A 115,343-nucleotide genomic window follows, 5' to 3' on the forward strand; every position below is an offset into this window, starting at 1 on the left:
GTAAGCTATAAATTACAATCTAAAAAACCTGGTTTTGAAACAGTTCAATCTGAAACTAAATATGCAATTATTTCTGGATTTAAAACTGAAAAACAAAGATTGGATGATTTAGTAAATAATACTCAAAATCAACCTGTAACTATCAGTCAAAATACTGAGACTTTAAAAGATGGTGCAAAAGCCAAAAAAGCTTCTGATTTAGAAACTTCTGATTTTGCAACTACTTTAACTTCAGCAGGTGAAAATCAAAATATTAAAGTTTATCTTGAATTAGATACTAAAAATGCAGATAATGAACATGGAACAATTTTAGTTGGATACCAATTAGAATCTACTAGAAACTTAACTGGTGAAAATGGTTTAGTTTCTGAAAATTGAGAAAATAAACCAACTGAAAAACCATTAATTAAGTCAGAAAAATCAAGATCTCAAGAATTTAGTGGCTATGTAACTAATGACGATGAAGAAGCTAACAGAATTGAAAAATTATTACCATTAATTAAATTAGACTACCCTGATAAAGCAAATTACTTACCATTATTAAATGAAAATCAGGTGCTTAATGAAAATGTGCAAGTTAAATTTAAAGATGGTCGGAATTTAATAGATGAACAAGTTGAGTTAAAACCAAATTCATTAACTATTGTTAAACGTGATGATGAACAAGGTTTAATCCAAGTTCAATACACACTTGTTTCTACAACTAGAAATAACATTGAAAGAGTTTTAAATGCTACTGCACAAGAAGATGCAAAACAGCTCACAGGCTTTAAAACGGAATTACAAAGATTACAAGCTTTAAATTATGATTGAGAAAATCAAATTACTGATAAAAACTTAGTTAGTCCAAGTGATTTACAACAATCAGATATTAATGCAATTAATAATGAATTAGATCAAGCAACTAATATTCAAATCACTTCAAGAAATGACAAAACTGGAGTTATTTCAGGTACTTATAGCATTTACTCAAAACGTCCAAATTTAAATACTATTCATATTGATAATCTTGCTTTCACAATTAATGGATTACAAACTGAAAATCAAAGATTAGATAGGGTAATTGCTGATCAAAATATTGCAAAATCAATTACTTACAATAAAAATGATCAAAATACAGCCAAAGCAAGTGCTCTAGTTGCAAATAAAGCAGAAGTAATTAAAAACTTAAATAATAGTTATTTTGTTACTTCAGTTGCAAATAATGAAGTTAATAAAGCGCAAATTGTAATTGATGATATTAGCGCAAATGATGATACTGGAATCTTAACAGTAACTTATCATTTAACCTCTTTAAAAGAAGGGTTAACAGATCAAAGATCTAGCGCAACTCAAACTTTAGAAATTGGTGGATTCTTAACTAACTTACAAGATGCTAAAAATAAAGCAAAAGATTATATTGATCAATTAGTAGCTGAAAGCAAATTAACAGATGATCAAGCTGAAGAATTAAAAACCGAAATTGATAATGCAACTAATAACAATGAAATTACTCAACTAAAAACTAAAGCTGATAAGCAAGTGATTATTAATGATGCCCTAAATAATTTCACAAATTTAAATCAAGCTCAAAAAGATAAATTAATTGAAGATATTACAAATAGTCCAGATATTAATGAAGCTCAAAAAATCAAAGAAAAATACTCAGATTTAAACGATAAAATGGGTGAATTAGCAGATTTAGTAGCTGAATATAAAAAGAAAAAAGCTGAAGATAAATATACTCAGGCTACAAAAAATACTAAAGATGCTTTTGATGCTGTAATTACTAAAGTAGAAGAATTATTAGATGAAACTAATTCAACAGATTTAGGAACAAACATCGATGAATTTTTAGGTACTAAAGAAGATCATTCTGATGGTTCAATTGTTCAAAAATATGAAGCATTAGATGGTGAAATCCAAAAAGTAATTAAGCAAGTTGAAGCAAGCGAATTATTATCTGATGATCAAAAAACAAGCTTTAAAGAAGAATTAAATAAAGTTAGTCCAAAAGATCTAAGTTATACTGAAAATAATCAAACCAAGACTTTAGATGATATTAAAGCTAATATTTTAGAAAAAGAACAAGAAAAACAAAGATATATTAATGCAATTAATACATTTGAAAACTTGAATCAACAGCAAAAAGATGATTACATTAATCAAATTAAAGCTGCTAATTCTTCAGAATTAGAAACAATTAATGAAGAAGCACGGTTATTAGATAATGAAATGGCTAAATTAAAAGAAGCAGCCAAAGATCAAGAAGCTATTCAAGCCGATAGTAAATATCTAGAAGCTGATGAAGCGGTTAAAAACGCTTATGAAACAGCCATTATAGAAGCTAATAAAGTCATAAATGGACGCCCAACAGATGCAACTGAAAATGATGACTTTAATTACAATGCAAATAAAGAGCAAGTAACTAAATTAATTGAAAAATTGAATTTAGCAAAATTAAACATTGAAAAAGATGCATCTAAAAAAGCAATTGATAATCTACCAAACTTAAATCAAAATGAAAAAAACAATGCTAAAGATTTAATTGATCAAGCAACTTATAAAACAGAAGTAGAAACTATTGAAGCTGTTGAAAAAAATAGAAATGATAAAAAACAACCTTATATTGAGCAAATTCAAGCAATTTCTAATTTAACTGATGCAGAAAAAACAAATTACATTAATGAAATTAAGAATACTAATTTAAATCTTAGTCCAGATAATGTTGTTGAAAATGTAGCAGATTTTGAAGCAATTATTCTAAAAGCTCAAAAAGAGTCATTAATTAAAGAATTAGAAAAATCAGTTAATAATGACGAAACTACACGAATTCTTAATCCAAAACAACTTGAATACTTTAAAAATGAAATTAATAATGCAACTAACTCAAAACAAGCTCATTCAGCCTTTACTTCAGCTCTTGAAGTAGCTGATAAAATGGCTAATTTAAAAGCAAAAGTTGCTAAATACACTGAGTTAATTAATGATTCAAACAATACTAAATATCAAAATGCAGATAATCAAGAATTGATTCAAAATAAATTAAAAGTTGCTAAAGAATTATTAAACTCTACTACTGAAAATGGTTTAGATAGAGATAATGATAATTTAAATAATTTAGTTGCTAATAATAAAAATAATCAATCATTAGATTATGCTTATGATATTTTAAATGGTAAAGAAAATGCATTAAAAGAAAAAGTTGATAATTCAGATTTACTTTCAGATGAAGAAAAAACATCATTAATTGAACAAATCGATAATATTGATAAATTAAATAACGAAGATGAACAAATTGCCGAAATTGCTAAAACAATTGCAAACAAAGAAGAAGCAAAACAAGATGCAATTGAACAAATTAACAATTTAGAACATCTTAATCAAAATCAAAAAGATAGTTTAATTAATGAAATTAAATCTTCAAGCGCAGAACAAAAAGACAATGTTGTTAATAAAGCAAAAGAACTTGATAAAGCAATGGAAGAGTTGCAAAACGAAGTTCAAAATAGCGAACAAATTCATCAATCAAATGCATATCAAAATGCAACTGATGAAGAGAAAAATAACTATGATAACGCTTTAGAAAATGCAAAACAAGTGCTTAATAATCAAAAACCAAATGATTATGCTTCAAGCAATTTAAACCAAAATGAAGTTCTTGAATTAATTAATAAATTACGTGAAATTGCTAAAACTATTGCAAACAAAGAAGAAGCAAAACAAGATGCAATTAACCAAATTAACAATTTAGAACATCTTAATGAAAGTCAAAAAGATAGTTTAATTAATGAAATTAAAACTTCAAGTGCACAAGAAAAAGATAATATTGTTAATAAAGCAAAAGAACTTGATAGAGCAATGGAAGAGTTGCAAAATGAAGTTCAAGATAGTGAACAAATTCATCAATCAACTGCATATCAAAATGCAACTGATGAAGAGAAAAATAATTATGATAACGCTTTAGAAAACGCAAAACAAGTTCTTAATAATCAAAAACCAAACGATTATGCTTCAAGCAAATTAAACCAAAATGAAGTTGTTGAATTAATTAATAAATTACGTGAAATTAAAAACAAACAAAATGAAAATATTAATGAAGCTCTTGATACTAAAGAATTAATTGCTTCGCTTAATGACTTAGTTAACTTAACCAAAACAAACAAGTGAAATAAATTCACTAAAGAGCAAAAAGATGCTATTAATAATGCAATTAGCAATTCAAATAACATCTTAGATAATCTTGATAAATACACAAATGATGATCTTAAAGAACAAACTGAAATTAATAGACTTTTACTTAAAACAAAAGTAAATAGTAAAATTTGATGATTATTAATCCTTACTGCTGGTACAATTGCCACAATGGGACTTATATTCATTATTCTTGCTCTTAAGAGAAGAAAAGTGGAAGATGAAGATTAATGTGGATATTCTCTAATTAAAAGAGAAATGTCAGTTATCTAACTATAGATTACTGTTCAAAAACGCAAAATTTATAATATAATTTACATTATGAAAGATGTTGTAAATTTAATAAGTATTAATAACAAGGTGTTTGATATATATATATATATATATATATATATATATATAATGGAATTTCATTAGTCTATTAATTTCCTTTAATGTGATCCGTAAAAGTATTTAAAACTCTTTCAAATGAAAGGGTTTTTTATTTTATTTTAGAATGAAAAAAATTGACCCCTTTCCTAATTTAATCTATGTATTTACTAATCTAAATAAATTTATTTAATTTAGTAAAGGAAACAATATGAACGTAATAAATGAACAAAAAGCGAAATTAGTAGACTTAATAGATGAATTAAGTTTGTCAACTAAAGAATTTAAAATGAATTTAGAAAATAATAAAGAAGTATTAAAAACAATATCAGGTAAAGAAGCATTATTAAAGTTAATTGATAAACAAGTTAATAACAAGAATGAAAATAGGTTACATTCTGGTTTTTCTATTTTTGATTATTATGCAAATGGTTTAATTAATGGAAATTTATATGTTATTGCTGGCAAGAGTGGAACAGGAAAAACCACTTTTATAATCAATATGATAAATAACATTATTCAGACTTTGAAAGATAATGAAACTATTTTATTTATTTCATTAGAAACATCAGCACATCAAATAATTAAAAAGTTTTTTAATATCTTTTTAAACTCTATTAATTTCAATAACTTTGAAAGTCTTTCAACTAATGAACTTGGAGAAGTATTAAAAGATAATACTCGTTTATTTAATCAATTTAATAAATTGACTATTATTGACGATTTTAATTTTAAATGCTCAGAGATACAAGACATTATCAAAGACATAGAACAAAAACAAAATAAGAAGGTAAAAGGTGTCTTTATTGACCATATTCAAATTATGAAGCATTCTTATCAGTCTTTAGGTAAAAGGGAAGAAATTAACAGAATTATGTCTGATTTAAAGGGATATGCTAAAGAGTTAGATTTACCTATTGTAGCACTTAGTCAATTAACAAGAGAAACAAAAACGGACATAATCGAAAAAGATAAATTCGATATAAGAAAACCAAAACTATCTCAATTAAAGGAAAGTAGTGCGATAGAAGAATGCGCAGATGTTATAGCTCTTTTATATCTTGCTAATGCTTTAAATCCTTTTTATGATATTTTACATATCTCACTCGATAAAAATAGAGAAGGACAAAGAGAAACTCAAAAGCTAGAATTCTATAAATCTTCTTCGGTTATTAAACCATTAATCTAAGGAGTTAGATAATGAGAATAACAAACATACCAAAAGAAGAACCACCAAAATTCACAGAAGAGAAATTAAAACAAATTCTCAAATATACAGACGGGGAATTTAATCCCGTTTATGATGCTTTTAAATCTAACGCACTTTATGAAATTCAAAGCGGAGCAAAAGGTGTCTCTAAGTCTTTTGGTGGTGGAATAATTACTATTTACAGAATTGTAAATGATATTCGTTTTAATTCCGTATGGTGTCGTAATCAATATAACCACATTAAAAACACACTCGTCCCAATGTTTAAAAAGATATTAGACTTTTTAGCAGAAGAACATAATTTGGATTATCGTGAGTATGTTGCAATTAATAACGAAGCTTTATACTGAAATTATGACGACGGGGGACAAGGTAGGGCCGTTTTATTTCAAAACTTTGAAAAAACCCAAGCGTTCCAGGGTTTAACCTTGACCAAAAATGATTTTAGATTTGGAGAGGTTGTGATAGATGAACCAATAGAGGACCCGGTTGATTCTAAGCTTTCTGCTTATGATTTAGAAAGGTTATACGAAACCCAAGAAGAAAAGCTTCCGCTCCTTTTAATGAATACCATTTTCCGTAATGCTGCTCCTGAAGACTTTCAATTGAAAATAAAATTCTTTTATAACATATTCACGCAAAATCATTTTTTAATCAAAAGATATCATAATGAAGCTATAAAGTTTTTACACGATGACGGAACACTTGATAAAAATGTTATCGAGCAAATTGTAGAAAAAAAATACCTACAAAAAGAAAACCAAGATTTTGAAGATGGTCTGGGGTTAATTGTTTCTATGTATTCCAAATTCTTTGTCCCTGAAAGTCAAATAAGCACAATTCAAAAAAGACAACTAGACAATTTAAAAAAAACAAATGAGAGACTTTGAACTATAACGGTCGCAGGTGTTCCATTTAATGATAACCGTTTTAAAGTTGGATACTATCTTAAGAATTACATTTATGAACAAGACGGAACACTTAGCAAAAAAATTCAAATTAATACACTTAACGAGTTTTATGAGCGTGTAGAAAATGGAGAACTTCTTTTAGTAGTTGACGGGTTTGACCCTGGTCTTTCGGATAATGCCGCTTGGTGTCGTGTTGCTATTTTAAAAGACGGTAGCATTTGAATTTTAAATGCTATAGAAGACCTTAAAAAACTTCCTGCATTTGCTTCGAATACTAAATTCATAAGAAGATTAACCAACACCGTTTTAATTGAGTTAATACAGGCAGAAAATAACGAAGTTAAAAAACATTTACCAAGTAACCAAATAAATGAATTTGCTTCATTACTTACGGCGGATAATGATGTTGTTTTAGAAAACTTAGCAATTACCGCAACAAATTTAGAAAACATTATAGTAAGACAAGCAAACAGAAGAAGAACCAAAACCGAAAAGTTTTCAATCATTGACCGCCAGGACTTCCATAAGTGGAGTTTCGACGAAGGTATTATTCACATAATACCCCAAGCAGAAGTAAAAACATTATTAAATCATTTAACTTTACAAATTATTCCAAACCACGAAGAAAAAAGAGACGAGAAACTTAACCCGAATATTTACGATTTAATTAATGCGTACGAAATGGCCTTAAGTTTAATTTATAAAGTTGCTTTAGGTATAGCAGCAGAAAAAAGAGAGGTAGAAAATGGCTTTATCTAATCAAGAGATATTCGAAAGAGGTATAAAGTTAAAAAATCAAATACTTAATAAAAAGGGTGTTTATGCTAATGGTGAATATATCATTCCAGATTCTAGGACACACTTTGAAGAGCAAGGGGCTAATATTCAAATGATTTCACTTGCGACAGACTTACCAGAAATAAAAGGAACTGGAGATGTCGAAAGTTTTAAAAATTTCCTTTTTGAAAACAACTTTTTAGAAATTATTCAAAAACTAGAATACGAACTTTATAAAAAGGGTGTTTATGCTTTAGGTTTTTCAGAAACTCAAGGAATTAAATTAGGGGAGATTTTAGAATACCGGAAGACACTTAGTGGAAAACTTCTTTATTTAAAAGTGAAAACTAACACAATTAAATCACATAATAGAACTTACGATGTAATAGAAGAATGAGATATGGAAAATAATCTAGGTTATGTCCGTGAATATGTTTATAACCCTTTAAATAACATAACACTCAAAGCATCAGATTTTTTTCAAAACTATAAGCAAACTATTTGGGACGGTTCTTTTATTCCTTACGTAGTTTTCAAAAATAGAGCAGACGAAAAAGCAGACATCCAAATAGCAGATAAATCACTTTTCCAAATGTTGGACGTTAAACTTAAAGCGCTGATGTTAGACACTTTTTACTCTTCTCCAATTCCTGCAGTCGCATGAAACCAAGGGAACTTAGCAGATAAAGTCATTAACGCTCTTTTTTCACAGGACGGAGATAGAATTGTTAAGTTTTCAACTACTGAATTTATGTCGTTCCAAAAACCGTTAGAGATTATTCAAGTAGCAAGTGAAAGCGCTAGCATAATGGCCAATATCGACAATATTAAGCAATGGATTAAAACTTATTTAATGTTTAAAAAAGATACGGGAGATTTTGGGACTAAAAATATGCATACTGCAGAAGTTCAGCAATTTAATTCAGATTTTGAGGATTACATAGAAACAAAAGCAAATCTCCGCCAGGTGTATTATAAAAACTTTTTCCAAATGTTAGCAAGTCTTTTCCCTGGTGTTGTAATTGAAAGCGTTATAGTTGTAGGGTCAACTCAATGACTAGAACAAAAAGCAAAAAAAGCACTAGCAAATCAAAATGGTGTAATCATAAACCAAGGAAGCAAAGAGCAACCAGAAAAAGAGAGTTTAGAAAATGAATAGGACTTATTTATTTGAAACTGAAGAAACCAAAACCCTTTACATTTATAAAGCAATTACCAAAGATAATAACCCTTTAACATTTCAAAAAAATTCCGTCAATGTTGTAGCTTTGGAGTATGTTAAGCAAATAGATGCGTTAGTTTTATCAAAAGGTACGCAACCTATTTTGGATAGTAGTGAAGCACTTATAAAACTTTCAAGCGCTAAAACTTTTTCGCTTCAACTTAATGAACATTTAAATTTTGATTTAAATGACTTTTACTTTTTTAGTTTTGAAGCTCCGGGAAGCTTAGATAATAACGATTTAAATAATTTTTATTACATCCAAGAAAAAAATCAAATGCTTGAGCTATACCAAGAAGAGTTCGAAGAAATAAGCATAACACAATTAAAATTCTTAAAAGAGTTAAACGATGTGGATTTTATTTTTATCAAAAACCAAGAAGAGCTAGAAAGTTATAAAAGTGCTTTTCATTCTAGCGGTGAAAAAACTTTAAATCTTAATTTAAGAATGCCGACTTTATTAAATTCTATTAGCTTATATCAAAGTTCAAACGGAAGAACTGAGAGAATAAAAGCTACACACGTTCAAAGTGGAGAAGAAAGGGAAAAAGTTAAACCGTTTTTATTTCTTGTAAATCCTATTAATGTAAAAAATAATTCTTTTGAATATTATTTTTGAACATTAAGCAATTACAAAAATTTAAATGCGAGAAATTTATTTTTATTTAGAACAGGAATTTCTCGAATTAATATGCTAAACCTTTTAAATTTAGATAATGAAGCTTACGAAGTTGTAAAAAATTGTTGCTATGTTACTTATGTTTTAACGTCTCCAAATACTGAAAACTTTAACGACGATTTTAAAAGAACATACACAACAGATTCAAACCCTACAAATTACAACAATAACCAAATCCAAAAAATAATAAACAAATACGAAGCAGCAGGGAACTCCGGTGCGGTTGCTAATTTTAAAGCTATTATCTATTCTTTAAGTAATCATATAAAAAGCGATTTTAATTACGGTGGTGGAATGAAAAAAGGTTTTACCTTAACAGTTCCATTTTATATTCAATATTCTTTCGCTAGTCCTAGCCCTATTTTTACCCTTATGAGCGATCATTTTAATATCGCAAGTAATGGAGTAGCAGGAAAATTTAAACAAGAATTTTTAAATTTAAATAGTTTTGTCTATCAAGGTTCACAAATACAGCTCCCACTCGTTCCGAACGAATTTGAAGAATTTGATTTTTCTCAAAACCCTTTAGACTTTAACGAAAAGAGTTTAAATTTTAATTATCCAATTTGACTTTTTAGTACAGACGACAAAATAGCTAATTTTTTTAATTTCAAATTTCAAGATTGAGCAAGTGATGAAACGGTTGAGCGAACTTACGAGTTTTCCGGTCGTTCTACTACACCATATTCAGAAATTGAAGCTCGCTTTATTAGGGACGTAGGTATAAATTACAAGGTTATTGGTTCTACTGTTGTATCAACTAGAACAGAGACGCACGCACAACCAAAACCGCCTGGTTTTAATATAACAGCTTATGAGCACGTATTTCAACCAACCACAACAATACACGAAACAATTAAGGTGGTAGGTAGAAAAATAATTGACGGCGAAAAGTTTTTTCAAAATATAACTGATTTTATTTTTATAAATAAAAATGATTTAAATAATTCACTTAGTGGTCTAGTATCAGAAACTCCACTGGTTATTCAAACCGAAGCAGTCGAGAACTTAGACACCTTAGCCATTACGTCATTATATTTAGATATTTCGCAAATCTCAATAAATGAATTTGCTTTACCAAATATTGAACAATATAAAAAACGCCATAACTTAAATTTTAAATTTTGATAGAAAGGTTACGGGAACTGCTGCCCTTAAAGACGGACAATATGAAAATAATTGAAACAATTGCGCAAAAATTCAATCTAAGTCCTGAAGATGTTTTAAAGTCATTAGAATTATCACAGGACTATAAACAAATCGATTTGTTAAAAGCTTTGGGTATTTATTCAATGTTCGGAACTAAGGAAGAACACGAAGAATACATAAAAAGCAAGCTCAAAAATTACCACGAGCAATTAGCTAGCAGGGAAAACGAGAGCAAGGAAAAAGATAAAAAAATACAAGAGTTAGAATTGCAAAAATCTCAAACATTAGATAAGTTAAATAATGTAGTAGAAAAAGAAATTCAAAAACTCAATTTTTACGGAAATGTAAAAGCTCAAGACTTAGATTTTGAAGCATTAGATTTCCAAAATTTAAAAGGTTCTATTCTTAACCAAGCAAAACAAAATAATTGAACAATTAAAGAAGTAGAAGAACCAAAACAACAAGAAACAACCCAAAGAGACACCAAGGTGTTTAGCTACGGGATTGTTACAAAAAATTAAAGGAGTAATCAAATGGCCGAATTAACTTTAAAAAAAGCTGTAGGGGATGCGTTAACAATCGCAGCAGCAAATAAAACTGGTGGGGAGATGTTAAAACTTGAAGAGATTGTAAGGGCGCACCTTATTTCTGTTGCTGCAGATAAATCTCTTTTTAACGAATTAACAAAAGGAACCACCACACTGGAAGCATCACCATATGCTATCACAGTTTCAAAATTACAAGGTAGCAAGTGAACAGAAAAAACCGGAGTAGGTGCTGGAACCGCTGATAAGTTTAGAATTTCGAAACCACTTACAATTAATTTTAATAAACCTATTTATTCACATGAAGCAATTACAGCATTTGAGCAAAGTCTTGGAATGCCTGAGGTATTAACACCTAAATTAACTAAAATGCTTCAAGAGTTTCAAAGAATGTACGAGAGAACAAGTTTTAACAACTTAGAAAATAAAATAATTGCAGATAATAAACAAGTTAATTTCAATACTTCAACAAAAACAGCAAAAGAAATTTACGAGAAAATTGTAGAAGAAGCAACAAAATTAACCGAGACAATTGACTTAGAGCAAGGGATTGACTTAATCGATAGAGAGCAAATTGTTGTCTTTGTTAAGCCTGCAGTATTCGATAAAATCGCTACTATGGGACTAGTTGGTGATAGAGTAACAGAAACATTAGCAGGGGGACAGTACTCAATCGTGCAGCTTGGGGGTTATAAAGTATTTTCAAATCCTTTCCTTTCACAGTTTGACATCGTTATTTCTGTTAACTTTTTAGCAGCAGGAGCAGAGAGAGTAATTGCTGCAAACGTCGAAAGAATTGCGCCAAGCAATGATATGTCTGTTTATTTCGAAGGTGCTTTCGCTACTGGTATTCTTTGAGATAACTTAAGTGTTGGAATTGCTAATGGAACCAAAACAAAACAAAAAGAAAACGAAATAGTTCAACCAAAACCGGAAGCAGAAAGAATTAAAACTTCTATTTAATGTTATTAGTTGAAGCTAATCCGCTTCTCTATCCCATTCAGAAACTAGATACAGCGAAAGAAAGTAGCCCATTTTGGAACTTTTTAAAAAGAGCTGTATCTTTTATTATCGACATAGTGGTAGAGATTGCGGCAGATAGTATAGCCATTTTAACCGCTACCGGTGCGGCAGGTCGTTTCCTTATTAAAGGAGCTGCTCACTTTGTTAAGAACATTGCTACAAGCTTAATTCAAAACGGTGAAATTAATTGAAAAACCGTTTTAATGAGCACAGCAATGGACGCGCTTCTTTTTGCTCGTTTTAATATTTCGAAATTAGCTAAAAAAGGAACGGGAGTAGCGTCAAAGATAGCAAGCAAAATAATGAAAGGAATAGAGAAAGGGAAGCAAGTCAAAAAACTTTATAACTTTTTAAAAAAGGGGTTAGTCGACAAAGTGGAAGACATAGCAAAAGAATTAGCAGGAAAGAGCTTTATCAAAAATTCTCGTTTTCTTTCTTTTGTATTTAATAAAAAGCTCGTCGATAATTCTTTTAAATATGGGAAGCTTGCTTTCGAAGCAATTAAAAACCCTTTATCTTTAATTGCAAAAGGTCAAGCGTTTTTAATGAGAAAAGCAAAAGAGAAAGCTCAAAGGACATTCCAAAAAGCGCAGTACGCTTATTTCAATAAGTTAATTAATTTACAAATTAAAAAAGGTAAATTAAATCAACAAACGAAAAAATATTGATTAAGAGCAATGCGCCAAGAAAATAAGGGACAGCTCTATTTTAATTCAAAATGGTTATCAGGGGTAAGGGTCTATAATGAAGAATATTGAGACCAAACCGGTGGAGATATTTCTTTTATGCTTTATTTTAAAACTGACGCAACAGGTGGAAGAACTATACCAGGTAAAAAGCGTCCTTTAATTCCTGGTAAAAGACCGCTAGAATTAAGACTTCCACTGCAGACCTTTTTAAACTTTATTAAAGCACAAAGTCCGGGGAGATTTTACCTTGATAACATCGCTTGGGGTTGAATAAAGGGTAAGGGTGTTAGAAACTTAAAAGACGGGTTATTTTATAAGGATTTAGAAAGTTTAACACTTTCAAAAGATTTCGAGCGTTTCCGTTTAGAGTATGAAGATTTTAACGAGCAGGAACTAGCAGAAGAATTATTTTTAAATAATAAATATACGAAAAAACATAGAACCAATAAAGATCAATTCAATCTCGCAGTCTTTAAGACAGATAGCAATCATTACGTTGTAAAACCTGTCTACGGGACAAACAATTTTAAAAACTCCCTTTTTACAAGTAAGAGAGTTAAGAAATTAAAACCAAAAAACTAAAGGAGCAAATAAATGACTTACGAACAAATAAGCAAAGTGCTAGGGGTAAGCTTAACGGATTACAATAGACAAAACAATAGTTTAATTGGAAATTTTAAAGTTTCGAACCTTTTAGCTAAATTAACTGGTTCAATAGATGAAGAGCTTAATTTTAAAAAAATGGTTCAAAACATTTTCGAAACTTGCGACGCTTTAATTAATCAAAAAGCTAGCGTCATTTTCGAACGTTTAGAATTTCATAAAGATAATATAACTGATTTAGTAGGTGCTAAACGTTTAGATTTATTAAAGAACTGTATTTATAACGAAATAGCTTTTCGTATTTCTACAAATCAATATCCAGAGACTATCAATAGCGTTAACCTTTTAAGTAGTAGCGTTAACGTTTATGGGGATGTAAGAAGTTTCGGATTTGCTGACTCATTTTTAAACCCAGTAGCGCAAAGAATATTAATTAATTGTAATTTTGAAAATATAGAAGCGGAAATAAATGACTATCTAAATAATATAAGTGTAGTAGGTAAAGAAGAATTTACGCAAAAGATTTCCGAACTTTCTACCTATATCAATTCATTAAATGAAGAGCGTAAGCAATCAATTTTAAAACTGCACGCTCTTTTACAACACGAGCGGAATTTATGAACTGATGCAATTAAGCAAAATACTTTTGATTTAAATCGTCGGCTTGTAATGGTTGAATTACCACTAATGAACATTCAAAACGTTTTAAATAACCAAAAAGAAACAACCGAAAACATAAAAAGCGATTTAGAAAGCGCAAAAAGCACCCTTTTAAGCGTCGAAACTAAACAAAGGGAACAAATCACCCAGGGACTGGAAAACGTTAAAAATGACCTATTAGAAAAGCAAACAGCAATAAACACAGCACAAGAGACATCAAACCAAGCAAAAGAGAAAGCTCTAGAAGTTGCGACGAATTTAGGGAAAACGGATAAAAGGGTTTTAGCACTTGAAAACTCATTACAAGAAAAAGCAGAATACCAAGACATACAAGACATTAATACCAATTTGGCAGAAATTCAAGCAAGAATGAACCAACTTGAAAACAGAGAACCATCACCAGGGGGAGTACCCCAAGAAAACCCGCAAATTCAAAACAACACAAATGAAATACAAAGAGTGGCAACCAACCTTGGAAAAACCAACAAAAGAGTTTTGGAAATTGAAAATTTAAATCTTACAACAACCCTTGACACAATTAAAGAAGACCTTAATTTGCTTTCAGGTCTTGTAATGAAATTCATCAATAAAGGACTTATACCTGCTCCAACAAAATTTAAAGAAATTACGAACTTTTCAAATGAGACTTATACTGAAATCAACACCAAACACCCAAGACCTTATAATTGAACAGAATTTGGACTTAAAAAGGATAGATAATGGAAACAGTTTACTCACTTTTAGCAAATGGCGGGGTTGGTTCATTAATTGTTGTTTTGTTTTTTACTATTAAATGAATAATAAATAAAAAAGGAGGTAAGACAATCAAAACAGAGACAAATCAAGGAAATATCACAATCACAAACCAAAGCAAGCAAGACGATGTAAATGCGTTAATTATCAAAATGCTCGAAAACCAAGAAGAGAAATTGGACAATATGAACAAGGAGATAAATAAAAATATCGAAGACACTAAAAAACTTTCTAAAGCGTTTTCGATTTATGTCCGTCATAATGGAGCAAAACCAGAAATTAAGCAAGTAATTAGCTCATTACTAGATCAAGAAAATAAGGAGCAGTAAAATGGGATTTATTAACTTTTTGAAAAAAGCATTCGAAAAACTTAAATGAGTTTTTGCTCAAACAGTTAAAGGGACTTTAAAATGCTTTTTAAATATTCAATTAAACCAAGAGCAATACGATTTATTAAAACAAGTTTTCGAAAAGCATAAAAAGATTTTCGAACCTGTTCAATTACCAGAACCTAAACAAAAAAGTTTAGAAAATGAAGAAACTAACTTAGAAGTTTAAAACATTCATAAGTTAAAAATATGTATTTAAAAAAGAACCGCCATTATGGTGGTTCTTTAAATTTTAGAATTTTTGGTATTGACTAACTAAGAAGTATAAGTATTTACCTTTGTAGAAATTGTATGAAAAATCTAATTATATTAACATCTGCAAAAATGAAGATTTAATGATTTCTAATCTTAAAAAGAAGAAAAGACGTAATAAAAAACAAAAAACGTGTTTTATAAATTAGTGTTTTTGGTAGTTATTTAATAACTACCAAAAATATTGTACCACATTAATATTCGATATTATAAATATTTCACTTATAAGCTCTCGTATTTTCAACTGGTACCATTAATCAGGCAATTGCTTTATGTTTTTTTGCGCTACTTGTTAAATGTGCTTTATCTTCTTCCTTAAAGCTGTATCAAGTAGGTTTAACCTGAATAAAAATTTTTTTGCTTGTCTCTTTGTCTATTGCTATTAAATCAGCTTTATAAACTGTATCAATAAAAGCATTTGTCTCATATACTTTATAACCTTCATTTTTTAAAAAGTTAAGTGCTCTTTTTTCTCTTATGTAGTTTCAAAATCCAAACTCTAGAATTATTTTTTCCATTTCTCGCAATTTACTCTCATCTAATTTATTTGCTTTTAAATATTCCAAAGCTTCTTTTTTCCAATCTTCATAAACATAACTTCGAAATTGATAATAATTTTTAAAATCTTTATCTCATAAAATTTTCTTAATGTCTATTTTTCAATATGTAAGTCCTGGGAGTTTCATTTTTCTTCTTCCTTTGCTCAAGTTGATTTAAATAAAAGCTCCATTTTTTGAATTCCAATTACGTCAATTAATTCCTCGTATTTCCTTTTTTGTGTTATTGATTGAAATAACGCTGTTTTTGCTAGGTCTTTTCATTGGGTGGAATATTTGTACCCCTTACCCTTTTTCGTGCGTAAAAACCCCGTTTCTATTTCTTTAAAGTAGGTAATCAATAAAAGTGTTATGCTTTTGCTTTGTATTCTGTTCATTCTGGGGTCATTTCTGTGATTTTTATTTGGACAGGGAATTTTCAAAAATTATTATTAAGCGCCATTCCTTGGTACCTAGCATAGAGCAAAGGGTGATCCTTAACTCTATAAGGTTTTCATTTTTTTATTATTTGTATTACTTGTAGGTCATAGCTTGTATTGGATTTTCATTTTTGGTCTTTTAAAAAACAAATAAAAGAACAATAAGGGACAAGATAATTATCAAAGTTTTTTATATCTACAAGAAACCCGAATTCTTTAAAGTTTTCATCACTTTGAAACATTTTAAACCTGTGCTCTCTAGAATAGCACATTCATATCAAATCTTTTTCTTGGTCTTGGTTATTCATTTTTTAAATCCTTTTCAAATTGTAAGATTATGTCTTTGATTAATTGCTTTGGTATGTTGCTTCTTTCTTTACGTGAAAAAGTGTTAAGGTTCTTTCCTTTTTCTTTGTTTTTCTCTCACTTTAAAGATAATTCGCAATTAGATAAAAAGATAGTGGGTTTATTAGAAAAATCACTATCGTAATTGCTGTACATTGTTTTATTACTAAAATGCTTATTTTTAAAATTAAAGAAATCTAAAACTTTTCAAATGTTGCTCCCGTAAGGGTTTTCAATTGCAAAGTATTTAGGTTTATAATGCTTTATTATTTCGATAGTAGAAAGAGCAGTAGCAAAACCATTTAAAAATAATTTTGCTTTTGCTACGGGGTCTCTTCTTTTGTTTTTGCTTGTTGCTTCATTATGCTTCTCGTAAAAGTTAAAGGTCTTAAATTGAAAACTTGCTTTATCGTTTTCTATGTTAATGCTATCTACGAATATGGTATTCGTGTCCGCTTTGCTTCAACTGTTACACGGTGGGGATGCTAGAATGATGTCCGGTTTAGGCAATTTATTTAATTGATTAAAAAGGTCATTATTTAAAATGGATAAATTTATTTGGTGGTAATTGCTTTCACTTTTCTTATTTATTCCAATGCTATAAACTTCATAGTCATTCTTTAAACTTTCATAATAGCATCTATTAGCATCGTCAAAAAGTCCCCAAATAACTAACTTACTCATTTGGTACTCCTTGCTCTCTTAAATACACTTTATTAGAATTTAAATGAGTTATCTCTTTAACCATTTTTCACGCAAAGACTGTCTGCATTTTGTTTTTATCTCATCTAAAAGGGATAAGCATATACCTTGCGATAATATCAGAGTATGGAAGGTCTGTGGTAGTCTCTACCAAAAAACCTTCTTTTTCTTCTCCGTCTCAGAACTTGACTTTTATCGCTTCAAAAATAAAATCCAAAAAGTCTTTTTCATTTATTAAATTTTTGTTTTCTTTTAGTCTTCTCATTGTATGTCCTTTCCGTCCAAATAACACCCGTGCATTAAATAAATTTTTTTAACGTTCTTTTTTGTGAGTCAGGTTTTTCGAGTTTCTGAGTTAGATGATAATAAAACTCAAATTCTTTTCCTTGCATCTAGTTCTCACTCCGGAACTAATCGACCTTCTACAATAGTCCCGTCAAATGATTCAATTTTTAAAAAGTCGTGAGCGAAAGCTATTAAGTTATATTTAATTCCCTTTTTAAAATTAAGGCATTCAGTAAGGTGCTTAGCTACGGGTCTAGTTTCTTTCATTTTTTAGTCCCATTTCTTTCCTGAGTTTCCAAGTTGAGCCTATTTTTTAGGCTTATTTTTTATACATATATCAAAGATATATGACCTAAAGAAAAAAATGTTTTTTTACTTACATTACACACATAAAATGATATAATAAGAGCATGAGTTACAGTTTATGCAAGAAAAAACAAAATGGAAAATATTATTTAGTTTTAGCTATTTCTAAAGGTTTTAAAAAAGGTTATGGAAATCAGGTTGGTCTAGGATACTGAGAAGATATCAAAGAAAAGTATGGATTATCTTCAATTGAAGATATGAAAGAAATAGCAAAAAAAGTAGATACATCTTTAGATAAAGCTATTGCAAAAGAAGAATTTTTTAAATTATTAAAACCCACTTCTGTAAAAACAAGTATCCAAAATATTGGAGTTGATTTAATTTATAAAGTTATTAAAGAATTAGATTTATTTTCAGTATTGCCAAAAAGTAAACATAAATCGTTAGAAGAGGTTTTGGAATTTTTCATAGCAACTAGAATTATCCTTCCAAGAAGCTATATGTCACAATATAAAAATAAAAGCGATTTTATAAATGATATTAATGTTAAAAAATCATCAATATATAACTATCTTGATGTTATTTTTGAAAATAAGAACTCTGTTTTAGTCAATTTATTTCAAAAAATAAATGAATTTACAAATCGCAATAATAAAGTTATTCACTTCGATAACACAACAGTTTATTTTGAAAGCTTTACAAGAGAAGGGATGAGAAAAAACGGTTTTTCAAAAGACGGAAAACACAATGAAGATCAAGTAGTCATAGCAATGGCTGTAGACGAAAACGGAATACCAATACACTATAAAGTTTTCCCAGGTAACACGGCTGATGGTAAAACAATGTTATCCTTCGTTTTAGAACTTCAATCAATCTATAAAATAAAGGATATTACAATAGTTGCAGATCGTGGAATAAATAACAACGCAAACTTACGTTTCCTAGAACAAAAAGGAATTAAATATATATTCCAAAAAAGATTAGATACATTAAGTATTGGGATGAAAAAATTCATTCTTGAAGACAAACATTATGTTTTTAGAGATGAAATGTTTTGAAAAGAACAAATTGTTGAATCTGTTTGAAATAAAAATAGATTTAATGGTAAATACAGAAAATGATGTGTGTTTTTCAGTCCTGGGAAAAAGACTTTAGATAAATTAAAAAGAAATAATTTTATTGATAAATTGAATAAGAAAACTGTAAATGGAGAACTGCCACTTAGTTCTTTAGTTCCAGAATATAAAAAGAAATATATGGACATTGATGGCAAAACAGTGGGTAAATTAAATTGAGAGAAAATTAAGAAAAAAGAATCTGAAGATGGTTTTTACATTATTGAAACCAATATTCTAGATTTAACACCAGAAAAAGCTAATGAAATTTACAGAAAACAATGAAAAGTAGAAGAAAATTTCAGAACATTAAAATCTTCTTTACAAGTTAGACCTGTTTTTGTTCATAATGAACAGCATATACTTGCACATCTTTTATTATGTTTCATTGCTCTTGTTGTTTTAAAATACTGTCTTTATAAATTAAAGAAATATTATGAAATCAATGGAGAAATACAAAAAGTGACGTTAGATTTATTTGTGGATTCATTAAGAATGATGACTATAACAAAAAAAGAAGTAAATGGAAAAGTGGTACAAGAAATAATTAATGATTTGGATGAAAACCACAAAGAAAATATAAAAATTTATAAAGATTTCATCGCATGTATGAGTTAATTCTATGTGTGTAATTTTAAATGTAAAAAAACGAATACACCTTATTTATAGCTGTATTCGTTTTTTATAGTGTCTCAACTTGGAAACTCAGGAAAGCTATTAAGTTATATTTAATTCCCTTTTTAAAATTAAGGCATTCAGTAAGGTGCTTAGCTACGGGTCTAGTTTCTTTCATTTTTTAGTCCCATTTCTTTTATTCTTTTTAAATGTCTTTCTCTCATGAATAAACGTTTTTCGAATTCTTCGGTTTCTCTTTCTTTTGCTAATGTGTAAGCTCTAAAGAAAGCAAACGCGACCCCCACCGCTAAAATAGCTACAAGGATGCAGCTTACAAAAATAGGCATAACGATATTAAACATTTTTAGCTCCTTTAATAAATTGATTTAATTGTTTTAATTTATCAAGCATTACAGTCTCTTTATCTTCTGGGTTGTATGCTTCTAAAATAATTGAAATGTATTCGGTAAGTTCTTTTATTTCGTTTTTAAGTTTTTTATTTTCTTCCTTTGTTTCAATAAGTTGAGTTTTTACTTTTGTGTAATTAGTAGAAATTTTTTTAAGTTGGTCATAATTACCCTGTGCTCTTTTTTCGAGTTTCATATGCTCTCTTTTTAATTTCTTAAGTTCTTTATTTGCTTCTGCTTCTCTAAGGTGTTTAAATGCTCCGGTATTTGCTACATTTAAAAGGGAAAGCATGTAGTCTCTATCTGTATTAACGTAAGTATTACGAAGCACCCCGAGACTTTTGTGACCTGTTACTAGTGCAATGTCTTCTAAACTTGTCCCATTTGTAAAAAGAGCAGTAACCCCCCGCAGTTCTATAGTCGTGAGATTTTAAACTTACCCCGTCTAATTCTTGTGCTCATTCTCTTTTTAAATATGAGCTAAATCTGGTGAGTTGTTTTTGAATGGTTTCTTTTACAAAAGGAACAAAAGTTTTTCATTTGTCTTCTCATTCGCTTGGTATTCTAAAAACTCTATAATTCCCGTTTTTGTTTGCTTGGTTAATTTGTGTAGTCTCTCCGTTTTTGGTTTCTCATTTATCTACGTCGTTAATAACTTTTATAGCTTCCGAAATACGGCAAACATTCTCACGCATAAAAGCAAGAAAGAAACAAAATTTTTGGTCTCTTGAATTTTTAGCAATGTCGTAAATTAAATTCATTTGGTGATCTGTTAATGCTGTTTTTATTTCTTTTTCTACTTTTATGTTTGTTAGTTTAGAAACTTGTAAATTTGTTTTTTCTAAATCTTCTACAAACCGGAGAAATTGCTTTACCACTCTATAAGATAAAGCAGCATAATTATTTTTACGCTCCTTTTTAATTTGAATTAAAAGGGTGCTTAACTTTTGAATGTCTAAGGTATCTATCTTATTTAAAATACTTTTATAAGATTGCTGAGTACCTGGGTTTTTAATTGTGTTTAAATATTCTTGTTTTAATTGTTCTAATGAGTGTCTCATTTGTAGCCTTTCGCCACCAGAACCCTAATACGTAAATTTTTTTATTTGGTTAATAATTGTTTTTATGTTATCATTATTAAGCCGTTGGATACGCGTGGGGTGTCCGGCGGTCTTTTTTTTATATCTTTTTGTATTGATTAAATAATGAATAAAAAGCGAGTTAGTTTTGAACTAACCCGCTAAGTTTGGAACTATACATAAGTTTAATAAATAAAACTTTATTTCGATAAATGAAATTCAATTAATAAAAACTAATATTTTTGTATTTGGTTTAATAAAGTTTTATTTTATTGCTTTAATAGCAATTTAATTTTTTAAAAATATGTATTTAGTCGCTTGAACTTGCGGGGGTTATTCAATCGATACGATAAAATGATAGCACAAATTTTCCAAAAAGCAAAATTATTTTTTTAAATCCTGGAATTTTTGCACTGGTCAAAGGTAAGCAAAAGGGGACATATTACCTCCCCTTGCTCTTTTCTTTTTCTTTTGTTGGTTTTTCTTTTTCTTTTCTTTCATATGGTAGAACTCGCAGGGTGGGAATATATATACCCCTAAAGGGTATAATATATATTCCCTTACCCTTATGCGAGAGTTCTATTACCATTTATAAATTAAATAAATGTATAAATTTTTATATTTTTGTATTATCATTTAATTAGATAAGTAAATACATTTTTAAAATTTACAAACAAACAAAGCAAAGGAGTGAAATAGTTCAGACACTCCAGTACTCTATCACTATGCTCCTAGTTTGCTTACGACAAAACTAGTTCGCTTCGTTCTTTCGCACTTACGCGTCTTCCTATATCTTTGCTTTGTTTGTTTGTCTATATTTGAAAAGGGTTTTATATATTTTTACTTAATACGTTAATGGTTTTAATAGTATTAAAGTGTCCAATATATATATATATAAATAACAATTGTATATTAATTATTATGAAATTATGAAAAAAACTTTTTTAAAAATTGCATCAATTTCAGGTTTGAGATTAATTCCTGTGGCATTTGTTGCTTCTTGTTAAAATTCTAAACAAAAAGAAATAAAGTGGGCACCAAAAGTGGACAGAAGGTTAATTAGAAATAATAACACCTTAATGCTGTTGGGGTGTTTTCAATCTAATTTCCTGCGTTTCCCAGTTGTAATAAAAAACGAATAGGCATTATTTGTAGGTGTATTCGTTTTTTATTACAACTGGGAAACGCAAGTTTTTTATTTTATCATTTTTAAAAAAAGGGTATAAAAAAATGAGCTTAAGCTCAACTCTGGTGCCCAAGACAGGATTTGAACCTGCACGGATTGCTCCACTAGATCCTTAGTCTAGCGTGTCTGCCAATTTCACCACTCGGGCAATTTAGGTAAAAATATTATAACACCATTTTTAGAAAATCCAAAAATATTTTTTTGTAAAAAATCACATTAGCAAATTAATGTTTATTTTTTGTGCGTTTAAAATCATACATTAATTTGCTTAAAATAAGAAGTGAAAAAATTATAAATCTTCCAAAAGTGATTATTTTGCAAAAATATGCAATGAAAAATAAGAGTTTTTTAAATAAAATAAAAAATGCTATAATAATATTTAAATATGAATAAAGAAAGAAAAGAACCTATTATTATTTTTACTGGTCCTTCAGGAGTTGGTAAGGGTACAGTAGAGCGTTTACTGTTTGAATTCGATGAGTTAAACTTATCGCTTTCTTGTTCTGCGACAACAAGAAAACCTAGAGATGGTGAGTTAAATGGAATTCATTATTACTTCATTGATAAAGATGTCTTTAGAGACAAAATTAAGTCACGCAAATTTTTAGAATTTTCTTATCATTTAGGTAATTATTACGGAACTCTTTATTCAGAACTTGACAAAATTCACAAAAAAAATAAAGTACCAATGCTTGAAATTGAAACACATGGTGCAAGACAAGTTATTCAAAAATTAGGACAAGATCACCCTGATAAATATAATTTAATTACAATCTTTTTGGCGCCTCCTTCAATTGAAGAATTAAGAAGCAGAATTATTGGTAGAGGTACTGAAAATAAAGAAAACTTGAAAATTCGTTTAGCCAAAGCTGAAGAAGAAATTTCAGAATCTAACATTTTTAAATACATTATTGTTAATGATATTCCTGAAAATGCTGCTAATAAAATTAGAGAAATTCTTCATAAGGAGCTTGGAATAAATGATTAAATTTGCCAAAATTTCAATAACCGGAAAAAGAGCAAAAAATGATGATAGAATAGGTGTTTTCAAAAGTGAAAATGCCTTTTTACTTTTATTATGCGATGGTATTGGAGGTGAAAAACACGGAAATGTAGCAGCTGAAACTGCAGTTGAACATTTTGGAAGCTACTTTGAAACTGACTTTAGAATTAACTCAGTTTTAGATATAAACATATGAATTTCAAATGCTATTGAAAGTCTTAAAGAAAAATTTAAGCAAATGGCTAAAGATAATTTTGAATATATGAAAATGGGCACAACACTCACTGGTGCTATTATTATGCCTACGATTAAGCGTATTACCATTTTTAACGTTGGTGATAGTCGTGCTTACATTCTTTTTGATAATAATGTTCTTAAACAAATTACAAACGATCAAAATTATGCTAATTTACTAATTGAACTTGGAACTAAACCTGAAGATGCATTTTTAAATTCAAATAGTATGCATTTAACCAGTTGTATTGGCCCAAATATGAAAACCACTCTTGATATTATTGAACTCAATAGCAACAATTATCAAAAAATTTCTAAGCTGCTTTTATCAAGCGATGGAATTCACGGTGTTTTAGATAATGAGCAAATTAAAAATATTCTTATTGCTAAAAAAACACCTAAAGAAAACGTTTCGCAGTTGATTAATGAAGCGAAAAACAATAATTCTAACGATAACATAAGTTGCATTGTTGCTGATTTTGGAGTAAATAATGAACAAAACTAAAATTGCATTAATTCCAAATTCAAAAGTATTTAAAAAATACAAAATCATTCGTATTTTAGGCAATGGCGGAATGGGGACTGTTTTTTTAGTAAGCAAGCTTGAAAATGAAAAAGAACTTTTTGCCCTTAAATATAGACATTTAGATCATAATCAAGATAACCAAAAGCGTTTTAGTGAAGAAATTAACATCATCAAGCAAGTTAAATCAAAACACATCCCTTATTATGTTGAAGATTATCAAGATGAATACGAGCAATATTACATAATGGAATACGTTAAGGGAAAAACTTTATATGACATTATCCATGAAAATGGATATCTCACTTCTAGACTTGCAGTTAATTATATTCGACAAATTTTAGAAGGAATTGGTGAGCTTCATGCTCTTGGAATCATTCACCGCGATATTAAAAGCCATAACATTTTGGTTAATGATGAACAAAAAATTAAGATCATTGACTTAGGAATTTCACTTACAAACAATTCACAAAGAATTACTAAAGCAAATTCAATTGTATGTAGCTCATATTATGCAGCTCCTGAATATTTAGATAAAAGCAAACCTATTAACAAAACAGTTGATATTTATTCAATTGGAATTATTCTTTATGAAACCCTTGCTGGCAAATATCCTTTTGAAGGCAAAAGTGAATCTGATACTATTTTGATGCATAAAAACGATAAGTTTCCAAATATTTTAGAAGTGCGTCAGCAAAGGGAAGTTCCGCAATCAGTAGTCAATATTATGTTAAAAGCTACCGCAAAAGATCCAAGTAAAAGGTATCAAAGTGCATGAGAGATGCAAATAGATTTAAAAACTTGCCTTTCTTCAAAAAGAATGCTCGAAAAACCAATTAACGCAAAAACAACAAAACCAAAAAAAACTTGAGTAGACATTGTTAATTCAAAAGCTTTTTTAATTAGTGCTATAGCTGTTATTATTGTTTTAATCATCCTATCTTTTGTAGTGTTAGCGCTTTATAATTAAGCTCAATTAAGGAGAAAAATGAAAGGAAAAATATTTTCAATTGTAGCAGGACAATATTTAATTAATGACGAAAATAACAACTTAATTACACTCCCTGCTGCTGGTAAATTAAGACATATGCAAGTTGTACCACTTGTTGGTGATAATGTAGAATTTGAAAATGGAATGCTTCAAGAAGTTTATCCACGTGAAAATGAATTTGTTAGACCTAAAGTAGCTAATATTGATCAAATGATAGTATGCATGTCAATTAAAGAACCGAATTTTCAACCCTATTTAATTGATAAATATTTAGCAATTATTGAAGGTAAAAACATTAAGCCAATTTTATTTTTTACTAAATCTGATTTAGATGAACTTGAAAGTCATAAATGATTTACATATTACAAAAGCATGAATTATGATGTGTATTTAATTAACAATAATAACGACGAAGTTAAAAACCTAAAAGGGCTTTTTAAAGATAAATACTCAGTATTTATGGGGCAATCAGGAGTTGGAAAAACAACAACTTTAAATAATTTAAGCAATAGCAATTACCAAACTCAAACCATTTCTAAAGCCTTAGGAAGAGGAAAACATACTACAAGGGTAGTTCAAATCATTCCTTTTAATGAAGGATATTTAGTTGATACTCCTGGTTTTAGCTCTTTAAATTTAGATATGGATGCTTTTGCACTTAGCCGTAGCTTTGATCTTTTTAAAAAATATGCACCTATGTGTAAATATAGATCATGCTTGCACATAAATGAAAAATTAAAAGATTGTGCAATTAAACAAAAAGTAGAAGAGAGTATAATTACTATATTAAGATATGAAAATTATCTTAAGATGCAAAATGAATTGAAAGAGAAGGTAAAATAATGGCAAAATATGTTACCCCAAGCTTATTAAATGTCGAACCTGAAAATCGTCTAAAAATGGCTAATACACTTGTTAATGAAGGAATTAGATGAATTCACTATGATATTATGGATGGTGAATTTGTGCCAAATACAGCCATCAAAATCAAAGAAATAGAAAATATTAATCAACACGGGCTTGCTCACATCAAAGATGCTCACTTAATGGTTGTTGAGCCTTATGAATATTTTGAAAGTGTTAAGAATCACGTTGATATAGTAACATTTCACTATGAAGCAATTGAGGATGATTTAGAAAGATTCGAAGAATTTTTAAACGAAAATCAACACGAATTCAAAATTGGACTTGCAATTAAACCTAATACCCCAGTAGAAGCTATTAAATCTTTTTTATCTAAATTAACACTTGTTTTAGTTATGTCAGTAGAACCAGGTAAAGGTGGGCAAAAATTCATCGAAACTTCAATTGACAAAATTAAAAACTTAAGAGAAGAAAGAAACAAACATGGATACGAATTTTTAATCCAAGTTGATGGTGGAATCAATGATACCACTGGCCCACTTTGCTTTGCAGCAGGTGCTGACGCTTGTGTAGCTGGAACGTTTTTAGTGAAAAATCCTACTAAAGCTACAATTGATTCTATTTTAGGTAAATTTGCAAAATAAAAGAAAAATCCGAGCTATTTAAGCTTCGGATTTTCAATTATCTATTGTTCGATTTCAAGAGTTAATTCAAAGTTTCCGATAAGGGCTTCTTGACCATTTTCTTTTGAATATAATCTGTATTGAATAACGCTTTTATTTTCGCTTCTAAAATATTCTTCTAAAAAAGTAAAGAATTCAAATTCACCTTTTTGTCCATCTGGTGTTTGAAGTACAAATCAATTTGGTTTTTCTTTTTGATATTCAAGAAAAACAGTTGTAGGTCCTGCGAAAATCGAAACAGAATCACTTTCAAGTTCAATTACATTACGGATTGAGTTAGATGGCTCGACAAAATCATAAACAGTTCTTTCTCCATCTGTAGCAATTTCCACTTTAGATTTAAATTCAATAAATTGAGGTTCTAATTCATTAGGACCTTGTCTTTTTGAGCGAAATTTAATTGTCATATTGCTTTAACCTTTCTGCAACTACTTTATCACCAAAAAGATAAATTGCTTTTGCAAGTTCAGGACCATGTTCAGCATTTGTAGCCATCAATCTAATTGGCATAAATAAGTTTTTTCCTTTTGCACCTGTTTTTTCTTGTGTTAAGTTAATCATTGCTTGTATTTTTTCAACTTCAAATTCATTATTAGTAATTAATTCTTCAAGAAGAACTTTAAAAGTCATAATTACATTTAAGTCTTTTTCTTCGAATTGAACTTTAGCAACAACAGGATTTAAATATTGATTTAAATGAGATCTAATTTCACTATAAGTTACAGCACTTTGTTTAAAAGTATCAATAAATAAGTTTAATCACTCTGAATCTAAATTTAACTCTTCCACTTTTAAATTGCTTGCAATAATGCTGTTATTTTGGTTTTTCATGTATTGTTTTGAGAATCAATTCATTTTGCCGATATCAAATTTAGATGGCGATTTGCTTAATCTTTCAGGATCGAATTTATTGATTAAAGTTTTGTGATCCATAACTTCTTGTGCATCACTAGATGTTCACCCTAAAAGAGCTAAGAAGTTAAAAATAGCTTCAGGAACATAACCTTCATTTTTGTAATCTTCAATAAATTGTTTTAATGTTAAATCACGTTTTGAAAGCTTTTTACCTTCCATATTAGTAATGATTGTTAAGTGTCCAAATTGTGGAGCTTCTCAATTTAAAGCTTTGTAAATAGCTAATTGTTTTGGTGTATTTCCGATATGCTCTTCACCACGGAGTACGTGTGAAATTTCCATGTCATGATCATCTACAACAACAGCAAAGTTATATGTTGGATATCCATCAGATTTGTAAATAACTCAATCACCTAAATCACTTGAGTTAAATGAAATTTCACCTCTAACAATATCATCTCATTTATAAATTTCATTATCAGGCATTGAAAATCTAATTGAGTATTCACCATTAGCATCTCTTCTTTGTTTTTCTTCTTCACTAATTTTTAATCAGTTTCTATCATATCTAAAACTTGGAATACCTTTAGCATCACTTTCGCTTTTTTTAGCTTCAAGTTCTTCTGAATTATCATAAGCTTTGTAAGCAAAACCTTTTTGGATTAATTCATTAGCAATTTTTCTATAAATATCCAATTTTTCACTTTGACGATAATTTCCGTGTTTTGGATTTGGTTTATAAGGAGATTCATCAGGAACAATCCCTAATCAAGCTAAGTTGTTTAATTGACTCTCTTCCCCTTTTTCCACATTTCTTTTAACATCTGTATCTTCTAATCTAAAAATGAAATCACCACCAAAATGTTTAGCAAAAAGATAACAAAAAAGTGCGGTTCTAGCTCCTCCGATGTGTAAATAACCAGTTGGACTAGGTGCGTAGCGTGTTCTTATTTTCTTCATAAAAAACCTCTTTTTTCATATTTCCATAAAAAGTAATAATATTATAATGTTTTTTAATTTTGAATTAAAAAAACTTGCAAAAAGTTTTATAATAAATATTAGTGTGATGCTTTCTGCAATCACTTTTTTTGAAGCCCTTTTATGGCTTTTTTTATATTTAAAAAATTAAGGGGTAATTATGGAACAAAATATAGAAGAACAAAACTGCAATGATTCTAAAATTTCGAATCATATAGTTAAGAAAAACACTATTTATAAAAGAACAAAAATGTCTAATTTTGGTCTTAAACTTAGTTCACTTTATACCAACATGCCTTTATACAAAATTGTTTTAATCACAATTGCTGTTGCCATATTTTTTGGTGTAATTAGCGTGTTTTTAGTTAAAAACGTTGGTATTTATAATTTTGGTCTAGCTGCTTTTGGGCAATCATTTGCTAGATTAACAAAAGTTCTTATCAAAGAAGGTTCAATGTCTTCTCAGGTAAGAAATTTAATTGACCAATTCATTTTCTGAATTGCGTACATTATTTTAAGTATTCCTATTTTTATTTTTGGTTATAAAAAAATCGGTTCTTTATTTACTAATTTAACAGTTATCTTTTTGGTTGTCTCATCTGTTGTCTCATTTTCAATTGGTCTTATTCCAGGGGCAAATGATGTGTATTTAATTGGGGATTTTAGCAATAAAGATGTTAAAGATAATCTTACTGAATGACAAAAACCATTAAGTGATTTAATCCCTCTTTCATGAAGTTATAAAGATAGTGGTAACATTATTTCATTAATGCTTTATTCAATTTTATATGGTTATTTACTTGCTTGAATTTTTGCAATCATCCAAATTATTGGTGGTACAGCAGGTGTTACAGGTGTTATTGGTGAATGATACGCAAATACAAAACAAAAATCTTTCGGTTCAATTTCTGGATATATGAACATTATTATTGTCTTAATTTGTGTCGGAATAGGATCATATCTCCCTGGTTCAATTGTACTTAAAGACGCAAATGATCCAAGAGCATGAAACTTTGAATTATATTTATCGCCTAATTTTATAGCTACAATTCTTACTAATGTTGTGTATATACTTACACTTAACAAGCTTTATCCTAAATTCAAACTTGTTAGATTAGAAATTTATTCACAAAAATGACAAGAAGTTCAAAAGGTGATTATTAACGATAGAAAAATTGTTACTGGGATTACAATCTTCAGAGCTAAAGGTGGATTTAAAGGATCAGATATTAATGTTGTGACTTCAATTGCACTTTTCAGACATGTTCTAAGATTAATTTCTGATGTTAGAAAAGTTGATAAAAACGCCTTTATTTCAGTATCGGATGTTACAAGTATTGATGGACACGTGTACTTGCCAGAAGAAAAATTTTAAATTCGTCGCTAAGGCGAATTTTTATTTTCATTCCTTGGCAAAGACATTCTCTAACCCTGCTTTTCAAAATCCCATTTTGTTGTTTAAAGCTTGACTTTGTGCATTTAAAAGTTCTTTTACAAATATTCTTTGTTGCTCATTTTTTAAATAAAAAGGTGATTTTCACTTATCAAAAGAAAAGTAAGCTACTCTTGCTAAACCATTAGTTACTAAATAATAATTAATAGAATCTTTTATATCCAAACTTTCTTTAAAAAACAAAATACCAACCTCCCTATGATACTTATCTGCCGATATTTTCAGATAAAAAATATCTTTATTGCTATTGCTTTTTATTAGCTTCATCAACTCTTTTTTAGCTACTTCACCTCACACATTTTCATACGGGGCAAAGTTTTCTTCATCGTTAATTCCAGGTTTTAATGTCTCAGGAGTGTCAATTGCAAATAATCTCACTGTTATAGTTTTGCCTTTTAACTCTATTTTAGCAGTATCTCCGTCTAAAGCTTTGAGCATCTTTACCTTTTCTAACTTAGTGCTTTGTACCTTTTGGTAAATAACAAAATCACAAGCACAAAGCAGAAAAGATCCGAAACTACACAATATCAAAAATACTCTTCTTAATAACTTTCACATATTCACCCATTATCAATATAAGTTTTTCATTAGCAAAAGGCATAAAAAATCAAATTATGAAAAAAGTAGGACTTTTTCCCTACTTTAATCTTTGTTGATAATTTCTTCTTTGATAAGGTTTAATACTTTTTCAAATGTTTGTTCTTTTTTCAGTCCATCTGTATTAACGATAAAGTATTTAACATTGTATTCTTTACAAAGTCTTTCAAAAGTTACTTTGTAAAGTCCATGGAGTCTTTTTCAATATTCTTCATTGCTGTCTCAACTTTCAATTTCGCTTTTACGGTTTCGTTCGAAAATTCTTTCTTTGAAACTTTCAAAGCTTAAATCTAGGAAGATTGCATAATCTGGTAATGCATCTTTGTTAATTAATTTGCTAGTTGCAGCTTGATATACTTCAAAAGCTTCAGGGTCAATGTCGTTAAAAGCTACTTCTCCAAAAATTAAATGCTCAACTGAAAAACGGTCTAAGAAAATAAAATCTTTTTGAGGATTCATTTTTTTATTTTCAAATTCTTCTTTGAGCTGTCTTAAGTTCCTTACATGTGAAGCCATAATGTAAGTTTCAAACGTTAAAGTTGCATGTGGTTTATGATCCAAATGTCACTTTAACATTGTGTAAAACATTTCATCGTCTTCTTCAAATTCATTTAATCTTAATGAATTTTGAAAATGGTTGTGTAAATTTGACGTTAAACTACTCTTTCCGCTACTGGTCATTCCGCTAATTGCAATTGTCATTTTAAAGTTCCTTTGTTAAATATAAATCAATAAATAATAAAAATGATATCACTAACTGAAAGCAAAAGTTATTAAATGATAAAAAATGGTAATTTTTTATTCAAAAATAAAAGATTTTTTGAATAAAACTTAAAATTTATATGTATATAAATTTTCAAGAGGTCAATAGATATGATTAAAAATAAAATAGCTGCATTAGCTACTGAACAAAGAAATGTTCGTAGCAAAAACTTTTCTTCTTTTTCAACTGAGCAAATGGTTGAAACTATTGCTTTAGAAGATTCGCTTATTGCTAATGAAATCCAAAAGCAAAAAAGGGTAATTGCAAAGCTTATAGATACCCTATATAAGCAAGTTAAAGCTGGTGGAAGATTAATTTACATCGGGGCTGGAACTAGCGGTAAAATTGGTTCTTTAGATGCAACTGAAATTCATTCTACATTTGGAGCTAAAGATAAAGTTTTCGCTCTAATTGCTGGTGGAACAGAGGCTTTATATAAACCACTAGAAGGCTTTGAAGATAGTCCTGAGCAAATCATTGATCATTTAAAAGAGCTTAATGTTACAAATAAAGATGTAATTGTAGGTTTAAGCGCTTCAGGAAGAACTCCTTATGTTATTTCAGGCCTTAAATATGCAAAAGAGCTTGGATGCAAAAATGCTTTAATTTGCAATTCTAACACCAAAATTAGCGACTTTAAAGTAGATCATATAATTTTCATTAACACAGGTCCAGAAGTTATAACAGGATCAACCAGAATGAAAGCTGCTACATCTCAAAAAATGGTATGTAACATCCTAACGACTTCACTTATGACAAAGCTTGGTTATGTTAGAGAAAACTACATGGTTAATGTAGTTCCAAACAATTTAAAACTTGAGCAAAGATGCATTAATATGATTGCAGATATAGCTAAAATTTCATATGAAGAAGCTCAAAAATCTTTTAATGTTACTCGCAATGTCGTAATTTCTCTTTATATGATTTTAGACAAATTATCCTTAGATAAAGCTAAAGCTAAATATGCCAAAAATTATCAAAATTAAAAACGGGAGCTTTTTATGCTCTCGTTTTTATCTTTAATTAGTTTCCATTGTTTGTAAGAATGGTTTTGAATTTATTTTGTAATCAACCTAAAACACTTGATAATTTAGCAAATTCTGATGCTTGTGTGTCTTTAAGGTATTCTTTCATTGCATTACCAAGAGTTTTATCTTTTGTTTGGTTTTCTGCAATAAGTAATAATGAAAGAACTTCAATTGATTTTTGAGCTTTATCTGTATTTGCTTTAAGGTTGTCTTTTGAGAATAATTTTCCATCAGCAACTAAAGTAGCAACGTGTTGTAATAACTTATTAAGTCCTTCAATGTATTTATCTTCAACTTTTGAATCTACATGGATAAAGTTTGTAAGTAAACGAATGAAGTCAACTGGGTTATAAGTACTACTTTGAGTGTCAATTGTACTATCTGTGAATCATTTATCTGATTTAATTAATTCTTCAATTAATAATCCTAAATTATCGAATGATTCTTTAATTTTGTCTGATTCTTTTGTAAATGTAAGTGCAATTAATTTAGGAAGTACAATATTTCTCATATGTTTTGGGTCGTTAATGAATTTACCACTATTTCATGCAAATTGACCGTTTGGAGTTTTGTTATAAAAAGCAATATTTGGAATGTAGTAATTAATTGTTTTAGCAAATTTTTCAACTACATTTGGTTTATATAATTTTAATCCATATACAAAACTTTCGCTAAAGTCGTTTGGTATTTGAGTCATTCATACTGCATACTCTCCACTAGCACTTGCATCGTTTTGAATATCATCTCCATTAGGAGCATAGTAATAATCTGTAAAGAATTTATCCATAAAAGTATTCATAAATTCTTTTAGTTTTTCAGCTTGAATGTTTTGATCACCATTTACAAGAAGGTTTGCAAGTTTGTTATATTGGCTAGCAACTTTTCTTATAATTTCTAAAGCTTCTTTGTTTCTTGCTGAATCTTCGTTTCTTGGGATATCTAAAAGTTTTTTAGCTTCTGTTAATCCTGTATTGTCAGATTTAGCTTCAGCAACTGCATAAACCATTAAGGCAACTGGATTAGCAATAACTTTTGTTTCCTCTTCATTAGGGTTTGTTTTTTCTTTTAATTCAAATAATTTTTGCACAACTTTTTTATCAGTTTCATTTGCAGCGCCATATGTTTTTGCAACAGCTTTTTTAGCTGTATTAACAAGGATTTGATCAACAAGTTTTTCTCTCATTGTATCAAGACCTAAATCATTTACTTTTACATTTTCAAATGAGTAACATTTTTCAACTGTACCTTTTGTTAATTTGAATGAATAATTAACTGTTGAAGAGTAAATAGATTTAACTGTAATAGTTTGACCACTAATGCTATATCCTTGTGGAGCAGTTAATGTTAATTTTGCAACTTCATCTGGTTTAATTAGTTCAATATTTTCAATTCCTGTAGTTGAATCACTTGAAGCTAAAGCTACTTTGTTAGAATCTGCATCCATTCTTTGTTCTGTTGTTTGGAATCCAGTAATTGTAACTTCTTTAGATTGTTCTTGTCCCTTAAGCGCAAGTTTTAAAGTAACTTTTAATGAACCTGCAACATCATTTGGTTCGAGTGTTAATGTTTTAGTAATGTTATTATCATCTGAATGTGTATATGTAACTGTTAATTCACCATCAGTTACTTCTGAAGCTAATTTATCTGATTTACCTTCTTCACTTGTTAATGTTACAGAAGCACTATCAATAGCTTCTTTTAATTTTTTAGCAAAATCTTCAGTTTTGAATCCTGAAATTTCAATTGTTTTGCTTGCACTTAAATCATCTTTTGTAAGTGTAAGTTTAACGCTTAATTTTCCTTCTTGTTGATTTGGAGTTAATTCTAATGATGTACTTCCAAAGCCATTTTCACTAAGAGTTACAACTAAATCTGCTTCTTGCACTTCATTTGCAAAGTGCTCAGCTTTTTGATATGTAGAATTTAATTCAACTTTTGTTTTAGCACTATTAATAATAGCATCTAATTTAGCTTGTGTTTTTAAGAAATCATTAAATGGAAATTCTTTTGCTTTTTCTTGACCTTTGTATGTAAGTTTTAAAGTAACTGTTAATGTTCCAGTTTTATCGTCAGCATTAAATGATAATTCTTTTGTAATTGCGTTTTCTGAGTCTGTATATGTAACTGTTAAATCGGATTCAGTTACACTTGAAGCTAATTTAGTTGATTTTGAAGTTTCATCAGTTAATGTTACGTTAGCACTATCAAGAGCTACTTGTAATTTAGCTGCATCTTCTTGACTTGGTGTTTTAAATCCATCAAATTCAACATCTTTAGTAGCTTCTACACCATCTTTTGAAAGTTTAATTGTAACAGTTAATTTAGCTTCATCTACATTTGCAGTTAAGGTTAAATCTGAATTACCATAAGTATCATCGCTAAGCTTTAATGTTAAATTATCTTTTTGAACTTCACTTGAAAGGTGTTCTGATCTATTGTACCCTTCTTCTAATGTAACTGTTGTTGCTTCGTTATTAATAATAGAATTTAATTTAGCTTGTGTTGTTAAGAATCCTTCAATTGTAAGTGATTTAGCTTCTTCTAATTGTTCATATCTTTCTTTGTAATTTACTACAAGTTTTCCTTCTAAATCATTTGGAACTAACACTACATCAGCAACAGTAACGCCATTTGTAGCACTTAAGTTAAGTGATTCTGTTGTAACACTTGAAGGAAGAACATTAGCTTTTGACTCTGCACTTTCATATCCGTGATGCACTTCGTGAGCTGGAAATTCTGAAACTTGTTGTTTAACTCATGCTTGAGTTTTTGTAAATTCAATTACTGGTGATAAATCGTTAGTTCTATCTTTAATTTTTAAAGTAACAACTAAGTTGTTTCCTTCACCTTTTGCTACTGAAATTTGATAGTCTTCGTATTTGTTTACAAATGTTTCACCGTTAGTAACTAATTTTTTAGTTACATAGTATTCTGTAAATTTAGCTTCATTATAGAATGATTTTTCATTAAATGTTTTATTGAATTTAGCAACATAAGCATCAATATCAGTTCCAAATTCTTCTGGATTAAGGCTAAGATTATTAACTCTATCTTGTCTATGAAGAATTTGTTCATCAAAGTAACTTGAGAAAGTATTTAAGCCAGCTAAAGTTTCAGCAGCTTTAAGGAATTTAACTGCAGTGTATACATCATTTGAACCAAGATAGGTTTCATAAAGCGCATTTCCATAGGTTACATATTTATCACCAAGCTCGCTAACTGCAAATGCAAGGTCATTGTAGTTAGTGTAAAATTCTTGGTTAAATTGAATTAATTTGTAAATGTTTCTAATGTTGTTTGTGAAGTTTTTGTCAAATTGATCTTTAGCAAATTTACCTGCATCAATTAAGTTATGGTATGCTGCAACAATTTCTTTGTAAAAGACAAATGTTTCTTCAGTTGACTGATCATGCATAAGAGCAAACATTTTAGCAATAATTAATTCCGCAACGTGACTTGGATTATCCACGTTTTTAAGTCCATAAGTCATTTTACTTTGTGGAAGTGGTGAATATTTAGTAAAGTCACTCACAAAGTAGTTAATTACTTTTGCACCTTTAGTTAAAAGTTCATTCGAAAAGCTTCCGCTTCTATTTGCTAAGTTTCTAGCTAAATATGAAGGCATTGAAATATATCAAAGTCCATATGGCCCAAATTCTTCTTGAACTTTACCTTCAACTGTATTTCCGTAGTAGTATTTAGTTAAAAGATCTTCAAAGAATCCTTCAAGGAAAGTTTTTAAAGCTTCAACTTTAAAACTTTGATCACTTGTCTCACTTTGGTTAAGTCAGTTAAGGATTAAAAGGTTTCCTTTAAGTTCGGGGAAAATTAAGCTAAGAACTGTTTTTTCATTGTTGAAGTCACGAACTTTTTGGGCTTCATCTTTGTACATTGGTGTATTATATGAAGCTAATTGTTTAAATTCTTCGTATTTGCCTAAAACATAGAAGTATGTTGCAACTTTATCTTTAGCAATTTCAACTTCTTCAGCTGTTTTATCTGCTTTGTTGATAAAAGCTAAAAGTTTGTCTTTTAAGCTAACAATTTTTGCATCTTTAGATTTAGCATCGTGAATTCTTGAGTAAATATTAAGGTATTTATTATATAAAGCATCTCCATCGCTTTGTTTTTGAATTTGGAATTCTTTATGGAATAAAAGTTTGATTCCTTCGTTTTCTAAAATAAATTGTGCTCTTACTTTACCTGTAAATGGTGAAATCATATATGAAGGTTCTAAAACATTTACCCCTTCAGTTTGTGTAGTTAAAATGAATTTTGTAATGTTTTCACGGATTGATTTAGCTTGTTCAATATTGCTATTATCTGACATTCCAAGCGCAATATTTGCAAGTGCTTGTTTAATTTTTTCAGGAGCAACAGCAAGTTTACCTGCTTCATCTAAATCAGCAAATCCACCAATTTCAACTTCCTGAGTTTCCAAGTTGAGCCTATTTTTTAGGCTTATTTTTTATACATATATCAAAGATATATGACCTAAAGAAAAAAATGTTTTTTTACTTACATTACACACATAAAATGATATAATAAGAGCATGAGTTACAGTTTATGCAAGAAAAAACAAAATGGAAAATATTATTTAGTTTTAGCTATTTCTAAAGGTTTTAAAAAAGGTTATGGAAATCAGGTTGGTCTAGGATACTGAGAAGATATCAAAGAAAAGTATGGATTATCTTCAATTGAAGATATGAAAGAAATAGCAAAAAAAGTAGATACATCTTTAGATAAAGCTATTGCAAAAGAAGAATTTTTTAAATTATTAAAACCCACTTCTGTAAAAACAAGTATCCAAAATATTGGAGTTGATTTAATTTATAAAGTTATTAAAGAATTAGATTTATTTTCAGTATTGCCAAAAAGTAAACATAAATCGTTAGAAGAGGTTTTGGAATTTTTCATAGCAACTAGAATTATCCTTCCAAGAAGCTATATGTCACAATATAAAAATAAAAGCGATTTTATAAATGATATTAATGTTAAAAAATCATCAATATATAACTATCTTGATGTTATTTTTGAAAATAAGAACTCTGTTTTAGTCAATTTATTTCAAAAAATAAATGAATTTACAAATCGCAATAATAAAGTTATTCACTTCGATAACACAACAGTTTATTTTGAAAGCTTTACAAGAGAAGGGATGAGAAAAAACGGTTTTTCAAAAGACGGAAAACACAATGAAGATCAAGTAGTCATAGCAATGGCTGTAGACGAAAACGGAATACCAATACACTATAAAGTTTTCCCAGGTAACACGGCTGATGGTAAAACAATGTTATCCTTCGTTTTAGAACTTCAATCAATCTATAAAATAAAGGATATTACAATAGTTGCAGATCGTGGAATAAATAACAACGCAAACTTACGTTTCCTAGAACAAAAAGGAATTAAATATATATTCCAAAAAAGATTAGATACATTAAGTATTGGGATGAAAAAATTCATTCTTGAAGACAAACATTATGTTTTTAGAGATGAAATGTTTTGAAAAGAACAAATTGTTGAATCTGTTTGAAATAAAAATAGATTTAATGGTAAATACAGAAAATGATGTGTGTTTTTCAGTCCTGGGAAAAAGACTTTAGATAAATTAAAAAGAAATAATTTTATTGATAAATTGAATAAGAAAACTGTAAATGGAGAACTGCCACTTAGTTCTTTAGTTCCAGAATATAAAAAGAAATATATGGACATTGATGGCAAAACAGTGGGTAAATTAAATTGAGAGAAAATTAAGAAAAAAGAATCTGAAGATGGTTTTTACATTATTGAAACCAATATTCTAGATTTAACACCAGAAAAAGCTAATGAAATTTACAGAAAACAATGAAAAGTAGAAGAAAATTTCAGAACATTAAAATCTTCTTTACAAGTTAGACCTGTTTTTGTTCATAATGAACAGCATATACTTGCACATCTTTTATTATGTTTCATTGCTCTTGTTGTTTTAAAATACTGTCTTTATAAATTAAAGAAATATTATGAAATCAATGGAGAAATACAAAAAGTGACGTTAGATTTATTTGTGGATTCATTAAGAATGATGACTATAACAAAAAAAGAAGTAAATGGAAAAGTGGTACAAGAAATAATTAATGATTTGGATGAAAACCACAAAGAAAATATAAAAATTTATAAAGATTTCATCGCATGTATGAGTTAATTCTATGTGTGTAATTTTAAATGTAAAAAAACGAATACACCTTATTTATAGCTGTATTCGTTTTTTATAGTGTCTCAACTTGGAAACTCAGGAATAAAAGTTTGATTCCTTCGTTTTCTAAAATAAATTGTGCTCTTACTTTACCTGTAAATGGTGAAATCATATATGAAGGTTCTAAAACATTTACCCCTTCAGTTTGTGTAGTTAAAATGAATTTTGTAATGTTTTCACGGATTGATTTAGCTTGTTCAATATTGCTATTATCTGACATTCCAAGCGCAATATTTGCAAGTGCTTGTTTAATTTTTTCAGGAGCAACAGCAAGTTTACCTGCTTCATCTAAATCAGCAAATCCACCAATTTCAACTTCTTTTGTATTTTCAGTAGCGCCTTCACCATCTTTAATTTTGAATGACACTTTTAAGGTTGTGTTATTTACTACTGTAAGAGCTAAATTAGCAACTTCGCTTGAAATATCAGCTCCGTTGTACATAAAAGTAAGATCTTCTTTTTTTACAAAATCAGCTGATTTTGTAGCTTTATCAAATTCAGATTTAAGACCTACTTTAACAAATTCAAGTTTAGCATCTTACTCTTTAAATCCTTCCATGTTTGGATAATCTAAAGTCACAGAAGTTGATTTAATATCGTATTTTTCGTTTCCTTCAAGTTTTTTAGAAAGATCAACTACATAAAAATTTAATTTTAATTTTGAGTTAACAATTTCGGCAGTTGTGTAGTATCCGTAAAAAGAAATAAATAATTTGTTCTCGTTAGTTACAAAGTTTGGTAATGTGTTTTGTATTAAAAGTGCTGAATTGCTGATGTATGATTGATCAATTGCATCAGTATCGTTATCACGATTGAACGGTAATTTGTTTGTTGAAGACTTAAAGGTTTTGTTGTACTCTTTAACAAAATCAATAATCGGTGTTTTATTTGCTTTTGTTAAATTAAGTTTGATGTTTTTGAAAATAGAATCAATAGCAATTGCTTTTGATTGTTTTTCGTACTCATTTTCAACTTTTGTATCAAGACCTGGTTTATTTGAAGGTAATGATCAAGTATCTCCACCACTATTTTGGTTAACTGATTTAAAATCACATGAAGCGAAAAATAAACTAGTTGCTAAAATTGATGAAGATGTTGCTAATGTTAATTTAACAAGTTTCTTTGACTTTGACATAATATTATCCCCCTTTTTGTCTTACTTTTACATTAAATCACACGTTGTGTTTTTCACCATTGTAATCAGCAATTGAGTTGTACATATCAACTCTCATACCCTTAAGTTCTGGTGAAGCAAATACTTCAGCACTATCTTTAATATTTGCGTATTTAATTTTTGGGTTAGTTACTTTTCTTACTCCAGCATCTGAGTAATCTGGTTTTGATCCGTATTGAACTTCAATATCAGCGCCAAAGATTACATATGAGTTTTTGCTTGAGTAATCTGATGAGCTAACTACTTCTCAAGAATTATCATCTTTAACTTTAATTACCATTGTTGTAGGTTCAAAGAAGTGAATTTTTCCAATTCCGTCAATATCAATTCCTTTTTCGGTTTTTTCTTTGTATTCTTGATCTACACCAAATCTAACTCTAGCTTCAATTTGTTCCACAAATGAAGAAACAAAGTAGTATTTCTCACTTCCTTTGGTGTATCTTGCCACGATGTAATCACGATTGTTTGTAAGGATTTCAAAGTTGTTAAGAACTTTTTTGTACTTATCTAATTTACTTGCATCATAGTTTGGAATTTGTGAGTAAGCAAACTTTTCGCTAGCTGCATCCACGTGTTTCATTGCAAGGTATACAAAATCATTTGATAATTTATCAGGTTTTTTCTGTAACGTTAACGTATCATTTGCAATCACTGCGTATTTAGAATTTGTTGCTTTTCTAGCTTCAATATTTTCCTCTTTACCAGTTAAGATCATGTATGCATTAGTTTCTTTAGAAATGTTATCTCTAATAATGTAATTTTGAAGGTATTTGTTATCATTTAATTTAACTTTTTCAAGTGAAATATTACCATCTGTACGTGAACCATCTTTAGTTAATTTTCTAACTTCAATGTTTGTGAAAATACCTTTTCCATCTGCAGTTGGACGTTTAGCATCTTTATCATTTTGATCAACATTTCCAACAACGATTAATTGACCATCAATCATGAAGTATGCTTTGTAGGTAGCAAGTGAATTATTTCAGTTAGATACACGAGCTTTAACAAATCCAAGACCATCTTTTAAAATACCATTGTTGTATGAATGATTGGTTCTAAGTGAGATAGATTCTTCAATAAATTTACGTTTATTTTCAAGATTTTTAAGCATTGTGTTGTAAGCATTTTTAGCTTGCTCAATAGCTGCTTGTTCAGCAGGAACATCACTTTTTCATCTTTCTGGATTAACTCCATATTTAGAAATAATGTCTTTATTAAATTCGAATCTATCAATGTCATCAAATTGTGTTGCGTGGAACACACTAGTTCCAGGAATTCTATCACGTTCTACAGTTAAGTAGAAATTATCAGCATATGGTTCATTATTTGCTTCAGTATGAAGAAGCACAGCACCATCTGTGTAGTAATATGAATCTACGTTTTCACCTAAAGTAGCTTCAGTAAATCCAATTTTGTTTCCATGGAATGCGATGTTAATCATAAAGTCATTAACACCATTTTCATTTGTGTGTTTTCAAACATAACGATCTTGTGCTTTTGAAAATACCATTCCATTATTTTCAAGCGCTAAATCAACTCCACCACTAACATTTGGTTTAGTTTTATCGTTAAATGCACTTGCTGATGGTTGTTTGTATTCTGAGTTATAAATTGTTTCGTAGTATCTTCAATCAATTGCAGCTCTAGCTGCATCAACTTCAGCTTGATTATCAGTTCAATCAGCTAAATATTCATTTGGTTTGTTGTTTTTATAATCATCAGTATATCTTTTTAATCTTGTGATAAACACTGATCTAACTTTATATTTTCCACCAATTTTGTCAATATCTTCAGCACTAAAGTGTCCAACTTGTTCTTTAATGAACTTACGTAATTTTCCTCTGTAAGCAATTGGAGCATATTCATCATCAAAGAATGTTAAAGCACCTAAAATGTTAAGTCCTTTTTGCTTATCTGAGTAATTATCACGAGCAATTGAACGTCCATTTAAACCATCTGAAATAGAAGCTTTATACATATATGGCATAAGTGAAAGTTCGATAAATTGGTAAAGTTTTTGGAAACGTCTATCTTCTGAAAGATCTAAAACAGTTCCTTTAAAGTATGAAACAATGTCAGCCATACCTGTGAAAAGCACTTCACCATAGCTTCCTGTATATGGAAGGTTATCGTGTTGGATAAATGAACCATCGTAGTAGAATCCATCTAAATGATTAACAAATTCTCTAAATAAGTTGTCATATAAAGCTTCAATTGCATCATTGATTTTGTCTTGGTTTTGACCTAAGATGTTTGCAAGAAGAATCGGCTTGGCATTATCGATAACGTTAGCACCAGTTTGAAGACGTTTTTTAGTAACTGGGACGAAGTTTAAAATAGCTGTTTTTGCAGCTCCACCATAACGAGCGTTAGGTAAAAAGTAGTTAATTCCACCAGTTCATGATTTTAATTTAGCTTCATATCTAGAAGCAAGAGCTTTATCATTAGAAGTAAGTTCATCATTGTACACTTTGAAAAGAACAACCATAAGTTTAGTTAAATCACGAGGAATTCCAATTTCGTAGAATCATCAGTTAACAAATTGTTGTTGCCCTTCAAAGAAGTAGTTTTTAGCAAGGTCATCCATAATTGCTGTAATGATGTTTTTAAGCTCTTCTGAATGGTATCAAGGGTTCTCTTTACCTGAAGAGTTTCTTTCAAGTAAGTAACTTTGAGCTAAAATAAGTAATTTTTGAACTGCGGTTCTTACATACTGAGCATCTGAATAACCGGGTTCTTTAATTGTTCCTTTTTCAAGGTCTTTAAGTTGTTGTTTTTCTTTTCTATAAATAAGATCATTAGCTTGTTGGATTGCTAAATCTTCACGGTTTTTTCTTTTAAGCGCAATTTCTTGAGCTGTATCAGTAGCTTCAATTGTTACACCATTATCAAAAGTTGATGCATAGTAAAAGTTTGCAAGTGGGTTTTTTGCAAAAACACCTACATTGTATTTTTTGATGATTTTATCTGATCAGCTAATTGCGTTATTAAGGTCTTTAATTGATTTTTCATCAAGGTTAGAAAGTGGTGTATCACCACTTGTGTATTCATCACTTAAATAAGCTGTTCCTTGTGAAACTAAAATGTTATTAACAATTTTGTTGTATTGTTCAAGTGTAAGAATTTCGTATTTTTTAAACCCATCAATTTTAACGGTCATTTCACCGCTAAGTCCTGATTTATCTCTAGCTTCAATATACACATATAAAGTTCTTGAGTATTTTTTAATTGTTTCAAGAATTTCAACTTTTACTGCATCTTTTTTATTATTCGCAGCTCCATTATATTTAGCTAAAAGTTCATCGTGCATTTGTAATGAGATAAATTTATCTGGATTTTGCTCATCATTTGCTTGTTTAATTGTTTTTTCTTCTAAAAGTTGCATTACATCTAATTGAGACTCTTGTTTTGAAAGAGTGCTTGCATCAAGAATGTATTGGAAATCTGAAGGTACTTCTTCATTATCTCAGTATAAGTATGAATAAAGCATTTTCATTTTCTCATTAGCATCAACACCGTTGATTACATTTGCAGCAACTATAGCATTAACTGAAGCAACAGCTTCTTCGTTTTTTGTATAAGTCATGTATTTTTGAAGGTCTTTAGCATATTTTGGAATAGGAACTCCATAGACATTGGCTTTATTTCATTTATATGTAACACCTGTATTATCAGTACATGAAATAGTAGTAGCAGCAATAGCAACTGGAGAAATTGCAGAAAGACTTAAAAATAATTTAGTTTTTCTTTTCATAATCTTACCTTTCTATTTTGCTTGATTTATTTGCAACTGAAGTGATTTCATCTCATGAAGCGTTGTTGTTATCACCTTCAAAGATATTTTTGATTGCATAAGCATTACGAGCGTTTTTGATAATTGATTCATTATCCAAGTTTTTAAGAAGTGAGCTTAAAAATGCTCCCGCAAATGAATCACCTGAACCAATTGGATATTTGTCATTATATGTAACATAATCAGTTTCATAAAATTGACCATCTTTATATAAAAGACCTTTAACATGAGCTTTATCATCTTTTTTGAATTTAAATGGCGTAGTTACTACTTTAATATTTGGATAGTTTTGAATCATTTGTGATACTGCATTTGCAAAATACTCTTTTGAAATCTCGCCAACTACTGGTGTGTAAGTATCTTCAATTCAACCAATAACTACATCACTAAGAGCCACAAATGGCTGTGAAACCTCTTTAAATTGCTCAAAGCTATCTCAAAGTTTGCTACGGTAATTTAAATCAAATACAATTGTTATATTTTTGCTTTTGGCTTGCTCTAATAACTTAAGTAAATAAGCATTAAAAGCATCATTAATTGCGATTGTAATTCCAGAAACATAAATAATAGCAACATCTTTTAAGATGTTTTCAAACTTAGGTTCTAGATCCTTAATAAGTGCATATGAGCTGTATTTACGGTCATAAAATACTTTTAAGTTATTAAAATCGGTTTTGTCGATTGTGTAATAAGTTCCAACTCTACCTTCAGAGTGAATTGATATATTTTCGACATTGTTAATTTTTAAATGTGCATTAATAGCTTTAGCAAAAAAGCTATTAAAATCATACACAGTTAAATATTTTGAGCTTCCTGTTCAATTTCCAACGTTAGAAGCTACATTTAAAGAATCTCCACCAACATAAAAATTAAGTTGGTTGCTTTCTAATGAACTATTTTTTGATGTAGAAAGTCTAACTAAGACTTCACCAATTGAAAGAAGTTTACCCTGTAATTTTGGTAACATATGCTTTGGCACTTTGAACTTTTTCTTCTGGAGTGCTTCCTGAAATTAAATTTCCACCAACAGAGACAGCTATGCTGCCTGCTTTAAGTCAATCTAAACAGTTTTCTAAACTAACTCCACCTGATGGCATAAATTTAAGATATGGGCACACTTTAGTTAAAGCTGAAATGTAATTTGGACCAAGAGTGTTTGAAGGGAATACCTTTAAAACTTTTGCACCCTTAAAATAAGCATTTAAAGCTTCATTAGGGGTAAATACTCCTGGAATATATAAAACTTCGTTTGCGTTACATCAAGCAAGAACTTCTTCATTAAAAATTGGAGAAACAATAAAATCTGGTTTTTCGTTTTTAACGCTTTCAAGGTTTTCCGTTGTAATTACAGTTCCAAAACCAAGTGAAACTTCTGGATAAATAGCCTTGATTTCACGATAAATACGAACATATTCTGGACAAGTGAGTGTAATTTCGATTTGTTTAACACCACCACTAATGGCAGCAACTATATTGTCGTAAGCTTTTTGATAGCTATTTTCACGAATTACTGCTACTAATTTATCTTGTGATAATTTAGTAATAAGATTATCTAACGTGATAATCAACCTCCATCAACTGGAATAATTGCTCCATTAATATAGTCACTAGCTTTAGATGCTAAAAATACGATTGTTCCCATAAGTTCTTCAGTTTTTCCTCAGTGCCCTGCTGGGATTCTTGATAAAATTTCAGCATTTCTTTTTTCATCAGCTCTAATAGGTGCTGTGTTTGCTGTTTCAATGTATCCTGGAGCAATTGCGTTAACTTGAATGTTTTCGCTTGCAAGCTCGTTAGCAAAAGCTTTTGTAAGTCCAGCTACAGCGTGTTTACTTGCTGTATATGCTGGTACGAATTTTCCACCTTGGAAAGCAAGCATAGAGGCAACGTTAATAATTTTTCCTCCACCTTGTTTTTTCATAACATTAGCAACTTTTTGACTTAAGAATCAAACAGCGTTTAAGTTAATGTCAATAACTCTGTGTCATGATGTTTCTGAATATTCAAGAAGTGGTTCACGAATAATTGTTCCTGCGTTGTTAATTAAAACATCAATTCTTCCGAATTTTTCTAATGTTTTTTCAACAAGTGCGTCAACATCTTCTTTAAGAGTTAAGTTTCCTTGAACAAGTAAAAGTTCAACATTATTTGAATTACAGAATTCTTGAATTTCTGTTACGTTAGCATCAAAGTGGCTAACTACAAGTTTAGCACCTGCATTACCTAAAGCTTTAGCATAAGCAAGTCCAAGACCTGTGTTACCACCAGTTACGATGATAACTTTGTCTTTAATAGAAAAATAATCTAAATTAAACATTTTTATTTACCTTTCTTATTAGCATGAACTTCTTGTGCAATTTTTTCATTAAAGTAACCGATGATGTAATTACGGTTTACTTTCACAACTGTTTTATCTGCGATTTTAATGAAATAAATTTGTCCTTGTTTTTCTGTAACTTCCCCAAAAATACCTGATGCAAGTAAAACTTCATCTCCAGGTTTGATTTTTTTAAGTAAAGCTAATTTGGTTTCTTCATCCTTTTCCATTTTTTTCTTTCTAAGAATTGGAAATACGAATAATTGACAAATTACAAATGCAAGAAATAAGAAGGCAAAAATTCCACCAAGCACAAAAAAGGCGATTAATAAAGGCGAATAATTTCCTCCTGTATTAGTTGCTGCGCTAGCAGCTTGAGTTGCTTGTTCAAAAAATGCGTGTATCATGCTAATTTACTCCTATCTATTTATTGATTAATTGAAGATGTTTTGCATTGAGAAACGGTTTAAGTTTTCAAATTTTTCTTTGCAGTATGCAACCATTTCATTGTGATCTGCAGCACCGATAATTCTTGCTTTAAATGTAATATCTAACATCAATGCTGGTGAAAGACCTGCATAAACAAGAACATTGTTTCCTGATTTTTTAGCAAGAAGATCCACAATTGTTACGTGTGGGCTTCCACCTGGAAGATCACACGTAACAATTGTAGGTTCTCCTTTTGCAAAGTATGCTTCAAGTTCTGTACGAACTTTTTCAATTGGGTTTTCATTGCTGATGTGGAATGTTTCAATTCCTTCTTCGAATCCACCAACAAATTCTAAGAATGACTTAGTTCCTTCTGGATATTTTGAATGTCCTAAAATTAAAATATTGTATGTCATGTGATTATGCTCCTAAAATTCCGAATACACCACATGTCAATCCAACTAAAATTGTAACGATAATAACTTTATATGGTGTTCATTTGTATTTTGTTACTGCCATGTAAATGAAGATAACTCATGCTCCTGAAGCAAGGTAAGGCATAATGTTGTTGAAAATTTCTCTAACTGAAACTGTTTTAATTTCAAATCCTTGTGATCCAGCATCAAGTCTTTGAGCAAATTCAAGAGCTGGGTTAACTTTTGTAAGTCTTACTGCAAGGGCAACAATAATAGCAACCCCAATCATTGAAGAAATACGGATGATTGTTTGCATTTGTGTAGCAAGTTTTGAAATAACTTTTTCCCCAAGTTTGTATCCTAAAATACCAAGTGAAAGTCTAACTGTAATTAAAATTGCGTTCATTCCTAAAAGGAAAACGATAGGTCCAAGAATTTCTCCAGTTTGAGCAAATCCAATTGCAATAATAGAAATAAGTGGGAAAATAGCAAATTGTGTAAGTGAATCACCAATACCAGCAAGAGGTCCCATAAGAGACATTTTAATGGTTCTAGCATCATCAAGTGATTGTCCTGATGCAAGAAGTGATAAGTGAACTGATGTAATAAGAGTAATTGTTTGTGAGTTTGAGTTAAAGAACTCTAAGTTAGCAATAACTGCTTTTTTAAGGTTTTCACCTTTTCCATAAATTCTTTTAAGAGCTGGGTAAATAACGTTTGCATATCCAATACCTTGGAAGTTTGCATAGTTAAATCCGTTTTGAAGTAAATATGAACGAAGTGAAATTCAAATAAATAATCAAATAGATAATTTTTTGCTTGAATCAAGTGTGTTATCAGCTTGAATTTGAACAAATTCTTTGTTATTAGATTCCATCTTCATACTCTCCTTCCGCGTTTTGTTTATTTGAATGTACTTGCACAGGAGCTGCTGCTTGAGCTTTTAATTTGTCTAAGTCTAAAATCTTTGTAAGTGACATGATAATAAGAACAAAGGCTGAAACTGCAATAGCAAGTCCTAAGATTGAGAATTGTGTTTTTGTAGCAACTGCAATAGCTTCAAAAACAAGTGTTAAGAAGTACCCAAGTAAAGCAAATCCAAGGTATTCTTTTTTAAGCATAACTTTAAGAATAAGAGCAAATCCAAGGGCTGGAAGCATTCCTCCGGCTACTCTAAATCCTGTTCTTAATCAATCTGGTAAGTTGTTTGCGACACCAGATAAGAAGTTGGCACTAAATCCAACAACTGTACCAAAGGCGAACGTTACAACCATTAACACGATAAGTGTTAAGTTTGAGTATAAGCTAAATAATCTAAATTTTCCTTTTTCAACAGCTTTTGTAGCTAATTGACTCATTGGTGACATAGCTGTGAAAAGAAGTGTAATTAAAAGTTGCATTAAGATTCCAACTGGAACACTATATCCAATGAAAACCCCTGCGTCTGTAATAGTCATAAGTTGCATTCTTCCGTCAATAATTGGTTGAGCCGAAAGAGCAACAACTGGTGCGAAAATTCCGGGAGCAATTGGATCTGGTGGTCTAACCCCTCCTTGCGAAATTCCGAACCCAAGTCAAACTGTTTGACCTGCAGCACCAACAACAATAGCGTTTGCTAATGCACCAGGTGTACCACTTAAAATAACACCAATACCAGTTGCATAAATAATAGGTGTTGCTGTATAGTTACCTAAAAGAGTACCAGTAACAGCAATTGCTGCTCATAAACCAATAAATAAAGCCTGAGCTGGAGTTATTTCGATTAAATATTGCATATTGGCAATCCTTTCTATAAATTAATAAATAATAAATTGTGAATTTAAAAATTAATCTTCAATTAATTTTGCGGTTTCAACTAAACCTTTTGTAACTCCTGGAAGACTTTGTGTGTTAAATAAAACACCCATTTCTACCATTTCTTTAATCATTCTTCTTTCATCAGCACTTAAGTTAACAGATGAAGTAATTTTTTTACGATCTTCACGTGTATGTGTATTTCCAATGTTAATTTCTTTAATTGGTAAACCTGCTTTAACAAGTTTGTACATACTTTCGATATCTTTAGCAACTAAATAGAATTTTTGTCATTCAGATGCTTTTGGTCAAATTTCTACTAATTTATCAAGAGCGTAGAAACTAATTCTAACCCCTTGAGGAACTGTAGTTTTCATTAAATCTTGTTGTAATTGGTTTGTTGATGCTTCATCATTAGCAATGATAACTGAGTTTGCACCATTAACTTTCATTCATAATGATGCTTGTCCATGCATAAGTCTTTCATCAACTCTTGCGTGAATAATTTCTGCCATTTTTAACTCCTATCAGTATGGATCTCATTCTTTGTATAAACGCATTAACGCTTCTAAGTAGTAGTAATCTCCTCAAATGTTTCCTTCATCAACACCTTTGCCTGAATGTCATGAATAAACTCCGTGGAAAAGAACTGGGCTACCTGGTTTTGTTTCTAAATTAGCATAATTTGTAGCTAATGAATAAACGATTGATTTTGCAATATCTACATAAAGTTTTTTAGTAGCTTGATCATCAATGTGTTTTGCCATCTCTAAAAGACCGCAAGCAGCAATTGCACTTGCTGATGAATCTCTTGAGTGAGTATCGTCATTATTGAAGATTAAATCTCAATAAGCAACGTTATCTTTACCTTGGTTGTTTAAGAATTGATTAACAACTTTTTGGTGAATTTTGAATGTATCTTTATCAAGTCTTGGATCATTTTTAGCATATTTAACTGTAAGTGGAATTCCATATACACCTCATGCTTGACCTCTTGCTCAACAAGAATCATCTGAGTATCCTTGACGTGTTTTGCCATAAAGTGGTTTATTTGTATCTGGATCATAGTAGAAAGTGTGGAAAGTGGTTCCATCTTCTCTAATTACTGTATGAAGCGATGTATTAAAGTGGTTAATAGCCATTTCATAAAGTTTTTTATCTTCTTCTTCACCATTTTGAGCAGCTCAATGTAAAAGAGGAATATTTAAAAGACAGTCAATAATTAAACGGTAGTTTTCTTTAACTCCCATTGCACCTCAAGCTTTAATGAACTTAGCTTCTTCAATATAACGAGAAGCAAGGTGTCTTGCAGCAAGAATAGCAGCTTCTTTAGCTTTTAAATCTCCTGTTAATTTGTAGTAAGCTACACATGAAAGTGAGTAAAGGAATCCCATATCATGGTGATCTACTTCGATTTTGTTAACAATTCTATCGTAGTATGAATCAATGTGTTTTTTTACTAATTCTAAATATTTTGGATTGTGTGAATACTCGTAAGCAAGAGCAACCATTCCTGTTCAAAAGCCATCTGTTCATTCAATGTTATCCATTTTTTTGTAGATATTATCGAATGTATTTGGGCTTTGGAAGCTATCTCCAAAATATTCCATGTTAAGATCAATTTGTTTTAAAGCTTTTTCGATTGCATTTTCTAAGAAAGCTTTATCAACTTTTGATGCATCTTTAGCTAAGTATTCTGGATTTAAGATTTTCTCGTTGTTATTTACAAGGTTGTTTACAATCTTTTGTTCAGACATTATTTTAAATCCTTTGTTCCAACACCTTGCATGTCTGTATAGTCAAGGTTTTCACCACCCATAGCTCAAATAAAGCTGTAGTTTCTTGTTCCAACACCTGAGTGAATTGACCATGGAGCTGAAATTACGAAATCATTATTTTTAACAACTAAATGACGAGTTTCTTGTGGTTGTCCCATCATGTGGAATACTCTTTGATCTTCTTCTAAATCAAAGTAAAGATAACATTCTGTTCTTCTTTCGTGTGTATGGCAAGGCATTGTGTTTCACATATTATTTGGTTCAAGAAGTGTCATTCCCATTAAAAGTGAATTTGTTTGACATACATTTGGGTGGAAGAATTGGTAAATTACCCGTTTGTTGCTTTCTGCATCGCTACCTAAATTAATTGCTCTAGCATTTGCAATATCAACTTTTGTAACTGGGTATTTAATAAGCCCTTGTGTTGAAAAACCATAGAAAAGAGCTGGGTTTGAAGGATCAACTGATTTAACTGAAATTTTTTCAGTTCCTACTGGAAGGTATAATCCATCTTTGTTTTTAAGTGTTTCAGAATTACCATCATATTCAATAATCCCTTCTCCACCAATATTGATAATTCCACATTCTCTTCTTTGTAAAAAGAATGCAGCACCGATTTGGCTATCAATTTTTACATCAAGTGTTTTGTTTACTGGTTTAGCACCAAAAACAACTACACGATCATAATGTAAGTAGTTAACTTTCAGTTCATCACTTACAAATAAATCCTCAATTAAAAAATTTTCTCTTAATTTTGAAGTATCAAATCCTTTAACTTCTTCTTGAGATCTTGCGTAAAAAGTTTTCATCTATTATTTACCTCTTGAAAAGATTTTTAGAAATTTTTTGTTATTTTTTTGATTTGCTTTTGCAGCATCATTGATAGTATTAACTAATGTGTCTTTTTTACTTGGTTCAATAAATTGGAATGTGTAAAGAAGAATTAAAACAATTGCTAATCCTCCACCAATGAATCCAAGTAATGTCATTGATGATACTGAAGCTGTTAAGATAAGTGGTAAAGAAATGTATGCATAAAGTCTTTTACCTGTTTTAGATCTAGCAAATTCTCATCCGATTCATCCGATAGCAAGTGTTGCTACTGCAAGTCATTCGATTGATCTTGTTAAATCTGGAACTAAAATATCTAAGATGCTTCCTATATTTTTACCATCGTTATTTTTATCACCAAATTGTCCTGTGTATCCAAAGAAGATACCAATTAACACTATTGAAAGAAAAATAAAAATAACCATATTTAAATATTTTTTAATTTTTTCTGGTGTCATTCTAACCTCCTGTAAGTAATTTTATTTTTTTATTACTCTTAGGAGCATTTTTATAATAATTTATTCATTAAAATAAGAAAAAACACAGAAAAAATATTCTGTGTTTAGCTTTTTTAAATGATTGTATGAATATTTTATTCTAAGCATTTTAAGAAATAATTTTTCATAAATTTTTAGAAATGTTAATGTTTTCATATCGAGGGTCGTTTTTGTTTAAAAGATAGAAGAGCACAATGTCAAGAATCATAAATTGTGCGATTTTGTCAGTGATTTCAAAATCCACTACTCTATTTTTAAAAGTGTTGTAAATAACCGGATTAATTCGATCATTGCTTTTGAAATTGTAGTTTTGGTTTTTGCTAATTAAAGAAAACTTAATTTTGTTTTCATCAAGGATTTTAGCCACCTTAACACAATCTAAATTAGTGAATTTTTGTGAAATAATTAAAAAGTGATAACCATTACGCACTGCAGTTGGGTAAAAATCAACAAAATCATGAAGGGAGTTAAAAGCAATAGCTTCAATTCCGCTTTTTGATAATTGACGCGCAAAATATTTACCAGTTTCAAAAGAAGAACCAATTCCGAAAACCACAAGTTTTTTTGCGCGAATTAATTAAATTAATTAAAGAATTAAGGTGATTATCATCAATTGTAGAAAAAACTATTTTAACTAAGTTTATGTACTGCTCGAAAATATTGCGTTTAACATCTTCAAGTTCTACAACAGTATTAAGCTTAAGTTCGGGTATAATTAAATATTTTTCTAAATGCTTAGCAACATGAATTTGAAGCATTTTGAAACTATTAAAGCCTACCTTTTTAGTAAATCTACTAAGAGAAGTTTGGGTGATAAAAATTCTTTCACAAATTTCATTTTGAGTAAGTCTTACAAATTCGTCCGGGTTAGATTCGATGTAGTTAAGAATATAGTTGTCAATATCTCCTAAACTTTTTCTCTCATCGTCTTTTAAAAAATCAAAAACTTTAACTTGTAACATACTTTATTTATTATAAATGTTTCTATCAAAAGTTGAAACATTTTACACTTGCGTAAAAAAGCTCTAAAACGATGTTTAGAGCCTATTTTTTGTTATTTTTTACCTAAAAGTGAGAACATATTTTTCTTATAAACTTCAACTCCTGGTTGGTTAAATGGATTAACCCCGAGAAGGTAAGCACTCATTGTTAACGCTCTTTCAAAGAAAATAAATAATGCTCCGAGTGTTTCTTCATTAAAGCTATCAAAAAGAATGTGAATGTTTGGAACTTTTCCAACTTCTGTATGAGCTTTCATTGTAGCTTCAAAAGCAACGTTATTAACTGTATGTAAGTTATTTCCGTCTAAATAACCAAGTTTGTCATAGTCAAATTCATCAGCTTGAAATTCAATATTTACAGTTGGGTTTTTAAGTGTTAAAACAGTTTCAAAAAGAATTTTTGAACCATCTTGCACCATTTGTCCAAGTGAATGTAAATCAGTTGAGAAAATTGCGCTTGTTGGTCAAATTCCTTTTCCATCTTTACCTTCAGATTCAGCAAAAAGTTGTTTTCATCATTCAGCAAAGTATTGTAATTTTGATTCGTAGCTAACAAGCATTTCAATTTTGAAACCTTCTTTATCATAAAGATGGTTTCTTACAGCTGCATATTCATAAGCTGGGTTGTTATTTAAAAGCGGACTAGATAATTCTTCATTTGTAATTCTAGCTCCTTCTAAAACTTTATCAACATTAATTCCAGCACAAATAAATGGGAAAAGTCCAACAGCTGTAAGTACTGAAAAACGCCCACCAACATCATCAGGAACTACGAATTTTGTGTAACCTTTTTTAGTTGCAAGTTCAAAAAGCACACCTTTTGATTTATCGGTTGTAGCTGCAATTAAATCATTTGCATCACCTTTTTCATTTTTTTCAAGTAAGTTTCTAAACTCTCTAAAAGCAATTGAAGGTTCTAAAGTTGTACCTGATTTAGAAATTACGTTAATAGCAAATTTTTTGTCTTTTACATAGTTTAATTTAGCAACAAGTTCTTCTGAAGAGATGCTATTTCCAGCAAAAACAAGTTCCATTCTTGGTTTTTTTAGTGAGTATGGTCCGTAAATATAGTCATATCCAGTTTTAGCTCCTAAATATGAACCACCAATTCCAATTACCACAACAACTTCTACACCTTGTTCTTCTCACTGGTTAGCTTTTGCTTTCATTGCTTCAAGTTCAGCTTTATCGTATGAATTTGGTAAATCATATCAACCAAGTCAATCTTTTTCAGCAACATTTTTACTTAATACATCATTATGAATTTTTGTAACTTTATCTTGAAGATAAGCAACATCACTTAATCCATTTTTTAATGCGGGTTTAGTATTAAGTTCTAAATATTTTAATGCCATTAAAAAACTCCTTATTTTTATAAAATTTAAATTTAATTATTGTTTATTTATTATAGTTCAAAAAAATTTTTTTCAAAATTTCCAAGATATTGTGGAAAATATTTTGATTCCTTAAAAATAGCAATAGAAGGTATTTTGCTTAGAGAACTTTTTTCACATTTTCACAAATTCATCCTTTTTAAAACTAGAAAAGTTGTTGTTTTAATTTTAACCGACCTTAATTTATGAGCTAACTTGAATAGCAAATTTTACTAGTTTTAATCAAAATCTAAATTACTAAGCAAAATAGGGAAATAATTACCTTTTGAGCTATTGTAAAAAAGAATAATTTTTTTATGTTTTCCAGCTAAAAGTAATAAAATAAGAAAAGCAAAACAAAGGAAAAATGATATGGTAAAAAGTAATATTTATAAGCGAGTAGAAAGAACTTTTTTTATTCTGTTTACAGCAATATTATTACTTTTTATTTTTATATCTTTTTTTATTAAAGATGGTTATTCATATTTCCTTGGTTATGCGATAGGAGCATTATCAGTTTTCTTAACATATAAAGTAAACTTTATGGTTTCTTTTTTTATTTTTATTAGACCTAAAAAAAGCGCATTCTTTTTTGGATTTTTAAAATTCCTTCTAGTATTATTATGATGAGCCATTATCACGATTGCTATTGTTCAAATAGACCTAGATTTTCACGCTTATTTAAAAAGAGAAGCTGATAATTCACTTTGATATACACTAGCTCCAATTAACATTTTTACTTATGTTTTTGGCGCTAGTATGATATTTATCTCTATTATGGTTGCTCATATTTTTGAAGCAATCAAAATTAAGAAAATGAAAAAATAGGAAGGAGGTATCATGAACGAAATGATGGATAAGATTTGACAATGAAATCAACCACAACTTTTTTCACTGTTTGTGACCGTGATTATTATTATAATAATTTCACTTGTGGCTTATTATAAAGTGTCAAAAGTTAAACCAAATGAAGCACCTAAAGGAATTGCCTTTGTTGCTGAAGCTTATGTTTCTGGAATTGACAATAACTTAAATGATGTTTTTGAAGGAAAATTAAGTAAAAGTAAACCTTATTTATTTGTTTTAGCAACCTTTTTAGTGGTTGGGAATATGCTTGTTGTTTTTGGTCTTGAACCGATTGCTTCTTCATATTCAATTCCATTGATACTTGCAATTTCTAGTTGATTAGGAATTTTTGTTATTGGTGGAATTTACCAAAAAATTAGATACTTAAAAAAATATCTTAATCCACTTGAAATTCCAGGCGCTTTCTCACCACTTATTTCTCTTTCACTTCGTTTATACGGAAATATTGTTGGTGGTGGAGTAATTATGTTCCTTATTTACACAATTTTTGGGTACATATGAACTTTAGCTTCACCAAATCACCAATGATACTTTTTCTCAGTTATTTTTACACCTATTTTTCATATTTATTTTGACTTATTCGATACGTTGTTACAATGTTATATTTTTACCCTTTTAACTTCGATTTATTGACTTAGTGAAGTAAGTGAGGGTGAAAATGAAAAAGGAACAGAAACAAAAGGTGTAAAAAACTTTTTAAGTAAATTAAAACTTAAAAGAAAAACTAATGCTATTTATTAATCATTTACATTTTGGAGGTTAATTATGATTGAAACAGTTACAAAATTATTCGAAGATACACCAAATGCAGTACAACAAGCTGCTACTAACTCAGATTCATCATTAAAAGTTGGTCTTGTTGCTATTGGTGCTGGACTTGCAGCAATTGGTTGTTTAGGAACAGGTATTGGACAAGGTTTTGCTGCTGGTAAAGCAGCTGAAGCCGTTGGAAGAAACCCAGAAGCTGTAAGTAAAATCCGTACAATGCTTATTCTTGGTGATGGTATTGCTGAAACAGCTGCAATCTATGCTTTTGTTATCGCTATTTTAATTCTTTTCGTGCTTAAATAATAATGACAGTAGTTACCAAATTATTTGCTATTGATACCCCTAAGTCAGCAACTGAAGGGCTTCAAGAAAAATTCAGCACTTTATTCCCAAGTATTCCATTAATGCTTGCTACAATTATTGCTTTTGCAATTTGTTTTGGTTTTCTATTTTTCTTTTTATATCGTCCAGTAAGAAAAATGATTGCCAAACGTCAACAATTTATTCAAAAAAATATTGATGATGCAATTAGTTATAAGCAAGAAAGTTTGGATAAGCTTAATTTAGCTAATGACAATTTGAAAAACTCACACAAGCAATCAGATATGATCATTAATAACGCTAAAATTAAGGCGGAAAAAGTTATCGATCGCTACACTAAAAAAGCAAAAGATGATGCACGTAGATTAATTGAAGAAACCAATTTAGACATTCAGGCTCAACAAAGAGAATTTGACAAAAATTCTAAAAAATACATTACCGAAGTGGCTGTAGAGCTTGCTAATAAAATTCTTAAACGTGAAATTTCAAAATCTACACAACAAGAAATTATTGATGAATTCTTAAAAGATAATAGTCCAATTGAGGATATTTAATGTATATAAAAGCTAACCCAAATGGGTATGCGCTAGCTCTTTTTGAACTTGTTAAAGAGCAAAAAAACTTTGAAGAAATTCATCAACAAATGAAAACACTTCGTGAAATTATTGATAAAAATCCTGAACTTATTTTGTATTGAAAAAATGCAAATATCTCACTAAAAGAAAAATGAAGTTTAGTTGATGAAATTTTGCAAGGATTTGACAAGCTCATTATTAATACTTGCAAAGTTATTATTGAACGTAGAGCTTCATTTATGATGAAAAAAATTGTTACTCACTACTTGAAACTTTCAAATGAAGTGCTTAACATTCTCTTTGCTAAAGTTATCACTGCTTTTGAACTTGAGGAAGCAACAATTGAAAAAATTAAAAATAAACTTGAAAAGCAAACTAATAAAAAAATTGAAATTCTCACTGAAATTGATCCAGATTTAATTTCAGGATTTCAAATCGTTTTTGATACTGAGTTGTATCAAAGAAACTACAAAAATGACTTATTAAAATTAAAAAATCAAATTATCAATGATGAAAGGGGGAGATAAAATATGGCAAATCGTTTAGATGATATTTCAGCAATTATTAAAGAACGTATTCGTCATTTAGATGAAAAAGTTCATCACTCTGAAATTGGAAAAGTTATTTCAATTGGTGATGGAATTGCCCTTGTAAGCGGGCTTGAAAAAGTTCAAAATGGTGAAATTGTTATCTTTGATAACGATATTTATGGGCTTGCTATCAACCTTGAAGAAGAAGCTGTTGGGGTTGCTCTTTTTGGTAACGCTAACGATGTTTCTGAAGGTGATACAGTTAAAAGAAGTGGTGAAGTTATCTCAGTTGAAGTAGGTGATGCTCTTCTTGGTAGAGTTGTTGATTCACTTGGAAATCCAATTGATGGTAAAGGTATTATTAAAGCTTCTGAAAAAAGCCGAATCTTTAAGGTTGCATCCGGAGTAATGAGCCGTAAAGAAGTTAACCAACCACTTGAAACTGGAATTATCGCTATTGACTCAATGATTCCAATTGGAAAAGGTCAAAGAGAACTTATTATTGGTGACCGTCAAACAGGTAAAACAGCTATTGCAATTGATACAATTATTAACCAAAAAGGTAAAGGTGTAAATTGTGTTTATGTTGCAATTGGGCAAAAAAACTCTACAGTTGCCCAAATTGTGCAAAAGCTTGCAGATACAGGAGCTTTAGAATATACAACAGTTGTTGTTTCAGGTGCTAGTGAACTTGCTCCTCAACAATACATTGCTCCTTATACTGGAGTTACAATTGCTGAGTTTTGAATGAAACAAGGAAAAGACGTGCTTATTGTGTATGATGATCTTTCTAAGCATGCTATTGCTTACCGTACACTTTCACTTCTTCTTAGACGTCCACCAGGTCGTGAAGCTTACCCAGGAGATGTTTTCTATCTTCACTCACAATTACTTGAGCGTGCAGCTCGTTTAAACCAAAAATATGGGGGTGGGTCAATTACTGCCCTTCCAATTATCGAAACTCTTCAAGGTGATATTTCAGCTTATATTCCTACTAATGTTATTTCAATTACTGATGGTCAAATTTTCACCCGTGAAAATTTATTCAACTCAGGACAAAGACCTGCAGTTGATGTTGGTTTTTCAGTTAGCCGGGTAGGATCAGCTGCTCAAACTAAAGCAATGAAAAGTGTTGTTGGTTCATTAAAATTAGAGCTTGCTCAATATAATGAAATGCTTGCTTTTGCTCAATTTGGTTCAGATTTAGATGATTCAACTAAAACTATCTTAAACCACGGAGCAAAAGTTTATGAACTTCTTAAACAAGAACAATATTTCCCAATTTCACAAGTTGTGCAAATTATGCTTCTTTTAGGGGTTAAAGAAAGAATTATTAACCCTTTACCAAAAGAATATATGCATGAATATCGTTATCGTGTAATGTCATTTATTAATTCAACTCCTGAAGGTAAACTTATTGAATCTGAAATTTCAGATACCGGAGTAATTGGTGAATCAAATTACAAATTAATGGAAACAACATTGGTTGATATTGTTACCGAAATTATTGCAACTATTCCAAATTACGATCCAAAAATGTATAAAGCTTTTTCATCAAAATACCTAAAAAATAAGGTTGATTAATGTCGAATTTAAATGCTTTAAAAAATAGAATCGGAGTAGTTACTAATACTAAAAAAATCACTAATGCAATGCAGTTAGTGGCTGCTTCAAAACTTAGAAAAGCTAGAGAACAAGCTGAAAAAGTTAAATCATACCAAGATATTCTTGAACTTACATTTCACGATTTAATCACAAACATTTCCCCTAATGATTTTAAAAGCGTTTTCCCTTCAAATGATGAAGTTGAGAATTCACTTTATATCGTTATAACTAGCGATTTAGGGCTTTGTGGTTCATATAACTCAAACATTGTACACTTAATTGAAAATAAAATTAAGCCTAATGATAAATTGATTGTGTTAGGAACCAAAGGTTTAGGAATGTTATTAGAAAAATTCAAAAACAACATCGTGGATCATTACACCAACTACGGTGATACAGTTCCATACAAAATTAGTGATAAAATCACAAAGCTTGCTTTAAAGCTTTATCACGAAAAACAAATTAGAAACATAAACCTTGTTTATACAAAGTTTGTTAATAATATTTTACAAGAAGCGGAAATTAAAAAAATTTTTCCTTTTGATATTAGCAACGATTCAAGATATGTAAGTTATGTGGAATTTGAACCTAATCCTGAAACAATTTTGAAAAACTCAATTCCACTTTATATTGCAAGTATGATTTATACTTTAGGAACTGCTTCAAAAGTTTCTGAACTTGCAGCTCGTAGAAATGCTATGGAAAATGCTACAGATAATGCTGAAGATCTAATTCAAGCTCTTTCGCTTGAATTTAACAGAAGTAGACAAAGCATTATTACACAAGAAATTAACGAAATTGTATCTGGAGCAGATGCAACATAAAATAGGAGGTAAAAATGCATAAAAATGTTGGAACAATAGTTCAAATTTTAGGTCCTGTTGTCGATGTTCGTTTTACCGATGGAAAACTTCCAAAATTACTTAATGCCATTATTTGTGAAAAAGATGGTGAAAAATTTACATTTGAAGTTGCTCAACACATTGGGGATGATACTGTAAGAACAATCTCAATGGTTTCAACTAACGGTTTATATCGTGGACTTAATGCTTATGATACAGGAGCTCCTATTTCAGTGCCAGTAGGGAATGAAATTTTAGGGCGTATGTTTGACGTTTTAGGTAATCCAATTGACGAAATGCCTATGGATACAAATGTACAAAAAGCTTCAATTCATGCACCTAGTCCTTCATATGAAGAACAAAAAACATCATCTGAAATTTTAGAAACTGGAATTAAAGTTATCGACCTTTTAATTCCTTATGCAAAAGGTGGAAAAATTGGTCTTTTTGGTGGAGCTGGAGTTGGTAAAACTGTTTTAGTTCAAGAGTTAATTAACAACATTGCAACACAACATAATGGACTTTCAGTTTTTGCTGGAGTTGGCGAAAGAACTCGTGAAGGAAACGATTTATACTACGAAATGAAAGCTGCTGGTGTTTTAGATAAAACAGCACTTGTGTTTGGTCAAATGAACGAACCTCCAGGGGCTCGTATGAGAGTTGCTTTAACTGGTTTAACAATGGCTGAATACTTCAGAGATAAACAAAACCAAGATGTGCTTCTTTTCATCGATAACATCTTCAGATTTACTCAAGCTGGTAGTGAGGTTTCTGCACTTTTAGGTAGAATGCCTTCAGCTGTTGGATATCAACCAACACTTGCTACTGAAATGGGTGCGCTTCAAGAAAGAATTACTTCAACTAAAAGGGGTTCAATCACTTCAGTGCAAGCTGTTTATGTGCCTGCTGACGATTTAACTGACCCAGCTCCTGCTACAACCTTCACTCACCTTGATGCTAAAACTGTTTTAGACCGTGGAATTGCTGCGCTTGGAATTTATCCTGCCATTGATCCGCTTGAATCTTCATCAAGATTACTTGATCCGCTTGTAGTTGGACAAGATCACTATAATGTTGCTCAAGAAGTTGTGGGAATTTTACAAAGATTTAAAGAACTTCAAGACATTATTGCAATTTTAGGGATGGGTGAATTATCTGAAGAAGATAAGAAAATTGTTGCACGGGCACGCAGAATCAGAAACTTTCTTTCACAACCATTTACAGTTGCTGAAAAATTCTCAGGAATTAAAGGTTCATACGTTAAATTAAGTGATACTATTAGAAGTTTCAAAGAAATTTTAAGTGGTGAATATGATCATTTACCTGAAGATATCTTCAGATATGCAGGAAGCATTGATGAAGTTAAAGAAAGAGCTGAAAAATTAGAAAATGTCTAAAGTTTATCTTAACATCACAACTCCTACTGGAATTTTCTATGTAGGAAAAGTAGATATTGTAACTTTAAAAACTGCTGAAGGTTATATTGGTCTTCAGTCTCATCGAAGCCCTTTCTTTAGTAATGTGGAAATTGGGAACTTAATTATTGGTCATGAAAATGACAAAGATTCAATTAAATGCATCATTGGTGGTGGATTAGTTTATGCTGACTCTACCAAAATCAACATCATCACAGATGATATAATCAATGTTAATGACATTGATTTATCACGTGCAGAAGCAGATAGAGATAAATACATTAAACAAATCGAAGAAAGCAAACAAAAAGATATGAACACTGCAAAACTTGAGCTTAAACTTAAAAAAGCTTTAGGTAGAATTGATGCTTATAATACATATCATAAATAATAATTGCCACCATTCCTTGTGTCATAAGGAATGGTTTTATTTTAGGTTTTGGAAGTTATTAAAGTGGTTTATTCCTGCGTGAAAGGTCTAAAAATATTTATTATATAGCTTCTGTTTAGCATTTATCGATTAGCAATATTAAAATTACAAGGTAGTAAATAAAAACCAAACTTAGATTCTAAGCTTGGTTTTTTATCATTGTTATTTCTTATCAAGAGAAAAGAGTATCATTAACCCTAAAATTAAAGCAATAACAGCAATTATGCACAATGTAAGTATTAAAATCATTTTCTCTTCCTTTCTAGTAAGTTAGTATATGCAACAATTTTAAACAAAAAACCTTAGAGTCAAGCCTCTAAGGTTAAAAATTTAAATAAATTTTAAATTATTGAGCTTTTTTAGCAAGACGTTTGTTAAATGCATCAATTCTTCCTGTTGCTTTAACTTGTGTTCTGTTTCCTGTGTAAACTGGGTGGCAACCTGAACATACGTCAACTGCGAATGATGATTTTGTAGATTTAAAGTTAAAAGCTTTATCACATGTAGAGCATTTTACACTAACTTCAACGTATTTTGGGTGGATATCTTTTTTCATAAATATATCTCCTTTTTAACTATTTTGAGTAGAACTCAACAACTAATGCATCTTTAATTTCTGGATGCAATTCGTTTCTTTCTGGTAAACGATCTAATGTTACTTTGAAGTCTTTTCTTGTAAGTCATGCTGAAGCAGCTTTAGCTTCCATTGAATCAAGAATTTGTTGATTTTTTTGTGATTTTTCTTTTAATTCTACTACATCATTTACACTAACAACCATTGAAGGAATGTTAGCTTTTTTACCGTTTAATGTAAAGTGACCGTGGTTTACTAATTGACGAGCTTGTCTTCTTGTAGAAGCAAATCCAGCACGGTATACTAAGTTATCTAAACGAACTTCTAATAATTGAAGTAAGTTTGTACCTGTAACACCTTTGATTTTAATAGCTTTTTGGAAAGTTTTAACAAGTTGTTTTTCACTAACTCCATAAAGGTGTTTAACTTTTTGTTTTTCGTATAAGTGTAATCCGTAATCTGAAAGTTTTACTCTTTTGTTTCCGTGTTGTCCAGGTGCATAAGTTCTTTTTCTACCTTTTGCAAATTCTTTTCCTGTTTCAAGAATTGAAAAACCTAAACGACGTGATTTTTTAAATACAGGACCTGTATATCTTGACATGTTTTTCCTCTTTTCTGCATAAAGAGAGGGTTTATTTCTAGCTAGATAAATTTAATTTAATGCTTTCAATTTAGCAGCAAATTTACTTACAAAATTTAACATATTAAATTTACTTACCAGCCATAATAAACTGCTGTTATTTATGCTTATTTATTTTATCAAATCTTCCAGTTTAGCAAAATAAAAAAAGATAAAAGAATTTGCTTCTTTTATCCCTATATTTCTTATTTATAGCTTAATTTATCATGTTCTTCAGGACTATATGATTTGATAAATTCTGTCATTAAATCAACTGTTGCTTGAATATCTACAAGTGATGCAAGACCAATTGGGCTGTGAAGATATCTTTGCGGAATTGAGATAGTCATAACAGCTGCTCCGCCACATCCATATTGAAGTTCAGCAGCATCTGTACCACCACCTTCAGCTACATATTTATATGCAGGAATGTCTTTAGTTTTAGCTACATTCATTACATAATTAATTAATTTTGGATCAGGTAATGTTCCACCATCTTTTACAAGGATGCTTACACCTTTTCCAAGAACTGGAGTTCCTGGAATACATCCTGTTGTATCATGCGCAGCTCCTGTATCAACTGCAAAAGCAACATCAGGGTTAATTATACTTACAGATGTTTTAGCCCCTCTAGTTCCAACTTCTTCTTGAACTGTTCCAACTAAATAAACATCACAATCCAGTTCTAAGTCAGCAATGTTATTCGCAATAGCTTCAAGCGCTGTAACTCCAGCACGGTTGTCCATTGATTTACCACCAATGATGTTGTTTGCAAATTCAATTGTTTCACCAGCAATGTAAATTGGGTCCCCAATTGCAATTCCGGCTTTTGTAACTTCTTCATCACTTGTAAATCCTAAATCAACAAAAAGCTCTTTAGCTTCAATTGCTTTAGTAAATTTTTCTCTTTCTAAAATATGAATTGAAGTGTGTCCAAAAACTCCAACAAATCTTTTTCCTTCAGATTGAGTCACCACAGTTGCTTTAGTTCCAATAACAACATTTGGTCACACTCCACCAACTGTAGTTACCATAATGTTCCCATTTTTTTGGATGCTTCTAACCATGTATCCAACTTCATCCATGTGAGCTGCTAACATAACTTTTGGAGCATTTTCTCTTTTTGATTTTTTAAAGAAAATAACTGACCCAAGAGCATCTCTTGAAATTTCAAAACCACTTTTGATTGATTTTTTAAGCTCATTCACAACTGGTTCTTCAAAACGAGAAATAGCTTCAATGTTCATATAAACATTAAGTCTTTCTGCTAATTTTGAGTATTTTTTATCCATAATAAACCTCTTTAATAAATATTATTTGTAATTAATTCAATTTTATAGAAATATTTAAAAAATTAACTATTTTCAATTAAATCTTTATATCAATAGAATGATTTTTTAGGGTAGCGAGCAAAATCACCACTTCCATCATCATGACGATCAACATAGACAAATCCATATCTTTTAGCAAATTCACCAGTTGTAGCTGAAACTAAATCAATGCAACCTCACATTGTATATCCAAAAAGATCAACTCCATCGCTAAGAGCATCTTCCATAGCTTTAACATGCTTAGCAAGATATGCAATTCGATAATCATCATCAATTGTGTTATCTTCATTTTTCACATCAATAGCTCCAAGTCCATTTTCAGATACAAAAAGTGGAATTTGGTATCGAGCATAAAGCTCATTTAATGTATATCTAAGCCCTTCTGAATCAATTTGCCACCCTCAATCGCTTGATTTTAAATAAGGGTTTTTAAGTCCAAATTCGAAATTTCCTCCTTTTGATTTATCAGCCATTCCAGTTATATCTTCCACGCTAGTTGAATAATAACTAAAACTGAAATAATCTACTGTTCCTTCTTTTAAAAGCTCCAGGTCTTCTTTGGTTATATTAAGAGTAATTCCGTTATCTTTTCAATATTTTTTTGCAAAATATGGATATGCACCACGCACAAGTACATCTGCAGCATAATAAATTCCATAATTCATTTTTTCTTGAGCCGCAAGTACGTTAGCCGGATTGCAATTATAAGGGTATTTAGTTGACATTAAAAGCATGCAACCAATTTTAAAATTTGGATACTCCTTATGAGCAATTTTAGTAGCAATGGCACTAGCAACAAATTGGTGATGAAGCGCTTGTAATTTAGTTTGTAAATTTACATTTCACTCATTCATTGAAATTCCATTAGCATTTTTATCAATGATTCCTAGTGATAAAAATGATCCAAGCGGGTGTAAAAGTGGCATATTGACTTCATTAAATGTAATTCAATATTTGACTTTATCTTTGTATCTTTCGAAAATTACCCTAACATAATTTTCGAAAAACTTGATGGTCTTTCTGTTTTTAAATCCATTATATTTTAACGCTAAATTAAGCGGCATTTCATAGTGAGAAATCGTCACAATTGGTTCAATTCTATATTTGATTAGCTCATCAAGTAATAGGTCATAAAATTGCAATCCTTCTTCGTTTGGAAATGCATCATCACCATTAGGAAAAATTCTGCTTCACGCAATTGAAAAACGATAACATTTAAATCCCATTTTTGCTAAAAGTGCAATATCTTCCTTGTAAAACTGATAATGTTTTACTGCATCTGCATTGGGGTAAAATTCGTTTTCATCACGGATGTAAGTTACTCTTCTTGGTTTATCTACATCACCACCAGTTAGTGCATCTGTTACCGATAGACCTTTACCACCATGATTGTAAAAACCTTCAAGTTGATTAGCTGCAGTAGCTCCACCTCAAAAGAAATTTTTAGGAAATTTACTCATTTTATGCTCCTTAAAATTAAATTTATTGTTAATAAAATTTTAAATTATTTTCACTTTTTCACAAAGGTAAATTGCGCTTTTGATTACAAATTAGAAAAGTCACACGCAAATTTAATGCATGTGACTTTTTTGTGTCCATTGTGTAAAATAATAATGCTCGAAAAGAAAGGACACATTTTTATTATATGAAAAAATTAATAGATTTATCTAAACTAAATATTATTTGTGTAAAAAATAATGCTGAAAACTCACGTCACTTTATCATCAAAGAAACAGATGATGAGATAAAACGTCTTCACTCAAATGTTTCTTCTAAAAGATTACTTAGAGATAAACAAATATCTATACTATTAATGTGAGAAATTATTTTAAAAGTTCTAGTGTTGAATTCAATATCAAAAGTAGCGAAATATTTTGGTTATCAATCTAGAACGGTTAAGCAAAAAATGGAAATAATGATTGAAAAAAATGACTATCACAAAAGCTTAAAAAATAAAGTTATTTGCAAAAATTGTGGAGACAAAATTTTTATAACTAAATTTCTCTCGTTCAGAAAACTAGCAAATCATTTACTTAGTTATAAAACTAAAAGGTTAATGATAGTGTCAGAATCGCAAAAAAATAAGTGAAGTCACTTTAAGAAATATTGAAATGATGTAACTAAAGAATTAAGAAAAAAAGCAAGCAAAAACTCTAAAAACATTAAATGTAAAATGTCTGTGAAATTTATGGTCAACTCGTTCAAACAAACAAATCCAGATACTTTTTGCCCTACATTTAGCACAGTTTATAAAGCTCTAAAGCAACAAAGAATAAAGCTTCCTCTTGACCCGCTTTTATATTTATCAAGAGGTGGCTATACAAAAACTACATTAAAGCAAGGTAAAAATCCTTGATACACGCTAGAGACCTAAAATATAGACCTGAAGAAGCGAATTTAAGGCTAGAAAAAGGGCATTTTGAAGCTGATACAGTAATAGGGAAAAGAGAAGATAAGTTTGTTCTTTTTACACTTTTAGACCGTAAAACTAGAGAATTATATATCGCTTTAACCGAAAGAGATGCAAAATCAATTAACAAAGCATTAAGGATGTTAATAAGAAAATACAATCTTGAAATAAAGACTTTGACAGTAGATAACGGCAGTGAAAACACACTTCTTCATAAAGTGGTAGGCAAGAAAAGATTATTTAAATGTAAACCTTATGCTTCATATCAAAAAGGTTCAATTGAAAATGCTCATAGATACATTAGAAGATTTATTCCAAAGGGTAAAAGTTTCAATTCACTCACACAAGAATATGTGTTTTGACTCAAAGAACAAATCGATGAATACAAAAGAGTAATAGCAATAAAACTTTAAAAAGTAATAGCAATAAATGCTGATTTCGGGTTTTAACACCTAAACTAGATTTTCGTAAAGTAAATCTTTTTGTTGTGTAAATGTTAGTTTAGATAATATAGGCTTATAATATTGCTATTTTGTTACATATTCAATAATTGTGCTGCCGCAGGGGCCTTCTTTTCTTTCGCAGAAAAGAAGCAAAAGAACTTCAAAATTAATATGGGTAAAAGGAAATCTTTGGTCTTTGAGACCTAAACTAGATTTTAGTGATTGAAGCCCATTTAATGTGAAATGCTAGTTTTTTGCGGTGTTGTGCTATGTTTATCTTTAGACACAGATTCAATGATTGTGCTGCCGCAGGGGCCTTCTTTTCTTTCACAGAAAAGAAGCAAAAGAACTTCAAAAATTTATAAGAAAACAAGCCACAAGGGCTTGCGCTTTTGGTTTTGCTTTTGTCACTATTTCTTAATTTTTTGCACTAATTTTTTTATAATTTAAACATTAAAAAAGCATTGTTATTTTTTTGACACTGAACTTGCGTGTCACTTTTCCAATTTTTATTGCGCTTTTGATAGCGATTACCCTGCAAATAACCTTCAATATTTGGTATAATGTAAATAAAAATAAGGTATAAAAAAATAATCAATTTTTTAAGGGGATTTATGGTCAAAAAAATCAGAAAAGGATTTTTCGCTTTAGCATTAGCTTTACCACTTTTTGCATCAATTTCAGCAGCTAAAACAATCGATTTTCCTAGCACAAATACCGAAAAATTAACTTCAGAAACAGCTCAAAAAATTGCTAATGGAACTATAAAACTAGAAGGTGGATTTTATGATTCACTTCTTTTAAACCAATCAGTTTTAGATCCAGAATCAGATGATGATCAAGATGGAATCAAAAATAAAGATGAAATATTTACATATTTCAAAGAAGGAACTCAATATTACGGATTAAATTCACACCCACGTATGCAAGATAGCGACGGGGATGGAATTATTGATTCTGAAGATCAAAACAAACTTGAATGAGATCTTTCTCCACGTGATATGCTATTTTTTCAAGAATTAGCATATCGTGAGCCAAAAGTTATCTTTAAAATGTTTAATGATGATAATTTTCTTGATTTCAAAAATGATGTTCGAGCTACTTTAGATTTAGAAGATCCTAAAAAATATTCTAAAGACAAATATATGCTAAATTCATATGTAAATATGCAATATGAACTTGCTCGTTTTTGAAAGCCTGTGTATATTTATGATGGACCAAATGGATATGATGCAATTTGATTTACAAATCAAAGTGATTTTCCCTGATTAAAAAACCAAACCCTAAACGTACTTGCAATTAGAGGTACAAAAGGTGGTGATGGTGATTTAGGTGCAGACTTACTTTTAGCAGGTGGTAATTTACCTAAGCAGCTATATCAAAATGTTAACTGAGCTTCTTGATATTGACAAGATTGAAAATTAAGAGACCCCTTAAAAGCACCTGAATTTAATAGAAGCAACTATAATACAGCTCAGTTAGATTGAATTAACAAAGAAAATGTTGTTAAATTCGCTGTAACTGGACACTCTCTTGGTGGGTATTTAGCTAACGGGTTGGCTGCATATTTAAAAATTAATAAAAAAAATGGAATTAAAAGCGAGAACTTTTTAGGCTCTTGAACTTTTAATGCACCAAAAAATAAGAATCCTGAATTTGAAAATGTTATAAATCAATGAATTGATGAAAAAATGTCACATAACTATAGAACTCAAGGTGATTCAATGGGTATTGTAGGTTGATATAAAAACGTTGAGATTTTAGGACCTGGGGGTCATAGCAATGCTGAGTTTTTCAAAAAAGAAATAGTGGCTAAGAAATTTGTTAACGGAATTAGAAAAGCAGCTGAAGTTGTAGAAAATCCGCAAGAACAACTTTTAAACCTTGCTTCTACTAAAAAAATTCTAAATGTTAGATACGTTAAAAGAGGAAGCGGTACTGTTGTTGCCGAATTTTCAAATGTATTTACTAACCAAAAAAGATTTGCAGATAAAATCAAAAAAGGTTTACCTGCTGGATATAGCTTTGTAAATGAAAATCAAATAAACAATCTGAGCTTAGCTTCGCACGATATAGAAATTAATTTAGATTACCACAATCTTGTTTACAATTTCAATTTAAATGGAAAAATCATTAGTACTCAACAATTTGGTATAAATGCTGAAAATGCAGAAGCTCCAGTTGCAACAATTCCTACAAATAGCAATATCCGTAAAAAATATGTACTAAAAAATCTTGAATCAATACCTGTAGTAACTGATTTTACAAAATCAGCAACATTTAACATTGACTTAGAAGAAGTAGAGAATAAAGTTGATACAACAATAAACTTTATCGATAGCTTAACCAATCAAAAACTTGACACTACAATCACAAAAAACACTTATTTAGATGAAAGCATCGCTTTTGATCCGCAGTGATTGAATGGAGATTATAAATTAACAATCCCCGAAACTAAAATTACCATTGGACAGGAAAATAATATTGAAGTCACACCTATAAATTTCGTTCAAAACTTTAATTACATTCTAAATGGACAAGTTGTAGAAAGAAAAACACATACTTCTTTAAAATCACAAGCATTAACTGCTCCGGAGTTACCAAAAAATCCTAATTTACATAAAGGATATCGAATCACTTCAAGCCAAATTACGAGCGAAACAGAAGAAACTCAAGATTGAAACATTGTTCTTGAAGAATATGATCTTCCAAAGGTTGATACAACTTTTAAATTTTTATATAACTCAGAACTTATTTCCACTCAAGTAATTAATGATTGAATTGATGTTTTAATTACAAAAGATAGATTAGTTATTCCAAGTCACTACATTGCTAACTATTTAGAAGTTCAGTACGAAGCAAATAACACTTACACAATTGAACTTTCAAAACAAAGATATACATTAACATATAAATTTGTTTTTGGAGATTCTGTAGTTAAAAGTGTTGATGTTATAGTTCCTTATAATGAAGAATACACTCTTCCACAAGTTCCTGTTTCCGATTCTAATGACTTTGAATACAGCCTTGTAAATGTAATTGAAAAGATCCAAAATGTAAGTGAAAATAAAACAATCACTGTTGCATTGAAAAAAGATACAGTAACCACTACAATTAATTTTGTATATAAAAACGAAACAATTGAAACAGCGCAAATTGTAAAAGCTCCACGCTATACAGTTGCAATCGGTGATATAAATTTACCACAAGGATATATGATTGAAAATCCAGATCAAGTAAATATCACAACTGGAGCTACAAATAATGTTGACATTAACTTAATTAATAGAACAAGCACATTTACTTTAAAAGAAGGTGATGAAGTTATTTCAAATACTAAAGTCACAAAGCACTATGATCAAAGAATTTTTGCTAACGAAATTGAGATTCCACATGGTTTTAGTTTAGAAAATACTACTCAAGAATTTATTCCTGGTCAAGATTATGAGCTAAGTTTGATTAGAAACAAATATACTCTTACATACAATTTTGTTTATCAAAATCAAGTTATTAAAACAGAAACATTAACTGTACCTTATCATAAAGATTACATTGTTCCTGCTATTCCAGATTCAAATAGTGATGATTTTATTTTTGAAGCTGAAAATTCAAGTAATTTAGAAAAAATTGCACTTGTTGACAGAAATGAAACTATTAATGTGGAACTTGTAAAAAGACAAGCAAACACAATTATTAAATTCTATGATACAAATCGTCTTTTAATTAAAACTCAAACTATTAATAAATCTCCGCTTTATAAAGTAACTCAAAATGATTTAGTTCTTCCTAAAAATTACATTTTAAGCTCTAGTGTAAACATTGCAACTGGTGAAGTCAATGAAATTACCTTAAATAAAGAAAAACTTAGAAGCTTAATTAAGTACTTTTACAATGGTTATGAACTTGCTAATCAATTAGTTGTTAAAGATTTTGATGCTTTTATTAATGAATCAGATTTAATCTTGCCAACTGGTTATGTTTTAGCAAACAAAAATCATTTATCACTTAAAAATGGTGTTGAACACACAATTGAACTTGAAAGACAATCATTTACAGTGACTTATTCTTTCTATGATCAAGAAGAAAAAGTAGGAATCGAAACTATTAATGTTCTTTATGATGAAAGTTATAGTTTGCCACCAATTCCAACTTCAAAAAATCTAGATTATGATTATGTGCTTCATAGCGATTACAAAGCTGTAAAACACGTTAGAGAAAATCTTCGTTTTGATGTCAAATTAGCTAGAGCAATAATTAATACAACTGTAAATTATTACTTTAATAATGCTTTAATTAGCTCTCAAACATTTACAAAAGCTCCTTCACACGAAATAACTGTAGCTGATTTAAACATTCCAAATGGATATTCTTTAATTAATAAAAAAGCAACTATTCAAAAAGGTATTGTTAATGATTTACATTTAACTGATAATGTTATTCAAACAAAATTTGTGTTTGTAAATAATAAACAAGAAATTGATTCAATTACAATTTCTCAATCTGATAATTCAGTAATTGAACTTGGTGAAATTACTTTACCTAAAGGTTATAGAGTGGATAGCGATTTTTCAATTCGTGAATTTGAGCCAGGGCAAACTTACACAATTAAAGTTGAGAAAAAGATTTTTGAAGTAGTGTATAAATTTGTTTTCGAAAATAATGTCATAGCTAAAGAAACTGTTTCTGTTCCTTATTTAGAAGCTGCTCCGAGCGTGCAAATACCTGATTCAGGAACTAATGCATTTAAATATAAACTTCAAGATAGTTGACCAAACATAATTAGCGTTGAAGATGATCAAGAAGTTGTGGTTAATTTAATTAAAGATCAAGTTGCTACAAAAATTAATTACTTCTACCAAGGTCAAAAAATCAGTACTCAAAACTTTATTTCATATTCAGAATACTCAATTAATAAAAATGATTTATTAATTCCAATGTATTTTGAGCTTGAAGGTGATAATGTGACGCTTCAAACAGGAATGGAAAACAATTTGGTTTTAGTTCCACAAAAAATCAAAACAACCTTTGTTTTTAGATATAAAAATGAAGATATTGATACTCAAGTGATCTTAATTCCGTTCAATGGTGAAATTTTAATTCAAGATATTAATGTTCCAAATGGATACTTTCTTAGTCAAGAATCACCAACTACTTTTGCTCCTATTGAAGAATATGTATTAGATGTTTATAAAAAAGAATATACCTTAAAATATCGCTTTATTTTCAATAATAAGGTGGTGCAAGAAAATGATGTTAAGGTGCTTTATCATGAAAGCTACAAAGTGCCTATTTTCAATGAAACTGGTAATCTTGTTGCTCCAACCAATATTAAAGTCATTGCAAATGTTGAAAGCGATCAAGTTATTGATGTAATACTTAAAGATAAAATCGAAGTAGATAATAAAAATTACTCAATGGCTAGATGAAAAGTATTTTTAATTACTCTTTCAGTAATTACTGCACCAATTGGAGCAATCTTCTTAGCACTTAAGCTCTTTTTCAAAATATGATAACACTTGTTAATTTAAAGCAAACAAAACACCATTACCAAGATAGGTAATGGTGTTTTTGTATAAAAAAACTTACTCAATGAGTAAGGTTGTTGGTGCCTTAGACAGGACTTGAACCTGCACGGATAAATCCAGCGGATTTTGAGTCCGCAGCGTCTACCATTCCACCACTAAGGCAAAAATAATTAATAATTATTTTTTATTCTTTGATAATTTTTTTCGTTTTTGAATTTATAAAATTCAAAAAGATCATCATATGTAAAGCCAAGTTTTACAAATGCACCTAAAGCAATTCTAAAGGATCTTTTGATTCTTCTTTTCACTAATAGGGTATTTTTATTATACATTATTTTAGATATGGATAAAAAAAGTTTTTGAAACTGGATATTAATATCATCACTTAAAACAAGTGGCTTAATAATAGGTTCGATGTTGTATGTATTAGCAAAATTAACAAAGAAATGCACTAAATCCGCAAATTCTTCAAGCACTAATTCACGATTAACATTTTTGTTTATTTTTCAATATTTGAAAGATTGCACTTCGTTAATAAATTCACCAGCTTCAACAATTAAAGCTAGGGTTCTTTGGATATGTATATCTTGTTCTGTTAAATCAGGGTGCGTTTGCTTTGTTTTGATGCTAAATTCCTTATCTAAATCTTTTTGCATTTCAAAAATTTTACTTAAATTCATAATAAAAATTATAACACCCTCAAGGTAAAATTAGCAAAATAAACTGGATTTATTATGATTAAAAATTGGAAAAGTGACGCGCAAGTTAAGTGGTAAAAAATAACAATGCTTTTTTAATGTTTAAATTATAAAAAAATTAGTGCAAAAAATGAAGAAATAGTGACAAAAGCAAAATCAAAAGCGCAAGCCCTTGTGGCTTGTTTTCTTATAAATTTTGAAGTTCTTTTGCTTCTTTTCTGCGAAAGAAAAGGAGGCCCGTGCGGCAGCACAATCATTGAATCTGTGTCTAAAGATAGACATAGCACAACACCGCAAAAAAAATAGCATTTCACATTAAATGGGCTTCAGTCACTAAAATCTAGTTTAGGTCTCAAAGACCAAAGTTTCCCTTTTACCCATATTAATTTTGAAGTTCTTTTGCTTCTTTTCTGCGAAAGAAAAGAAAAGAAGGCCGCGTGCCAACGCAATTAATGTATTTGTAACAAAAGACTGTCATTACAAGACTATTCTTATTTAAACTGACATTTACACAAAAAATAGGTTTTATTCACATAAATTTAGTTTAGGTCGTCAATCTTGAACTTAGCATTTATCGATATTAATTTTAATTTTCTATCGCTAATATTCTTTTGTATTCATCGATTTGTTCTTTGAGTCAAAACACATATTCTTGTGTGAGTGAATTGAAACTTTTACCCTTCGGAATAAATCTTCTAATGTATCTATGAGCATTTTCAATTGAACCTTTTTGATATGAAGCATAAGGTTTACATTTAAATAATTTTTTCTTACCTACCACTTTATGAAGAAGTGTGTTTTCGCTACCATTATCTACTGTCAAAGTCTTTATTTCAAGATTGTATTTTCTTATTAACATTTTTAATGCTTTGTTAATTGATTTTGCATCTCTTTTGGTTAAAGCGATATATAACTCTCTAGTTTTACGGTCTAAAAGTGTAAAAAGAACAAACTTATCTTCTCTTTTACCTATTACTGTATCAGCTTCAAAATGCCCTTTTTCTAGCCTTAAATCCGCTTCTTCAGGTCTATATTTTAGGTCTCTAGCGTGTATCAAGGATTTTTTACCTTGCTTTAATGTAGTTTTTGTATAGCCACCTCTTGATAAATATAAAAGCGGGTCAAGAGGAAGCTTTATTCTTTGTTGCTTTAGAGCTTTGTAAATTGTGCTAAATGTAGGACAAAAAGTATCTGGATTTGTTTGTTTGAACGAGTTGACCATAAATTTCACAGACATTTTACATTTAATGTTTTTAGAGTTTTTGCTTGCTTTTTTTCTTAATTCTTTAGTTACATCGTTTCAATATTTCTTGAAGTAACTTCACTTATTTTTTTGTGATTCTGACACTATCATTAACCTTTTAGTTTTATAACTGAGTAAATGATTTGCTAATTTTCTAAAGGAGAGAAATTTAGTTATAAAAATTTTGTCTCCACAATTTTTGCAAATAAATTTATTTTTTAAGCTTTTATGATAGTCATTTTTTTCAATCATTATTGCCATTTTTTGTTTAATTGTTCTAGATTGATAACCAAAATATTTCGCTGCTTTTGATATTGAATTCAACACTAGAACTTTTAAAATAATTTCTCACATTAATAGTATAGATATTTGTTTATCTCTAAGCAATCTTTTAGAAGAAACATTTGAGTGAAGACGTTTTATCTCATCATCTGTTTCTTTTATGATAAAGTGACGTGAGTTTTCAGCATTATTTTTTACACAAATAATATTTAGTTTAGATAAATCTATCAATTTTTTCATATAATAAAAATGTGTCCTTTCTTTGCAAGCATTATTATTTTACACAATGGACACAAAAAAGTCACATGCATTAAATTTGCGTGTGACTTTTCTAATTTATAGATTTATTATGATATTTTTAGGAAACTAAGGCCTAAATTTATGTGTGTAATTTTTGAGCATCCAAGTCCTAATGCACCTATAATTTGCGCTTATTAGGCTTTGGTTGCTTTCAAGCTTGGAAACTATAACTAGAGTTATAAAATTGCAGCAAATAAAAAACAAGCAGCATTAGCTACTTGTTTTACAAATATGAATATTTGGATTATTCTTCAAAGTTATCAAATTCGAAATCATCGCTTCCGAATGTTTCTTGACCTTGGAAATACTCAATTTCTAAATCTGAAAGATTAAAGTCAACATTTTCAAGTGATATTTGTGGAACAATGTTTTGTGGGTCAAATTTATTTTGGAAGTATGAACGTGGATCACGAATGTCGTATTTTCCTTTAAGTTCATAATTTGAGTTTGTTCCAGCAGGAATTTTACGTCCTAAAATAATGTTTTCTTTAAGTCCGTGAAGGTGGTCAACTCTGTTGCTAATAGCTGAATTCACAAGCACTTTAGCTGTTTCTTGGTATGAAGCAGCTGAAAGGAATGAATCACTAAGTAAAGGAGTTTGTTTAGCTCCACGAATTTTAACTTCACCAAAGGCAGGACGTTTTCCTTGAGCAAGGAGGCGACCATTTTCTCTTTGGTATACAAACATATCTACTAAACTTCCTGTAAAGAATGACGAATCACCTGAGTCAATAATCATAATTTTTGAAAGCATTTGACGAATGATAATTTCAATATATTTATCTGAAATTGTAATCCCTTGAAGACGGTAAAGTCTTTGGATTTCTTTTAAAAGATAGTTTTGAACAGCACGTGTATCTGCATATTGAAGAAGTTGGTTAAGAATAATTGGTCCTTCAAGAAGTTTTTGTCCACTAAATACGTGATCTCCAACTTTAACTCTAAGTTTTTGTGAAACTTTTCCATTGTGCACTTCTTTTTCTAAGCTACCATCTTTGTTTTTGTATGTAACTTCGATAAGAATTGTGTCTGTATCTTTTCCTTCTTTGTTTTTGCTATTGTAAATTGCTGTAACTTCACCAGTTACTTTAGAAATAACAGCTGGTCTACCTCAAGGAGCATCGAAGGCATCGATAAGCTCAATAAGTCTACCGAATCCACCAGTAATATCTTCAACCCCAGCAACCCCTCCGGTATGGAATGTACGCATGGTAAGCTGTGTTCCAGGTTCTCCGATACTTTGAGCAGCTACAATACCAACTGCTTCACCAATGTTAACGATTCTATTTGACGCAAGGTCTTTTCCATAACATTTTTTACATACCCCATTACGTGTATGACATGAAAGTACTGAACGAATTTCAACTTCTTCTTTTTTGTATTTTTTAGTAATTAAAGTTGCAATTTCAGGTGTGATGAATGTATTTGATTTAACAACTACATTTCCATTTTCATCATAAATATCTTTATTTGTGAATCTACCTTCAATTCTTTCTGCAAGAGATTCAATAACTGTGTCAGTTTTGGTATCTTTAATGTCTTTAACAACAAATCCAAAATCACTTCCACAATCTTCTTCACGTACAACAATTCCTTGAGCAACGTCCACTAATCTACGTGTTAAGTATCCAGATTTAGCGGTGTTAAGCGCAGTATCTGTAAGTCCTTTTCTGGCCCCGTGGGTTGATGAATAAAATTCATATGCACTAAGCCCATCAAGGAATGATGATTTAACAGGAATTTCAACTGTACTACGAACAACACGGTCGTTTTCAGCATCGGCTTTAAGAATTTTGGTGTTGTTGTTCATAAGTCCACGCATACCAGCAAGCTGTGTAAAGTTTGATGAGTTTCCACGAGCTCCTGAGGTAAACATCATAAATAATGGGTTATCAATATCTGATTTTGTAACTTCTTTAAGATCTTTTTCGATTGAGTCTTTAACTTTTGATCATTTTTGAATTGTTAAAGTATAACGCTCATCATCTGTAAGGTAACCTTTTTCAAAGTATTTTCTAAGCTCACTAATGTAAGCGTCCCCTTCAGCAATTTTCTCTCTAGTTGTTTCTAAAGTAGTAATATCGTTCATTGAAATTGTAGTACCTGAAATTGTAGAGTATCTAAATCCAAGTTGTTTAATTTCATCAAGGATAGAAGCAACGTAGTTTGTATATTTAAATCAAACTTCTTCAAGAGCTCTTGTGTATTGGTTAATATCTCATTTGTTGATTAATTTTTCATATGATAATAATGATTTTGAAGTTTCATAGCTAATAATTTCGAAGCTTTCTTTGATGAACTTATCAATTAATTCAGCGTGTGAACGAGGAATTGTATCACCATTGAAGTCTTTAAGGTAAAGACAATCTTCAAGACGGCTGTCGAAGTTATATTCATCTGTATCATTAATTACTTTAGCAATATCTTCAATGTTTACAACTGCAACATATTTTTCGTAAACTTTACGAACAATTTTAGCAATATCTTTTTTAGAAAGACCATAATTTACAGGAACATTTTTAATGTATTCTTTAAAGTTTGTTCCATAATCTAAAACATAATTGTCTAAATTATCTTTTGAAGTGTGAATTGATTCACTTTCAACAAATTTAACACTTCCATCTGCATTTGTTACTGCTTTTTTATCGATGTGTTTTCCGAAAATAAATTCAAAATCACTTGGGAAAGCTCTATTAAGAATTAATTTACCAACAGTTGTAAATAAGTAAGGTTTATCTGTTTTTGAAGCCACAGATGATTTATTAAGAGCAGCAATTGGCATAACTACACGTGTATGTAATGTGATGTAGTTATTTTCATATGCAAGCATTAATTCATCATAATTTGGATAGAAGTTTCCCTCTCCTTTAGCATTTGCTTTTTCGATTGTAAGGTAGTAAAGCCCTAAAATCATATCCTGTGAAGGGTTGATGATAGGTTCTCCATCTTTAGGTCCAAGAACATTTTTAGAAGCAAGCATAAGTTCTTTTGCTTCTCTAACAGCAGCATCAGAAACTGGTACGTGCACCGCCATTTGGTCCCCGTCAAAGTCAGCGTTAAACGCTGTAGTTACAAGTGGGTGAAGTTTAATTGCTTTTCCACGGATTAACACAGGTTGGAACGCTTGAATTGAAAGACGGTGAAGTGTAGGAGCACGGTTAAGAAGAACTGGTCTTCCTTCGATTGCTCTTTCTACATATGGTCAAATCATTGGGTTAAGGTTTTCTACTAATTTTTTAGCAGCTTTAACTGAGTTAATTCCTTCTTCAGATTTAAGAATTTCACGAATAATTCATGGTTCAAACAATTTAGCAGCCATATCACGAGGGATTCCGACTTCGTGAATTTTTAATGTAGGCCCAACAACAATAACACTACGTCCTGAGTAATCAACACGTTTCCCAAGTAAGTTTTGACGGAAACGTCCTTTTTTACCTGTAAGTGCATCAGAAATAGATTTAAGTGGGTGTCCATCTTTAGATGAAACTGGGCTTGGTTTTTTTCTGATATTGTCAATTAAAGCATCAACTGCTTCTTGAATCATACGGTACTCATTTTGTTTAATAAGCATTGGAGCATCTGATTCATTTCATTTTGCTAAACGGTTGTTTCTAATGATGATACGACGGTAAAGTTCATTAACGTCACTTGTTGAGTGTCTTCCACCATCAAGTTGAACAAGAGGACGAAGGTCAGCAGGAATAACAGGTAAGTTATAAATAAGCATACTTGTTGGTTTTTGACCTGATTTAATAAATGAATTAATGATAGTTAAACGTTTGTAAAGTTTTCCTCTTTCTTGTAATTGTGAAGTTGATAAAGTTTCATTAGCTGAATTAATTAAGTTAATTTTTTCTTCAACTTTTTTAGCTTCTTCTTCAAGGTTTACATTTTTAAGAAGGTATTCAATTGCTTGAGATCCAGTCCCAATTTTAGCATCTGAATATTCGTGAATAATGTCGTTGTATTCGTGGAAATCAATCCCATAATCTTTACCTGTTTTTGAATCTGCGTATTCAATAAGGTTTTGAAGAGCTTCATTAATATCTTCATATTCATCTGAATCTACTTCATAATTTCCACGCATTTCTTCAAGAGCACTACGGTAAATGTTAGCAGCATCATTAATGTCAATGATTTTATTTTTTTGAAGTGATTTAAGCTCACCACTTTCTAAAACGATGTGGGATTTGTAGTAGATTAATTTTTCTAAATCTGATTTAGAAACATTATCTGAATCTCCAACTCTTAAACCAAGTAATTTCGAAATGATTGAGTGGTCAATTTTGAAGAATCAAAAGTGAACAACAGGGTTGTGAAGTTTAATGTGCCCCATTCTACTTCTACGTGTGATTTTTGGAAGAATTTTTGGTTTGTGTTTTTCACAAGCAGGAGTTTTTGAACAAGTTGAGTTTTCGTCTGATTTTTTGTATTTTTGACCACAAACAGGACATTTATAATCAGTTGTAGGTCCAAAAATTAATTCATCAAATAAACCATCTTTTTCTGGTTTATATGATTTATAGTTAATGGTTTCAGCTTTAGTTACTTCACCATTAGATCATTGTGTAATGTCATCATTTGTAGCAAGTGAAAGGGTAATTTTGTTAATTACTTTTTTTACTTCGTTATCTTGATTAAAATTACTCATTAACTTCTCCTCCTCCATCTACATCTAAATATTGGTAGATTTCTTCTTCTGATTCATCTACTTCTGTTTCAATTGTTTCAAGTTTCATTCCAAGTCCTTTAAGTTCATAACTAAGAACGTTAAATGATTCTGGAGTTCCTGGTGTAGGAAGTTCTCTTCCTGAAACAAGCGCACTATAAAGTGCATTTCTTCCTGAAATATCATCAGATTTATATGTAAGAATTTCTTGAAGCACGTTTGTAGCTCCATAAGATTCGATCGCTCATGTTTCCATTTCCCCGAATCTTTGTCCCCCGTTTTGGCTTTTTCCTCCAAGAGGTTGTTGTGTAATAAGTGAGTATGGCCCAACACTACGAGCATGCATTTTATCATCAACCATGTGGTTAAGTTTAAGCATGTACATTACACCAACAGAAATAGGTTTATCGAATTTTCTACCGGTAATTGGGTCGATAATCACTTGTTTTCCACTTTTATCAAGACCAGCTTCTTCTAAGGCAGCTTCAATATCTGGTTTTTTAACCCCATCGAAACTTGGAGTTACGAATTTAACACCTAATTTTCTAGCAGCCATACCTAAGTGAAGCTCTAAAACTTGACCAATGTTCATACGTGAAGGAACCCCTTGTGGGTTAAGCATAATGTCAAGTGGTGTTCCATCTTCTAAATATGGCATATCTTCTTCTGGTAAAACAATTGAGATAACCCCTTTGTTTCCGTGACGACCAGCCATTTTATCCCCAACTTTGATTTTACGTTTTTGAGCAATTGACACTTTAACAATTTTGTCAATTCCATCTTCAAGCACATCACCTTTTTCACGTGAAAGAACTTCAACGTGAATTACAGTACCATTGTGACCATTTTTAACTTTAAGTGAAGTATCTTTAACATTAGATGGACGTTGTTGAAGAATAGACATAAGAAGTTTTTCTTCTTGTATTGGGTTATCTTCTCCTTTAGGTGAAACACGACCAACAAGCACATCTCCAGGAAGTACTTCAGAACCAACTTTAACAATTCCTGATTGATCTAAATGTCTAAGTGAGAATTTAGATACGTTAGGAATTTCATTTGTAAGTTGATCTTCACCAGCACGGCTACTTCTGAATTGAATTGTTTGCTCTTCAATGTGAATTGAAGTAAATACGTCATCTTTAACTAAACGTTCGTTAATAATAACAGCATCCTCAAAGTTGTATCCATTTCATGTTGTAAATCCAACAAGAACGTTTTTCCCAAGAGCAAGCTCTCCATCTTTAAATGAAGAACCATCAACAAGTAAGTCACCTTTTTCAACTTTATCACCAACTTTAACAATTGGCTTTTGGTTAATAATTGTACCTTGGTTACTTCTTTCAAAGTTTCTAAGTGTATATCTATCTGTTGTATCACGATCAGTTTTAATGTGAATTTTTCCACCATCTACGTGCACAACTTCTCCAGCATTTTTAGCTGTAATATTATATGAAGAATATTTAGCAATATCCGCTTCGATTCCTGTTGCAACAAAAGGTGCTTCAGCTTCTAAAAGTGGAACTGCTTGACGTTGCATGTTTGAACCCATAAGAGCACGGTTGGCATCGTCATTTTCTAAGAAAGGAATAGCAGCAGCAGCTACAGAAACAATTTGTTTTGATGAAACCTCAATAAAATCAACATCAGCAGGTGTTCCAACGATATAGTTGTAATCACGTCTAATTGTTAATGTAGAATCAACAATCCGGTTGTTTTCATCAACTTTAACTGATGATTGAGCAAATGAATATCCAATTTCATCAGCAGCTGTTAAGTATCTAATTTCATTGTAGTCTACAACACCATTATTTACTTTAAAATATGGAGTTTGTAAAAATCCAAGTTCATCAACACTAGCAAAAGTAGCAAAGTTAAGAATAAGTCCGATGTTTAACCCTTCAGGTGTTTCGATAGGACAAATTCTTCCATAGTGAGTTGAGTGAACGTCACGAACTTCAAATTGAGCTGTATCACGGTTAAGACCACCAGGCCCAAGTGATGTAACTCTACGTTTATTTGAAACCTCTGCAAGTGGGTTAATTTGGTCCATGAATTGTGAAAGTTTTGAAGAGTTAAAGAAAGTTTTCATTTGATTTGTAACAAGCTTGTTATTTGTAACGTTTTTAGCTGTTACTTTGGCAGTTTCTTTAGCTCCCATACGTTCACGAGTTGTTTTTTCAAGTTTTGCAAGTGCAACACTTAATTGACCTTCAAGAAGTTCTCCAACTGAAACGATACGTTTGTTTGTAAGTGAATCTGGATCATCATCTTGTCCAATTCCAACTGTTAAGTTAAAGTAGTAACCAATTGCTGCAATAATATCTGAAATAAGTAAGTGTGATTCAACTGACTTAGGATCATTACCAATAACAATAACTGGTTCTTTTTCACGATTTACCATTCATTTTTTGTTTGGGTAAACTTTAACTTTAATAATTCTGATTCTTCTTAATAATTCAGGGTAAAGTGAACTAACTTTGTGGTAAATAAGTTCAGCATTAGCTCCTTCGATTTTTTCTGAGGCTACTAAACCTAACTCAAAACTTTCTTGAATTTTCTTAGCAAGTTCATATGTAATAAAAGTGTTTTTCTCAAAAAGAATTTCACCTTTTTTGTTTTTAATGTTCTCAGCTAAGTATGTATTAGCAATACGGTCTACAAGAGAAAGTTTTTTGTTAAGCATATATCTACCGGTTGTAGATAAGTTGTAACGTTTTTTGTCAAAAAGCATTCCTGGAAGAAGTGATTTTTTAGCTTCTTCTGAAATACGATCACCTTTTCTAAGTCCTCTGAATAATTCTTCTTGACATAAATCTGTAAGTTCTTCTTTTGTAAAGCTTGAACTTGAGTTGATAATTTTATCTTTTTTAAGAGTCTCTTCTAAAAGTGGGTATTTACCAAAAATTGAGTAAATATCTTTTTCATCAAATCCAAATGCTCCTAAGAATGTACCTAAGTTAACATTTTTGTTCTTGTCGATTTTTACTTTAACTGCATCAAGTGTAGCTGTTGTAACTTTGTGAGACACTTCAATTCAAGATCCAATTCTAGGTAAAATTTCTACCTTGTTGAAAAGGTCATCTGATTGTTTGTTACGTACACTAAGTCCAAAGTAAGCTCCTGGTGAACGAATAAGCTGACTTACAATAACTTTTTCACTACCATTGATGATAAAACTTCCACCAGAAGTCATATATGGAATTTCTCCAATTAAAACATCATCAATTTTAGTTTCTCCAGTTGCTGAAACCTCTTTTTTAAGAGTTGCAAAAATTTTGGCACTAAAGTTAATTCCTTTAGCTTTACATTTTTTAATCTCTTCACCTTCACTTGTAATTTTTTTGAAAGGGTATTCAATTTTAAGTGAGTTTTTAACATAATCAAGTTTTACCGATTTGTTTGCAGCTTCAATTGGATACACTTCCATTAAAAGTTCCTGAATTCTTTTGGTCATAAAAAGTTCAAAACTATCTTTACTTGTTTTAAGAATATCAAAAACAGGAAGTGATTGTTTTGTTAATGAATAATCACGTCTTTCTGTTTTAGGACCGAATTTACGAACTTTATAATTAGTTGCCTTCATAAACATTCCTTTCTATAAAATGATTAAAAGGATGCTACGCATCCATAAAGTAAATAAATTTTACCATAAAAAGGTAAATATAGACTAGAAAATTTTAAGTTTATTTATAGTGAATTTTTCGCTTCTTTTTAAGCCATAGATTATAGTGATTTTAAGATCCAATTTGGCTTTTAAATTTCTTACAAAAATTTGCGCAGTTCGCCTTTGATTTTTTTGTAAGATTTCTTTTTTAGATTTTTTTGGAAATTTTTTTCAAAAATTCCTAAGACTTTTCACCTTTAAAAGCAATCAAAAAACACGTATAAAACGTGCTTTTTGATTAGTGAATTTTTCTAATTTTGTAACTAACTACTTCTAAGAAAATGAAAAAACAAATTAGTGGTAAAAATAAAGGGATAATTTGACCATAAAGTTCTTTGTTTTGGTAATGAGCGTAAATCGAACCCATTCCTATTGGCATAAAAATTCCAAAAGTAACAGCATCTCGGCACGCACCTTCAAATTCAAAAAACATTAAGGCAATTAAATCATGTTTAATTGCACGGAACTTGAATTTCATAAAAACAAAAAAGTTTGAATGCCCTACCCGTTTCATTGTGGTTATTTCTTTTTGGTTAATCGCGTTAAAGCTTTCAGCAATTTTTCTTGAAAGCGATCTAAAAACGCTAAAAGCAATTAAGAATGTCATAAGACCAGAAGCATTGGTTAAATCAATAAATAAATAATACAAAACAACAATAGGGATAATTCTAAAAGCAATTAATAAAACTTTTAAAGGTAAATGAACGTAACTCTTCTGGTTTTTTTCACTAATTAAATAACCATATAAAATAGCAAAAATAGTTCCTAAGAAAGTTGCTGTATAACCCTGAAAAATAACGATTAAAGTGTAATAAAACGGTGTTTTATCATCATGATATTTTGAAAAATCAAAACTGAAAAAGTCTGCTAAATAAATTTTAAAAGCATGATAATCAAAAGAACTAGCTTGAAAATCAAATAGACAAGATACACATAAAATAAGCATTAAAAAAAGGAATAAATACTTAATAATTCTTCTTCAGTTATATTTAAAGGAAGTAGGAACTTTGGTATCAAAATTAATTGATGAAGATTCAAATAAAACCTTATTAAAAAATAGCATAATAAGCTCTAAAATAAGAATTGAAAGTAGCATTATTGCAAGGGAAATACCTAAAAATTGCATTTTATCTGGAAGGTAGTTTTTATAAAATCACCCAACCCCGATAATACCTAATTTCCCTAAAATACTGGTTCATCTTAAGTTAGATTCAAATGAATAAATAAAAAATAAAAGAACTTTGTTTTTTAATTGTCCTAAGACATTAATTCGAAATGATTGAAACTTTGACATTCCCCCACGAATAGATTGTCAATATTTAAAATAATCTAAATTAGAAAATAATTCACTAAGATATCTTGTTAATCATAATCATGTAAATCAAGCAATAATTAAAGTAGCTGCTAACGATCCTTTAAAACCACTTTGAAAAAATGAGAATAAAATAAGCACTGGAAAAGCTCTTAAAAAGCCACAAAAGAACTTATTTAGAAGCGAAAATCATTTGCGTCTGTGCAGCTCACTAGTTGAAAGATAAGCACTAAAAAACGCCATTGAAAAGCCTATAAAATTACCTAAAGCAACATATTTAAGTGTTACTCATAGGTATTTTAGGTTCCTAACTCATAAATTCTCTCCAGGGAAATTAAATTCATCATGACTTAAAAAAGAAAAAAGTTTATGTAACTTTTCCTTAAAATAGACACTGCCACCTTTTGCAAACTGGAAAGTGTCAAAATAAACCATACCAAAAATAAATAAAGCAATTGAAGTGAGTAAAACAAAATAGAAAATATACTTTTTCCACTTTCAAAGAATGTATTTTTCTCTTAAAGTAGTAAAGTGGTGTGCTTTGTGAAAAATTCTATTTAAAAAACTCATAGAAATTTTCTTTATTAAAGTCTTTTTGTTCAATTACTTTAGCGATATGACCATCTACAAACACAATTAATTTATCGCAGTATCTTTTAGCAAGCTCAAGGTCATGTAGTGCTAAAATTACTGCTTTGTTTTCATTAGTAAAAAGCCTAAAGTCTTCTAATACAATTTCAGCATTGTGAATATCTAAATTAGAAACTGGTTCATCAGCAAGAATGATTTTGGAATTTTCAAAAAGAGCAACAGCAATACTAATTCTTTGTTTTTGTCCACCGCTTAATTTTTTAACTGGAACAAAAGTTTTTTCTTGAATATTTAGAGATTTTAAAATGGCATAAAGTCTTTCGCGTTCTTCTTTATTAATGTAATTAAAGAAATTTGCAAAAGGATTTTTGTATTTTCGATATAACCTAAGAACATTAGTGAAAACATCATCACTTTCTACTAAATTAGGATCTTGCGTAATGTAACTAATTTCTTTTTTATCTTCTCTTGTGATGTTTTTGTTGTTTTTTCCAAATACAAAAACATCACCTGTTGTAATTAAACTAGGATCTAAAATTGCATTAATTGTTGTTGTTTTTCCAGCACCTGAAGGGCCGATAAATCCAATGATTTGACCTTCAAATACTTCTAAATTTAGCTCATCTAAAAGAGTAATTCCGTCTTTTACATAAGAAACATTTTTAAATTCGACTATAGGTTTTTTCATATATAAAGTTTATCTTATTTTGAAGATCTTTCATACATTTCAAGCACTGACTTAGCATTATCTTCAACAATTGAGTAACCATTAAATCCTTGGTAATCTCCTCAAGTGTTTTTATTTGCTTCCATCATTTTAACAAAAGCTTTTGCTACAGCATCTTGAACTTTTTTAGGCACTCTTTTGTTAAATACACCTAAGTTATAAGGTAATGGGTTAGTTAATGTTAAAATTTCTAATTTCTCACCTTCGATTTTTGGAGTGTATCTGTCTGCTTTTTTTACAGATGTATATCCAAAACTTCCTTGGTTATCAAAAAGAATTTTCTTATCACTGTGTTTTGTTTGTCAATCTTTGATTGATCCATTTGTAAAATCTCTTGAATGATCTGCAAGCTCTTTTCCAAGAGTTGTGAATGCATTTCCTTCTTTATTAAAATGAAGTTTTAATAAGTTTTGTGGTAATAAATATTTACTTCCTGAATCTGGGTCTCCATGAACAATACCAAATGATCTAAATTTTTCTCAATCTTTATCATTTCAGGCTTTTTTGATCGCAGCTCTTGTTGCATCATCTCCGGAAATTCAAATCATCCCTCTTTGGAAACGAACTTTTTCTGTTGGGCTTTGATATTGATCTGTGTGGATTACACCGTTAAAGTTAGTTCACTGCGCGAATGGTTTTTCATTAAATTTATCTGATTCGATTTTAGCTACTTTTCTTAAGTAATCATTTTCTAATGTTCCATCTGTGTAGTACCCTTCTTGAGTATCACCTAAGAAAGTATTAGTTAATGTTTGAACCCTAACATCAAGTTTGTCAAGATTATTTTTTAAAGCACCTGCTGCCACGAACGCAAAATCTACTCCATCTGCGTTTTGTCCACCTTTTTTAAGAGCGGCGATTGTGCTTGTTTTATCTAATGTTGAATTAGATTTAAACACTACATCATATCCAGCTTCTTTTAATTCTTTGCTGAAGTATTCTTTGAATTCTCCATATACCTTTTCATCAGTTACTTCACTACTTTCTAAAGCAACATAAAGTGTTTTAAAATTTGTTTCTTGGTTTTGACAAGCCACAAATAGTGGTAATGGAGCTAGTACAACAGCTCCTAAACTAAGTTTTTTAAAAAATTTCATAAAAAAATCCTCTCCTGGACAGGCGAGGAAAATAAAATACCGACTCGCTCCGCTAGCATTACCTAGTTCAGCTTCTAAGAGTATTTCTCAGCTTGTAAAATTACAAGCACCCCTGTCCTTACGTATATTATACTAAAAAGTGCATATATCCTAATTAAACCATATACTTTTTATGCTTTTTGCAGGTATTTTTAAAGATTTTTTTATTTTTGAGATGTTTTTAATTATTTAGTAACCAAAACAAAGAAAAAAACACACTATAAATTCGGTAATTAATCCAAATTATAGTGTGTTAAATTGTTATTGTTAAATTATTATTTATCTTTTTTGTTTACTTCACTATTTCTAACCATATTTTGCGCTTTAAAGTTTTTGTAAGCAATAACTTTAACTACAAATGGGTTTACATATTTTTGAGTAATTCCTTGGACAAATAAATAGAATACTGGCGCCATTAAATCACCAAAAATCATGGCAATAGTTGCACTCTTAATTGAAGTGCTGAATTGAGTTCATGAAACAAGAGTCTTTGTGACTGTTTCAGTTTTACCTTCACCTAATACATTTGTTATTGATTTTGAAATATAAGCGCCTTCTTTTCCGCTTTGGTGAATTAAAATAGGTAATTGTTGAGCAAATCCTCTAGCTGGATTAATTGCTGCTGTACCACCTAAAATCCCCATTCAAACACTTAATGAAATAATGAACATAATCATTAAATCTCTGTATTTGTCATTAATGTTAGGTGAGAAGATTGGGAAAAGTAAAATTGCTGTCATTACCATTTCAATAAAGAAGATTCATACGCTACCAATAGAAACTTTAGTTTCATATGGTAATTTTTCAGCATTTTCAATTAATGATCAAGACTTTTCAAAAGCATTGTATGCATCAATTGGTGAATTTGGAAGACCTTGTGCATGCTTAGTTGTTAAAAGACCAACTCCATAAATAATTAATCCAGCTGTAATTGCTCCTAAAACTTGGATAAATAATTTATAAAGTGTGTATCAACCCGTGTTAGTTCCGTTAAGGAAACGAGTAAGTGTAACTGATGGGTTTAAGTCACAACTTCATCTAAGGAAGATGAAAAGCACAATTCCTACAGCTATATAACCTGCATAAAATCCTACAATAATTGGGTGAAGGAAAAAGTGTTCAATAACTTTTTCACTTGTTACAAAAATACTTAATCCAGCAAGTAAAAGTGAAATTGTAATAGTTCCAAAATATTCTGAAAAACCATGAATAATTCAAGTTTTTAGATCTTTTGGTTTTTGAGCATTAGCTCTTTTTTCTTTAGCTAACTTGAAAAAATCAAAAATACCAAACTTTTCGCTATTGTCAACTGTTGTCATATAATTATCCGTTCTTTATTCTTCCGTTATCCATAATTCTTAATGCGTGTTCAAAGTTACCTTTTTGCGCATTATCAGCATTATCAAGAGTTGCTTTAGCAATTTGTGTTAAAGCAAGATCAGTTAAAAATGCTTGGTGAGATGTAATGATTACATTTGGTAAATCGATAAGTTCTTTTCATTCAGGGTCAAGTTTCATAAGATCATTTTTTCTATCTGAAACATCTTCGTAGAATCTTCCTTCTTCTCTTTCAAGAACATCTGTTGCAAGTCCACGAAGTTTACCATCTTTAAGCCCTTTTAAGACAGCTTTAATGTCTAAAAGTTCTCCACGAGCTGTATTAACAATCACAGCTCCTTTTTTCATGACTTTAACTGCTTCTTCATCAATTAAGTATCTTGTTGAAGAAAGAAGTGGAGCATGAATTGACACAAAATCACTTTGTTTAAGTAATTCTGTAATTGATGTAAATTCAAAACCAAGTTCATTTGCTAAGTTAGGAAATTTTTCAGCTGCGTATGAGTCAAATACTAATACTTTAGCTCCAAGCCCTTTAGCAATTTTAATAAAACATTGTCCAATTTTTCCAGCACCAACAACACCAATTGTTGAGTTGTTAATGCAAAGACCATCAAGTCCATCAAGTGAGAAATTGTAATCTCTAACTCTATCATTTGCAATGATGATATTTCTGTTAAGTGTCATCATTAATGAAGCTGCAAATTCAGCAACTGATTCAGCTGAGTAGTTGAAAATTCTAAATACTTCAATCCCAAGTTCATTTGCTTTTCTAATGTCAACTTTGTTGTATCCCATTGATCTTTGAAGTCAAACTTTAATCCCCATTTTTGCTAAAACTTCTAAGATAACTTTGTCTCCATAAGTGTTAACAAAACCACAAACTGCATCAAAACCTTCAGCTTTTTTTACAGTATTTAAATTAAGATTTTCTTTAAAATATGTAATTTCGTGACGACCATTATTGTATTTATCAAAATATTTTTTATCATATTCTTTAGCATCGAAAAAAGCTATTTTCATATTATCGTCCCTCCTAAAAATAGTTAATTGCGTTATTAATTGTTTTATGCTAATTATATTTAATTATTATTAATAATACAAAATATGTAAACTTGTAGAAAAAAAATGTGGAATTTTTCCACTATAAAATAATTTTTTTATATTAATAATGTAGGGAGAAAAAATGAATACAGTTTTACTTTATTTAACGCATTATTTAAAAACAAATTATTTGCAAATTTACAAAAATTTACTCAGACCAAATCAAATTGAAATTGAAAGTTTGAAAAAAGTAGAAAGTGAATATTTCATACAAAAAATTGAGTTTTTTACAATTTTTGATGTTTTTTATCCAAAGTCACTCCTTATTTGCAAGAATGTTCCAATGGTATTTTTTTACAAAGGAGATCTGTCAATTTTAGAAAAATACTCAAAAGTTTATCTGATTAATGAAATTCAAAATGTCCAAACTGAAGAAATTTTAAATGACATTATTTTGAAAAACAAGAAAAATTGTGCATTTGTTTTGTGCGGGTATAAGCAAGAAAGGGATCTTGAAGAAAAATTAAAAGCAAATAATTGTAAAATAATTTACTTTTGTGCTAGTGGTTTAGATCAAATAAATCACTTGGAAAAAGATAATCCAAATTATTTCTTTATTTCACCATTCCCAATCAAAACTCACCCTAAAAAGGAATATTTTTACATCAATAATTTTCTTGCTGCAGCTTTTGCTAACTCACTAATTTTTATCTCTTCTGAAAAAGAAAGTAAAGCTAATAATTTGGTTAATTGCTTCCTGAATTTAGGTAAGGAAATTTATTGCTTTCCTGCCCAAAACTTAGAAGATGGAAATAACGAATTAATTAAATCAGGAGCTAATTTAATTACTAAAATTGAAGAAGCAATAAAAAATAACCCCTAAGGGTTATTTATTTAATATATTAGTTTTGTTTTTCAGGGTAAACAGAAACAAATTTTCTATTTCTTCTGCATTCGTATTTTACGTAACCATCAATTAATGTGTAAAGTGTATCGTCTCCACCTCTTTTTACATTGTTACCTGGAAAAATTTTTGTACCTCTTTGACGGTAAATAATTGATCCAGCTGTTGCAAATTGTCCATCACCTAACTTAGCACCTAATCTCTTACTGTGGCTATCACGACCATTACGGGTAGAACCACCGGCTTTTGTTTTTGCCATTTTCTAAGTACCTACTATCCTAAAATTTCTGTAATTTTAATTCTTGTATATGGTTGACGGTGTCCAAGTTTTCTTTTGTGAGTAGATTTTGCATTGTGACGGTAAACAACGATTTTTTTAGCTTTACCTTGTTTTTCGATTACACCTGATACTTTTGCATTTGTTAAATAAGGTCTACCAACTTGATCATTTACTACTAATACTTTATCAAAAGTAACAACTGATCCTTCTTCGCCTTCTAATTTTTCAACGAAGATTGTTTGATCTTTTTTAACTAAAATTTGTTTTCCACCTGTTTCGATAATTGCGAACATGCATTACCTCCATTTTGTGGCTCGTCTTTAAGGTGTTGCTTAGCAATCTTTAAAACCTTTTTAGAACGGTTACAAAAAAGTAACATTAGTATTATAAAAGAAATTATGAAAAAGCATAATGAAAAAAGTGCAAATTATGCACTTAAATTGGATTAAAAAACTGAATAATAATCTAATGTATCCTGAGTTTCCAAGTTACAACCTGTAAAAAAACGAATACATCTACTATATAGACGTATTCGTTTTTTTGTCTTAAAAATTACTAGAACTATTTATCTAGTATGTTGTAAAAATCACTATATATTTTGTTTAACTCTTTGTGTGATGGATCTAAATTATTTGTAATTTCCGATACTACTTCATCATTTACTATTTTTTGAGTTATAGTTATAAGTTTTAAAGCATCTATAAATTTGTTAATTGTAATTTTCTGAATTTCTCCATTTGTTTCATAGAATTTTTTCAGTTTAAAGATTGAATATTTTAGAACAACAAGAGATAAGAAACATAAAAATACATGCGCTAGAATATGCTCTTCTTTATGAACAAAAATAGGTCTAATTTCAAGTGATGATTTTAAAATACGAAAACCTTCTTCTATTTTTCATTGTTGTCTATAAATTTCATTTGCTTTTTCTGCTGATAAATCAAGGATATTTGTTTCTATCATATAAAATCCATCTTGATCAGCTATTTTCTTTATTTTGTCATAGTTTAATCTTCCAACTGTGACACCATCTACATCCATATATTTTCTTTTGTATTCTGGAACCAAATCGCTTAAGCATATTGTTCCGCCAATTGATTTTTTATTAATTCTATCTATAAGGTTTTTTCTTTTTACTTTATCTAATGTTTCTTTTGAAGGACTAAAATAAACAATTTGTTTTCTGTAATTACCATTAAATCTTTTCTTATTTCAAGAAGATTCAATAATTCTTTCTTTAGAAAATATATTATTTATGCACATATAATCTTTATCTTGAACTATAAAGTTTCTTGATTCAGCATTTAAATTATCAATTCGTTTTTGAAATATAAATTTATAACCTTTTTGTTCTAAAAATCTAATGTTTGCACTTTGACTTAACCCTCTATCAGCAATTACAACAACATCTTTTATGTTATAAATTTTCTTCATTTCAACTAAAAATGTTATTAAAGTTTGCGAATCAGCTGTGTTTCCTGGAAAAACTTTGTAGTGAAAGGGAATTCCATTGTTATCTGTGGCCATTGCTATTACGATTTGATCTTCATTGTGTTTTCCATCTTTTGAAAAACCTTTATTTCTTATTCCGCTTCTTGAAAAGCTCTCAAAATAAACTGTTGTATTATCAAAATGTATAACTTTTTCATTTCTATCAGTTAACTTTTTCAATTTATCATAAAGATTTAATAGTATAGTGTTTTTGTTTTCTAAAAAAATATCTAAGTAATTATAAATAGATGACTTTTTAATGTTTAAACCTTGGATAAAGTCATTTTTATTTTTGTATTGACAAATATAACTTCTAGGGAAAATTATTCTTGTTCCTATTATAAATTCGAGCACTTCTTGAAGAGATTTGTGTTTTGAATTTGGTAAAAAACTAAACAATTCTAATTCTTTTATAACTTTATAAATTAAATCGATACCAATGTTTTTAACATTGGTTCGTACTGACATTGGTTCCAATAGTTCAAAAAATTTAGATTTTACAGCTTTTTTATCTGAACTCACTTCTATAAGTTTGGCTAGTGGTTTTATATCTTCCAAACTAGAAAGAGAATATTTTTCTTTAATTTCTTCTCAGTATCCTACACCAACCATTTGACTAATACCTTTACCATAACCATTAGAAACTGCTAAACCAAGATAAGTTCCTTTTGACTTTTTTGTTTTGCATAAAATGTAATTACTCATAATTAAATTATATCATATAGTTTGAGTAGTTTTAGTAAAAAAGATATTTTTTATTAAAAAATACTCATATACTTTAGTATATGAGTATAAATTTTTCCTGATTGCAAAGTTGCTCTTAACTTGGAAACTCAGGATTAGTATTATAAAAGAAATTATGAAAAAGCATAATGAAAAAAGTGCAAATTATGCACTTAAATTGGATTAAAAAACTGAATAATAATCTAATGTATTTGAAGCTTTTTTGACATTGTTATTTCATTTAAATTGAACTAATTTATCTTTAATTTCACCTTCTGGTGCAATTGCACTTTTGATTAGACCCACTAGCGGAGCAATTGAACTAATGATAAGTGGCAAACTTGTTATAAGTGTTGATAATGCAAAACCAGCTTCTGTTTTTAGTTCTTTTTGAGATTCAATTTTTTCTAGTTCATTTAATTTCATATTTCCTCCTATTTTTTATATAAAAAAAGGATTAAAAAGGAGAAAAAAAGAGCAATAAGAATTATTGTTCTACATATTGAGTATTGAATTTTCCGACTATCCCATCAATAACATTGATTGAAATTCAAATATTTGGATCAATTAATTTTAAATCATGAATTAGTGATTTAGCTTCTAAATAAAGAATAACTGTTTCAATTTTGTAGCTGTATTCCCCAGTATATCCAGATTTAAAACGAGTAATTCTGTATGAGTGTCAGTAGTTGATTAATTTAAAGTAAGCCATAATTTGTTTTGGATCGCTAGAAACAATTACTAATGATGTCTTTTTGTATTTTGGATATAAAAGGTTAACAGTTAAATTAGTTGTGATAATGTATGTGAAAGTTGAAAGCTCTCTCATTCCAAAGTAAATTTGTTGTGTTTGAACTTTGGTATCTTGTTTAAGAAGTTCATTGAATTTTACTAAATCAATTGTCCCATTAGGATTAAGTGTAATTTCTTCCGGACTAACTACATAATGCTTTAAATTAGGACTTAAAGCTCCATAAATAATTAAGAAAATACTTGCAGTTACAAAGGAAATAATAGTTAAAACACCACCAATGCTTTTTTTAGATTTAGTTGAAAAGTAGTAAGCTACAATGTCAGTTCCACCTGTTGAACCACCAGCTTTTCATGAAATGGCAATTCCAATTCCAATAAAGAATGAACCAATTGTTCCATATAGTAAAATTGGTCAAGTTTGTCCTTCTTGATATCAAGCTTCTTTTTGTGAAATCACCCTCTCACCAACTGTGAATGAATCTTTAAATCCATCTGGTACAAAGTTAATTTTTGACATGAAAAAATCATGCACTTCAGGAATGGTGAAAACAAGGTTAACTAAAATCTGAGAAATCATAAAGAAAAGAGTTAAATACAAAAAGCTCTTCTTAATTTTTCTTCAATAGAGAATAAATAATGGTAAATTTACCCCAAAGTAAATTAGGGAAAAATATGGTTTTAAAATAGGCAAAAGAATTGTTAAAAGTGTTGGAATACCAGTTAATCCTGAAGGAATTGTATCGGCTCTTAAAAGAAAGAATTGAATTCCGAAGTTAAAGATAATTGCACTAACAATAATCATTAAAATTCTTCTTCAATATCTTTGTCAAAGCTGCGGAATTGTTAATTTATGATTACGATTATTAAAAAGGTACCGTCCCATTTTGTATTTTAAAAAATTAACATCTTCAGTTGCTATATTGATATGGTTGCTATCTCATTCTTGAAAATTATTTTGTAATGAAAAATCTTGAATAATTTGTTTTTTATTACCATTTTTTACACATTTTCAAAATTTATGCTTTTGGAAAATGTTGATTTTCATTTTGTGAGATATATCATCTTGAAGGTTTATAGGTTCTTTTGTTTCTTCATTTTTATCAATGTTATTTTTCATAAAATCTATTTTATCATTTTCTAATTTTTAATGAAAAAATAGAACAAAAATCCAACCTTATTTGGCTGGATTTTCTTTTTGTCGTTTTTCTTTCGAAGCAATTTCCATAATTATCGAAATAAGAGATGTTATGATGAATAAACAAATTCCAATAAAGATAAATGAATCAGCTAAATTTAATGTTCCTCTATCTTTAATAAAGTTGAAAAAGAATCAATCTTTTACGTGCCCTTTGAAAAGGCAACGATCTAAAAAGTTTCCCATATCTCCAGCTGAAAGAATTGCTAGTGCCACAATGTAAAAATACACTCTTTTTTTCTTTTCAGTTAAAAACATTATTGAAGTTAGAGTCACTAGAAAGATAATTGCGCTTAAGACTTGGATTAAAACAATATTTGCATTCTCTCAAAGTGTTACTCCACGGTGTCAAATGCTTCTGATGGTAATTAGTCCAAATTTTGTTCATTGTGATGAAACATATGGATAAATACTTTCAGCAGGTTTTCTAGTTCCATCAGGCATTATAACTGTACCATTTAGATCTAAAGTATTAATATCGCCATGATGAAAAATAAATGTTTTAGTTAATTGATCGATTAAAAGGAAAACTGCAAATACACTTAAGAAAATTAAATAGTTAATTAAGATTTTTTTCTTATTGTTTTTTAGGTGGCTTACAAATCTATTAACTAAGTTTTTTAAATAGTTTTTGATTGTTGTTACATTATTCATTTAATTTAAGTTCAACTTTCTTAAAACTTGGTCGCAATTTACACAAATTTCACCAGCCATATCTTTAGCTTCGAAGTGGTTTCAGCAACGAAGACATTTTTCAGAAGTAAATTTCACTACTTTTAATTTATCTCCATCACTTACTTTCCCTACCATTAAAAGAGTAGCAAGGTTTAACTCTTTAGTAAATTGATCTACTGAATTATCAAGAACAAGCTCTAATTCATTTGAACGTTTTACATTTCCATTTTTAATTTCATTTTCAATTAAAACGTTAACTTTTTCTCTAAGTTCAAAGAACTTATCAAATTTAGCAACAAGATCTTGATCCACCTTTAATGAATTTAAATTGTCAAAGCGTTCAAACATTATTGATTCAAATTTATTTTCTTTGTTAAAGTGTGAATATGCTTCTTCTGCTGTAGTAGGCATAATTGGTGCAATAACTTTAATTACAAAATCTAAGATTTCATATAAGTTAGCTTGAACCATTCTTCTTTCAGTATCATCAGCTGTCCTTACATAAAGAATGTCCTTAGTAATTGAAAGGTAGAAAGCAGAAAGATCAACAATGTAATTATTTAAGTGTTTAATTACATTAATAAAACGATATTCATTATAAGCATTAATAATATTTACTTTTAGCTCTGCTAATTTGTTTTGAACATATTCGTGAATTCCTTCACGTTTGATATTTGGTTCGTATTTAAAGTCGCTAATGTTCCCAAGTAAGAACTTAATTGTGTTTCTTATCTTACGATAAAGTTCAGTGTTTTGATCTAAGATTTCATTTGAAATATTAACATCATTTGAGTATTCTGAATTAGCTACTCAAGTTCTTAAAATGTCAGCACCTCTTTGTTTTACAACATCAATTGGAGAGATTGTATTTCCTTTTGATTTTGACATTTTTTCACCCTTACCATCAAGAGCAAATCCATGTGAAATAAGTTGTTTATAAGGTGTTACGCCTTTGTAAGCTACTGAGTTAATAATTGATGAGTTAAATCATCCACGGTATTGATCAACTCCTTCAAGATATAAATCAAATGGAGATTCAATTCCTTTTTCAATATCAACAGCAATAGATGAAACTCCTGAATCGAATCAAACATCCATAATGTCCATTTCACGAGTGTAACCTAAATTACGGTAGCTTTCAGGAAGAAGTTCATCGGTTGTTTTTTCATATCAAATATCTGAACCATGTTTTCTTACAAGATCAATTACATAATCGAAAAGCTCTTCTTTAAAAACAGGATTTTTATCTTGATCATAGAAAATGATAATTGGAACACCTCAAGCTCTTTGACGCGAAATTGTTCAATCATGACGATTTTCAATCATTTGGAAAAGTCTTTTTTTAGCTCATTCTGGGTGTGTTTGTACTGAAGAATCAATTTGCTCAAGGATTTGATCTCTAATTTTGTCAATTGAAACAAATCATTGTGTAGTTCCTCTATAAATAATAGGTTTATGTGTTCTTCAATCATGTGGGTATGAGTGTTTTAAACGCTCAAAATGCATCATATTTTCACCAAGGTACTCGCTAATTAATTTGTTAGCATCTTCATAGAAAATACCATCAAATTGGGTGTTTGTTTTTTCGATAAACCCTTTATCTGAAATGTGCATAATCATTTCTAATTTGTTATCAAGACCAATTTGGAAGTCATCTTCACCAAAAAGTGGAGCAATATGAACTAATCCAGATCCATTTTCGTCAGTAACGTGATGCCCAAGTACAACTGGAGCTTCGAATTTTAAAATAGGTGTTTGGTAAGTAATTTTGCCAAGCTCTTTACCTAAGAAAGTTCTCACCACCTGGAAGTTTTCTCATTTAAAAGTAGCTGCTAATTTGTCAAGTAAAGTTGAAGCTACAATGAATTTTTGATTATTTACTTTAACTACTGAATATTCAATTTTCTCTCCAAGAGCAACTCCGGCATTAGCTAAAAGTGTTCAAGGTGTAGTGGTTCAAATGATTAATTTATCTCCAGGGTTAATTGCTTCCATATCTGAAGAGACAATACTGAAAGAAACAAAAATTGAAGGACTAACTACATCTTGGTATTCCACTTCAGATTCAGCAAGAGCGCTTTGAGATGATGGTGATCAATAAACTGGTTTTAATCCTTTATAAACAAGCTTATCAAATACCATTTTTTTAAACACTTCAAGTTGTTTTGCTTCATATTCTTTATCTAAAGTTACGTAGTATTTTTCAAAATCAGAGAACATTGATAAACTTAAGAATTGACTTTTTTGTTTTTCAACTTGTTTCATAGCATATTTAGCTGCTTTTTTTCTTAAGATAACTTTGTCAATTTCATCTTTGCTAATGTTCATTTCAACAAGCATTTTATGTTCAATTGGAAGCCCATGTGTATCTCAACCTGGCACATATGGTGAATAAAAGCCTTGCATTGTCTTATAACGAACAATGATGTCTTTTAAAATTTTATTAAGTGCATGACCTACGTGTAAATCACCATTTGCGTATGGAGGACCATCATGAAGAATAAATTTATCATTACGTGAGTTTTGCTCTAAAACCTTTTTGTAAATTTGATTCTCTAATCAAAACTTTTGAAATTGAGGTTCTTTAATTACTAAATTAGCTCTCATATCGAATTTAGTACTTGGCATATTTAAAGTTTTTTTGTAATCTAAAGACATAATTTACCTTTCAAATTTTAATTTTCATCGCTGTAATTGTTGTATATTTGTAAACATTTTTCACAATCCAAAGGAGCTACTTCTCTTATGTAATGATTGTGTTTTTGCGGAACAGCTCTAAAACCATTTACTTTATAAGTTCTTTCAGTATAAATATTAGTATTTTTTATTGCATATTTAACTCTTATTTCAACAGGAACATCACCAGGTAACTGTGAGACAGCCAATATTTCAGTTTCAATATCAAATGATTTTGTTGAATTTTGACTAGAAATAAATACATCTAACTGAAATGGATCATGACCTTTAATAGCACGGAAACAATCTAAAGCTTCAGCATTATAATCACTTATTTCTTGAGATTTATCTTTTGGGAATTCAATATTGATAATCCCAGCGTTGATAAAAATATCTGGTTTGCCGCTTGTCACTTGGCTTTTTAACTGATTTTCTCATTCAATAATTGCATTTTTTAAATCTCTTCTAGTTACTGAATTATTACATGCGACAAGAAGAATTGGACATGCAGTAATTACACTAGTTGAAGCGAGAATTCCTAAGGCTTTTTTACTCATAAACTATTCCTATTCTACTAGTAATTTTAAATAAATTATATAAAAAAATTACTCTTATTTATTAACTTTTAGCCAACAAATAAGAGTAATTTTTTGGTGGCCCCGGCAGGAATCGAACCAGCGACACACAGAGCTTCAATCTGTTGCTCTACCAACTGAGCTACAGGGCCATAATGGCGGTCCAGACGGGGATCGAACCCGCGTTCTCCTCCGTGACAGGGAGGCGTATTAAACCACTTTACCACTGGACCATTTTGGTTGCGGAGGCAGGACTTGAACCTACGACCTCCGGGTTATGAGCCCGACGAGCTGCCAACTGCTCTACTCCGCTATATAATTCTATAAAGAGATGGCGGGTGATGAGGGATTCGAACCCCCGCGGGCCGTGAAGCCCCTGCTAGTTTTCAAGACTAGTCCCTTCAGCCGGACTTGGGTAATCACCCATACAATGGTGGACCTAACAGGATTCGAACCTGTAGCCGACCGGTTATGAGCCGGTTGCTCTAACCGTTGAGCTATAGGTCCAGCACTATTTTGGTCTTATGCTTTATAGAACAATAAGATTTGGTAGCACCGGTGAGATTCGAACTCACGACCTTCCGGGTATGAACCGGATGCTCTAACCAACTGAGCTACAGTGCCATAATGGTGGAGAGTATGGGATTCGAACCCACCACCTCCTGCGTGCAAGGCAGGCGCTCTAGCCAAATGAGCTAACCCCCCATTAAATGGTGAAGAAGACAGGATTTGAACCTGCGACCACTACGTCCCAAACGTAGCGCTCTGCCAAGCTGAGCTACTTCTCCATCTTCTAAAAATGTTGCTTTTATATTATACACAAAAAAATTTTAATCACTAACATTTTTTGCTTTTTTTTATTTTTTTGTGTGCATTTTTAAGATGCTTATTTATTATAGCATATTTTTAAAATGGAGAAGAATTTTTTTCAATTTTCTTAAAATTTTTATTTGTCTCTCTCCAGATAAATGTTTGACAAAATAAAAGAAGTTACTATCTGCATCAATATGATTTTCAAATAGCTTATCTACGCTATCAAAACTAAGATTAAAGTAATAAAAGATATAATCAACTATAAATTCTAAAAATAGTTCTGTTGTTGCATTTTTCATTTCTTTTTTAAGATTTGTTTCTTTATATTTGTAATTTAATTCATCAATTAATTCCTGATTTTCTAAATCCTCAATACTTTTGAGCACGATTTTACGAAAGTGCTTATATGCAATTATTTCAAAATAATCAAAGATTTGCTTTTTAATAATTTTTTGATCGATTTCAAGCTTAAGTTTTCTCAAAAATTCTTCAACTAAAATTCAAATACTATAAAAAGAATAATCGCTGTTTGTGATTCGAATTTCTTCTCTGAGATAATACATCAAAGTCACTTTCTTGGTACCCATTCTTCTGAAGTTAATGCACTTATTGTAATTTTTATAAAGATCTCAAAGATCAATTTCTAATAAGTTATCTTCATGAGAAGGATAAACTTCTCTTAAATAGTTATGAGCTCAAATTCACACTCCATGTTTAAGGGAGTATTTGCTTAGTAAAAGAAATGTTGTACTGCAATCACATTTATTATATTTTGGTTCATATTTTAGATTTTGTAAATCTAAAATGAATTGATCTAGTAGCTTTTTTATTTTATTATCAATATTTAAATAAACTAATTCAATTACTATCTCTTTTTTGTTAATAAGCTTTGAATCAACTTTAACATCAAATAAATATTTGCCTTGTGATAGATTATCAGTTAAGGATAACTCTCTTAATTTGAAATATTTACGTTTATAAAACATTTGTCAAAGTTCTTTTTGCTCTCTATAAGCATGATTTATTAAATCATGATGCCTAAATATATTAAATTCTTTAATAATTTCCTTGTTTTTCTCTATTTTTACAAATTCTGAAGTAAAATTTGCTTCTTTTTTAAGATCCATATAAATAATTCTAACAATTTCAGGTAAATTTAAATCATTTTACTTAATAAATGCAATAAAAATACCAAATAATGAATTTATTTCATAAAAAACAAGTTTCCAACTTGATAGTATAAAAATCAATAAATAAATGCTACTAACTAGGAAAACCCGTTGCATTAGACCCTTTAATTTGTGCTTTCCCAGTTGGTAGTATTAAAAACTAGTTTTCTTATAATACCTTGTTACTTGCTAGTATAAAATTGTGCTACTAAGTTGGAAAGGCAATAAAAAAACTCCACTAGGGAGTTATTTGTCCTCTGAAAACTGAATAGTAAATTTTTTATAATAATTCATTAAAATGTCTTGAATAACATCTTAACTTTTAAACCTATCAATTTATTAGTAATGGTCAGCTGAATGTATTACTACACTTACACTTCCATCCTATCAACCTCGTAGTCTACAAGGAATTTCAAGGGAATACTCATCTCTGAGGAGGCTTCCCACTTAGATGCTTTCAGCGGTTATCCCTTCCGTACTTAGCTACCCAGCTATGCTCCTGGCGGAACAACTGGAACACCAGCGGTACGTCCACTCCGGTCCTCTCGTACTAAGAGCAGCTCTCATCAATATTCCAACGCCCACATCAGATAGGGACCGAACTGTCTCACGACGTTCTGAACCCAGCTCGCGTACCGCTTTAATTGGCGAACAGCCAAACCCTTGGAACCGACTCCAGCTCCAGGATGCGATGAGCCGACATCGAGGTGCCAAACCTTGCCGTCGATGTGATCTCTTGGGCAAGATAAGCCTGTTATCCCCAGGGTAACTTTTATCCGTTGAGCGACTGCCGTTCCATGACGTACAGCCGGATCACTAAGTCCTGCTTTCGCACCTGCTCGACTTGTAGGTCTCGCAGTCAAGCACACTTCTACCTTTGCGCTCTACATATGGTTTCTGACCATATTGAGTGTACCTTTGAACGCCTCCGTTACCTTTTAGGAGGCGACCGCCCCAGTCAAACTACCCACCACGCACTGTCCCCCCACCGGATAACGGCGGCAGGTTAGAAACTCAACATACCAAGGGTGGTATTTCAACGGCGACTCCCTTAAGGCTAGCGCCTTAAGATCAACGTCTCCCACCTATCCTACACATGTTAGGCCAAGTTCCAATACGAAGTTGTAGTAAAGCTCCATGGGGTCTTTTCGTCTTGATGCGGGTACCCAGCGTTTTCACTGGGACCATAATTTCACCGAGTCTAGTGTTGAGACAGTTGAGAGATCATTGCGCCTTTCGTGCAGGTCAGTATTTAGCCGACAAGGAATTTCGCTACCTTAGGACCGTTATAGTTACGGCCGCCGTTCACCCGGGCTTCATTTCAACGCTTCGCATAAGCTAGCGCATCCACTTAACCTTCGGGCACTGGGCAGGCTTCACCCCCTATACATCACCTTACGGTTTAGCAGAGAGCTGTGTTTTTGATAAACAGTTGCCCCTCACAATTTACTGTGGCCAACTCAAAGTTGGCACCCCTTCTCGCGAACTTACGGGGTCATTTTGCAGAGTTCCTTAACACTAGTTTTCTCGCTCGCCTTAGAATACTCATCTTGGGAACGTGTGTCCGTTCTCGGTACAGGTGACCGTTATTTAAAACGTTTAGAAGCTTTTCTTGGAAGCATGAAATCACATAATTCGCTCAAATGAGCTATGCATCATACATCCCGGTTATAGAGTGCGCATTTAACTACACTCACCAGTTTGCATTTACCCCCAAATCCAATAATGGGTAATGTTATCCTTCTCCGTCACTCCATCACTAATAACAGCCAGTACAGGAATATTAACCTGTTATCCATCGAATACGCCTTTCGGCCTCTCCTTAGGTCCTGACTAACCCTGGGTGGACGAACCTTCCCCAGGAAACCTTTCCCAATAGGCGTTGAGGATTCTCACCTCAAATCGTTACTCATACCGGCATTCTCACTTCTTAGCGCTCCACCAGTCCTCACGGTCTGACTTCACCGCCCTAAGAACGCTCCTCTAACGTACTTTCGTACCCGTGGCTTCGGTATTGTGTTTTACTCCCGTTACATTATTGGCGCAAGATCTCTTGACTAGTGAGCTATTACGCACTCTTTAAAGGATGGCTGCTTCTAAGCCAACCTCCTAGTTGTTTATGAAATCTCACAACCTTTCTGACTTAACACAATTTTGGGACCTTAGCCGACGATCTGGGTTGTTGCCCTCGCGAGCCGGGACGTTAGCACCCCGGTTCCGACTGCATGACAATACACAATGGTATTCGGAGTTTGATTATAGTCAGTACCGCTAGGCGCGGCCATTCCATATTCAGTGCTCTACCACCAAAGTTTAACATCACACGCTAGCCCTAAAGCTATTTCGAGGAGAACCAGCTATCTCCAAGTTCGATTGGAATTTCTCCACTATTCACAAGTCATCCGGGCACTTTTCAGCGTACTACGGTTCGGCCCTCCACTTGGGGTTAGCCAAGCTTCAGCCTGCTCATGAATAGATCACATGGTTTCGGGTATATGACAACATACTAAACGCCCTATTAAGACTCGATTTCTCTGCGGCTCCGCTTTTATCCACTTAACCTCGCATGTTATCATAACTCGCCGGTCCATACTGCAAGATGTACGCCATCACCCTTTAATGGGCTCTGACTAATTGTAAGTAAGTGGTTTCAGAATCTATTTCACTCCCCTCCCGGGGTTCTTTTCACCTTTCCCTCACGGTACTAGTTCACTATCGGTGTCTGGTTAGTATTTAGCCTTACCGGATGGTCCCGGCAGATTCAGACAGGGTTTCACGTGCCCCGCCCTACTCAGGATACTATCAGAAGTCTTTATCATTTCGCTTACGGGAGTATCACCCTCTTTGCTTAGCTTTCCCACGCTATTCTGCTATGATAAAGATTTGTAACTTCATGTAGATAGTCCTACAACCCCGACTAATGTCGGTTTGGGCTCTTCCACGTTCGCTCGCCGCTACTAATGGAATCATTATTTATTTTCTCTTCCTGTTGCTACTAAGATGTTTCAGTTCACAACGTGTCTCGTCTGTATAACTATTTGATTCATTATACAGCAACTAGAAATTACTCTAGCTAGGTTTCCCCATTCGGAAATCCCCGTATCGTAGCTCATATCCAGCTCCACGAGGCTTATCGCAGGTAATCACGTCCTTCATCGACTTCCAGACCCAAGGCATCCACCACAAACTCTTACTTATTTAAAAGTTGTAACAATATTTACCTATTTGTTTGATGTATTCAAAGACATTTCAATAAATTATTATTTTTAAAATAATAATTAACTCGGTATCACAAAACAAATTGACTAATTTATTTTTTGATGTCGTTGTTATATTAATTTAATATCTTTACTTTACTATTCAGTTTTCAAAGAACAAAGAGAGAAAGTTCTCTCAAAACTAGATATATGACATGACATATTATTTGTCGTTAATATTTAATAATTTTTGTTGTATTTTTCAGCACTAAACTGAAAGGTGTACTCCGTAGAAAGGAGGTAATCCATCCCCACGTTCTCGTAGGGATACCTTGTTACGACTTCACCCCAGTCACCAGTCCTGCCTTAGGCAGTTGTCTCCGTAGTTAACAAAACCGACTTCGGGCATTACCAGCTCCCATGGTGTGACGGGCGGTGTGTACAAGACCCGAGAACGTATTCACCGTAGCGTAGCTGATCTACGATTACTAGCGATTCCGACTTCATGTAGTCGAGTTGCAGACTACAATCCGAACTGAGAATGGTTTTTTGAGATTTGCTCCACGTCGCCGTATTGCGTCTCTTTGTACCATCCATTGTAGCACGTGTGTTGCCCCACTCGTAAGAGGCATGATGATTTGACGTCGTCCCCACCTTCCTCCCGGTTACCCGGGCAGTCTCCCTAGAACGTTTAACTAAGGACAAGGGTTGCGCTCGTTGCAGGACTTAACCGAACATCTCACGACACGAGCTGACGACAACCATGCACCATCTGTCATTCTGTTAACCTCCACTATATCTCTATAGCTTTGCAGAAGATGTCAAGAGTGGGTAAGGTTCTACGCGTATCTTCAAATTAAACCACATGCTCCACCGCTTGTGCGGATCCCCGTCAATTCCTTTAAGTTTCACTCTTGCGAGCATACTACTCAGGCGGATGATTTAATGCGTTAGCTGCGCCGATGAGTTCCCCATCAGCTAATCATCATCGTTTACGGCGTGGACTACCAGGGTATCTAATCCTGTTTGCTCCCCACGCTTTCGTCTCTCAGTGTCAATATATGTCCAGTTAGCTGCCTTCGCCATGTTGATGTTCTTCCTTATATCTACGCATTCCACCGCTTCACAAGGAATTCCGCTAACCTCTACACAATTCTAGTTTGCCAGTATCCAATGCAATTTGGGGTTGAGCCCCAAGTTTTCACACCAGACTTAACAAACAACCTACAGACGCTTTACGCCCAATAATTCCGGATAACGCTTGCAACCTATGTATTACCGCGGCTGCTGGCACATAGTTAGCCGTTGCTTTCTGATAAGGTACCGTCAAGGTCAAGGCATTTCCTCCTCGACTTTTTCTTCCCTTATAACAGCAGTTTACAACCCGAAGGCCTTCATCCTGCACGCTGTGTCGCTCCATCAGGCTTTCGCCCATTGTGGAAAATTCCCTACTGCTGCCTCCCGTAGGAGTCTGGGCCGTATCTCAGTCCCAGTGTGGCGGATCAGTCTCTCAACCCCGCTAAACATCATCGCCTTGGTGAGCCATTACCTCACCAACTAGCTAATGTTACGCACCCCGATCCCCTTGTGAAGCTTTAAAGGCTCCTTTTATAAATACCTCATGCGAGATATTTAAGTATCCGGTATTAGCGCTAATTTCTCAGCGTTATCCCAATCAAGGGGGCACGTTAAGTACGTGTTACTCACCCATTAGCCGCTAAGTTCCGAAGAACTCCGCTCGACATGCATGTATTAGGCACACAGCCAGCGTTCATCCTGAGCCAGGATCAAACTCTCGAAAAAATTGACTGTCATGTACATTGTATATATCTAGTTTTCAAAGAACTTTTTTAATTTTATCTTGCAAATGTTGCTAATTTATTATAGCATAAACATTTTAATTTAAAAAACATTTTTTTAAAAATTTTTTTAAATTTCAGAGTTGCAAAAATTTTATAAGAAAACTCCTAAAAAAGGAGTTTCATTATTTTGTCCTCTGAAAACTGAATAGTAAATTTTTTATAATAATTCATTAAAATGTCTTGAATAACATCTTAACTTTTAAACCTATCAATTTATTAGTAATGGTCAGCTGAATGTATTACTACACTTACACTTCCATCCTATCAACCTCGTAGTCTACAAGGAATTTCAAGGGAATACTCATCTCTGAGGAGGCTTCCCACTTAGATGCTTTCAGCGGTTATCCCTTCCGTACTTAGCTACCCAGCTATGCTCCTGGCGGAACAACTGGAACACCAGCGGTACGTCCACTCCGGTCCTCTCGTACTAAGAGCAGCTCTCATCAATATTCCAACGCCCACATCAGATAGGGACCGAACTGTCTCACGACGTTCTGAACCCAGCTCGCGTACCGCTTTAATTGGCGAACAGCCAAACCCTTGGAACCGACTCCAGCTCCAGGATGCGATGAGCCGACATCGAGGTGCCAAACCTTGCCGTCGATGTGATCTCTTGGGCAAGATAAGCCTGTTATCCCCAGGGTAACTTTTATCCGTTGAGCGACTGCCGTTCCATGACGTACAGCCGGATCACTAAGTCCTGCTTTCGCACCTGCTCGACTTGTAGGTCTCGCAGTCAAGCACACTTCTACCTTTGCGCTCTACATATGGTTTCTGACCATATTGAGTGTACCTTTGAACGCCTCCGTTACCTTTTAGGAGGCGACCGCCCCAGTCAAACTACCCACCACGCACTGTCCCCCCACCGGATAACGGCGGCAGGTTAGAAACTCAACATACCAAGGGTGGTATTTCAACGGCGACTCCCTTAAGGCTAGCGCCTTAAGATCAACGTCTCCCACCTATCCTACACATGTTAGGCCAAGTTCCAATACGAAGTTGTAGTAAAGCTCCATGGGGTCTTTTCGTCTTGATGCGGGTACCCAGCGTTTTCACTGGGACCATAATTTCACCGAGTCTAGTGTTGAGACAGTTGAGAGATCATTGCGCCTTTCGTGCAGGTCAGTATTTAGCCGACAAGGAATTTCGCTACCTTAGGACCGTTATAGTTACGGCCGCCGTTCACCCGGGCTTCATTTCAACGCTTCGCATAAGCTAACGCATCCACTTAACCTTCGGGCACTGGGCAGGCTTCACCCCCTATACATCACCTTACGGTTTAGCAGAGAGCTGTGTTTTTGATAAACAGTTGCCCCTCACAATTTACTGTGGCCAACTCAAAGTTGGCACCCCTTCTCGCGAACTTACGGGGTCATTTTGCAGAGTTCCTTAACACTAGTTTTCTCGCTCGCCTTAGAATACTCATCTTGGGAACGTGTGTCCGTTCTCGGTACAGGTGACCGTTATTTTAAACGTTTAGAAGCTTTTCTTGGAAGCATGAAATCACATAATTCGCTCAAATGAGCTATGCATCATACATCCCAGTTATAGAGTGCGCATTTAACTACACTCACCAGTTTGCATTTACCCCCAAATCCAATAATGGGTAATGTTATCCTTCTCCGTCACTCCATCACTAATAACAGCCAGTACAGGAATATTAACCTGTTATCCATCGAATACGCCTTTCGGCCTCTCCTTAGGTCCTGACTAACCCTGGGTGGACGAACCTTCCCCAGGAAACCTTTCCCAATAGGCGTTGAGGATTCTCACCTCAAATCGTTACTCATACCGGCATTCTCACTTCTTAGCGCTCCACCAGTCCTCACGGTCTGACTTCACCGCCCTAAGAACGCTCCTCTAACGTACTTTCGTACCCGTGGCTTCGGTATTGTGTTTTACTCCCGTTACATTATTGGCGCAAGATCTCTTGACTAGTGAGCTATTACGCACTCTTTAAAGGATGGCTGCTTCTAAGCCAACCTCCTAGTTGTTTATGAAATCTCACAACCTTTCTGACTTAACACAATTTTGGGACCTTAGCCGACGATCTGGGTTGTTGCCCTCGCGAGCCGGGACGTTAGCACCCCGGTTCCGACTGCATGATAATACACAATGGTATTCGGAGTTTGATTATAGTCAGTACCGCTAGGCGCGGCCATTCCATATTCAGTGCTCTACCACCAAAGTTTAACATCACACGCTAGCCCTAAAGCTATTTCGAGGAGAACCAGCTATCTCCAAGTTCGATTGGAATTTCTCCACTATTCACAAGTCATCCGGGCACTTTTCAGCGTACTACGGTTCGGCCCTCCACTTGGGGTTAGCCAAGCTTCAGCCTGCTCATGAATAGATCACATGGTTTCGGGTATATGACAACATACTAAACGCCCTATTAAGACTCGATTTCTCTGCGGCTCCGCTTTTATCCACTTAACCTCGCATGTTATCATAACTCGCCGGTCCATACTGCAAGATGTACGCCATCACCCTTTAATGGGCTCTGACTAATTGTAAGTAAGTGGTTTCAGAATCTATTTCACTCCCCTCCCGGGGTTCTTTTCACCTTTCCCTCACGGTACTAGTTCACTATCGGTGTCTGGTTAGTATTTAGCCTTACCGGATGGTCCCGGCAGATTCAGACAGGGTTTCACGTGCCCCGCCCTACTCAGGATACTATCAGAAGTCTTTACCATTTCGCTTACGGGAGTATCACCCTCTTTGCTTAGCTTTCCCACGCTATTCTGCTATGATAAAGATTTGTAACTTCATGTAGATAGTCCTACAACCCCGACTAATGTCGGTTTGGGCTCTTCCACGTTCGCTCGCCGCTACTAATGGAATCATTATTTATTTTCTCTTCCTGTTGCTACTAAGATGTTTCAGTTCACAACGTGTCTCGTCTGTATAACTATTTGATTCATTATACAGCAACTAGAAATTACTCTAGTTAGGTTTCCCCATTCGGAAATCCCCGTATCGTAGCTCATATCCAGCTCCACGAGGCTTATCGCAGGTAATCACGTCCTTCATCGACTTCCAGACCCAAGGCATCCACCACAAACTCTTACTTATTTAAAAGTTGTAACAATATTTACCTATTTGTTTGATGTATTCAAAGACATTTCAATAAATTATTATTTTTAGAATAATAATTAACTCGGTATCACAAAACAAATTGACTAATTTATTTTTTGATGTCGTTGTTATATTAATTTAATATCTTTACTTTACTATTCAGTTTTCAAAGAACAAAGAGAGAAAGTTCTCTCAAAACTAGATATATGACATGACCTATTATTTGTCGTTAATATTTAATAATTTTTGTTGTATTTTTCAGCACTAAACTGAAAGGTGTACTCCGTAGAAAGGAGGTAATCCATCCCCACGTTCTCGTAGGGATACCTTGTTACGACTTCACCCCAGTCACCAGTCCTGCCTTAGGCAGTTGTCTCCGTAGTTAACAAAACCGACTTCGGGCATTACCAGCTCCCATGGTGTGACGGGCGGTGTGTACAAGACCCGAGAACGTATTCACCGTAGCGTAGCTGATCTACGATTACTAGCGATTCCGACTTCATGTAGTCGAGTTGCAGACTACAATCCGAACTGAGAATGGTTTTTTGAGATTTGCTCCACGTCGCCGTATTGCGTCTCTTTGTACCATCCATTGTAGCACGTGTGTTGCCCCACTCGTAAGAGGCATGATGATTTGACGTCGTCCCCACCTTCCTCCCGGTTACCCGGGCAGTCTCCCTAGAACATTTAACTAAGGACAAGGGTTGCGCTCGTTGCAGGACTTAACCGAACATCTCACGACACGAGCTGACGACAACCATGCACCATCTGTCATTCTGTTAACCTCCACTATATCTCTATAGCTTTGCAGAAGATGTCAAGAGTGGGTAAGGTTCTACGCGTATCTTCAAATTAAACCACATGCTCCACCGCTTGTGCGGATCCCCGTCAATTCCTTTAAGTTTCACTCTTGCGAGCATACTACTCAGGCGGATGATTTAATGCGTTAGCTGCGCCGATGAGTTCCCCATCAGCTAATCATCATCGTTTACGGCGTGGACTACCAGGGTATCTAATCCTGTTTGCTCCCCACGCTTTCGTCTCTCAGTGTCAATATGTGTCCAGTTAGCTGCCTTCGCCATGTTGATGTTCTTCCTTATATCTACGCATTCCACCGCTTCACAAGGAATTCCGCTAACCTCTACACAATTCTAGTTTGCCAGTATCCAATGCAATTTGGGGTTGAGCCCCAAGTTTTCACACCAGACTTAACAAACAACCTACAGACGCTTTACGCCCAATAATTCCGGATAACGCTTGCAACCTATGTATTACCGCGGCTGCTGGCACATAGTTAGCCGTTGCTTTCTGATAAGGTACCGTCAAGGTCAAGGCATTTCCTCCTCGACTTTTTCTTCCCTTATAACAGCAGTTTACAACCCGAAGGCCTTCATCCTGCACGCTGTGTCGCTCCATCAGGCTTTCGCCCATTGTGGAAAATTCCCTACTGCTGCCTCCCGTAGGAGTCTGGGCCGTATCTCAGTCCCAGTGTGGCGGATCAGTCTCTCAACCCCGCTAAACATCATCGCCTTGGTGAGCCATTACCTCACCAACTAGCTAATGTTACGCACCCCGATCCCCTTGTGAAGCTTTAAAGGCTCCTTTTATAAATACCTCATGCGAGATATTTAAGTATCCGGTATTAGCGCTAATTTCTCAGCGTTATCCCAATCAAGGGGGCACGTTAAGTACGTGTTACTCACCCATTCGCCGCTAAGTTCCGAAGAACTCCGCTCGACATGCATGTATTAGGCACACAGCCAGCGTTCATCCTGAGCCAGGATCAAACTCTCGAAAAAATTGACTGTCATGTACATTGTATATATCTAGTTTTCAAAGAACTTTTTAATTCGCAAATGTTGCTAATTTATTATAGCATAAACTTTTTAAATAAAAACAATTTTTATAAATTATTTTTGAGTATTTTTAAAAGTACTTGTTTAAATTTGCGTGCTATTATTATAACACTGCTTTTTGAAATAGCAAAATAAAAAACGCAAAATTCTTTGAATTTGCGCTTAAGTTAAATTTTAATACTTTTATATTAATAAATATCTTCGTTATTAAAGTCTATTTCACCAGTTTTAGAAGAAGCTTCAATGAGATCTTCTAAAATTTTGGGATTAGCGTTTTTGTTAACAACATTCGGGTCAATATTGCTAATATTGATTTCTTTCCCATAGTAGTAACTAATTAGTTCATTTGTTGAATTGTTTTCTACGTTTTCGTCTAATTGGGAAATATCTTTTTTAATTAAATTAGAACTACTCATTGATCAACGCACTATCTCATCTGAGTTTCCATAGACAGTATGGAACTTATGGTCAATTTGATTTTGAATATTTCGAATTCAAAACTCTTTTGTAAAAGGTAGTGCATTATTATGCTTTTGAATAAATAATTTTTGTGAAAAGGGGTGAATTTGTCTTCTTGAAAGAAGTTCAATTGGTCCTTTTTCAATAATGGTGTTATTACTAAAGATATAAAGTAGGTCAAAATTTTCTAAAATAAAATCTAAATTCTCACTAATAAATACAGGGGTAAGATCATTCATATCCATAATTTTAGAAAGTACCCGCATAAATTCATTCCGGGTATATTCATTAATATTATTTGAATCTTTAATAATTAATAAAGAAGTTTCATCTAAATAAAACTGAGATAGTTTAAGTTTGATTTTATCAACTTCTTTTTGCTCTTTATAAGCAATTAAGTAGTTAGCATTAGCAACTGAAACTGCATCATGGCATTTATAAAATCTTTGAAGAGTTAAAAAGTATTTATTGAATTTTTCACTTTCAAGGTTATCTAAGGTGAAATTATAAAAGTTAGTAAGAAGCTCTTCATAAAAGCTAAATTGCATAAATTTAGTGAGCGAGCTAGAATATTCATCGAAAATATTGCTTTGGTGCTTGTGAAAATTGTTTCTGGTGACAATTTGAGCTGAAGTGAATTTTTTCAAAATAAAGAAGATTTCTTTTTTAGTTTTTTTAACATTAGTTACTAATCTTTTTAAACGATTTTGCTTATTTTTAATTAAGTTGTTAAAAAGTTTCTTTTGGTTATCTTCAGATCATTTATATTCAGCTTTAGCTAAATTTAATTTTTCATGAGTATTTAAAATATCAAGCTTATTTTGTTGAGTGATTTTATTTTCAATTTTCTTATTTTTTAATTCATTAATTTGGGCTTCGGTATCTTTGATGGTTTTTTGAATCTTACGCATTTTATTATATGAATGAATAATTCATTTATCTAATGAAAAGCTAAGTTCATTAAAAATAAAAAGCTTAAGAGCGCTTTTATAAGAAATAGTTAAATTTTTCTTATAGCTAAAGTTCATATTTTGAACAAAGAAGTCAGCTTCTTGTTCCATTATATTTTTAAGGTTTCATAAATCATTTTCAGAAAGAAAGGCAATTTTTTTGAAATTAGTTTTGAAAGTATGAGCAATTTTTTCATAAGCTAAAATTTGCTTTTCAAGAAACTCAAATTCTTTGTTCCCTTTTTTATTAATAATTAATGATTGCTTAAATTTTAGTGTAGAAATTTTAACTTTAATATCTTTTAAGGTTCTTTTTAAAAACTTGGATGATTTATACTTAATTTGTTTTGCATAATCTTTAAAAAAGTAAAGATCATATTGATAGTTTTTAATTTTAATATCATTAATTACGTATTGCATTGACTTAGAGTCAATTAATTTTAAATAATAAAGTTCTTTTTCTAAGTGCTTAATAACATCCTTTTGGTTAGACACTTCTGTTTTAAAATAATTTTCTTGAAGTAAATAATATTTTTCAAAAAGATCTTTAATAATTTCAATGTAAACTTCAAATAAATTGTTTTGATATTCACGAGTAATTTCATTTAAATGACTATGGATCTGAATCAGTTCATCTTTAATAACAACTTGCTTGTTTTTGATTTTAGAATAATGGATGTTAATTTCTTTAAGAAAATCATTGTTAAGAGCAATGATTTTTTCAGCTTGGCTCGCAATGATGTTAAAAAAGACATTTTTTAAAGTGATTTTTAAGTTAGTTGAAAGGAGCTTAAAAATGTCTTTTTCTTTTTTTGATGGTTTCATTTTGCTACAGATATTTCAGATACTAAAAAGCGGGATATCATTATCTTTTTCTTTGATAATGTCGCTAAGGTTAAAAACTGAAATTTCATCAAAGACATCTTTTTTATTATGAAGCACATTCCTAATTTTATAGCTGCTACTTTCGTATTCGAAAAGAGATAAAAGTACTTCTTTGTTTTTTAAAATTCCATTGTAGAGATTATAAAAATTTAAAACATCATTTTTTTCACTAATATAAAAAGCAGCCTTTAAATTTTTATAGATTTCAAGTTCAGGGATATAAAGCGTTTTTACAGGGTAATTTTGATCATAAATAAATAAATTTTCGAGTTTAATAAAAAGTTTTTTGTCCATACAAACTCCAATTATTTATATGATAAATTTTTGTTTTTATCAATTAACTTAGAAATGATTGTATATGAATAATAAATAACAAAGATGTTGAATCAAATTTTAAGCGGTGAAGAGATCACGTGTTGCAAGATTCAAAGTAATATTTCACTATTATCATTGCTTCCAAGTGCATATAAGTCAGCAAAAGAAAGGATTGGAACATTAATAAGTTCTAAAAACCCTGAGAAAATAATAATTGGAACTATTTTTAAATAAGTTGAACTTTTCATTTTAAATCTTGAAATTGTAATCATGAAAAACTGACTTGAAATTCCAGTAAGCATCAGAGCTAAAATTCCTCTTCGGTCTTTAATTAAACTTCTTTGAATTAAATCATCTTTAACCACAAAACCAATGTATCAGACAATAATTGCAATAATAATTAATAAAAAGAGCATTCCAACAATCATATTAATGTTTTTAAGCATTGAAATGGTTCCGTATTGTTTTACATAAGTTCTTTTATTGTTGAAGTAAATAACTTTGGAAGCATATTTATTAATAAGCTTTTCATCATTTTTAGCTACAGCTAATTTATATTTATCTCCATAGTATTGAATTTTTGCGCTATAAACTTTAATCCTAAATTCAACCCCAAAAGCATAATTTAAAAAGCGGATAAAGAATCATCCAAAAATTCCTGAGACAACTCCATTAATTGTTGCTGCAAGAGTATAAAGCGGGTTATAAGTAGCTGGCGGGATAAAAATTAGCGAAAGCAAATCAGAAACTAATCCAACAAAACCACCAATAAGTGGTCCAAAGATAAATCCGGTAATTTTAATTGGAAGCCCTAAAAAAGAAACCTTGTAGGTAGGAAGAGCAATAATTGGGACAAGTTGCGCTGAAATAATTGTAAAAGCAACAGAGATAGAAATCAAGATAGCAACAAAAACCATCTTGCGGATGGTTCATTTTTGAATAATCCCTAAATCTCTTATTCATTTAAAAAATGACAATTGACCAATTACCTTTTTCATATTTTTATATTTTATATTAATATTTTCGAATTGTTTTATTATTTTATTTTAAATACTCCGCATTTTATATGCAATCAAAAGATATAATTATATTAGTTGCAAAATACGTATGAAAAAAGGAGGGGGGTTGAAAATGAAAAAAATTTTCAAAAATAAATTGTTATGACTTTCACTTGGTGGGGTTACTTCAGCATTTGGTTTTACTTCATGTGCTCAAAAACAGGAACAAAAACAAGAAGATGATTATAGCTTAACATTTAAAGCTTTTGAAAATTATACAAAAGAAGCGGTAGCGGATTCATATAAATCCGCTTTAGCTCTTTCAAATGCTTTTTATAATAATTCTTTTGAAACTTCTGATGATTTAGATTTATTTATAAAGCAAATAAATGAAAAAGGAAAAAATAAAGAAGTTATTTACAAAGGTGCTAAAACTCTTTTTGGGTCACAAAATTATATTGGTAAAATAAACAAAATTAAAAATGATTTCATTTCTTTAATTGAATATGCAAGCAAAGAAGGAAGAGATAAAATTATCTTAAAAGGTAAATTAAAAGAATTTATTAAAACGGTTCTTAAATCTGTTTTCGGAAAAGATTCTTGACTTCAAAATATTAAGAGTTTTTTAAATGATCTTCAAACAAATCAAAGCGATCTTTTAAGCGCTTTAACTAGCAACACTTCAATGCTAAGTTCAGGAAGCGATTTGCCTTTTGCAATAACAAAAGAGACGATTGACTTAATGCTTAAAGATAATGAAACTTTTGATTCATCGTTAGAATATCAAATCAATCAATTAAGTGATAGTAATATTCTAGCATTGTTTTTTGCCCTTTCAGAAGTTGATCAAAAAAGCAAACAAACAATATTGGACCTAATTAACAGATTAAAAAATTGAAAAATTGAAAGTGATAACGATTTAACAAAATTAAATTTTTACGACATTCTTTTGCAATTCAAACCAAATCCATTATTAGATGAAAGAGTAAAGAAACTATATTTTAATTTAAACGACATCATATATAATGGTGGTGAAAAAGTTAAAAAATTAAGCAAAGATGAAAAAAATAAATTTTTACAACTCCTAAGAGAGGTGAAAGAAGAAATGAAATATAGTAGTGGAAGCATTTTCGGAGATAACAGCCGGCTTTGAACACAATCAGCCAATCTTTTTAGTTAATAACCGTAATTAAAAACCTTTCT

At 31.0% G+C, this 115,343-nt stretch carries 88 protein-coding genes, 10 tRNA genes, 4 rRNA genes and 1 riboswitch (1 of these 103 cut by a window edge); of the genes, 34 read left to right on the plus strand and 68 right to left on the minus strand.

All coding sequences use genetic code 4. The features are described from left to right. The 11 genes from EXC51_RS00770 to EXC51_RS00820 form a co-directional block, all read left to right on the plus strand. Positions 1–4,404, plus strand: partial view of a lipoprotein 17-related variable surface protein gene (locus EXC51_RS00770; protein ID WP_129620077.1) — the final stretch only. 10,353 nt of this gene lie to the left of the window's left edge; only the last 4,404 of its 14,757 coding nucleotides appear in the window; its start codon lies beyond the left edge, outside the window; the stop codon is at positions 4,402–4,404. A gap of 349 nt (positions 4,405–4,753) precedes the next feature. Beyond that, positions 4,754–5,731, plus strand: a complete 978-nt coding sequence (locus EXC51_RS00775) for a gas vesicle protein GvpD (RefSeq protein WP_129620078.1) — start codon at positions 4,754–4,756, stop codon at positions 5,729–5,731. Between the two features lie 11 nt (positions 5,732–5,742). Beyond that, positions 5,743–7,422, plus strand: coding sequence for a hypothetical protein (locus EXC51_RS00780; protein WP_129620079.1), 1,680 nt, complete (start codon positions 5,743–5,745; stop codon positions 7,420–7,422). Then, a complete protein-coding gene (locus tag EXC51_RS00785) occupies positions 7,409–8,599 on the plus strand; it encodes a hypothetical protein (RefSeq protein ID WP_129620080.1) in 1,191 nt (396 codons plus the stop codon). The genes EXC51_RS00780 and EXC51_RS00785 overlap by 14 nt, the downstream gene beginning before the upstream one ends. Continuing rightward, a complete protein-coding gene (locus EXC51_RS00790; RefSeq protein ID WP_129620081.1) occupies positions 8,592–10,472 on the plus strand; it encodes a hypothetical protein in 1,881 nt (626 codons plus the stop codon). The genes EXC51_RS00785 and EXC51_RS00790 overlap by 8 nt, the downstream gene beginning before the upstream one ends. A 38-nt stretch (positions 10,473–10,510) precedes the next feature. Continuing rightward, positions 10,511–11,011 (plus strand): hypothetical protein, encoded by a 501-nt coding sequence (locus tag EXC51_RS00795; protein ID WP_129620082.1) that lies wholly within the window; start codon positions 10,511–10,513, stop codon positions 11,009–11,011. 12 nt (positions 11,012–11,023) lie between these two features. Beyond that, entirely contained in the window at positions 11,024–11,998 is a 975-nt protein-coding gene (locus tag EXC51_RS00800) for a hypothetical protein (protein WP_129620083.1), read from the plus strand. Then, complete coding sequence (locus EXC51_RS00805; RefSeq protein ID WP_129620084.1) at positions 11,998–13,329, plus strand: hypothetical protein; 1,332 nt, start codon at positions 11,998–12,000, stop codon at positions 13,327–13,329. Before EXC51_RS00800 ends, EXC51_RS00805 begins: the two co-directional genes overlap by 1 nt. A gap of 12 nt (positions 13,330–13,341) precedes the next feature. Beyond that, the gene (locus EXC51_RS00810; RefSeq protein ID WP_129620085.1) at positions 13,342–14,730 is read left to right on the plus strand and encodes a hypothetical protein; all 1,389 of its coding nucleotides are present in this window, start codon (positions 13,342–13,344) and stop codon (positions 14,728–14,730) included. After that, entirely contained in the window at positions 14,730–15,092 is a 363-nt protein-coding gene (locus EXC51_RS00815; RefSeq protein ID WP_129620086.1) for a hypothetical protein, read from the plus strand. Before EXC51_RS00810 ends, EXC51_RS00815 begins: the two co-directional genes overlap by 1 nt. A gap of 1 nt (position 15,093) precedes the next feature. After that, the gene (locus EXC51_RS00820) at positions 15,094–15,321 is read left to right on the plus strand and encodes a hypothetical protein (protein WP_129620087.1); all 228 of its coding nucleotides are present in this window, start codon (positions 15,094–15,096) and stop codon (positions 15,319–15,321) included. Positions 15,322–15,598: 277 nt separating this feature from the next. Here EXC51_RS00820 and EXC51_RS00825 read toward each other — a convergent pair whose 3' ends face one another. From EXC51_RS00825 to EXC51_RS00845, 5 genes are all read right to left on the minus strand, one after another. Further along, positions 15,599–16,090 carry a hypothetical protein gene (locus tag EXC51_RS00825; RefSeq protein ID WP_129620088.1) on the minus strand — a complete coding sequence of 164 codons (492 nt, stop codon included), beginning with the start codon at positions 16,088–16,090 and terminating at the stop codon, positions 15,599–15,601. A 220-nt stretch (positions 16,091–16,310) separates the two neighbouring features. Then, entirely contained in the window at positions 16,311–16,688 is a 378-nt protein-coding gene (locus EXC51_RS00830) for a hypothetical protein (protein ID WP_129620089.1), read from the minus strand. After that, positions 16,681–17,409, minus strand: a complete 729-nt coding sequence (locus EXC51_RS00835) for a class I SAM-dependent methyltransferase (protein ID WP_129620090.1) — start codon at positions 17,407–17,409, stop codon at positions 16,681–16,683. Before EXC51_RS00835 ends, EXC51_RS00830 begins: the two co-directional genes overlap by 8 nt. Continuing rightward, positions 17,402–17,692, minus strand: coding sequence for a hypothetical protein (locus tag EXC51_RS00840; protein ID WP_129620091.1), 291 nt, complete (start codon positions 17,690–17,692; stop codon positions 17,402–17,404). Before EXC51_RS00840 ends, EXC51_RS00835 begins: the two co-directional genes overlap by 8 nt. Beyond that, positions 17,680–17,979: a hypothetical protein gene (locus tag EXC51_RS00845; RefSeq protein ID WP_129620092.1), complete on the minus strand. Its 300-nt coding sequence runs from the start codon at positions 17,977–17,979 to the stop codon at positions 17,680–17,682. The genes EXC51_RS00840 and EXC51_RS00845 overlap by 13 nt, the downstream gene beginning before the upstream one ends. 143 nt (positions 17,980–18,122) lie before the next feature. On the opposite strand from EXC51_RS00845, the gene EXC51_RS00850 reads away from it, so the two are divergent. Beyond that, the gene (locus tag EXC51_RS00850; RefSeq protein ID WP_129619975.1) at positions 18,123–19,751 is read left to right on the plus strand and encodes an IS1634 family transposase; all 1,629 of its coding nucleotides are present in this window, start codon (positions 18,123–18,125) and stop codon (positions 19,749–19,751) included. A gap of 161 nt (positions 19,752–19,912) precedes the next feature. On the opposite strand, the gene EXC51_RS00855 is transcribed toward EXC51_RS00850, so the two are convergent. The 4 genes from EXC51_RS00855 to EXC51_RS00870 all read right to left on the minus strand — a co-directional run bounded on the left by EXC51_RS00855 (position 19,913) and on the right by EXC51_RS00870 (position 22,568). Further along, the gene (locus EXC51_RS00855) at positions 19,913–20,110 is read right to left on the minus strand and encodes a hypothetical protein (protein ID WP_129620093.1); all 198 of its coding nucleotides are present in this window, start codon (positions 20,108–20,110) and stop codon (positions 19,913–19,915) included. Continuing rightward, positions 20,103–20,447 carry a coiled-coil domain-containing protein gene (locus EXC51_RS00860; RefSeq protein ID WP_129620094.1) on the minus strand — a complete coding sequence of 115 codons (345 nt, stop codon included), beginning with the start codon at positions 20,445–20,447 and terminating at the stop codon, positions 20,103–20,105. The genes EXC51_RS00855 and EXC51_RS00860 overlap by 8 nt, the downstream gene beginning before the upstream one ends. Positions 20,448–20,475: 28 nt before the next feature. Further along, positions 20,476–21,216 carry a hypothetical protein gene (locus EXC51_RS00865; protein WP_129620095.1) on the minus strand — a complete coding sequence of 247 codons (741 nt, stop codon included), beginning with the start codon at positions 21,214–21,216 and terminating at the stop codon, positions 20,476–20,478. A gap of 1,267 nt (positions 21,217–22,483) precedes the next feature. Further along, positions 22,484–22,568: transfer RNA gene (locus EXC51_RS00870), tRNA-Leu, on the minus strand. 237 nt (positions 22,569–22,805) lie between these two features. Here EXC51_RS00870 and gmk point away from each other — a divergent pair. Genes gmk through EXC51_RS00895 form a run of 5 tightly spaced genes read left to right on the plus strand, consistent with a single transcriptional unit; the run spans position 22,806 to position 26,679 of the window. Beyond that, a complete protein-coding gene (gmk, locus tag EXC51_RS00875) occupies positions 22,806–23,408 on the plus strand; it encodes a guanylate kinase (RefSeq protein WP_129620096.1) in 603 nt (200 codons plus the stop codon). After that, positions 23,401–24,162: a PP2C family protein-serine/threonine phosphatase gene (locus EXC51_RS00880; RefSeq protein ID WP_129620097.1), complete on the plus strand. Its 762-nt coding sequence runs from the start codon at positions 23,401–23,403 to the stop codon at positions 24,160–24,162. Before gmk ends, EXC51_RS00880 begins: the two co-directional genes overlap by 8 nt. Further along, positions 24,149–25,150 (plus strand): serine/threonine-protein kinase, encoded by a 1,002-nt coding sequence (locus tag EXC51_RS00885; protein WP_129620098.1) that lies wholly within the window; start codon positions 24,149–24,151, stop codon positions 25,148–25,150. The genes EXC51_RS00880 and EXC51_RS00885 overlap by 14 nt, the downstream gene beginning before the upstream one ends. An 18-nt stretch (positions 25,151–25,168) precedes the next feature. Then, a complete protein-coding gene (gene rsgA / locus EXC51_RS00890) occupies positions 25,169–26,014 on the plus strand; it encodes a ribosome small subunit-dependent GTPase A (protein ID WP_129620099.1) in 846 nt (281 codons plus the stop codon). Beyond that, a complete protein-coding gene (locus tag EXC51_RS00895; RefSeq protein ID WP_129620100.1) occupies positions 26,014–26,679 on the plus strand; it encodes a ribulose-phosphate 3-epimerase in 666 nt (221 codons plus the stop codon). The genes rsgA and EXC51_RS00895 overlap by 1 nt, the downstream gene beginning before the upstream one ends. Positions 26,680–26,720: 41 nt before the next feature. On the opposite strand, the gene EXC51_RS00900 is transcribed toward EXC51_RS00895, so the two are convergent. Next, positions 26,721–27,125 (minus strand): hypothetical protein, encoded by a 405-nt coding sequence (locus tag EXC51_RS00900; protein WP_129620101.1) that lies wholly within the window; start codon positions 27,123–27,125, stop codon positions 26,721–26,723. Continuing rightward, on the minus strand, positions 27,115–28,533 hold the full coding sequence (gene gltX, locus EXC51_RS00905) for a glutamate--tRNA ligase (RefSeq protein WP_129620102.1): 1,419 nt from the start codon (positions 28,531–28,533) through the stop codon (positions 27,115–27,117). The genes EXC51_RS00900 and gltX overlap by 11 nt, the downstream gene beginning before the upstream one ends. Before the next feature lie 178 nt (positions 28,534–28,711). Here gltX and EXC51_RS00910 point away from each other — a divergent pair, with 178 nt between their 5' ends. Continuing rightward, a complete protein-coding gene (locus EXC51_RS00910; RefSeq protein ID WP_129620103.1) occupies positions 28,712–29,926 on the plus strand; it encodes a DUF2179 domain-containing protein in 1,215 nt (404 codons plus the stop codon). 21 nt (positions 29,927–29,947) lie between these two features. Here the strand turns inward: EXC51_RS00910 and EXC51_RS00915 are convergent, their stop codons facing one another. After that, on the minus strand, positions 29,948–30,442 hold the full coding sequence (locus tag EXC51_RS00915) for a thermonuclease family protein (RefSeq protein WP_165001807.1): 495 nt from the start codon (positions 30,440–30,442) through the stop codon (positions 29,948–29,950). A 204-nt stretch (positions 30,443–30,646) separates the two neighbouring features. Next, positions 30,647–31,303 (minus strand): deoxynucleoside kinase, encoded by a 657-nt coding sequence (locus EXC51_RS00920; protein ID WP_129620105.1) that lies wholly within the window; start codon positions 31,301–31,303, stop codon positions 30,647–30,649. Between the two features lie 171 nt (positions 31,304–31,474). Between EXC51_RS00920 and EXC51_RS00925 the strand changes: the two genes are divergently transcribed. Next, the gene (locus tag EXC51_RS00925; RefSeq protein ID WP_129620106.1) at positions 31,475–32,350 is read left to right on the plus strand and encodes an N-acetylmuramic acid 6-phosphate etherase; all 876 of its coding nucleotides are present in this window, start codon (positions 31,475–31,477) and stop codon (positions 32,348–32,350) included. Positions 32,351–32,387: 37 nt separating this feature from the next. On the opposite strand, the gene EXC51_RS00930 is transcribed toward EXC51_RS00925, so the two are convergent. Further along, complete coding sequence (locus EXC51_RS00930) at positions 32,388–36,833, minus strand: lipoprotein 17-related variable surface protein (RefSeq protein WP_129620107.1); 4,446 nt, start codon at positions 36,831–36,833, stop codon at positions 32,388–32,390. Between the two features lie 111 nt (positions 36,834–36,944). Between EXC51_RS00930 and EXC51_RS00935 the strand changes: the two genes are divergently transcribed. Further along, complete coding sequence (locus EXC51_RS00935) at positions 36,945–38,573, plus strand: IS1634 family transposase (protein ID WP_129619975.1); 1,629 nt, start codon at positions 36,945–36,947, stop codon at positions 38,571–38,573. A 64-nt stretch (positions 38,574–38,637) separates the two neighbouring features. Here EXC51_RS00935 and EXC51_RS00940 read toward each other — a convergent pair whose 3' ends face one another. The 17 genes from EXC51_RS00940 to EXC51_RS01020 all read right to left on the minus strand — a co-directional run bounded on the left by EXC51_RS00940 (position 38,638) and on the right by EXC51_RS01020 (position 54,009). Further along, the gene (locus EXC51_RS00940) at positions 38,638–39,066 is read right to left on the minus strand and encodes a hypothetical protein (RefSeq protein WP_129620108.1); all 429 of its coding nucleotides are present in this window, start codon (positions 39,064–39,066) and stop codon (positions 38,638–38,640) included. Between the two features lie 96 nt (positions 39,067–39,162). Then, a complete protein-coding gene (locus EXC51_RS00945; protein WP_129620109.1) occupies positions 39,163–39,759 on the minus strand; it encodes a hypothetical protein in 597 nt (198 codons plus the stop codon). 4 nt (positions 39,760–39,763) lie between these two features. Then, entirely contained in the window at positions 39,764–43,552 is a 3,789-nt protein-coding gene (locus EXC51_RS00950; protein WP_129620110.1) for a sugar isomerase, read from the minus strand. Positions 43,553–43,556: 4 nt separating this feature from the next. After that, positions 43,557–44,558 carry a PfkB family carbohydrate kinase gene (locus EXC51_RS00955; protein ID WP_129620111.1) on the minus strand — a complete coding sequence of 334 codons (1,002 nt, stop codon included), beginning with the start codon at positions 44,556–44,558 and terminating at the stop codon, positions 43,557–43,559. Further along, positions 44,536–45,159 (minus strand): bifunctional 4-hydroxy-2-oxoglutarate aldolase/2-dehydro-3-deoxy-phosphogluconate aldolase, encoded by a 624-nt coding sequence (locus EXC51_RS00960; RefSeq protein ID WP_129620112.1) that lies wholly within the window; start codon positions 45,157–45,159, stop codon positions 44,536–44,538. The genes EXC51_RS00955 and EXC51_RS00960 overlap by 23 nt, the downstream gene beginning before the upstream one ends. Beyond that, positions 45,144–45,908, minus strand: coding sequence for a 2-dehydro-3-deoxy-D-gluconate 5-dehydrogenase KduD (gene kduD / locus EXC51_RS00965; RefSeq protein ID WP_129620113.1), 765 nt, complete (start codon positions 45,906–45,908; stop codon positions 45,144–45,146). Before kduD ends, EXC51_RS00960 begins: the two co-directional genes overlap by 16 nt. A gap of 2 nt (positions 45,909–45,910) precedes the next feature. Beyond that, positions 45,911–46,315, minus strand: coding sequence for a preprotein translocase subunit YajC (locus tag EXC51_RS00970; protein ID WP_129620114.1), 405 nt, complete (start codon positions 46,313–46,315; stop codon positions 45,911–45,913). A gap of 27 nt (positions 46,316–46,342) precedes the next feature. Beyond that, positions 46,343–46,753 (minus strand): hypothetical protein, encoded by a 411-nt coding sequence (locus EXC51_RS00975; protein WP_129620115.1) that lies wholly within the window; start codon positions 46,751–46,753, stop codon positions 46,343–46,345. Between the two features lie 4 nt (positions 46,754–46,757). Next, positions 46,758–47,630, minus strand: coding sequence for a PTS system mannose/fructose/sorbose family transporter subunit IID (locus tag EXC51_RS00980; RefSeq protein WP_129620116.1), 873 nt, complete (start codon positions 47,628–47,630; stop codon positions 46,758–46,760). Next, the gene (locus EXC51_RS00985) at positions 47,620–48,528 is read right to left on the minus strand and encodes a PTS sugar transporter subunit IIC (RefSeq protein WP_223211644.1); all 909 of its coding nucleotides are present in this window, start codon (positions 48,526–48,528) and stop codon (positions 47,620–47,622) included. The genes EXC51_RS00980 and EXC51_RS00985 overlap by 11 nt, the downstream gene beginning before the upstream one ends. A gap of 51 nt (positions 48,529–48,579) precedes the next feature. Continuing rightward, positions 48,580–49,062 carry a PTS sugar transporter subunit IIB gene (locus EXC51_RS00990; RefSeq protein ID WP_129620117.1) on the minus strand — a complete coding sequence of 161 codons (483 nt, stop codon included), beginning with the start codon at positions 49,060–49,062 and terminating at the stop codon, positions 48,580–48,582. 9 nt (positions 49,063–49,071) lie between these two features. Further along, on the minus strand, positions 49,072–50,304 hold the full coding sequence (locus EXC51_RS00995) for a glycoside hydrolase family 88 protein (RefSeq protein ID WP_129620118.1): 1,233 nt from the start codon (positions 50,302–50,304) through the stop codon (positions 49,072–49,074). Further along, on the minus strand, positions 50,304–51,134 hold the full coding sequence (gene kduI / locus EXC51_RS01000; protein WP_129620119.1) for a 5-dehydro-4-deoxy-D-glucuronate isomerase: 831 nt from the start codon (positions 51,132–51,134) through the stop codon (positions 50,304–50,306). Before kduI ends, EXC51_RS00995 begins: the two co-directional genes overlap by 1 nt. 3 nt (positions 51,135–51,137) lie before the next feature. After that, positions 51,138–51,614, minus strand: coding sequence for a hypothetical protein (locus tag EXC51_RS01005; protein WP_129620120.1), 477 nt, complete (start codon positions 51,612–51,614; stop codon positions 51,138–51,140). Positions 51,615–51,762: 148 nt separating this feature from the next. Then, positions 51,763–52,209 carry a MurR/RpiR family transcriptional regulator gene (locus tag EXC51_RS01010; RefSeq protein ID WP_129620121.1) on the minus strand — a complete coding sequence of 149 codons (447 nt, stop codon included), beginning with the start codon at positions 52,207–52,209 and terminating at the stop codon, positions 51,763–51,765. Further along, entirely contained in the window at positions 52,172–52,615 is a 444-nt protein-coding gene (locus EXC51_RS01015) for a MurR/RpiR family transcriptional regulator (protein ID WP_129620122.1), read from the minus strand. The genes EXC51_RS01010 and EXC51_RS01015 overlap by 38 nt, the downstream gene beginning before the upstream one ends. A 92-nt stretch (positions 52,616–52,707) precedes the next feature. After that, entirely contained in the window at positions 52,708–54,009 is a 1,302-nt protein-coding gene (locus EXC51_RS01020; protein ID WP_129620123.1) for a glucose-6-phosphate isomerase, read from the minus strand. Positions 54,010–54,399: 390 nt separating this feature from the next. On the opposite strand from EXC51_RS01020, the gene EXC51_RS01025 reads away from it, so the two are divergent. The 9 genes from EXC51_RS01025 to atpC are packed head-to-tail and all read left to right on the plus strand — an operon-like array spanning position 54,400 to position 61,341. Further along, the gene (locus EXC51_RS01025) at positions 54,400–54,855 is read left to right on the plus strand and encodes a hypothetical protein (protein ID WP_129620124.1); all 456 of its coding nucleotides are present in this window, start codon (positions 54,400–54,402) and stop codon (positions 54,853–54,855) included. Between the two features lie 12 nt (positions 54,856–54,867). After that, positions 54,868–55,635, plus strand: coding sequence for a F0F1 ATP synthase subunit A (locus EXC51_RS01030; protein ID WP_129620125.1), 768 nt, complete (start codon positions 54,868–54,870; stop codon positions 55,633–55,635). Positions 55,636–55,659: 24 nt separating this feature from the next. Then, positions 55,660–55,965, plus strand: a complete 306-nt coding sequence (gene atpE / locus EXC51_RS01035) for an ATP synthase F0 subunit C (RefSeq protein WP_187468995.1) — start codon at positions 55,660–55,662, stop codon at positions 55,963–55,965. Positions 55,966–55,967: 2 nt separating this feature from the next. Then, positions 55,968–56,537, plus strand: coding sequence for a F0F1 ATP synthase subunit B (gene atpF, locus EXC51_RS01040; RefSeq protein ID WP_129620126.1), 570 nt, complete (start codon positions 55,968–55,970; stop codon positions 56,535–56,537). Continuing rightward, positions 56,537–57,085, plus strand: a complete 549-nt coding sequence (gene atpH / locus EXC51_RS01045; RefSeq protein ID WP_129620127.1) for an ATP synthase F1 subunit delta — start codon at positions 56,537–56,539, stop codon at positions 57,083–57,085. The genes atpF and atpH overlap by 1 nt, the downstream gene beginning before the upstream one ends. 3 nt (positions 57,086–57,088) lie before the next feature. Beyond that, on the plus strand, positions 57,089–58,672 hold the full coding sequence (gene atpA / locus EXC51_RS01050; RefSeq protein WP_129620128.1) for a F0F1 ATP synthase subunit alpha: 1,584 nt from the start codon (positions 57,089–57,091) through the stop codon (positions 58,670–58,672). Next, positions 58,672–59,517: an ATP synthase F1 subunit gamma gene (atpG, locus tag EXC51_RS01055; protein WP_129620129.1), complete on the plus strand. Its 846-nt coding sequence runs from the start codon at positions 58,672–58,674 to the stop codon at positions 59,515–59,517. Before atpA ends, atpG begins: the two co-directional genes overlap by 1 nt. Positions 59,518–59,531: 14 nt before the next feature. Further along, entirely contained in the window at positions 59,532–60,932 is a 1,401-nt protein-coding gene (gene atpD, locus EXC51_RS01060; RefSeq protein ID WP_129620130.1) for a F0F1 ATP synthase subunit beta, read from the plus strand. Continuing rightward, entirely contained in the window at positions 60,925–61,341 is a 417-nt protein-coding gene (gene atpC / locus EXC51_RS01065; RefSeq protein WP_129620131.1) for an ATP synthase F1 subunit epsilon, read from the plus strand. Before atpD ends, atpC begins: the two co-directional genes overlap by 8 nt. Before the next feature lie 385 nt (positions 61,342–61,726). Here the strand turns inward: atpC and rpmE are convergent, their stop codons facing one another. The 4 genes from rpmE to EXC51_RS01085 all read right to left on the minus strand — a co-directional run bounded on the left by rpmE (position 61,727) and on the right by EXC51_RS01085 (position 65,364). Next, a complete protein-coding gene (rpmE, locus tag EXC51_RS01070; protein WP_129620132.1) occupies positions 61,727–61,936 on the minus strand; it encodes a 50S ribosomal protein L31 in 210 nt (69 codons plus the stop codon). A 19-nt stretch (positions 61,937–61,955) separates the two neighbouring features. Next, positions 61,956–62,555, minus strand: a complete 600-nt coding sequence (gene rpsD, locus EXC51_RS01075) for a 30S ribosomal protein S4 (protein WP_129620133.1) — start codon at positions 62,553–62,555, stop codon at positions 61,956–61,958. 224 nt (positions 62,556–62,779) lie between these two features. Beyond that, complete coding sequence (locus EXC51_RS01080; protein WP_129620134.1) at positions 62,780–63,865, minus strand: M42 family metallopeptidase; 1,086 nt, start codon at positions 63,863–63,865, stop codon at positions 62,780–62,782. Between the two features lie 62 nt (positions 63,866–63,927). Continuing rightward, the gene (locus tag EXC51_RS01085; RefSeq protein ID WP_129620135.1) at positions 63,928–65,364 is read right to left on the minus strand and encodes a glycoside hydrolase family 1 protein; all 1,437 of its coding nucleotides are present in this window, start codon (positions 65,362–65,364) and stop codon (positions 63,928–63,930) included. Between the two features lie 185 nt (positions 65,365–65,549). Between EXC51_RS01085 and EXC51_RS01090 the strand changes: the two genes are divergently transcribed. The 3 genes from EXC51_RS01090 to EXC51_RS01100 all read left to right on the plus strand — a co-directional run bounded on the left by EXC51_RS01090 (position 65,550) and on the right by EXC51_RS01100 (position 72,270). Next, the gene (locus tag EXC51_RS01090; protein ID WP_129620136.1) at positions 65,550–66,278 is read left to right on the plus strand and encodes a hypothetical protein; all 729 of its coding nucleotides are present in this window, start codon (positions 65,550–65,552) and stop codon (positions 66,276–66,278) included. Then, complete coding sequence (locus EXC51_RS01095) at positions 66,257–66,727, plus strand: IS30 family transposase (protein ID WP_129620137.1); 471 nt, start codon at positions 66,257–66,259, stop codon at positions 66,725–66,727. The genes EXC51_RS01090 and EXC51_RS01095 overlap by 22 nt, the downstream gene beginning before the upstream one ends. Before the next feature lie 644 nt (positions 66,728–67,371). Further along, positions 67,372–72,270, plus strand: coding sequence for a lipase family protein (locus EXC51_RS01100; protein WP_129620138.1), 4,899 nt, complete (start codon positions 67,372–67,374; stop codon positions 72,268–72,270). 90 nt (positions 72,271–72,360) lie between these two features. Here the strand turns inward: EXC51_RS01100 and EXC51_RS01105 are convergent. The 10 genes from EXC51_RS01105 to EXC51_RS01150 form a co-directional block, all read right to left on the minus strand. Beyond that, a tRNA-Leu gene (locus EXC51_RS01105) sits at positions 72,361–72,444 on the minus strand. Positions 72,445–72,452: 8 nt separating this feature from the next. Beyond that, positions 72,453–72,962 carry a dUTP diphosphatase gene (locus EXC51_RS01110; protein WP_129620139.1) on the minus strand — a complete coding sequence of 170 codons (510 nt, stop codon included), beginning with the start codon at positions 72,960–72,962 and terminating at the stop codon, positions 72,453–72,455. Positions 72,963–73,566: 604 nt separating this feature from the next. Continuing rightward, positions 73,567–74,745, minus strand: a complete 1,179-nt coding sequence (locus EXC51_RS01115) for an IS30 family transposase (RefSeq protein WP_129620037.1) — start codon at positions 74,743–74,745, stop codon at positions 73,567–73,569. A gap of 304 nt (positions 74,746–75,049) precedes the next feature. Then, entirely contained in the window at positions 75,050–79,456 is a 4,407-nt protein-coding gene (gene rpoC, locus EXC51_RS01120) for a DNA-directed RNA polymerase subunit beta' (RefSeq protein WP_129620140.1), read from the minus strand. Further along, a complete protein-coding gene (rpoB, locus tag EXC51_RS01125; protein ID WP_129620141.1) occupies positions 79,449–83,057 on the minus strand; it encodes a DNA-directed RNA polymerase subunit beta in 3,609 nt (1,202 codons plus the stop codon). The genes rpoC and rpoB overlap by 8 nt, the downstream gene beginning before the upstream one ends. Positions 83,058–83,376: 319 nt before the next feature. Beyond that, on the minus strand, positions 83,377–85,020 hold the full coding sequence (locus EXC51_RS01130) for a hypothetical protein (protein WP_129620142.1): 1,644 nt from the start codon (positions 85,018–85,020) through the stop codon (positions 83,377–83,379). Continuing rightward, positions 85,004–85,729 (minus strand): ATP-binding cassette domain-containing protein, encoded by a 726-nt coding sequence (locus EXC51_RS01135; RefSeq protein ID WP_129620143.1) that lies wholly within the window; start codon positions 85,727–85,729, stop codon positions 85,004–85,006. Before EXC51_RS01135 ends, EXC51_RS01130 begins: the two co-directional genes overlap by 17 nt. 14 nt (positions 85,730–85,743) lie before the next feature. Continuing rightward, positions 85,744–86,865, minus strand: a complete 1,122-nt coding sequence (cypl, locus tag EXC51_RS01140) for an ABC transporter thiamine pyrophosphate-binding lipoprotein p37/Cypl (protein ID WP_129620144.1) — start codon at positions 86,863–86,865, stop codon at positions 85,744–85,746. Between the two features lie 27 nt (positions 86,866–86,892). Further along, positions 86,893–86,989, minus strand: a riboswitch (TPP riboswitch). Between the two features lie 190 nt (positions 86,990–87,179). Continuing rightward, on the minus strand, positions 87,180–88,223 hold the full coding sequence (locus EXC51_RS01145) for an aquaporin (protein WP_187468996.1): 1,044 nt from the start codon (positions 88,221–88,223) through the stop codon (positions 87,180–87,182). Between the two features lie 4 nt (positions 88,224–88,227). Further along, a complete protein-coding gene (locus tag EXC51_RS01150; RefSeq protein WP_129620145.1) occupies positions 88,228–89,265 on the minus strand; it encodes a 2-hydroxyacid dehydrogenase in 1,038 nt (345 codons plus the stop codon). A 163-nt stretch (positions 89,266–89,428) separates the two neighbouring features. On the opposite strand from EXC51_RS01150, the gene EXC51_RS01155 reads away from it, so the two are divergent. Further along, positions 89,429–90,169 carry a DNA-processing protein DprA gene (locus EXC51_RS01155; protein ID WP_129620146.1) on the plus strand — a complete coding sequence of 247 codons (741 nt, stop codon included), beginning with the start codon at positions 89,429–89,431 and terminating at the stop codon, positions 90,167–90,169. Positions 90,170–90,188: 19 nt separating this feature from the next. On the opposite strand, the gene rpmA is transcribed toward EXC51_RS01155, so the two are convergent. The 23 genes from rpmA to EXC51_RS01270 form a co-directional block, all read right to left on the minus strand. Further along, positions 90,189–90,449 (minus strand): 50S ribosomal protein L27, encoded by a 261-nt coding sequence (gene rpmA, locus EXC51_RS01160; RefSeq protein WP_129620147.1) that lies wholly within the window; start codon positions 90,447–90,449, stop codon positions 90,189–90,191. Positions 90,450–90,463: 14 nt separating this feature from the next. Beyond that, positions 90,464–90,763 (minus strand): 50S ribosomal protein L21, encoded by a 300-nt coding sequence (rplU, locus tag EXC51_RS01165; protein ID WP_129620148.1) that lies wholly within the window; start codon positions 90,761–90,763, stop codon positions 90,464–90,466. 268 nt (positions 90,764–91,031) lie between these two features. Further along, positions 91,032–92,666 carry an IS1634 family transposase gene (locus EXC51_RS01170; RefSeq protein ID WP_129619974.1) on the minus strand — a complete coding sequence of 545 codons (1,635 nt, stop codon included), beginning with the start codon at positions 92,664–92,666 and terminating at the stop codon, positions 91,032–91,034. A 201-nt stretch (positions 92,667–92,867) separates the two neighbouring features. Then, on the minus strand, positions 92,868–93,110 hold the full coding sequence (locus EXC51_RS01175) for a hypothetical protein (protein WP_129620149.1): 243 nt from the start codon (positions 93,108–93,110) through the stop codon (positions 92,868–92,870). A gap of 61 nt (positions 93,111–93,171) precedes the next feature. Continuing rightward, entirely contained in the window at positions 93,172–94,554 is a 1,383-nt protein-coding gene (locus tag EXC51_RS01180) for a YitT family protein (RefSeq protein WP_223211645.1), read from the minus strand. Between the two features lie 57 nt (positions 94,555–94,611). After that, positions 94,612–95,286, minus strand: coding sequence for a signal peptidase II (locus tag EXC51_RS01185; RefSeq protein WP_129620150.1), 675 nt, complete (start codon positions 95,284–95,286; stop codon positions 94,612–94,614). Next, positions 95,287–97,965, minus strand: a complete 2,679-nt coding sequence (gene ileS / locus EXC51_RS01190) for an isoleucine--tRNA ligase (RefSeq protein ID WP_129620151.1) — start codon at positions 97,963–97,965, stop codon at positions 95,287–95,289. A gap of 17 nt (positions 97,966–97,982) precedes the next feature. Continuing rightward, positions 97,983–98,540 carry a hypothetical protein gene (locus EXC51_RS01195; RefSeq protein ID WP_129620152.1) on the minus strand — a complete coding sequence of 186 codons (558 nt, stop codon included), beginning with the start codon at positions 98,538–98,540 and terminating at the stop codon, positions 97,983–97,985. Positions 98,541–98,634: 94 nt separating this feature from the next. Further along, positions 98,635–98,710: transfer RNA gene (locus EXC51_RS01200), tRNA-Phe, on the minus strand. Between the two features lie 4 nt (positions 98,711–98,714). Further along, positions 98,715–98,791 (minus strand) — tRNA-Asp (locus EXC51_RS01205). Positions 98,792–98,795: 4 nt separating this feature from the next. Beyond that, positions 98,796–98,871, minus strand: a tRNA-Met gene (locus tag EXC51_RS01210). A 19-nt stretch (positions 98,872–98,890) separates the two neighbouring features. Further along, positions 98,891–98,983 (minus strand) — tRNA-Ser (locus tag EXC51_RS01215). Positions 98,984–98,989: 6 nt separating this feature from the next. Beyond that, positions 98,990–99,065: transfer RNA gene (locus tag EXC51_RS01220), tRNA-Ile, on the minus strand. Positions 99,066–99,105: 40 nt separating this feature from the next. Then, positions 99,106–99,182: transfer RNA gene (locus tag EXC51_RS01225), tRNA-Met, on the minus strand. 4 nt (positions 99,183–99,186) lie between these two features. After that, positions 99,187–99,263: transfer RNA gene (locus EXC51_RS01230), tRNA-Ala, on the minus strand. A gap of 6 nt (positions 99,264–99,269) precedes the next feature. Continuing rightward, positions 99,270–99,346, minus strand: a tRNA-Pro gene (locus EXC51_RS01235). A 105-nt stretch (positions 99,347–99,451) separates the two neighbouring features. Further along, on the minus strand, positions 99,452–100,498 hold the full coding sequence (locus tag EXC51_RS01240) for a hypothetical protein (RefSeq protein WP_129620153.1): 1,047 nt from the start codon (positions 100,496–100,498) through the stop codon (positions 99,452–99,454). 360 nt (positions 100,499–100,858) lie between these two features. After that, positions 100,859–103,744: ribosomal RNA gene (locus EXC51_RS01245) — 23S ribosomal RNA — on the minus strand. Between the two features lie 286 nt (positions 103,745–104,030). Beyond that, a 16S ribosomal RNA gene (locus EXC51_RS01250) occupies positions 104,031–105,540 on the minus strand. A gap of 254 nt (positions 105,541–105,794) precedes the next feature. Further along, a 23S ribosomal RNA gene (locus EXC51_RS01255) occupies positions 105,795–108,680 on the minus strand. A gap of 286 nt (positions 108,681–108,966) precedes the next feature. Then, positions 108,967–110,476, minus strand: a 16S ribosomal RNA gene (locus tag EXC51_RS01260). The 16S and 23S rRNA genes sit together here, the layout of an rRNA operon. A 245-nt stretch (positions 110,477–110,721) precedes the next feature. Continuing rightward, positions 110,722–113,121 carry an MAG1360 family OppF-related protein gene (locus EXC51_RS01265; RefSeq protein WP_129620154.1) on the minus strand — a complete coding sequence of 800 codons (2,400 nt, stop codon included), beginning with the start codon at positions 113,119–113,121 and terminating at the stop codon, positions 110,722–110,724. An 11-nt stretch (positions 113,122–113,132) separates the two neighbouring features. Further along, positions 113,133–114,140, minus strand: a complete 1,008-nt coding sequence (locus EXC51_RS01270) for an ECF transporter S component (RefSeq protein WP_129620155.1) — start codon at positions 114,138–114,140, stop codon at positions 113,133–113,135. A 133-nt stretch (positions 114,141–114,273) separates the two neighbouring features. Here EXC51_RS01270 and EXC51_RS01275 point away from each other — a divergent pair, with 133 nt between their 5' ends. Next, the gene (locus EXC51_RS01275; RefSeq protein WP_129620156.1) at positions 114,274–115,320 is read left to right on the plus strand and encodes a hypothetical protein; all 1,047 of its coding nucleotides are present in this window, start codon (positions 114,274–114,276) and stop codon (positions 115,318–115,320) included. Positions 115,321–115,343: the final 23 nt, after the last annotated feature.

The sequence above is a fragment of the Mycoplasmopsis gallinacea genome (genome assembly GCF_900660495.1).
GTDB classification, from domain to species: Bacteria; Bacillota_I; Bacilli_A; order Mycoplasmatales; family Metamycoplasmataceae; genus Mycoplasmopsis; species Mycoplasmopsis gallinacea.